A 115,107-nucleotide genomic window follows, 5' to 3' on the forward strand; every position below is an offset into this window, starting at 1 on the left:
GAGGCGATGGGGGACGTGACCACCTGGGCGCTCTCGCCGTCGAAGTCGAAGAAGACGTGGATGCGGACGTGGTTGTAGGAGAAGTCGCCGCCGCCGAAGTTGAGGGCCACGAGCGGCTTGTCGCCCTCGGCCACCTCCACGCGGTCGAACTTGAGCCCGTGGGCCTCCAGCGCGCGCTCGAAGTCGAGGGCCTGGGACGCTGCGTCTGCCATGTTGGTTCCTTTCGCCGGTTTCTCTCTGCTGCCTATGTTAGCGCTCCTCGGGCGCTGCTGCGTTCAGAATGTCCTCGCAGGATCGCAGCTCCGCGAGGAAACGGGCGCGCTCCGCGGCGGCCGGGTCGGCCTCGGGAAGGGGAGCGGCGGTCACCTCGGCCGGGGCGGCGCCGGTCACCGGCGCGGCATCCGGAGCAGCCGGGGCGGGCGCGGTGGAGCTGCCCGCCCCGGCGGGCGCGGACGGGATGGTGCCGACGCCACCGGCGGCGGACGGGGCGGTCGCCGCGGGCGCGGCTGCGGGCTGCGTGGGCAGCGCGGGCACCGCGGCCTGCGCCTCCTCGGCGGCCTCGCGGGCCTCCTTCACGCCCCTGCCGCCGAGGGCCGCCTTCAGGCTGGCCAGCAGGTCGGACTCTTCAGGCTTCGTGCTCATCGGACTTCCTCCTCGCCGGCGCCGTCGGCCGGCGCCCCTTCCTCGTCCTCGCCAGCCCCGCCGCCCGCGCGGTGGCGCTCCCACAGCGCGACGATCTCCTCGCCGCGCAGCGTGCGGCCCGTGAGCAGCGCGTCGCGCAGCGCCTCGAAGGCCGCCGCGTTCCCGTCGATGACCTCCCGCGCCCGGGCGAGCGCCGCGGCCATGAGTTCGTTCATCCGCGCCAGCACCGCCTCGGGCAGCTCGGCGGTGGGGCAGCGCTCGCCGCGGGCGTCCGGCGCCACCAGCTGCACGAGGCCCGCGCCCGACATGCCGTAGGTGGCCACGTAGGCGCGCGCGAGCGCCGTGGCCTGGGTGAGATCGGAGCTGTTGCCGGCCGAGAACGCCCCGCACTCGCGCTCCTCGGCGGCCATGCCCGCCATGAGCATGGCCAGCTCGGCCTGAAGATCGGCGGCGGTGGGCAGGGGCCGGGCCCGGTTCTTCTCGTGCTGGACGTAGCCGAGGGTGCCGGTGCCCTCCTGCTCGATGGTGACCGCCTTCACGTCGGTGCGCCCCGTCTCGGCCAGGCCGACGAGCGCGTGGCCCGCCTCGTGGGCCGCCACGCGCCGGCGCGCGTCGTCGCCCGCCACGTCCACCGGGTCGAAGACCGTCGTGGCCGACAGCTTGCAGAAGTGCCCGACGTCCGGCACGTCGTCTGCCAGCACCTCGCGCACGTCCCCGCCCGCGCGGCCGGCGCGCCGGGCGATCACCTGCTGGAGCACCTCGTCGACGAAGCGGCCGTTGCCGAAGTTCTCGACGTTGTGGAAGTAGCGCAGCACGTCGGCCGCGGCCGCGAGCGCCCCCTCCTCCAGCGCAAGGCCGGCCGCCTCGGCCTTGCGGCGAAGCATCTCGGCCAGGTCGTCGGGCTCGTAGTCCTCGAAGCGCAGGCGGTAGCCGATGCGCGAGGCTATGCCCGGGTTCGCGTCGAGGAACGCGCGCATGGGCCCGTCGTAGCCGGCGAGCATCACCACGAGCTCGCCCTTGCGGTCCTCCATCGCCTTCACGAGGATGGCGAGCGCCTCCTGGCCCGATGAGGTCTCGGTGAGCGCGTAGGCCTCGTCGATGAACAGCACGCCGCCGAGCGCCCGCTCGATGAGCTTGGTCGTCTCGTCGGAGGTGCCGCCCACGTACCAGCTGACCAGGTCCTTCGCCTGCACCTCGGTGAAGCGGTCGCCGGGCACGGCGCCCGTGGCGAACAGCACGCGCCCGATGATGCGCGCCATGGTGGTCTTGCCGGTGCCGGCCGGGCCGGTGAGCGCCATGTGCAGGTTCTGCGGCGGCAGCGCGAGGCCCTCGGCGGCCGCGCGGGCGCGGAACGCGGTGACGCGCTCGATCTCGCGCACGCGCTCCTTGACCTCGTCGAGCCCCACGATGGGCGCCATCAGCTCGTCGGCCGTGGCGCAGGCCCCGTCGAGCACGTCCATCATCTCGCGGCGCGAGGGGATGTCGGCGGCCTCGATCACGCGGGTGGCCTCGCGGCCCTCGTCGCGCGCGGCCACGGCGTGCCGCACGAGCGCGCGCTGGAGCACCTCGCAGGCGAAGCGCCCGTTGCCGAAGCTCTTGAACCCGGCGAAGTAGCCGAACAGCTCGTCGAGCCGCGCGTCCACGCCGGGGCCGGCCTCGAAGCCGCCGCGGGCGAGCTCGAGGGCGAACACCTCGGCCAGCTCGTCGCGGGTGAGGTCGGCGAAGTGGAAGGTGTAGCCGATGCGGGACGCCAGGCCCGGGTTCGCGTCGATGAAGTCGGCCATCTCGCGCTCGTAGCCGGCCACGATGACCACCAGATCGTCGCGGTAGTCCTCCATGAGCTTGACGAGCTCGGCCAAAGCCTCGTAGCCGAAGGAGGCGGAGTGGTGCGGATCGGGCGCCAGCGCGTAGGCCTCGTCGATGAACAGCACGCCGCCGCGCGCCCTCTGCACCACGTCGAACACCTGCTTGTCGGTGTGGCCCACGTAGCGTGCGATGAGGTCCTTCGACGTGACCTCCACGCACTTGTTCTGGCTGATGATCCCTATCTTGTAGAGCATGGTGGCGATGATGCGCGCCACGGTGGTCTTGCCGGTGCCGGGGTTGCCCATGAAGGCCATGTGCAGGTTGGTCTTGGGCATGGAGAGGCCCTGGCCCTCGGCCTGCTTGGCGAACAGCGCGTAGGCCTCCAGCTGGCGGATGGTCTCCTTCACCGAGCGCAGGCCGACGATGCCGTCGAGCATCTCCTGGAGCGAGGACGATCGGTAGCGGCTCGGCGGCAGGGCCAGCACGCCGCGGGCGTTGGAGGTCTTGGCCAGGTAGTCAGCGAGCTCCTTGCCGCGGAAGGGGAGGATGTCGAGGTTGAAGTCGACGAAGGCGGTGAACTCGGCGCGGAAGGCGTCGTCGGCCTCGGCGCGCACGGCCTCGTCGAGCTCCTCGAGGTAGAGCTCGTAGATGTCGGCGGCGGAAAGCCCCGCCAGCTCGAGCCGGTGCTCTCCGAGCAGGAGCTCGAGGGTGGGGGACAGCCCCAGGAACCGGGCGAGCTCGCCCTTGGTGCCGGCGAGCACGAGGTAGCGGTGGTCCACCACGTGCCCGAAGCGCTCCACCAGGTAGCGGGCTGAGAAGTCGCGCTCGGGGTCGCGCTCGAAGAAGTCGTCGAGCCGGTCGACGACGTAGAGGCGCCGGGCCTTGAGGTTCTCGTCGCGGGTGGCGTGGAAGGTGGCCTCCACCGGGTTCACCGAGCGCAGGAGCGCGCCGATGTGGCGCCGCTCGAGGCCGTCCTCGTCGATCTTGCCCATCTTCGCCAGGATGTGGGCCAGGTCGGCCGTGAACTCGTCGAGGTAGGTGTCGTCGTCCACCACGAGGATGCCCGAGAAGTCGTCCTCGGAGCGGGCGAGCAGCAGGTTGAGCGCCGTGTCCGAGCGGATGAGGCGCGGCGCCCAGGTGCGGCGGAAGCGCGCGATGGCCCGAGACACGTCGAGGGCCTCGGAGTAGAGGGGGATGACGGTGGCGCCCAGGTCGTCCAGGGCGCGGAAGCACGCGGCTAGGGCGAAGGGGCACAGCGCGCGGGGGCACGCGTCGCCGCGGGAGCACTTGAGGTCGCCGTGGCCCTGCTTCATGACGGCGCCGCGGGCCCGGGGAAGCGTGCCGTCCAGAAGCGCGCAGGCGCCCGCGTCCACGCAGCCGGCGGCCACGGCGGCCGCGGCGGCGGGGTCGGGAAGCGCGAAGCCGATGGCGCGCCCTCCCAGGGCCTCGTCCTCCACGACGGCCACGAGCCCCTCGTCGAAGAGCGCCCCGGCCGCCTCCTGGGCGGCGGCGTCCTCGGCCTCGAGGCTGTCGAGGACCGACTCGACGTCGGTGCGGGTGTAGGTGAGCGCGCGCCGCATCAGGCCGTCCCGCCTTCCGCGACGGCGCCGTCGTCCCCGGCGCCCAGCCCCTCGCCGTGGGCGGCGAGGATGGCGCGCAGGTGGTCGGCGTAGGCGCGGGCCAGCGACGTCGGCTTCTCCACCACCACGGCGTCGCCGAATTGGGCGAGCCAGCCGAACAGCACGGGGCTGGCCATGGCGGTGGCGGCCACGTGGGCCCAGCCCTCGCCGGCCGGCGTGGCGGTCACGTCGCGGCCGAGGCGGTCGATCACGCCGCTCATGGCGTCCTCGCGCACGCGCAGCGTCAGGGGCACCGGGTCGCCCTGGTACATCCCGAAGGCGCGGCGCTCGTGCTCGGCCACGTCGAACGACGATATCAGCTCGCTTCTCGCCGCCTTCTCGTCGCAGATCATGAGCGAGGTCATGCGGTCGACGCGGTAGGTGACGAGGCTGTCGTGGCGGTCGTTGTAGGCGATGAGGTAGTAGAAGCCGTCGCTGTAGACCAGCTGCACCGGCGTCTCGACGTAGGGCTGGCCGCCGTGCTGCATGACGCGGCGCTTGTCGACGCCGTACTTGAAGTACTTGAACGACACCTTGCGCTTCTCGCGCAGGGCCTCGTGGATGCAGTCGACGTTGGAGAAGACGCTCTCGTTCTGCGTCTTGACGCGGCCCTCGACGTGGGTGCGCTTGGCGAGCGCCTTGGCCTGGTGGCGCGACCCGAGGGTCTTGATGGAGCGCACGAGCGCGTCGGACTTGCCCTGGGTGAGGAAGCGCGACCCCTGGACGGCGTCGGCGAGCAGCAGCATCTCGGACAGCGAGAACTCGCGGCTGGCCAGGGCGTACTCCACGGGGCGGCGCGGCAGGGTGGTGATGTCGAGGCCGAAGGAGCGCAGCGCCTCGATGTCGCGGTAGATGGCCTTGCGCTCGGCGGTGATGCCCTTGCCGGCCAGGTGCTCGAGGATCTGCGGCATGGTGAGCCCGTGGTCGGGGTCGGTCTCCTCGTGGAAGAGGCGCACGAGGTGGAGGAGCTTGAGCTTCTGGTTCTCCTGGGGCATGGCGTACTCCCGGTCGCGGCGCGCCGTGGCGAGGACCCGGGAGGCCCGGGCGCGGCCGACGCGCGAAAGGCTTCTGTGAGTACCGATTATAGTACAGCTTGGGAAGGGGCGGGGACTATTATGGGCGCATTCGGACGGTCATTCGCGACGGACGGCCCCGGTGGGGCCCGTCGGGTGGGAGGTAGCCATGGAATCGAGGATCATCGCGTTTCGGGAGGCGCGCGGGGACGCGGCGGCGGGTGCGGCCGGGGCCGGGATTGCCGCGCGGGCCGGGGAGACCGGCGGGACGGGCGCGCGGGCCGCGCAGTCCGGCGGGGACGCGGCGGCGCGGCGGCGGGTGCACGCGGGGGCCGGGGCCGGCCCGGGGCGCTCGCTTCCCCTGGTGGAGAGCACGGCCGTGGCGGGGACGCGCCACGTGCCCGGGGTGCGCTCGCTGGCCGAGGGGCTCGCCCCCGGCGACGAGCTGGCGCTGGTGCGGGACCGGCGCAACCCCTACGACCCCTGGGCCACCGAGGTGCGCGACGGCCGCGGCAACCGCCTGGGGTACGTGTCCTGCGAGCACAACGAGGTGGTGGCGCGCCTCCTGGACGGCGGCCGCGACGTGGCCGGCGTGGTGGGGTCGGTGGACCAGCTGGGGAACTGGACGCGCATCCAGATGGAGGTGAGGCTCTATGCCTAGGATGATGGCGGCGGCCGCGTGCGGCGCGGCGGCGATGGCGCCTGCGGGCGCGGGGCGCGTGCGGCCGGCCGGCGCGGCGGCGCGGGCGCGGGAGCGCGGGACGGCGGGCGCGTCCCGGGGGCCGCAGGCGGCGCCCGTGCGCCGGGCGGATCCCGTGCGGCGGCCGGGGGCGAGCCTGGCCGAGGCGGCTCGCGCCGCGCTCGCGCCGCGCCCGCGCGCGGTGGGGCTCGGCGCGCGGGCGTCGTGGCTGCTGTTCGGCTCGCCGAGCGTGCGGCGCGCCAACGGCGGGGCCGAGGCGAGCCTCGTGCCCGGGCGGCTGCGGGGCGAGCGCTGGCGGGCCCGGCGCGCCGCGACGCCGGTGTTCGCCGTCGACCGCCGCGGCCGCGGGGCCGCCGAGCGCCTGCCCCGGGTGTGGGTGAGCGAGCCGGTGCTCGACCCGGCCACGGGCGAGCGCGTCGGGCGGGTGCTCACCGGGTCCTATCCCAACGACCGCGACCCCGGCGGCGCCAAGGCGCGCCAGCTCGCCGACGGCCTGTTCGCCGAGGCCCTGGCGACCTGCGACGCTGCCGACGCCGAGCTGCGCGCCGAGTGCTTCCGCGCCGCCGAGCTGCTCTACCTGCACGCCGCCGAGCGCGGGGACGCGGGGGCGTGGGGGCGGCTGGGGGTCATCTACCGCGACGACCTGGGCCGGGGCCGCTACTGGCGGACGCGGCTCGAGGAGCGGGCCCTGCACACGGCCCCGCGCCCGCTGGCCGCCCGCGCCGCGGAGTGCCTGCGCCGCGGGGCCGAGGCGGCCGACGCCGAGGCCTGCTGGGCGCTCGGCGACATGACGGCGGCCGGTGAGGGATGCGTGGCCGACCCGGCTCGGGCGCTCGCCTGGTACGCCCGGGCCCGCGAGCTGGCGCTGGCCTCCGGCGACGACGCGGCCCTCGGCAACGCGGCCCTGCGCCTGGCCCGCGCCTGCGAGGGGGCGCTCGGGCGGCCGCACTCCTTCGAGGAGGCGCAGGCGTGGTACGAGGAGGCCGCCGACGCGCTCGGCCGGGCCCTCGGCGAGGGCGCCTGGTTCTTCAAGCGGCCGCTCCACGAGGCCCGCGTGGGCGCCCGGCGCATGGCCCAGGAGATCCACGGCGGCTACTAGGCGCCCCGGTTGCGACGAAGCCCCCCCCGGCGGACGGTCGCCGGGGGCCTCGCGGGGTCGTGACGGGGCCGGAATCGTGGCGGGCCGGGGCGCCGGCGGGCGATGCCCGCGACGCGCTCCGCGCCCGCCGTGGCCCGCGCTACTGCGTGATGAGCGCGATGCCCTGGTCGAGCCGCGCCTCGTCGAGGGCGCCCATGGCGCGCCCGGCGACGTTGCCGTCGGCGTCGACGAACCAGGTCTGCGGGATGGAGCTCACCCCGTAGGCGCGCGCCGCCGAGCCGTTCTGGTCGAAGAAGACGGGGAAGCTGTAGTCCTCGGCCTCGATGAGGCGCATCGCCGTCTCGCGCGACTCGCCGTTCATGCCCGTCATGTTGACCATGAGGAACTGCACCTCGTCGCCGTAGCGGTCGAAGGCGGCCTGGAAGGCGGGCATCTCGTGCTGGCACGGGCCGCACCAGCTGGCCCAGAAGTTGAGCACGACGGGCCGCCCGCGGAAGTCGGCCAGGGTGACCTCGCGGCCGTCGGCGTCTACGGCGGTGAAGTCGGGCGCGGCCACGGGCTCGGACGCCGCGCCGGCGGAGGAGCCGTCCGCGCGGCCCGGCGCGGCGTTGCCGCCGGGCTGGGAGGCCTCGGGCTTGTAGGAGGGCTGGGCGACGAGATCCTCCCTCTCGGCCGCGGGCGCCAGCGCGTTGTAGGCCACGCCGGCGGCCACCAGCAGCACGGCGAAGGCGACGATGCCGATGAGGAGCGCGCGGTGGCTCTTGCGGTCGGCCGCCGCGGGGCCGCCCGCCCCGCCGGGCCTCGGGCCGCTCGCCTCGGGCGGCATGCCGGCCGCCTCGGGTCGCGTGTCGTCCGCCGCGTCGGGCCGCGCGTCGGTCGTCTCGGGTCGCTTCTCTTCCATGGTCTGGTCCTTTCTAGCTCAGCAGCGACAGCAGGTTGCCCAGAAGGCCCGTGGCCATGAGGATGCCCACGGCGACGAGGAACCAGCCGCACGCCTTGGTGATGACGTCGTAGTGGCGCTTGATGGCGTCGAAGGCGCCCTTCAGCTTGTCGATGAGCACGGCGGCCAGGACGAAGGGCAGCCCCAGCCCGGCCGAGTAGCACAGAAGCATCCCCACGCCCACGGCCACCGACCCCTGGGTGGAGGCCAGCATGAGCGCCGAGCCCAGGAAGGCTCCGACGCAGGGCGTCCAGCCGACGGAGAACACCACGCCGAAGGCCATCGACGAGGCGAACCCCAGCTGGCGGCCGGCCATCGAGGCGCTTGTGCCGCGCAGGAAGCCCAGCTTGACCACGCCGAGGAAGTACAGGCCGAACAGGACGACCACGGCGCCGCAGACGACGTTGACGATGCCCTGGTACGCGACGAGGAAGGCGCCCACCGAGGAGGCGAGCGCGCCCATGGCCACGAACACGACGGTGAAGCCGAGCACGAAGCCGAGGGCGTTCTTGAGCACCGTGCGCACCGGCGCCTCCTCGCCGGCGGCGAAGTAGGTGACGTAGAGGGGGATCATGGGCAGCAGGCAGGGCGACACGAAGGTGATGACGCCCTCGAGGAACGATATGAGGTACTGCATGGCCTGCCTTCCCGTCTGTCGCGCCGTCGGGGCGCGCTGCCCATGGGAGGGGAGTATAGCAGCGCCCGCGCCCCTTGCGCGGCCCGGGCCGCCAGCCGTTCCCGTCCGCTTACCCGGGGGCTGCCGCCCCGTGGTCGCGGGACGCGGCGGGCGGGGCGGGGATGGGCGCGTCCTCGTGCCCCGGATCTCGCGGCTGCGTGCGGGGGGCCGGCCTATAATCGTGGCGTCTGATGTGAAGGAGGCCCCATGTTTCGCCTGACTCCGATCCGCGTCCCCACTGCCGGCCCCTCGGCCCTTACCGTCCGCCTCGTCGCCCTCGTCGCGCTGGCCGTCCTGCTCGCCGGGTGCTCGGCGCCCGCGCCGGCGGGGCCGGGCGCCTCCGAGGGGCCGGCGCCCGAGGCTGCCGCGCCCTCCCCGGACGCGGAGGGCGCCTCGCTGGCCGAGGATCCCGCGCCCGCCTCCGCCGAGGCCCCGGCCGCGCCCGACCCGGCCGCCGCCACGCCCTCGACCGCCGGCGCGCTCCAGGTTCGGGGCGCGCGGCTCTGCGGCGCCGACGGCGCCCCGGTGCAGCTGCGCGGCGTGTCCACCCACGGGCTGGCGTGGTTCCCGCAGTACGTGAACCCCGCGCTCTTCGCCGAGCTGCGCGACGACTGGGGCGCCAACGTGGTGCGCCTGGCGCTCTACACCGCCGAGTACGGCGGGTGGTGCGCGGGCGGCGACCGCGAGGCGCTCGGCCGGCTCGTGCGCGACGGCGTGGCCTGGGCCGCCGACGCCGACCTCTACGCCATCGTCGACTGGCACGTGCTCTCCGACCAGACGCCGCTCGCCCACGCCGACGAGGCCGTGGCCTTCTTCTCCGTCGTCTCGGCCGACCTGGCCGGGCGCGACAACGTGCTCTACGAGATCTGCAACGAGCCCAACGGGTCGGTCACCTGGGACGATGTGCGGGCCTACGCCGAGCGCGTCATCCCCGCCATCCGCGCCAACGACCCCGACGCCGTCGTCATCGTGGGCACGCCCGAGTGGTCCCAGCGCGTGGACGAGGCCGCGGCGGCCCCGCTTGCGGGCGAGCTCGGCGACAACGTCCTCTACGCGCTGCACTTCTACGCGGCCACCCACCAGCAGCCGCTGCGCGACCGCCTGGCCGCGGCCGTGGCGGCGGGGCTGCCCGTGTTCGTGAGCGAGTTCGGCATCTGCGACGCGAGCGGCAGCGGCGCGGTGGACTACGCCTCGGCCGACGCGTGGGTGGCGCTCATGGACGAGCTCGGCGTGAGCTACGTGTGCTGGAACCTGTCGAACAAGGACGAGTCCTCGGCGCTCTTCCTGCCCGGCTGCGAGAAGGAGAGCGGCTTCACCGACGCCGACCTGTCCGCCGAGGGCCGCTGGCTGCGCGCGGTGCTCCGCGGCGAGGCCCCGCCCGCCGCCTAGAGCGCCGCGGCTATCGCGGCGGCGACGAACTGGTTGAGGGACTCCCGGCGCTCGGCGGCCGCGAGGGCCGCGCGCCGGTGCAGCTCCGGGTTCACGCGCACGTTGAAGGATCCCTTGAACGGCTTCTCGGGCTCCTTCCCCTTCTCCGCGCAGAAGGAGAGGTAGTCGTCCACGGCCGCGTGGAAGCGCGCCTCGACGTCCGAGGCGCCCTCGGCCTCGAAGAAGATGCCGTCCCGTATGCCCGCGACGGATCCGGTCAGGATCATCCGCTCTCCGTCGAACTCGACCGGGGCGGAATAGCCCTTGTAGCTCAGGACGTTACTCATCGTCGGCCTCCTCGCCGTAGAGGAACCGCGCCGCGTACCGGATGGCGCCGGCGCTCATCTCGTCGCCGGGATGCGGGCTGTGCATGATGAGCATGCGCCCGTCCCGCGGGCGGTAGAACCGGACGCGGGAGCCCGAGGTGCGCCCCTTCTGGTCTATCTCGTAGCCGTAGTGGCCCATGACCCTCGCGAAGTCGCTGAAGCGGAAGGCGCTCGGCTCAGACCTCAGCTTGGCCGCGAGCTTCTCGACGCGCGTCATCCCGGCTTCCTCATGGTAACTGAAAAACAGTTGCAAATCAAAGGGGGAGACGCGCGAGGGCGCGTCCGGCATGACGGCGGGAGAGGGGGGTGCTTTGGGAGGTGGGTGGCGCGGGGCATGGCGGCTCCTCTGCGTGTCGCGGCTCTCATGGCAGAGGATCTTGCGGGGCGGCGAGCGGTGTCGCAGCCGGCGTTCCGGCCCCCGTACTGGCTCTAGGGGCATGATAACACAAAACAAGAACAAATGATCGATATTCTTGAGAAGAAAAGCGGCTTCAACGAGGCCAACCTGTCCGCCGAGGGCCGCTGGCTGCGCGCGGTGCTCCGCGGCGAGGCCCCGCCCGCCGCCTAGGGCGCCGCGGCTATCGCGCCCCCGGCCGCCGCGGAGGCTTACGATTCTGTGAGATAGGGGCGGCGGGGGCCGGGAGATGGTATCGTGGGCGCAGCCTGAGGGAAGGGGGCTGCCGTGGCCATGGGGGCCGTCCGACATACCGCGCGCGTCGTCGCCATCGTCGTCGCCTGCCTCCTGGTGACGGCGCTTCTGGCCGTGGAGGCGCGCTACGCGGACGCCGCCGGCGTGCGGCGCGGGGCCGCGTCGCACGCGCCGGCGGCCGCGTGGGCCACGGGCGCCGAGGGCCCCGCGACGGCCGCGACGGCGCCCTCCCGGCGCGTGGTGGCGGCCGAGTACCTCTCCGAGGCGGCCGCCCTGGCGTCCTGGGCGGGCCATCCCGCCGCCCGGGGCGGCGCCTCGGCGCGCCTGGCGTGGGACGACCGCTGGCTGCTGGCCGACTCCTTCTCCTACAACCACGACCTGGCCCGGGCCTGCGCGGTGCTCTCCGCCGTGTGCAACGCCGAGTCGTGCTGGTACAGCGGCGCGGCGGGCGGCCGGCCCTTCGCCGAGCGAACGCTCGCGTCGCTGGGGTTCACCGCCATCCGCACCGACTCCTACGCCTGGCGCAGCAGCCTCCTCGACGAGGTGGGCGCCTTCCTCACCGGGTCGCACGAGGGGGTCGCCTACACCTTCGCGTCCAAGATGGTCGACGCGCCCGGGGAGGGGCCGGTCACCCTCGTGTTCGCGGGCGTGCGCGGCAGCTACGGCTTCGAGTGGCTCACCAACCTCAACCTGGGCGAGGGCCCCGATCACGACGGCTACCGCGCGGCCAAGGCGGAGCTCGCCCGCGCGCTTTCCGCCTACGTCGCCGACCTGGGCGCCGACCCGGCCTCCACGCGCATCCTGGTGACCGGCCACAGCCGCGGCGGGGCCGTGGCCAACCTGCTGGCCGCGGGGCTCGACGACCTGGCCGGGACGTCGCAGGTGCTCGCCCCGGCCTCGGGCGTGTTCGCCTACACCTTCGCCGCGCCGGCATCCACCCGCGCGGCGGGGAAGGGCTGCCACGGCAACATCTTCAACGTGGTGGGCGAGGGCGACCTGGTGCCGCGGCTGCCCCTGGCCAGCTGGGGCTACGGCCGCCACGGTGTGACGGTGACCATCCCGCGGGACGGCCGCGCGGCATCGGGCGGCGCGGCCGCCGCGGGAGCCGGCGACGCGCTCGGGCCGTCCGACGGCGCGCCCGCGGCCATGGCGGCCGCCTTCCGCGCCAACACCGGCGTGGGCTTCGACGCCGGCGGCGCCCGCCGCGCGGCCGACGCCCTCGACGCCTTCGAGGCCGAGGCGGCGGTCCTCACCGCCGACGACGGCACGCCGCCCGCCCCCGGCGAGCTCGCGTCCGCCCTGGGCGCCCTGGCCGCGCTCGACCCCGCGGCTGTCCTGGCCTCCCACTACCCCGACGCCTACATCGCCTGGCTCCAGTCCCTCGGCGAGGCCGACCTCGCCTTCGCCGCCTGAGGCCGCGTCCCGCCCCGCGCCCCGCTCGCGCGGCGGTAGAATGGGATCTCACGCCGGCCGCCTGGGGCCCGAGGGATCGGAGAGAGCTTGAACCTGTCGAAGTCGCGCTACACGCGCGGGACGCAGTGCCCGAAGATGCTGTGGATGGAGGCGCACCGCCCCGAGCTGTACGACGCCTCGGTCATGAATCAGGCCGTGCTCGCCGCGGGCAACGAGGTGGGCGACCTGGCCATGGGCTACTACGGCGCCTTCGTGGAGGTCCCCTTCCTCGAGCACGGGTTCCCCGCGATGGCAAGGCTCACCGAGCGCCTGATCGCGGCGGCGCTCGTCGCCCGGGCCGACGGGGGAGAGCCGGTGGACTGGGACGCGTGGCCCCTCGACGAGGCGGCGGCGCGGCAGGCCGCGGCCGAGCTGGCCGCGCAGGCGGCGGGCGCCGCGGGCGGCGAGCGTGCCGCGACTGCCGCCGGCGCGGCTTCCGGCGAGCACGCCCCGGTCGCCGACCCCCTGGCCGCGGCGGCCGCCCTCGCGGGGCGCCCCGTCATCTGCGAGGCCACCTTCGCGCTCGGCGGCGACCTCTGCATGGCCGACATCCTGCTCGTCGAGGCCGACGGCGTGCGGATGGTGGAGGTGAAGTCGTCCACCCACGTCCGCGACGTGTACCTGCACGACATGGCCTTCCAGCGCTGGGTGATCGAGGGCTGCGGCTACCGCGTGAAGTCCACCGCGCTCATGCACGTGGACGGCTCCTACGTGCGCGAGGGCGCCCTCGACGTGCGGGGGCTGTTCGCCGTGGAGGACCGCACCGAGGAGGTGCGCGCGCTCGCGGCCGGCGTCGCGGGGCGCGCGGCGCTGCTCAAGGCGGTGGCCGACGCGCCCGACGAGCCCGCGCTCGTGGCGCCCGACCGCGGCGTGCTCCAGCCGCTGCGGTCGTGGGCCGACTTCTGGGACGGCGGGGAGGGCGCGCCCGCGGCGCCGGCCGCGAGCGCGCCGCCCGATGCCCCCGCGCCGCTCGGCGGGGACGCGTCGCCCGAGGCCCCCGCGCTGCCGGCGGGCCGCCGGGCCGAGGTGCTCGCCTCCGTCCGCGCGCCGCGCGACATCGGCCCCCACTGCACGAGCCCGTATCCCTGCGGCTTTCGGGCCTGGTGCTGGCGCGCGGTGCCGCGCCCCGGCGTGTTCGACCTGGCCGGATGGCAGGCCGCCCGGCGCTTCCGCCTCTACGACGCCGGCGTGGCCACCCTCGACGACGTGGCCGCCGACGCGGGCCTGCGCCTCTTGGCGCTGCCCGCCCGCCAGCTCGAGGCGTGGACGACGGGCGCCGAGGTGATCGCCGACGCCCCGGCGCTGCGCCGCTTCCTCGACGGGCTGTGGTACCCGCTCGCCTTCCTCGACTTCGAGACGTTCCAGCAGGCGGTGCCGCCCTTCGACGGCACGCGCCCCTACGAGCAGATTCCCTCGCAGTTCTCGCTGCATATATATGAGGGGCCGAAGTCCCCGCTCGTCCACCGCGAGTTCCTGGTCGAGGCCGGCGCCGACCCGCGCCGCGCCGTGGCCGAGGCGCTCGTGGCCGCCGTGCCCGCGGGCGCCTGCGTGCTCGCCTACAACATGAGCTTCGAGAAGGCGGTCATCCGCGACCTGGCCGCGGCCTTCCCCGACCTGGCGGACGCGCTCGGCGCCATCCGCGGCAACGTGCGCGACCTCATGACGCCCTTCAGGTCCGGCGCCTGCTACGCGGCGGCCCAGGGCGGCTCGACGTCGATCAAGGCGGTGCTGCCGGCGCTGTTCCCGGACGACCCGGAGCTCGACTACCACGCGCTGCCGGGCGTGGCCAACGGCTCGGAGGCCATGGCCGCCTTCGCCGACCTGGTGGGCCTTCCGCCCGAGGAGGCGGCGGCCGTGCGCGCGGGGCTTCTGGCCTACTGCCGGCTGGACACGCTCGCCATGGTGCGCGTCTGGGAGCGCCTGCGCGAGCTGGCGGGGGAGTAGGGGCGCCGCGCGCGGCCCGGCGGCGGCCCCGGGGGGGCGGGCCGGCGCCCGCGTGGCGGAAAAACCGCTCTCGCTGTCCCGCCGATGGGACGCCCACGGCGCTTTTTCAGCGCTACAATGGCCAGAACACGACGAAGGGCGCGCCCGATGAGCGGCGCGCGGCCGGGAGGATGAGCCCATGAGCGAGATCAAGTGCCCCCACTGCGGGCAGCTGTTCACCGTCGACGAGGACGGCTACGCGGCGCTGGTGCGCCAGGTGCGCGACGGGGAGTTCCAGCGCGAGCTGGCGGCCCAGGCCGCGCGCATCGAGGAGGCGGCCGCCGCCCGCGAGCAGGCGGCGCTCGCCCGGGAGCAGGCCGGCGCCGGGGAGCGCCTGGCCGCCAAGGAGCGCGAGATCGCCGAGCTTCGGGCCAAGGCCCAGGCCGACGGCGCCGCGCGCGACGCGAGGATAGCCGAGCTCGCCGCCACCCTGGAGGGACGCGAGGCCGCCGCGGCCGCCGAGCGCGACCTGGCCGTGCGCCAGGCGCTCGACGCCCAGCGGGCCGATCTCGCCCGCGCCGAGCAGGAGCGCGACCGCCTGGCCGCGTCCCTCGACGCCCAGGCCGAGCGCGCCGCCCTCGAGCGCGACCTGGCGCTCGAGCGGGCCTCCGCCGAGGCCGACGAGGTCCGCCGCGCCGTGGAGCGCGAGCGCGACGAGATGGCCGCCGCCCTCGAGCGCGAGCGGCTCGAGGCCGAGCGCGCCGCCGCGGCCCAGGCCAGCGAGATGGCCGTCCAGCTGCGCGCCAAGGACGAGCTCATCGCCACCCGCGAGCGCGAGATCGACGACATCCGCCACATGCGCGCCGAGCTGTCGGTGAAGATGGTGGGCGAGAGCCTCGAGCAGTTCTGCGAGAACGAGTTCAACAAGCTGCGCGCCACCGGCTTCCAGTCCGCCGTCTTCGGCAAGGACAACGACGCGGCCGACGGCTCCAAGGGCGACTACATCTACCGCGAGCTGGACGCCGACGGCGCCGAGGTGGTCTCCATCATGTTCGAGATGAAGAACGAGGCCGACGACTCCACCCACCGCAAGCGCAACGAGGACCACTTCAAGAAGCTCGACGCCGACCGCCGTGCCAAGGGCTGCGAGTACGCGGTGCTCGTGTCGCTGCTCGAGCGCGACAGCGACTACTACAACACCGGCATCGTGGACGTGTCCTACGCCTCGGGCTACGAGAAGATGTACGTCATCCGCCCGCAGTTCTTCATCCCGATGATCACCCTCATCCGCAACGCGGCGCTGCGCTCGCTCGACTACCGCCGCCAGCTGGCCGAGGTACGTCAGCAGAACGTCGACGTGACCAACTTCGAGGAGCAGCTCGACACGTTCAAGGCCGGCTTCGGCCGCAACTTCGACCTGGCCCACCGCAAGTTCGAGGACGCCATCAAGGACATCGACGCCACCATCAAGAAGCTCCAGAAGATTCGCGACGAGCTGACGAGCTCGGACAACAACCTGCGGCTGGCCAACGACAAGCTGGGCAGGCTCACGGTCAAGCGCCTCACCCGCAAGAACCCCACGATGAAGGCGGCCTTCGCCGAGGCCGCTGAGCGTCGCGCGGCCGGCGAGCCCGCCGCCGACGCCTGGGAGGAGGAAGAGGACGACGCCGTCCTGGAGGCGGAGCTCCTGGAGGACTAGCGCCCGAGCGCGCGCCGCGCCCCCGAGAGCGCTTCCGCGCCTCCCTCCCGTCTCGAAAGCGCGCCGAGTGCTCCCCGGGGTCGTGGCGGCCGTCGCGCGTATCGGCAGCGCCCCCCGGGCCGTGCGGGTCCCTTCCCTCCCTTCGGTTTGTGGGCGTTTCGTGAAGGTCGCGGCCGCCTGATCGCCCGCCCGCGCGCCCGCGCCGTACCATCGCCTCCTCACCGCGACGTCGGCCGCCCCCGGGCGCCCCGACCGCTCCGGCGCATCGAACGAGCCGAGCCGCCGTGCCCCGTGGGGCGCCGCGCGTCTCCTGGGCCGCGTCCCCGCGGGACGGCCGCCCGCCTCCGGCTCGCGAACTCCCACAGCAGAAGAGAGACGAGGCCATGCCGCGCCCGCCGCGTCCCGGCCGGGGCGCGCGCCAGCATGGGCGGCGGGGAAGGAGGACGCGATGGAGCGGGAAGAGGAGAGGGACGTGGCGCCGGCCGCCCGCGGGGGCGCGATGGGCGGCGGAGGCGGGCTCGCCGGCGGGAGCGACCCGCGCCCGTGCGCGGGCGGCCCGGCCGCCGCCGAGGACGCCGTGGCCGAGGAGGAGCGGCGCCTGGCCGCCGTGACGGCCCAGCTGCGCGCGGCCCTGGCGCGGGCCGAGGGGCTCGCGGGCCGGGTGGGCGCCTCCTGGGCCGAGGCGTCCGCCGACCTCATGGCGTCGCGCGGCGAGCTCGCCCCCGAGGAGGCCGTCCACGGCAGCCTCGAGCTCGACCGCATGGGGCGCCAGGCGGCGCTCGCCGAGCAGTCGGCCGAGCGCATCGCCCGGCTCCTCGAGTCCCCCTACTTCGCCCGGGTCGACTTCGCCGCCGACGACGCCCCAGACGGCCCGCCCCTGGTCGCGTCCGTGGGCCGCTTCGCCTTCTCCTGGGAGGGCCGCCCCGTCATCTCGGACTGGCGCAGCCCGGTGGCCGGCCTGTTCTACGACTACGAGCCGGGGCCGGCGGCCTACGAGGCCCCCGCCGGGCGCCGGGAGGGCGTCCTTGTGCGCAAGCGCCAGGTCAAGGTGGAGGAGGGCCGCGTCGCCTGGGCCGTCGACACCGCCTCGAGCGTGCGCGACGAGGTGCTTGCCCGCGCGCTCGCCCAGGGCGGCGGCACGCGCATGCACGACATCGTGGCCTCCATCCAGCGCGAGCAGAACGCCGTCATCCGCGACGAGCGCCCGGGCACCCTCGTCATCCAGGGCGTGGCCGGCTCGGGCAAGACCTCCGTGGCGCTCCACCGCGTGGCCTACCTGCTCTACCGGCAGAAGGACCGCCTGAGCTCGCGATCGGTCGCCATCGTGTCCCCGAGCCGCGTGTTCGCCGACTACATCTCGGGCGTGCTGCCCGAGCTCGGCGAGGAGCCGGTGGCCCAGTGGAGCCTCCACGGCCTGGCCGAGCTCGCGCTCGGGGGCGTCGCGCGCGTCGAGCGGCCCCGCTCCTGGGCTGACGAGGCCGACCCAGCCCGCGCCGCGCGCGCCGCGGCGAAGGGGACCCAGGCCTTCGCCGACGGCCTCGTCGCCTGGCTCGCCGCCGTCACGGCGCCCGACGCGGCCGAGCCGCTGCTCGTCCCGCGCGACTTCGACCTGGGTTCCGCGACGGTGCCGGCGGCCTGGCTCGCCGAGCGCTTCGCCTCCCTCGGCGCCATCCCCGTGGCCGAGCGGCTCGGCATCCTGGCCGGCGACGCCCTCGCCCAGGCGTCCGCGGCCAGCTTCGGCCGGGCAGCCGCGGCCCTGCCCACCCGCCGCGAGGTGCGCGCCCGGCTGCTGCGGATGCTGCGCGCCCGGGACGCGCGGGCCCTCTACCGGCGCTTCCTGGCCGACACGGGCCGCAGCGCGCTTCTCCACGAGCCGGCGCGCGGCACGGTGGAGTGGGAGGACGCCTTCCCGCTTCTGCTCTGCCGCCTGGCGCTGGAGGGGCCGCCCCGCGCGCCGGAGCTCGCCGCCGTGCGCCATCTGGTCGTCGACGAGATGCAGGACCTCACGCCGGTGCAGCACGCCGCCCTGGCGCGGCTCCTTCCCTGCGACAAGACGCTTCTGGGCGACGTCAGCCAGGTCGTGGACGGGCGCGCGCCCGTGGCGCCCGAGGCCGTGGCCGCCGCCTACCCGGGCGCGCGGACGGTGCGGCTCACGCGCAGCTACCGGTCGACCTTCGAGATCGCCCAGCTGGCCGCGCGGGTGCGCCCTGACGCGGGGCTCGAGCCGGCCCCGCGCCACGGCGAGCCGCCGCGCCTCATCCGCTGCGGCGACACGCGCGGGGCCGTGGACGCCGTCGGGCGCGCCGTGGGGGCGTGGCGGGCGGCGGGCGGGCGCACCCTGGGCGTCGTGTGCAAGTCGGATCTGCTGGCCGCGCGCTACGCCGCGGTGCTGGCCGCGGAGCACCCGGTGACGCTCGTCACCGACGAGACCGACGCCTTCCCGGCCGGCATCGCCGTGTGCCCGGTGCGGCTGGCCAAGGGCCTCGAGTTCGACGACGTGGTGATCCTGGACGCCGACGCGCGCCTCTACGCGACCGAGGCCGACCGCGGCCTGCTCTACGTCGCCGTCACCCGCGCGATGCACCGGCTCACCGTCCTCTACCGCGACGAGCCCTCGCCGTTTCTGGCTTGAGGGAAGGCGCCGGCCCCAAGGCCGCCCGTCGCGCGCACCGGTAGTGCCCTCCGGGTCGTGCGGGCCTCGCGTTGGGTTCGGCGCGGTCGGCTCACGGGTCGGGGCCTGCCCGCCGGGGCTCGGGTATACTGTCCCACCGAGGGGAAGGGAGGCCGCATGGGCGAGACGCTGACCGACGAGCAGGCGCGCGAGCGCCTGGCGCGCTTCGAGGCGGTGCTGGCCGGGCTCGTGGACGAGCAGGAGCGCACCGCGGCCGAGCTCGAGCGCCTGCGCGCCGCGGGCCGGACGCGCACGGCCACCTACCAGCAGCTGGCGGGCCGCAAGCTCGCCCTGCGCACGGCCGCCTCGCTGTTCGAGGCCCAGGGCCTGCTCTGAGCACACGCCCGCGCCGAGCGGGGGAGAGGAGGGCCCATGGCCCGCGACTGGATAGACGGCTACCTGATGGGCCTGCCCGGCTGCGAGAAGGACTGGAAGGCCGAGTGGGAGTGGTGGCGCTACCAGGTGGGCGGGAAGCTCTTCGCCGCCACCATGACGCCGGGCCCGTCCCACGACGCCGCCTACGCGGAGCGCGACCTGATCTCGCTCAAGTGCGACCCGGCCTGGGCCGAGGCCCTGCGCGCCGAGCACGAGGGCATCCTGCCGGGCTTCTACGCCGACAAGCGCCACTGGATATCGATCGACCTGGCCAGCGCCGTGCCCGATGATTTGCTGCGCGAGCTCATCGACCACTCCCACGCGCTCGTCCTCGCCAAGCTGACGAAGCGGGCCCAGCGCGAGATCCTCGGCCAGGACGCCTAGGGCCGCGCGTCAGCCGCCCTCCGCGTTCGCCGCGCCCTCTCGCCCGCCGCGCCCGCCCCGGCGCGGTGGGCCGCTACTCCCCGCGCCCGGCGCGGTAGCGGGCGAGCGCCTCGTCGTAGCTGCCGGCCACGCGGCGGTAGCGGATCGTGTAGCCGGCGGTCGCCGCGGCCAGCACGGCCAGGTAGATGGCGCAGAAGCCCACCCACGGCCCGATGTCCCCCATGGGGAACCACGCGCCGAGCCACGCGCACAGGACGAGCGCCGGCAGCGCCGTCGCGCCGAAGCCGAGCACGCGGGCGGGGTAGGCGAGGCGCCGGATGAGGGCGCCCGAGAACCAGAGCATCTGCAGCGCGGCGAGCAGCGCGCAGGCGAGCAGGAGGGTGAGCGCGTAGAGGATGCCCGGCTCGGGCCCCGCGAAGGCGAGCCCGGCCAGCGACCAGAGCCCCATCGTGACGGTGAACAGGACGCAGAAGGTGACGGCGGCGCGCTTGGCGGCTGATCTCATGGCGCTTCCTCTCTGACGGGGGGGGGCGGACGGGGCGGGCTCGGCTACAGGCCGATCTTGGCCCGGAAGGCGGGGGCGAACTGACGCGAGGCGATGACCGACTCGCCGTTTCCCAGCACGAGCTCGAGCCGGGCGCCCGGGTAGGGCCTCAGGGCGCGGACGTGGTCGAAGTTCACGAGCAGCGTGCGCGACGCGCGCAGGAACTCCGTGCCCGCCAGGCGCTCCTCCAGCTCGGCCAGGCGCAAGGGGCACTCGATGACGCCGTCGGCGCCGTAGAGGAAGCAGGCGCCGTCCACCGACTCGGCGTAGAGCACCTGGGCGGCGTCGACGATGACGAGCGCCCCGTCGGCGATGCCGGTGAGGCGCCTGTCGAGCGCGCCCACGGCGGCGACGATGGCCTGGACGCGCCCGTCGACGGCGCGGCAGGTGACGCGCACCTCCACCTCGTCGGCGTCGGGGCGCTCCTCGACGGTGATCCTCATGGGGCTCCTTTGGGTCGCGGGGTCGGGCAGGGCCGCCCGGCGCGCTCCTCGCCGCCGGGCGGCCCCAGTGTGCCGCGCCCGCCCGCCGCGCGCAAGCGGCCCGCGGCCGACCTGCACCAGGCGGCCCCCGAGCTGCATGCCCGCCGCGCCGCGGGCCCTAGAGCGCGCCCTCGGGCCCGCGCCCGCCTGCCGCGGCCCGCCCCCGCTCCCGCCGGCTGGCCGCGGGCGCGCCGTCCCCCTCCCCGTCGAGGTGGCGCAGGCTCGGCGTCGCGAGCGCCCATAGGGTCACGGCCAGCCAGCAGCCGACCAGGACGAGCGCCGCCAGGGGCGCGCCGCCGGCCTCGGTCACCGCGGAGCTGGCGAACACGGCCGCGGGGGCGGCCGCCAGCGTGAGCGAGTTCTGGGTGCCGAGCGCCGCGCCGCGGCGGTCGGCGGGGATGCGGTCGAAGGCGAAGAACCCGAGCAGGGCCGACGCTGGCCCGGCGGACAGGCCCACCGCCAGCGCGCCGGCCAGCATCACGGGGAAGGAGGCGAGCGAGCCCAGCACGGCCACGCCCACGGCGATGCCGGAGAGCGAGGCGATGAGCCAGGTGCGGCGGCGCAGGCGGTGCGCGAGCGCGGAGTAGGCGAGCGAGCTCACCAGCATGCCGGCGGACAGGGCCGACAGCACGAAGCCGAGCAGCTCGGGCGTGCCGGCGGCGGTGAAGTGCACGGGCAGCACGAGCCCCTGGAACGACCCCATCACCATGATGATGCCGAAGGTGAGCAGCGTGGAGCTGCGCAGCAGGGCGTCGTCGCGGAAGAGCACGCGCACGCCGTCGCGCAGGGCCGCCACGGCGCCGGAGGCGATGCCGCCCCGCCCGCCGGCCGGCGCGGCCGCCCCGTCGCCGACGCGCCCGATGGAGCGGGGCAGCGTGAGCGTCACGAGCGCCGCGGCCAGCGACAGGGCCGCGGTGAGCCAGAGCGCGCTCACGCCGCCGGTCAGCGTCAGCAGGAAGGCGGCCAGCGCCGGCCCCGCGATGGCGGTGAGCGACTCGACGGACTGGCTCATCCCCATGAACTTCTGGAGGCTGCGGTAGTCGTGGTCGCACACGGCCGGCAGCAGGGCGTCGCGGGCGGTCATGCCGGGGATGTCGCCGACGGCGCCGAGCAGGCCGAGCGCCACGAACCAGCCGAAGTCGAGCCCGACCGTCATGTCGACGACGGGCAGCAGCGCCACGCTCGCCGCCGACAGCACGTCGGAGGCGATGGAGACGTCGCGGCGGTTGAGGCGGTCGATGAGCGCGCCGCCCACCAGGCCGATGAGCATCTGGGGCAGCGCGCAGATGAGGGCGAGCGTGCCGGCGGCGAGCGCGTCGCCGGTGGTGGCCAGCAGCACCAGCGGCAGGATGACGCCGGCGACGGAGTTGCCCAGCAGGGAGAGCGCGCAGGAGAGCAGGTAGCGCGGCGATACCTTGGAGCGAAGGGTCATGGTCAGGTTCCTCCCCGATGCGGTTACGTCGGAAGGGGAGTTAAGACTATGACGCTACGTCGGGGTCAAGCGGCTTGTGGCGAGGTTGTGGAGACGCGGCCCCGGCGCAGGGGCCGCCGCGCCCCGCGTCCCGCGCCGGCGTGCGTGATTCGCCGCGGCCCCGCCGCGATCCGCGCCCCGCCGCGCTAGCCGGCCCGCTCGCGCAGGGCGTCCTCGATGGCGCGCTCGATGCGCGCGGCCACGTCGCGCTGGGCCTCGTTGAGCCCCGCGCTGTCCGCCTCCTCCAGCAGCCGCTCGCCCTCGGTGGCCGGCCGCAGCCAGTTGGCCGGGTCGAAGCAGGCGATGACGGGCCCCAGCGCCTCCAGCGCGTCGGCGGCGAGCGCCGCGCGCTCCCACTCGGGCGCGTCGGGGGCCAGCCGCCCCATGCGCGCGTCGAGGGCCTCCACGGCGCGGGCCACCTGGGCGTCGGCCAGGGCGGCGCCCACGCGCTCGAGCTCGGCCACGTCGGCGTCCCCGTAGACGTGGCCCGCGATGAGCAGCGCCGCGCGGTCCTCCTCGGTGAGGCTCTCGAGCGCGGCGTCGCCCGCCAGCAGGCGCACGGCGCGGGCGAAGGGCGGCGGCAGGTCGGGGCGCAGCCGCTCGGCGCGCAGGGCGGCGATGGTGCGCCGCTGGGCCTCCAGGCGGGATATCTCCTGCTCGAGCTCGCGGTCGAGCTCGGCGAGCGGGTCGTCGGCCGCCTCGGCCCCGGCGTCCATCTCCTCCATCACCGCGCCCACGCGGGCAAGCGGGAACCCCAGGGACGCGAGTCGCCGGATCCGCAGCACCCGGGCCACGTCGGCTGGCGCGTAGTCGCGGTAGCCGTTGGCCGCGCGCGGCGGCTCGGGCAGAAGCCCCAGGGCGTGGTAGTGCCGAAGCGTCCGCACGCTCACCCCGGCCATCCGCGCCACCTCGTTGCTCCGCATGGGCCCTCCCGCCTCCGTCGTCGCCTTCCTCCCCCTATCCTACCCGCTGATGGGCTATGCTGGGGCGAGAAAGGGCGAGGGCGCGCGGCCGGAGGGCCGAGGCGCGCCGGGAGGGAGGCGCCGGGCATGGGCCGATCTGCGGGGAGGAGGGCGGGCGAGGCGGCCCGCGCGGCGCTGCCCGGGCTCGCGGGGGAGTGGTTCGCCGGCGCCTTCGAGGCGCCCACGCCGGTGCAGGCCCGGGCGTGGGAGGCCATCGCGCGGGGGGACGACGCGCTGGTCATCGCCCCGACGGGCTCGGGCAAGACGCTCGCCGCCTTCCTCTTCGCCATCGACCGGCTCATGGGCGAGAAGGCGGCGGCCGCGGCGGCAGGGGAGCGCTGGGCCCGCGGCGTGCGGGTGCTCTACGTGTCGCCGATGAAGGCGCTCGGCGCCGACGTGGAGAAGAACCTGCGCGGGCCGCTTGACGCCATCGCCGGGCTCGCCGCCGCCTCGGGCGGCCCCGCGCCCGAGGTGCGCACGGCCATGCGCACGGGCGACACCACGGCCGAGGAGCGCCGCAAGATCGTCCGCAACCCGCCCGACATCCTCATCACCACGCCCGAGTCGCTCTACCTCATGCTCACCTCCCAGGCCCGCGAGGCGCTGCGCGCGGTGGAGACGGTCATCGTCGACGAGGTGCACGCCCTGGCCGGCGACAAGCGCGGGGCGCACCTGGGGATCTCCCTCGAGCGGCTCGACGACCTCCTGCCCGCCCCGGCCCAGCGCGTCGGGCTGTCGGCGACGGTGCGGCCGCGCGACGAGGTGGCGCGCTTCCTCGGCGGCGCGCGCCCGGTGACGGTGGTGGCCCAGGAGGAGCCGCCCTGCCTCGATATGGAGGTGCGCGTGCCGGTGCGCGACATGACGGCGGTGCCCGCCCTCGGCCGCGGCGCCGGGCGCGCCCCGCGCCGGGCGCCGGCTGAGGAGGCGTGGAAGTCGGACCGGGCCCTGCGCGCGGCCCTGGGCGCGGGGCCGGCGGACCACCCCGACAGCCGGCTTGGCTCGTCGTCCATCTGGCCGCACATCGAGGCGGCCATCTTGGACGAGGTGCTCGCCCACCGCTCGACCATCGTCTTCGTGAACTCCCGCGGCCTGGCCGAGAAGCTGACCGCGCGCCTGAACGAGCTCTACGCCCGCCGCCTGGGCGCCGACGCGCCGCGCTCGGAGCCGGCGGGCTGGTGGACGGGCACGGGCGGCCAGGACGCCGCCGGCGCCGACGCGGGGCTGCCGGGGCCGGGCATGCGCTCGGACATGGGCGGGACCACGGGCCAGGCCCAGGGCGCCCCGGCGCTCGTCGCCAAGGCCCACCACGGGTCGGTGTCCAAGGAGAAGCGCCTGGCGGTGGAGCGCGAGCTCAAGGCGGGCGAGCTGCCCTGCGTGGTGGCCACCGCGAGCCTCGAGCTCGGCATCGACATGGGCTCCATCGACCTGGTCATCCAGGTGGCCGCGCCGCCGTCGGTGGCGAGCGGGCTGCAGCGGGTGGGCCGCGCCAACCACCAGGTGGGCGGCCGCTCGCGCGGGCTCGTCTACCCGCGCACGCGCACCGAGGTGGTGGACGCCGCCGTCATGGCCGAGGGCATGCGCGCCGGGGCCATCGAGGCCACGCGCCTGGTGTCGTGCCCGCTCGACGTGCTGGCCCAGCAGACGGTGGCCGCCGTGGCCATGGCCCCCGAGGGCCTGGCCGCCGACGCGTGGTTCGCCACCGTCACGCGCGCGGCCAACTTCTCCGCCCTGCCGCGGGCGGCCCTCGACGGGGTGATCGCCATGCTGGCCGGCCGCTACGGGTCGGGGGACGTGGCCGAGTTCGCGCCGCGCATCCTCTGGGACGGCGAGGCGGGGCTCATGCGGCCGCTGCCCGGGTCCCAGCGCCTGGCCGTCACCGCCGCCGGCACCATCCCCGACCGCGGCATGTTCCCGGTGGTGCTGCCCGAGGGCGACGCGCGCCAGGGGCGCCGGCGGGTGGGCGAGCTCGACGAGGAGATGGTGATGGAGTCGCGGGTGGGCGACGTGATCGCGCTCGGGACGAGCACCTGGCGCATCCGCGAGATCGGCGCCGACCGCGTGATGGTGGAGCCGGCCCCCGGCCGCGCGGCGCGCCTGCCCTTCTGGCACGGCGACGCGCCGGCGCGCCCGGCCGAGGCGGGCCGGGCGCGCGGGGCCTTCCTGCGCGCCGCCGACGCCGCGCTGCGCCCGGGCGCGGGCGACGAGGCGCCCGCCTTCGACGACGTCTTCGAGCGGCGCCTGGCCGACGCCGGGCTCGACGGGCACGCCCGCGGCAACCTGGCGGCCCTGCTCGCCGCCCAGCGCGCCGCCACGGGCGCGGTGCCCACCGACCGCGTGCTCGTCGTCGAGCAGTGCGCCGACGAGACGGGGGACTGGCGCGTCATCCTGCACTCGCCGCTCGGGCGGCGCGTCCACGAGCCCTGGGCGCTCGCCGTGGCGCGGCGCGCCCGGGCCGAGCTGGGCTTCGACTGCCAGGCGGCCGCGGCCGACGACGGCATCGTGGTGCGCGTGCCGATGACCGCCGAGGCGCTGCCCGGGGCGGACCTGTTCCTGTTCGGCCCCGACGAGGCGGAGGCGGTCGTGCGCGAGGCCGTGGGCGACACGGCGCTGTTCGCCGCGCGTTTCCGCGAGTGCGCGGCCCGCGCGCTGCTCATGACCCCCGCCGCCCCGGGCCGGCGCGCGCCCCTGTGGCAGCAGCGCCTGCGCGGCGGCCAGCTCCTCGAGGCGGCGCGGCGCGAGCCGGGCTTCCCCCTCATCCTGGAGGCCGCCCGCGAGTGCCTGGCCGAGGCCTTCGACCTGCCGGCCCTGCGCGAGGCCCTGGCGGCCCTGGCCGCCGGCACGGTGCGCCTGGCCGAGGCCCGCACGGCGGTGCCCTCGCCCTTCGCCGCGCCGCTCGTCTTCGGGTACCTGGCCGAGCACCTCTACGAGGGCGACCTGCCCCATGCCGAGCGCCGCGCGTCGCTCCTGTCCGTCGACCCCGCGCTTCTGGGCGAGCTCCTCGGCGGCGGGTCGGCCGCCGACGCGCTCGACCCGGAGGCGGTGGCCGAGGTGGAGTCCGAGCTGCAGCGCACCGCGCCGCACCGCCGCGCCCGCGGCCCCGAGGGCGCCTCCGAGCTCTTGCGCCAGCTCGGGCCCCTCACCGCCGAGGAGGTGGCGGCGCGCCTCCGCCCGCCCGCCGGCGAGGCGGCCCCGGTCGGGGCTGACGAGGCCGATCTTCCGGCGGGTGACGCCCCGGCGAGCCTCGCCGACGCCCTCGGCGCCCTGCGCGCCCTCGAGGACGCGCGCCGCGCGTTCCCCACGCTCATCGGCGGCGAGGAGCGCTGGGCGGCCGCCGACGACGCGGCGCGCCTGCGGGCGGTCGCGGGCGCCCCCGTCCCCGCCTGGGCCCTCGCCGCGACGCTGCCCGCCGCGGGCCCGCTGGACGCGGACGGCCCCGCCCCCGCCGAAGCGCCGCGCCCCCTCGACGCCCTCGTCGCCCGCTTCGCCCGCACCCACGCGCTCTTCGGCCCCGACGACGTCGCGGCCGCCCTCGGCCTGGGCCCCGCTCTCGTCGCCGAGCCCCTCGAGCGCCTCGCCTCCGAGGGGCGCCTCGTGCGCCTGGGCGGCGGCCGCTGGGCCGACGCCGGCGTGCTGCGGCGCCTGCGCGCCCGCTCGCTCTCCCGCGCGCGGGACGCCGTGCGCCCCGTGCCGGCCGCGGCCTACGCGTCGCTCCTGCTCGACCGCCAGGGCGTCCCGGCCGCCGGCCAGGCGCCCGCCCTGCGCGGCGTCGACGGCGTGGCCCAGGTGATCGCCCAGTTCGAGGGCGCCTTCCTCCCGATGGCCCTGTGGGAGTCCGAGGTGCTGCCCGCCCGGGTGCCCGACTACCGCCCCGCTATGCTCGACGAGCTCGTCGCCTCGGGCGAGGTCCTGTGGGCGGCCGAGCTCCCCGCGCAGGCGGCGCCCGCCCGCCCCGGCCGGGGCGCCTCCGCGGCGCCGGGCCCGGCGCGCATCGCGCTCTTCCCGACGGACTCGCCGCTCGCGCCCCTGGCGGCCGGCTGGGGCGACGTCCCTGCCGAGGAGGCCGTCCCCGAGCCCGGCGCCCCCGACTCCGCCGCGCCCACCGTGGCCGGCGCCGTGCGCCGGGTGCTGGCTGCGGAGGGCCCGTGCCCGCTTGCCCGCGTCGTCGAGGGCGCCCGCCGCGCGCTGGCGCCCGAGGAGCCCTCCGAGCGCGCCGTCGCCGAGGCGCTCGCGGCGCTCGCCTGGGCAGGGGAGGCCACGGCCGACGGGCTCGCCCTGCCGCGCGCCGGCGGCCTGGCCCCCGAGCCCGCGTCCGCCGCCCGCTCGGGCGGCCAGGAGCCGCCCGCCCGCCGCCGCGCGTCGAGCCGCCGCGGCCGGGGCGGCGCCTGGGCCGCGGCCAAGGCGCAGGCCCGCTCGGCCGTCGTCGCCCGCCAGGGGGCCCGCGCGGCCCTCGACGCGGCGCTCGCGGGTCGCTGGTCGCTGCTCGCCCCGGCGCCCGGCGGCGACACCCTGCGCGCCGTGGCGCTCGCCGAGTCGGCTCTCGACCGCTACGGCGTCGTCACGCGCGACACGGCGCTCCTGGCTGGGGTGCCGGGCGGCCTGCCCTCCCTCATGCCGGTGCTGCGTCGCATGGAGGAGACGGGAGAGCTCGTGCGCGGCCCCTTCGTCGCGGGCCTGGGCCCGGCCCAGTTCGCCGAGCGCGAGACGGTGGAGGCCCTGCGCGCCCGCGCCGCCGAGCTCGCGGCCGCCCCGGCGGGCCCCGCCCCCGTCACCGTGCTCGCCGCCGACGACCCGGCCTGCCTCCTCGGCGCCGCCGTCCCCTGGCCCGACCCCGCCGCCCTGCGCGGGCCCGCCACCCCAGACGCCCCGGCCTTCCCGCGCCCGAGCCGGCGGGAGGGCGCGCTCGTGGCGCTCGCGGCCGGCGAGCCCGTCCTCTGGGCGGCCCCGCGCCTCAAGTCGCTCATCGCCTTCACGGACGACGCGGGCCTGCTCGCCGCCGCGGCCCGCGCCCTCGTCGGCGCCATGCGCGCCCGGCTCGGGCGCGAGGGCCCGGCCGCCGCGCGCCGCAAGGTGGTCGTCGAGGCGGTGAACGGCGAGCCCGTCCTCGACACGCCGCTCGCCGCCGCCCTCCAGGACGCCGGCCTCGTCCGCCTCCCCGAAGGCCTGCGCCTCTACGCCGACCCGTTCTAGGGGCTACAGGACGAACTCGAGCACGAACTCCACGAGCAGGTAGCCGAGGGCCGCGTGCGGGGCTGCCGAGTTGCCGTGCCTTCCTGCGGCCTGTGGGGAGGAGGCGATTCGCTTGCGGCGGGGCGTGCCGCTCATCGGGCTTGGGATGCGCCGGAATTGCGATTTGGTGCGCTTCCGGCGGGCGCTCGGTCGTCCGCGCCGCCCATCGCGGCCGTTCGCCGGCGTGCGACCAGGGCAAAGGCCATCGTGGGGCGGGGGGAGGGGCCCTCGGCGCGCCTTCCTGCGCACCAAATCGCAATTCCGGCGCACCGGAGGCGTCGCCGCCGGCCGCCGCGGACGGTTTTCCCGGCTTGGCTGGCAATCCATCGAGGTTTGGCATACGAAAAGCCCTGCATTGCGCCCGCCTGGCCGCTCTCGAGGCGCGGAAACGCGTGACTCGCGATGTGCGACCAGGCGAAACGTCGCAGCGGGGGATCGCAGGCGCCGGCGCGCCTATGCCAAACCTCGATAGATTGCCACTCCGGTGGCGATAAGTGTCCGCGCGGGCTGCCCGAGGCGCGCTCCGGTTCCGCCGCGCCCGCCGCCACGGGCCCGGCGCCCGCCGGACGGCCCGTCCCACCCGCGGCGGTCGTGGCGAAAGCGTGGGGCGGCGCCTCCACGGGGCGGGGCGTGTCCCCCTGCGCTAGAATGGCGCCATGACTGACGACAGCAACGACATCAAGCACCCGCCCGTCCCCGCCGTCCGCGAGGCGGGGGAGTCCGTCGCGCTCGCGGGGGCGCGCGTGCGCGAGACCCAGGCCGAGAAGATCGCGCGCATCAAGCGCGAGCTGGCCGAGGTGCCGGCGCTGCCGGGCGTCTATCTCTGGAAGGACGCGTCGGGCCAGGTCATCTACGTGGGCAAGGCCAAGCAGCTGCGCGCGCGCATGCGCCAGTACGTCAACTTCCAGGACGAGCGCGCCAAGATCCCCCTGCTCGTCGAGCAGATCGACTCCTTCGAGTACCTGGTGGTCGACAACGAGCACGAGTCGCTCGTGCTCGAGAAGAACCTCATCAACCAGCACGCCCCCTTCTTCAACGCCGACTTCAAGGACGACAAGTCCTACCCCTTCATCGCGCTGACCAAGGGCGATGCGTTCCCCGCCATCAAGTACACCCGCGAGCGCCACCGCCCCGACACGCGCTACTTCGGCCCCTACACCGACAGCCGCGCCGCGCGCACCATGGTCGACATCGCCCGGCGCGTCGTGCCGCTGTGCGCCGCGAGCTGCGCCGACTGGCGCGCGCTCACCCGCCGCATCGAGCGCGCCGAGGAGCGCCGCGCCCGCGAGCTGCGCGCCGAGGGCGCCAGCACCGCCGACGCCGCCCGCGCCGCGCGGGCCGACGGGGGCTGCGTGGCCGCCGCGCTCGCCGACGCCGCAGCCAAGCCCTGCTTCGACGCCCACGTGGGCTTGGGGCCGGGGGCCTGCTGCGGCCAGATCACGCCCGAGGAGTACGCGGCCCACGTGGCGCAGATCGAGCGCTTCCTGGCCGGCCACCACGGTGAGTTCGTCGACGAGCTCACGGCCGAGATGCGCGACGCCGCCGACGAGCTCGACTTCGAGCGCGCCGGGCGCCTCAAGGCCCGCATCGACACCATCAACTCGCTCGCCGACAAGCAGCACGCGGTGTCGTCGCGCAGCCTCGACGCCGACGTCGTGGGCTTCTTCCGCGAGGAGACGGTGGCTGGCGCCCATGTGCTCATGGTGCGCGAGGGCCGCATCATCAACTCCAACGAGTTCGTCCTGAACCGCGGCACCGACGTGCCCGACCAGGACCTCCTCCACAACTTCCTCCTGCGCTACTACGACGCCACCACCTCCATCCCCCGCGAGGTGATCGTGCGCGAGCTGCCCGAGGACGCCGAGGTCATGGAGGGGTGGCTCACGTCCAAGCTGGCCAGCGCCCACGGCGCGAAGGTGCGCTTCGCCGCGCCGCGCAAGGGCGAGAAGGCCGACCTCCTGGCCATGGCCGAGAACAACGCGCGCCACACCCTCATGCGCTACAAGGTGCGCACCAACTACGACGACAAGCGCATCAACGACGCGCTCCTCCAGCTGGAGAGCGCGCTGGCCCTCGACGCGCCGCCGATGCGCATCGAGTGCTTCGACATCTCCACCATCCACGGCTCCTACACGGTGGCCTCGATGGTGGTCTTCACCAACGGCAAGCCGGACAAGAACCAGTACCGCCGCTTCAAGATCAAGACGCCGCTCGACGAGGCGAACGACTTCCTGTCCATGCAGGAGGTGCTCTCGCGCCGCTACGCGCCCGAGCGCATGGCCGACGAGCGCTTCGGGTCCAAGCCCGACCTCATCATCCTCGACGGCGGCAAGCCGCAGCTCTCGGCCGCGCTCGCCATGTTCGACGAGCTGGGGATCGACGACATCGCCCTGGCGGGCCTGGCCAAGCGCGACGAGGAGCTGTTCGTCCCCTGGCAGGACACAGGCCCGGTGGTGCTGCCCGGCGGCAGCGCCAGCCTGTATTTGGTCAAGCAGGTGCGCGACGAGGCGCACCGCTTCGCCATCACCTTTCACCGCGAGCTGCGCGGCAAGGGGATGACGGCGTCCATCCTCGACGAGGTGGCGGGGATGGGGCCGGTGCGCAAGAAGGCGCTGCTCAAGCACTTCAAGTCATTCAGGAACCTGAAGGAGGCCACCTTGGAGGAGGTCAAGGCGGCCCGCGTGGTGCCCGACGAGGTGGCCGAGGAGCTCGTGCGGGTGATCGCGCAGTATACTGTGCACCGCGAGGCGAGCGACGCGGCGCTCAACGCCCGCCCCGGCGACGCGTCGGCGGCCGGCGAGCTCGACGGCCCCGACGCCGCGCCCGAGCCGCCCGACGGCCCCGACGCGCCCGAGCCGCCCGACCCTGACGGCCCCGCCGCGTTCGACCCCGACGCCGCGCCCGGCCCCAAAGACCCCGATGCCCAGGAGGCGCCCCATGAGCGATGAGACCCAAGACCTCGCGGCCATGCCCCAGCTGGTGATCGTCACCGGCATGAGCGGCGCCGGCCGCACCGAGGCCATGCACGTGTTCGAGGACCTCGGCTACTTCTGCGTGGACAACCTGCCCTCGAGCCTCATCGGCAGCCTCGTGGACCTCGACGGCGTCATGCGCGAGGAGGGCCGCACCGCCGAGCGGCGTCTGGCGGTGGTGTGCGACGCGCGCAACCGCGACTTCTTCGGCAGCCTGAACGCGGCTCTGGCCGACCTGCGCGGGCGCGGGGTGGACTACACCGTGCTCTTCCTCGACGCCGACGACGAGAAGCTCGTCTCGCGCTACAAGTCGAGCCGCCGGCGCCACCCCATGTGCGAGGAGGGCACCACCATCGGCCAGGGCATCCAGCGTGAGCGCCAGCTGCTCATGGAGCTGCGCGACGCGGCCGACTACGTCATCGACACCACCGACATGCTGCCCCAGAAGCTGCGCTCCACCATCCGGTCGCTGTTCGCCACGGGCAACGAGCGCAAGGGCCTGGCGGTGACGGTGTACTCCTTCGGCTTCAAGCACGGCGCGCCCCTCGACGCCGACGTGGTGATGGACGTGCGCTTCCTGCCCAACCCCTACTACGACCCCGACCTGCGCCCGCTCACCGGGCTGGACGCCCCCGTGCGCGACTTCGTCATGTTCCGCGACGAGACGACGGAGTTCCTCAAGCGCTGGAAGGGCCTGCTCGACGTCGTGATGCCCGGCTACGTGGCCGAGGGCAAGCAGCAGCTGGCCATCGCCGTGGGCTGCACGGGCGGCCAGCACCGCTCGGTGGCGCTGGCCGAGGCGACGGGCGACTACCTCAAGTCGAAGGGCTACCGCGTGAGCGTCGCCCACCGCGACCTGCGCCTGGCCGAGAAGGCGGGGAAGTGAGCCCGGTGAGGAGGCGCCAGCCCTTCCGCGTGGACCCGTCGGCCACCGCCGCCTTCTCGGCGCTGCGCGACGCGCTGCCGCAGCTCGACCGCGCGCGGCCGGCCGAGGGCGGTCTGCGCGCGGTCGTCATCGGCGGGGGCACCGGCGCGCCCATGTCCATCCGCACCCTGCTCTCGCTCGGGGCCGAGACGAGCGCCGTGGTGGCCATGGCCGACGACGGCGGGTCCACCGGCATCCTGCGCGAGGAGGCCGACGTCACGCCGCCCGGCGACATCCGCAAGTGCATCGCCGCCTTCGCCCGCGACCCCTCCGACCCGCTCGTGCGCGTGTTCAAGTACCGCTTCGCCGTCGCCCGCGACCACGCGCTGGGGAACCTCCTCCTGGCCGGGCTCGAGGACGCCTGCGGGTCGTTCCCCGAGGCCATCGCCATCTGTGAGCGGCTCGTGGACGCCCAGGGGCACGTCTACCCCTCGACCCTCGACCACGTCACGCTCGAGGCGCGCACCCGCGACGGGCGCTACCTCGACGGCCAGGCCGTGGCCTGCCACTCCAAGACGGCGCTCGACTGGGTGGCCCTGCGCGGCGAGCGCGGCGTCATCGAGCCCTACGCCCCGGCGCTCGAGGCCATCCGCCAGGCCGACCTGGTGGTGCTCGGGCCCGGGTCGCTGTTCACCTCCATCATCCCCAACCTGCTAGTGCCCGGCGTGGTCGACGCCATCCGCGCCTCGCGGGGCCGCGTGCTGTTCGTGTGCTCGCTGGCCGACGTGCAGGGCGAGACGTGGGGGCTCACGGCCCGCGAGCACCTGGAGGCCCTGTTCGACCACGGCATGGCCGGGCTCGTCGACTACATGCTCGTCCACGCCCCCGAGCCCCTGCGGGCGTCGAGCCCCGCTGACGCCCGGGCGAGCCGCGCCATCGGCGCCGACGCCGCGCCCGCCCCGCTCGAGGATCGCCAGCTCGCCGCCGGCGTGCGCCCCGTGTCCATCACCTACCAGGACCTGGTGGCCATCCAGGCGGCCGGGCCGGTCGTGCTCGCCCGTGACCTGGCCGACCCTGAGCGCCCCACCTGGCACGCCCCGGCCGCCCTGCGCGAGGCCCTCGGCGACGTCATCAAGATGACCCGCGCCCGGCGGCGCTGAGCCGGCCCGCGCGAACCCCAGAGAGCAGGTAGCCCATGTCGTTCACCGCCGAGGTCAAAGACGAGCTGGCCCACGTGCCCCCGGAGTGCTCCCACTGCGAGAAGGCGACGCTGGCGGCCCTCGTGCGCATCGAGGGCACCCTGTTCGTGAGCGGGCCGGGGCACTACCGCATGGAGGTGGCCACCGACACCCCCAGCGTCGCGCGCCTGGTCATCCGCCTGCTCCACACGCTCTACCGCCTCAAGACCGAGCTCACCGTGCGCCGCAGCGTCCTGCACAAGACGCCGAACTACCTCATCGAGGTGGTGGCCCAGCCGGGCCTGGCCGACGCCCTGCGCGACATGGGGGTGCTCTCGGCCGACGGCGGGCTGGAGATGGGGGTGAGCCCCGACCTGGTGCGCAAGAAGTGCTGCGCGGCGGCCTACCTGCGTGGCGCCTTCCTCGGCAGCGGGTTCATCTCGAGCCCCAAGAGCGACTTCCACTTCGAGGTGACCGTCGAGTCCGAGCCCCTGGCCCAGGGCATCGTCGAGGTGCTCGCGCGGGCCGGCATCGAGGCGCGCGTCATGCAGCGGCGCAGCTCGTACATGGTGTATTTGAAGAGCGGCAACGCCATCCTCGAGTTCCTCGCCTTCGCCGGCGCCCACCAGGCGGCGCTGCTCATGGAGCAGGAGCGCGTGGTCAAGAGCGTCCGCAACGACGTGAACCGCCAGATCAACGCCGAGATGGCCAACCAGAACAAGGCCGCCTCGGCCGCCGTCGACCAGATCTTCGCCATCCGCCAGGTGGTGGAGCGCCACGGCATGGAGAACCTGCCCCCCGCGCTCCAGGAGTTCATCCGCCTGCGGGTCACCTACCCGGACGCCTCCCTGAAGGAGCTCGGCGAGCGGGCCAACCCGCCGCTGTCCAAGTCCGCCGTCTACCACCGCGTCCGCCGCATCGAGCAGCTCGCCCGCGAGGCGGCCGACTAGCGCCCGCGCCGGCGCCCGCCGCGCCCCGGCGCGCCGCCACCGCGCCTCCACAACGCGCCTTGCCGCGTCCTCCCACGTCGCGTCGCGCCACGCCCCCGCGCGTGCGCCCCCTCGGGCGACGAGCGACCCATTTCTCCCCGCGCGCGGCCCGCGATGTGGCACAATAGACGGCGTTCCGCTTAGCACCCGTATCTTTCGAAAGGGGATACCATGACTATCAAGGTTGGCATCAACGGCTTCGGGCGCATCGGCCGCCTGGCGTACCGCGCCATGGCTGGCGACCCGGAGATCGACGTCGTCGCCGTCAACGACCTCGGCGACATCCCGACGATGGCCCATCTGCTCAAGTACGACTCCGTCCACGGCCGCGCCTTCGACACGGTCGAGGTGACCGAGGACGGCTTCATCGCCGACGGCCACGCCGTCAAGGTGCTCTCCGAGAAGGACCCGGCCAACCTGCCCTGGGGCGAGCTGGGGGTCGACGTGGTGGTCGAGTCCACCGGCTTCTTCACCGACGCCGACAAGGCCCGCGCCCACATCGACGCCGGCGCCAAGAAGGTCATCATCTCCGCGCCCGCCAAGCACGAGGACATCACCATCGTCATGGGCGTCAACGACGACCAGTACGACCCGGCCAAGCACCACATCATCTCCAACGCGTCGTGCACCACCAACTGCCTGGCCCCCTTCGCCAAGGTGCTGCTCGACAACTTCGGCATCCGCCGCGGCTACATGAACACCATCCATTCCTACACCAACGACCAGAAGATCCTCGACCTTCCCCACAAGGACCTGCGCCGCGCCCGCGCCGCGTCCATGTCGATGATCCCCACCACCACCGGCGCCGCCCGCGCCGTGTCGCTGGTGCTGCCCGAGCTCAAGGGCAAGCTCGACGGCTTCGCCACCCGCGTCCCCACCCCGGACGGCTCCATGGTCGACCTGACGGTGGAGCTCGAGCGCGACGTCACCGCCGAGGAGATCAACGCCGCCATGAAGGCCGCGGCCGAGGGCCCGCTCAAGGGCATCCTCGAGTACACCGAGGATCCCATCGTCTCCATCGACATCGTCGACGACCCCGCCTCCTCCATCTTCGACTCCAAGCTCACCATGGTCATGGGCGGCGAGGGCAACTTCGTCAAGTGCGTGTCCTGGTACGACAACGAGTGGGGCTACTCCAACCGCGTGAAGGACCTCGTGAAGATCCTGCTCCCGTAGCACCGCGCGCCATCTGGAAAGCGGCTCCCGCCCGGGGGCCGCTTTTCTCATAGGGGAGGGGCGCCCCTCCCGCCGGGCGCGGGTTCGCGCCCGGCCTCCCGAGAAAGGAACGAACGTGGCCGACATCACCACCATCGACGCCCTCGACGCGCGCGGCAAGCGCGTGCTGGTGCGCGTGGACTTCAACGTGCCCCTGGACGGGGGCGCCGTGACCGACGACACCCGCATCCGCGCGGCGCTGCCCACCATCGAGAAGCTCGTGGGCGACGGCGCCCGCGTCATCCTCATGAGCCACCTGGGCCGCCCCGCCGGCACCGGCTTCGAGGAGGCCTACTCCCTCGCGCCGGCCGCTGCGCGCCTGGCCGAGCTGCTCGGGCGCGACGTGGCGCTGGCCGCCGACACCGTGGGGCCCGACGCCCGGGCCAAGGCCGCCGCGCTGGGCGAGGGCGAGGTGCTCGTGCTCGAGAACCTGCGCTTCGATAAGCGCGAGAAGAAGAACGACCCCGCCTTCTGCGCCGAGCTCGCCGAGCTCGGCGACGCCTACGTCAACGACGCCTTCGGCACCGCGCACCGGGCGCACGCCTCCACGGCCGGCGTGGCCGCCCTGCTGCCGGCCTACGCGGGCTACCTCATGGAACGCGAGGTGGCCACGCTCACCGGCATGCTCGACGATCCCAAGCGCCCCTTCGTCGCCATCCTCGGCGGCTCGAAGGTCTCCGACAAGATCAAGGTCATCGACGCTCTGCTCGACAAGGCCGACGTGCTCATCATCGGCGGCGGCATGTGCTTCACGTTTCTCCTGGCCCAGGGCCTGGGCGTGGGCGCCTCCCTCAAGGAGGACGATTGGGTCGACCGCGCCGCGGGCCTCATCGAGAAGGCGCGCGAGCGCGGCGTCGAGCTGCTGCTGCCCGTCGACGTGGTGGCGGCCGACCGCTTCGCCGAGGACGCCGCGGTGGCCACGGTGCCCGTCGACGCCATCCCCGAGGACATGATGGGCCTCGACATCGGGCCCGAGACGGCGGCCGCCTACGCTAAGGCCATCGCCGGCGCCGCGTCGGTGTTCTGGAACGGCCCCATGGGCGTGTTCGAGATGGAGCCCTTCGCGGCCGGCACCCGCGCCGTGGCCGAGGCCGTCGCCGCCAACGAGGCGGCCGACACCATCATCGGCGGCGGCGACTCGGTGGCCGCCGTCAACAAGTTCGGCCTGGCCGACGCCATGACCTTCATCTCCACCGGCGGCGGCGCCTCCATGGAGCTCGTGCAGGGCGAGGCCCTGCCCGGCGTCGAGGCCCTGCGCGCCTAGGGCCGCCCGTCCCGGCCCCGCCCGGCGCGGGGCGCGGGGTCGCGGCCGACGCGTCCCCATCCCACCCACCTAACGACCAAGGAGCCACCCATGACCAACCGCAAGCCCCTCATCGCGGGCAACTGGAAGATGAACAACACCGTCAGCGAGGCGGTGGTCCTCGCCCAGGAGATCTCCAACGGCTTCGAGAAGGACTGGGCCGAGCTCGTCGACGTGTGCGTCTGCCCGCCCTCCGTCGACCTCAAGGCCGTCCGTGGGGTCTTCCTCTTCGACCACACGAAGGTGGCCGTGGGCGCCCAGAACGTCTACTTCGAGCCCAAGGGCGCCTTCACCGGCGAGATTTCCGTGGACATGCTCGTCGAGATCGGCTGCGAGTACTGCATCATCGGCCACTCCGAGCGCCGCGAGCTGTTCGGCGAGACGAACGAGGGCGTCAACCTCAAGGCGAAGGCCCTCATCGCCGGCCACGTCAAGCCCATCGTGTGCGTGGGCGAGTCGCTCGCCGTGCGCGACGAGGGCACCTACCTCGACTTCGTGCGCGCCCAGGTGCGCGCCGCCTTCGCCGGCATCGGGGCCGCCGAGGCCGCCGACGCCGTGGTGGCCTACGAGCCTATCTGGGCCATCGGCACCGGGCGCACCGCCACCCCCGAGCAGGCCGAGGAGGTGTGCGCCGCCATCCGCGCAACCTTGGCCGAGCTCTTCGGCGAGGAAGTGGCCGAGGGCATGCGCGTGCTCTACGGCGGGTCGATGAACGAGGGCAACGCCGCGCTTCTGCTGGCCATGCCCGACATCGACGGCGGCCTCATCGGCGGGGCGTCGCTCAAGGCGGTCTCGTTCCTCGACATCGTGAAGGCCGCGCTGTAATGGCCGAGCGGGACGGGGCGCGCGCCGGCCTGCGCACGCCGGCGTGCCTCATCATCATGGACGGCTTCGGCCTGGCCGAGCCGGGCCCGGGCAACGCCATATCCCTGGCCGCCACCCCGGTGCTCGACGAGCTCATGGCGACCCGCCCCTGGGTGCGCCTCGAGGCGTCCGGCCAGGCCGTGGGCCTGCCCGACGGGCAGATGGGCAACTCCGAGGTGGGGCACCTCAACATCGGGGCGGGGCGCGTGGTCTTCCAGGAGCTCACGCGCATCAACAACGCCTGCGTCGACGGGTCGCTCGCGGCCAACCCCGCCATCCAGGCGGCCTTCGAGGCCGCCAAGGCGCCCGGCGCCGCCCTGCACCTCATGGGGCTGCTCTCCGACGGCGGCGTCCACTCCTCCCAAGACCACCTCTACGCGCTTCTGCGCGCGGCGCGCGACGCCGGCGTGCCCACGGTGCGCGTCCACTGCCTCATGGACGGCCGCGACGTGCCGCCCGCCTCGGGCGCCGGCTACGTCCAGCAGCTGCTCGACGTCATCGGGGACTTGCGCGACACGGCCGAGGGCCCCTTCGACGCGGCCATCGCCAGCATCTCCGGGCGCTACTACGCCATGGACCGCGACAGCCGCTGGGAGCGGGTGGAGCAGGCCTACGCCACCATCGCCAACGCCGCCAACCTGCGCGAGTACGGCGCCGTGGCGGCCATGGAATCCTCCTACGAGGCGGGCGTCACCGACGAGTTCGTCGTGCCCGTGGCCCTCGACGGCCGCGGCATGCGCGACGGCGACGCGGTCATCTTCTTCAACTTCCGCCCCGACCGCGCCCGCGAGATCACGCGCGCGCTCGTCGACCCGGGTTTCGCCGGCTTCGAGCGCGGCCGCTGGCCCCAGGTGGCCCTCACGTGCCTGACCGAGTACGACCCGGACATCCCGGCGCCGGTGGCCTTCCCCAAGGAGTTCCCGGAAAACGTGCTCGCCGACGTGCTCGCCGACGCGGGGCTGCGCCAGTACCACATCGCCGAGACCGAGAAGTACGCCCACGTGACGTTCTTCCTCAACGGCGGCCGCGAGGAGGAGAAGGCGGGGGAGGCCCGCTCGCTCGTGCCGAGCCCGAAGGTGGCCACCTACGACCTCCAGCCCGAGATGAGCGAGCCGGAGGTGGCCCGCCGCCTGGCCGCGGCCATCGCCGCCGACGAGGCCGACGTCTACATCGTCAACTTCGCCAACTGCGACATGGTGGGCCACACCGGCTCGATCCCGGCCGCCGTGGCGGCGGTCGAGGCCGTCGACGCGGGCGTGGGGGAGGTGCTCGCGGCGGTAGAGGCTGCCGGGGGCGTGGCGCTCGTGACGGCCGACCACGGCAACGCCGACAAGATGGTCGCCGCCGACGGCACGCCGCACACGGCCCACACCACCGCGCCGGTGCCGCTCATCCTGGTGGACGAGACGGGCGCGGGCCTCGGCCTGGCGGGTGACGACGGCCGGCTGGCCGACATCGCCCCCACGCTGCTCGAGGCCCTCGGCCTGCCGGTGCCCCCCGAGATGACGGGAAAGAGCCTCCTTGCCTGAGGCGGCCCGTTTGGCTATAATCAGCTACTTGCGTATTGATTGTTAGAACCGCGAAGAGAAGAGTGAAGCCTTGAGTCCGCTGCTTATCATCATGCTCGTCCTGCTCGTCGTCTCCGGCGTCGGGCTGGTCATCTTCATCCTGCTGCACTCCGGCAAGGGAACCGGCATCTCCGATGCCATCGCCAGCTCGATGTACTCCACCCAAACGGGCACGAGCATCGTCGAGAAGAACCTCGACCGCATCACCATCATCCTGGCCGTGGTGTTCATGGTCTCGCTGCTGGTGCTGATGATCATCTACCCGCACGGCGCCATCGCCGCCTAGGGAGGCGGCCGAGGAGTTTCAAAATTCCTGTTGCATGAGACGGGGGTTCTGGTAAACTAATCGTCGCTGTTTGAAGCATGTCAGAGTGGTGGAACGGCAGACACGCTAGCTTGAGGTGCTAGTGCCCTTTATCGGGTGTGCGGGTTCAAATCCCGCCTCTGACACCATCGAAACACCGGGAGGGCCCCTTTCAGGGGCCCTCTTCTTTATTAAGGGTTCGGCCCAGCCCGCCGGGCGGGCCCCGCCGGAAGGAGGCCGCCGTGACCGTCGAGAGCGCCGCCGGAACGTCGCACGCCCACCGCGTCGAGCGGGTGCTGTGGATCGTCTTCGTCCTCAACCTGGCCGTGGCGGCGGCCAAGTACTTCTACGGCCTGGCGTCGGGGTCGGCCTCGATGCAGGCCGACGGCATCCACTCGGTGTTCGACTCGGTGGGCAACATCGTGGGGCTCGTGAGCATCGCGCTGGCCGCCCGCCCAGCCGACGCGGGGCACCCCTACGGCCACTCGAAGTTCGAGACCTACGGCTCGCTCGTCATCGGCGTCCTGCTTCTGGCGGCGGCCTTCGAGGTGGGCAGCGGCGCGGTGGAGAAGCTGGCCACGGGCACCTACACCGCCGTGGTGACGCCGGCGTCCTTCGCCGTCATGGTGGGCACCCTCGCCGTCAACCTGGGCGTCACTACCTACGAGCGCCGCGCCGGGCGGCGCCTCAAGAGCGAGATCATCATGGCCGACGCGGCCCACACGCTCTCGGACGTGTTCGTGTCGCTGGGCGTCATCGCGGGCCTGGCGCTGGTGGCCCTCGGGTTCCCGCAGGCCGACCCCGTGATGGCGCTCGTCGTGACCGTCGCCATCCTCTTCTCGGCCTGGGGCGTCTTCCGCGCCGCCTTCCGGACGCTGTCGGACACGGCCCAGCTGCCCGAGGCCGACGTGCGGGCCGTGGCGTCGGCGGTGGAGGGCATCCGCGGGGTGCACCGGGTGCGCACCCGCGGCACCGAGGCCGAGGTCTACTGCGACCTGCACATCTGGGTGGACCCGGCCATGAGCGTGCGCGACGCCCACGCCCTGGGAGATGCGGTGGAGGCAGCCGTGAAGGGGCGGTTCCCGGCGGTCAAGGAGGTGCTCGTGCACATCGAGCCCGAGGGCGACGCCGGCGACGACGAGGGCGGCCCGGCGGGGGAGTAAGGCGCTCGCGCGGCCCCGGGGGCGGGCGGCCGCTGCCTTCGGCGGGCGCGTGCTGGCGTAGTGCCGGGGCGCCGACTGCCCCCAAACGCAAAAGACGGCGACCGAGGTCGCCGTCTTGAGGGATTCGATGGTGGGCGGTACAAGATTTGAACTTGTGACCCCTACCGTGTCAAGGTAGTGCTCTCCCCCTGAGCTAACCGCCCACTTCTTGGTGAGCGACGCGTTTCCGCGTCAGCAAGAGAGTATTCTATCAGAACCGGCGGTGCTGGCAAGACCCATTTTCCGAAATTCAGCGAGCGGGCGCCGGCGGATTTTTTTCGAAAACATCCTTGCGCCGCCGTCGCGCTTCTACTATCATATCTCCTCGCGACGCGGACATGGCTCAGCTGGTAGAGCACCACCTTGCCAAGGTGGGGGTCGCGGGTTCGAATCCCGTTGTCCGCTCCATCGTCATCGAGAGGCCGGCCCGAGCAACGCCCTGGCCGGCCCTTTTCATGACGGATGCCGCATGAAGGGGCGACGTGGCCAAGTGGTAAGGCAGAGGCCTGCAAAGCCTTCACCCCCGGTTCAAATCCGGGCGTCGCCTCCAACTTCCCGGCATCGACGCCAAACGCGGACATGGCTCAGCTGGTAGAGCACCACCTTGCCAAGGTGGGGGTCGCGGGTTCGAATCCCGTTGTCCGCTCCAGAGACGCCAGGGGCTCCCGAGAGGGAGCCCCTTTTTCGTGCATTGCTGCCCGCCTCCTTAGGGGGCGGGCAGCGTCGGCCGACGCGCCGTGCGCTAGCTGACGCGCTCGGCCGACGTGATGGCGGCGTCCACGCGCTCGCGGGCGTGCTCGCCCACCGCGGCCGGCTCCGCGCCCGCCTCGGCCTCGGCCACCGCGTCGGCGATGGCCTCGTCGGCCAGCTGGCGCTTCCAGCGGGTCAGGTTCGAGTTGAACCGCATCTGGATGAGCTCGAGCACCACGGCGAAGATCATGGCGAAGTACACCATCAGCTTCTCCATGTGCATGTCGAGCACCTCGATGGAGGTGTGGATGCCGGCGGAGTCGAGCACGAGCAGCACGCCGATGGCGCAGATGAACACGAGCGCGAGGATCTTCATCTCGGGGTGCGCGTTGATGAAGTCGGAGATGGCGTCGATGAACACCATCATGATGACGACGGCGATCATGACGGCCAGGATCATGATGATGAGGTGCTGGGCCAGGCCCACCGCCGTGATGACCGAGTCGATGGAGAAGACGAGGTCCATCACCATGATGGTGCCCACGGCCTGGGGCAGCGAGATGAGGTGGGCGGCCTTGTGCTCCTCGGACGTCTCGGCCTTGATCTCGGTGAGGGCGAGCACGTCGACGAGCTCCTTGATGCCCTTGTAGATGAGGTAGCCGCCGCCGACGAGCATCACGATGTCGCGCACCGAGAACCCGTGGCTGAAGAAGCCCACGTCGATGGTGAACAGGGGTGTCGTCATGTGCACCAGGTAGGAGGCGAAGCAGAGGAACAGGATGCGCATGAGCAGCGCGCCGGCCAGGCCCAGCTTGCGGCCGATGTGCTGCTTCTCCGGGGGCAGCCGGTTGGTGGTGATGGAGATGAAGACCAGGTTGTCCACGCCCAGGACGATCTCGAGGAATATCAGCGTCAGCAGGCTGATCCACGCCTCGGGGGTCAGGAAGATCGACAGATCCACAGGTTCCTCCTCTGCTCGGGGGCCGCGCGCGGCCCGGAAAAACAAAAGACCCACGGTGCACGCCGGGCGTGGCACGGGCCATCCCAGCATGCACCATGAGTCTCGCTAATTAAGGCTCGCCAGGCCGGTTGTGGCCGCCGAAGCGGGAAACCGTCGCCATGATGTTGAACGAGCCGCGCCCGCGGGCGCCAACTACTCCCTCATGGGATGCGACCCATGCTAACAAAGGGCCCCGCCCCGCGCAATGGTATAATCGGCGAGTTCATCAACCCGTCAGGAGCAGCCCCATGGAAGCCAAGCACAGCAAGCACGCCGCCGGCAAGCACGCCGGGGGCGCCACCGCCCCGGAGGCCGCCGAGGAGCCCCGCGAGGGCGCGCCGGGCGCCGAGGAGCCGCCCGCCGGCGAGGAGCCCCCGGCCGCGGCGCACGAGCGCCGCATGGGCCGCCCGGGCCGCCGTCACGGCGCCGCCTGGCAGGCCGCCCCCGGCGAGCCGGTCCGCCACCTGGACGGCAAGGGGCTCGCGCGCCCCCTCGACCCGCCCCTGCTCGTGCGCCGCGGCATGCTCGTCTTCGCCGCCGTGGCCGTGGCCGTCGGCGGCGTCATGCTCTTCCAGTGGGTCGACCGCGTGTACCTGAGCCCGGCCGACGAGCAGCAGGCGCTCCAGCAGAGCCTCACCCGCGAGGTGTCGCTCGACCTGCCCGTGCTCGCGGCGCTCGCCCCCCTCGACGATGCCGCCATCATGCAGTCCCTCGCCGACGCCGGCAACGTCCTCTACGAGCGCACCCCGGTGGGCCAGAACCCCGACGGCGGCTTCGACGTGGTGAAGCTGCCCGCCGACGTGCCGCTGGAGGAGGCCGGGCTGCTCTACCTCCAGGGCATCAACAACATCTCGCCGGCGAGCGCCGCCAAGCTGCTCAACGGCTCGTGGGACCTCGAGGTGTCCCGCAAGGCGGGCACGGTGCTGCGCCTGCACTACGCCGACTTCGCATCCGGCGACGCCGACGGCGCCATCTTCGCCGCCATGGAGTCCCAGGGGCTCGACTCCACCATGGTCACCGACTCCGGCGTCGACGACGCCGGCAACACCTACCAGGCCGGCACCACGCCGGAGGGCTACGGCTGGCGCGTGTCGGTCATCGGGCTGTCGGAGGTCTACAAGCTAAGCGGCCTGCCCGCCACGGCCCAGTACGTCGGCATCCGCCTCACCGCCTAGGCGGCAGGGCCCTCGGGGTCGGGGCCGTAGAGGCGCACGCACTCCTCCGACACGATGAAGCGGGCCGCCTCGGGCAGCATCCGCACGGTGAAGGGGGTGGTGAGCTCGGTCACCTCGCCGTCGTACTGCACCTGCAGCGGCGGGTCGGCGCTGACCGCGATGGTGCGCCCGCGGTGCAGCTCGAGGGCGTCGGTGCGGTCGGGGAAGTCGCCCGTGCGGTCGAGCATGCTCGCCAGGAGCGCCGGGATGAGCCCGAAGGCGTCGCGGGTGTGCAGGATGGCCACGTCGAACACGCCGTCGCGCGGCAGGTTCTGGTGCACCACGGGCAGGTCGAACTGGATCTTCGAGAAGTTGACGATGAGCACGCCCACCCCCTCGCTCTCGATGACCTCCCCGTCGATGTCGATGGTGAAGCGCGAGAACTGCGGCAGCGGGTTGGTGAGCGCCGAGGTGAAGTAGGCCATGGGCCCGAGCAGGCGCTTGGCGGGCTTGGCCCCCTGCATGATGAGGGCGTCGTAGCCGGCGCCGGCCATGATGGAGAACCCGAAGCGCTCGCCGGAGGCCAGCTCGATCTCGCCCAGGTCGAAGTCCATGATCTCGCCCTCGCGGGTGAGCTTGGCCAGCGCATGGGGCTCGCTGGGCGAGGCGAGGTTCATGGCCAGAAGGTTGGCGGTGCCGGCGGGGAAGGGGAGCACCGGGATGCCCGTGTCGGCCAGCAGGTAGGTGACCGCCGCCACGGTGCCGTCGCCGCCGCTGGCCACCACCACGTCGAACTCCCCGGCGTCGGCCAGGAAGCGGCGCAGGTCGGTGGAGCCGTCGGTGGAGCGGATGACCACCTCGTCGCCGTCGGCCGCCAGGGCGCGGATGTAGTCGTAGATCGCACCCTCACCGTAGCCGGAGACCAGGTTGTTCACGATCAGCAGTTTCACAGGAGTCCTTTCCCTTGGTATGATGGGGATGGTACTACAATCGCGCGCCGTCCTTCGGCGGCGGGCATCCGTTTGTGAGGAAACGACCCGGTGTACATCGACAACCAAGAGAGCCTCGAGGCCTTCGTCGAGCGCGCGCGCAGCTCGTCGGTGCTGGCCATCGACACGGAGTTCCTGCGTGAGAAGACCTACTACGCGCGCCTGTGCCTGCTGCAGCTGGCCACCGACGAGGAGGTGGCCATCGTCGACCCCTTCGCCGTCGACGACCTCCACGTGCTGGTGCCGCTTCTGTCCGACCCCGGCATCGTCAAGCTGTTCCACGCCGGCGGCCAGGACCTCGAGATCCTCTACCGCGAGGTGGGCATGCTGCCCGAGCCCATCTTCGACACCCAGGTGGCCGCGGCGCTCCTCGGCCACACCCAGCAGATCGGCTACGGCGCCCTCGTCCACTCGATCTGCGGCGTCAACCTGAAGAAGGTGGACTCCTACACCGACTGGTCGCGCCGGCCGCTGTCCGAGTCGCAGCTCGACTACGCGGCCGACGACGTGGCCTACCTGCCGGGCATCTACCGCGAGATGTGCGCCATGCTCGACGAGCGCGGGCGGCGTGACTGGCTGGCCCCCGACTTCGCCGAGCTGTCCGACCCGGCCCGCTACGAGGCCGACCCGCGCCAGCGCTTCCGCCGCCTCAAGCGCGTGTCGTCCCTGTCGCGTCGCCAGCTCTCGGCCGCCCGCGAGGTGGCGGCCTGGCGCGAGGAGCAGGCCGCCCGCCGCGACGTGCCGCGCAAGTGGGTCATCACCGACGAGCAGATCGTCGAGGCCTGCAAGCGCGAGGCGCGCACCATCGACGAGCTGTTCATGGTGCGCGGCATGCGCGAGAAGCTGCCCACCCGCGACGCGCGGGCCGTGGCGGCGCTCGTGGCCCGGGGCCTCGACGCCCCTCAGGACGAGTGGCCCGTGCTCGACCGCGCGTCGAAGAGCGAGCCCAACGTGGACGCCCAGCTCGACCTCATGGAGGCGGTGGTGCGCCTGCGCGCGCGGGAGAACGGCATCGCGCTCCAGACGCTCGCGAGCCGCGACGACCTGGCGCGGCTGGCCCGCGGCTACCGCGACGACGTGGACGTGCTGCGCGGCTGGCGCCGGTCCATGGTGGGCGAGGAGCTGCTGGAGCTTCTGGCCGGGCGGCTCGCGCTGCGCCTGGACGGGGCCGAGCTTCGGGTGGAGCCCGTGGCCTAGGGCTCCGGCGGGCCCCGGCGCGCGCCGCGCCGTTCGCCTGGCGCCTCCCACGCCCGTCGGCGGGCGCACCCGATGCGCGCCGCCCCTCGCGCGCCGCGCCCCGGCGCCAAGTTACGTAGGTTTGACGCTCTTCGCCCCGCGGGGGCGGGGGCGTACGTCTGTTGGCTATAATGGCCCGCAAGCAAGAGACACGCCCCCGAAGGAGTGATGGAACCCATGAACATGAGCTACCTCATGCTGGTCGCGGTGACCCTGGTCATCGGCCTGGGCGCCCAGTGGTACGTGAACAGCCAGCTCAAGAAGTACACCCACGTCGCCATCGGCAACGGGATGACCGGCGCCGAGTGCGCCCGGCGGATGCTGGCCTACTACGGCATCCACGACGTGCAGGTGTTCCGCGGCGGCCCGGGGCAGGACTACTTCGACCCGCGCAGCAACTCGGTGACGCTGTCGCCGGAGGCCTTCGACGGGCGCTCCATCACGGCGACGGCCACGGCCTGCCACGAGGTGGGCCACGCCTGCCAGTACGCCCAGGACTACGCCCCCATGAAGATCCGCGGCGCCATCGTGCCGGCGGTGAACCTGGCCTCCAACGCCTGGATCTTCGTCCTCATGCTCGGCATCGTCCTGGTCAGCAACAACCTCATCCTGGCGGCCATCGTCATGTACGCGGTGGTGGTGCTCTTCCAGCTGGTCACGCTGCCGGTCGAGTTCAACGCGTCGCGGCGCGCCATGGTCTACATGGGCGAGATCGGCCTGCCCGCCCAGGAGCAGTCCGGCGCCTGGAGCGTGCTGCGCGCCTGCGCCCTCACCTACGTGGCGGCGGCGCTCACCTCGGTGCTGCAGCTGCTCTGGCTGCTCAACCAGCGCCAGGACTAGGCCCGTGGCCGGCAGGGCCCCCGAGGCGCGGGGGGAGGACGCGGGCGCGCTGTCGGTGTCGGCGGCCATGGCGCTCGCGAAGGGCGCGCTCGAGGGCGTGACCGTGCGGCTGGTGGGCGAGGTGTCGGAGGTGTCGGCCAAGCCCGGCTACAAGGCCGTCTACTTCACTGTCAAGGACACAGCGGCGTCGCTGCCGTGCATGATGTGGAACAACCGCTACCAGGCCTCGGGCGTCACGCTGCGCGTGGGCGCGCTCGTGGAGCTCACGGGCCGCTTCACCCTGTACGCGGCCAAGGGCCGCATGAACTTCGACGTCTTCTCGGTGGCGCTCGCCGGCGAGGGCAACCTGCGCATGCAGGTGGCCGACCGGGCGCGCCGCCTGGCCGCCGAGGGGCTCACCGACGCGGCGCGCAAGCGGTCGGTTCCGGAGTTTCCCCAGGTCATCGGCTTGGTAACCTCGCCGCGTGGCGCGGCCGTCCACGACGTGCTGCGCACCCTGCGCCGCCGCTGGCCCGCGGCGCGGGTGGTGCTCTCCGGCGTGCCGGTGGAGGGCCCGGGCGCGCCCGCGGCCCTCGTCGAGGGCATGCAGCGGGCCGTCATGGCCGGCGCCGAGGTGGTGCTGCTCGTCCGCGGCGGCGGCAGCTTCGAGGACCTCATGCCCTTCAACGACGAGGGGCTCGCCCGGGCCATCGCCGCCATGCCCGTGCCCGTGGTGACCGGCATCGGCCACGAGCCGGACAACTCCATCGCCGACATGGTGGCCGACGTGCGCGCCTCCAACCCTACCGGCGCCGCCTCGGCGGCGAGCCCCGACGCCGCCGCGCTCGCCGCCGCGCTCGACGCGCGCGGCCGGGCCCTGGCCGACGCGGTGCGCCGCCGCCTCGAGCGCACGCGCCTCGCCCTCGACCGCATGGCCATGCGGCCGCTGTTCAGCGAGCCGGAGCGCCTCCTGGCCGCCGACGCCCAGGCCCTCGACGACCTGGCGGGGCGCCTGGCCGCGGCGCTGCCCGACGCGCTCGCCGCCGACGGCGCGCGCCTGGCCGACCTGCGCGCCGCGCTCGCCCGCTCGCTGCCGCAGCTCACGGCGCCCCAGGCCCGCCGCGCCGATGACGCGCGCGCGGCCCTCGCGCGCCTGGGCCCCGCCCTCGCCGCGCGCCCCGCCGCGCGCGCCGAGGCCCTGCGCGGGCGCCTCGCCTACCAGGGCGAGGTGTTCGGGCGCCGGTTCCGCACCGAGGTGGCGCTCGCCGCCGCCCGGCTGGACGACCTCTCGCCGCTCGCCGTGCTCGCCCGCGGCTACGCCATCGCCCGCGGCCCGGACGGCGCCGTGGTGCGCTCGGTCGCCCAGGCGTCCGCCGGCGACGCGCTCACCGTCGCCGTGGCGGACGGCGAGCTGGACTGCACCGTCCGCGCCGCCCGCAGGATAGAGACCGCCATCGAACCATGGAAGGAAGCCTAGATGAGCGATACCCCGAGACCCGTCGACGAGCTCACGTTCCGCGAGGCCATGTCCGAGCTGGAGGGCATCGTCGGCGTGCTGGAGAGCAACACCCTCGAGCTGGAGGACAGCCTCGTCAGCTACGAGCGGGGCGTGGCCCTGCTCGCGTCGCTGCAGCGCAGGCTCGACGCCGCCGAGCAGCAGGTGGACGTGCTGATGGGCGAGCTGGTGGCCGCCCCGGACGACGACGTCCAGGACACCACCCTCACCAAGGCCTAGGAGAAGGAGAGAAGCCATGCGAAGGGACGACTGCGTGTTCTGCAAGATCGCCGCGGGTGAGATCCCCGCGACGAAGGTCTACGAGGACGAGTCCGTGCTCGCCTTCGAGGATCTGAGCCCGATGATGCCGGTGCACACCCTCATCATCCCCAAGGACCACTACGACAGCATCGCCGACGGCGTGCCCGAGGACGTGCTGGGGCACGTGTTCGCCACGGTGGGCGAGGTGGCGCGTCTGAAGGGCGTCGATGAGGGCGGCTTCCGCGTGGTGGTGAACACCGGCGACGACGCCTGCCAGTCGGTCCACCACCTCCACGTCCACGTGCTCGGCGGCGGCCAGATGAACGACGGGAGCCCGGCCCTGGCCGACTAGCCCCGCCCCGCCTCGCCACGGGCGCCCCGCTTGCCGAAAGGGGGCGTCCCGCGGCGGCGCGGCGCCGGCCGCTCCCCCTAGAATTTCCCCTCGTACACTCGATTCAAAGGGGGCAGGTCGTTGAACGTACTCGTCATCAATGCAGGATCTTCGTCTCTCAAGTACCAGCTCGTGAACGTCGAGACCCAGCAGGTCCTCGCCAAGGGCATCTGCGAGCGCGTGGGCTCGGCCGAGGCCTTCCACAAGCACGGCATCGATGACAACGAGGTGGTCATCGACGCGAAGATGGCCGACCACACCGACGCCATGGCCCTCGTGCTGGAGTCGCTCACCTCCGGCCCCACCAAGGCCATCGACTCCCTCGACGAGATCGACGCCGTCGGCCACCGCATCGTGCAGGGCGGCAAGTACTTCGATCGCTCCGTCCTCATCGACGATGACGTCATCGCCAAGATCGACGAGCTGGCCGAGCTGGCCCCGCTCCACAACAAGGCCGCCCTCATGGGCATCAATGCCTGCCTCGCCGAGCTGCCGGGCAAGCCCATGGTGGCCGTGTTCGACACCTCGTTCTTCCACACCATGCCGCCGAAGGCCTACATGTACCCGCTGCCCTACGAGCTCTACGAGAAGTACGGCATCCGCAAGTATGGGGCCCACGGCACCTCGCACCGCTACATCGCCGAGCGCGCCGCCGCCTTCCTCGACGAGCCGCTCGCCGACCTCAAGCTCATCACGTGCCACCTGGGCAACGGCTGCTCGATGTCGGCCATCGACCACGGCGTGGCGGTGGACACCTCCATGGGCCTCACCCCGCTCGACGGCCTCATGATGGGCACGCGCTGCGGCGCCGTCGACCCGGCCATCGTGCCGTTCATCATGGAGCACGAGGGGCTCACCACCCAGGAGGTCAACGACCTCATGAACAAGCAGAGCGGCCTTCTGGGCATCTCCGGCATCTCCAACGACCTGCGCAGCGTGCGCGACGCCTCCGAGGCGGGCAACGAGCGCGCCCAGCTGGCCTACGACATGTACTCCAACTCCGTGAAGAAGTACATCGGCCAGTACATCGCCGTCATGGGCGGCGTGGACGCCATCGTGCTGACGGCGGGCGTGGGGGAGAACTGCGAGAAGATGCGCCGCATGATCTTCGCCGGCCTCCAGCCCCTCGGCATCGTGCTCGACCTGGAGAAGAACAAGGCCCGCGGCTTCGAGCGCGAGATATCGGCGGACTCCTCCCAGGTGCGCATCGTCGTCATCCCCACCAACGAGGAGCTCATGATCGCCCGCGACACCTTCTACATCATCCAGGAGCGCCAGACGGCCGAGGCCGCCGGCGTCGACATCCACACTGAGATGCTCTAGCTCCCGCACCGGGGGAATCAGCGAGGGGCCCGGCACGTGGCGTGCCGGGCCCTTTTTTTGGAGTAGGTGCCGCACTGGCGTGGCTCGTCACCGGGGATCCTCCTCGGCGGCGCCGCTAGCGCCCGGCAGCGGCGTTGCCGACACCGCGAGAGGCGATTCATATCCATTTCGTCGAGTTTTCCGAGGCTCGCAGCCCCTTTCGGCGGCTCTGCGAGGGCCCATGGCCGTCTTGGGAAAATCTGACCTGGGGAAACGGCGGCGTCGCTGCTGCGCGCTACTCGATATGCCTCAGAAAACTCAACGAAATGGATATGAAAGGCACTTTCTGCTGCAGCGTGACGCGGAGGGGCCCGGCACGTCATGTGCCGGGCCCCTCCGGTTCTCGGCGCGTGCCCCGCGGAGGGCGCGCGACGGCCCCTTAGGCCTCGCGGGCCTGGGCCTGGACGCAGGTGATGGCGATGACGCCCACGATGTCGGCGGCGGAGCAGCCGCGGGACAGGTCGTTCACCGGGGCGGCGATGCCCTGGGTGATGGGGCCGTAGGCCTCGGCCCTGGCCAGGCGCTGCACGAGCTTATAGCCGATGTTGCCGGCGTCGAGGTCGGGGAACACGAGCACGTTGGCGCGCCCGGCCACCGGCGAGTCCGGCGCCTTCGACGCGCCCACCTCGGGCACGATGGCGGCGTCGAGCTGCAGCTCGCCGTCGAGGGCGAGCCCCGGCGCCAGCTCGCGCGCGAGCGCCGTGGCCTCGACCACCTTGGCCGCGTCGTCGTTTCTGGCCGACCCGTGGGAGGAGTGCGACAGCAGCGCCACGGCCGGCTCGGTGCCGATGAGGGTCTGCCAGCTTCGGGCCGAGTTCACGGCGATGTGCGCCAGGCGCTCGGCGTCGGGCTGCACCTCCAGCCCGCAGTCGGAGAAGATGAACGTGCCGTCCTGGCCCAGGTCGCAGTCGGGCACCACCATGACGAAGAACGAGCTCACCAGCTTCACGCCCGGGGCGGTCTTGAGGATCTGCAGGCACGGGCGCAGCACGTCGCCGGTGGCGTGGCAGGCGCCGGCGACCATGCCGTCGGCCCGCCCGGTCTTCACCATCATGACGCCGAAGTACAGCACGTCGTCCATGAGGGCCATCGCCTGCTCGGGGGTCATCCCCTTGGCGCGGCGCAGCTCGCAGAGCTCGGCGGCCAAAGGCTCGCGCAGCTCGGAGGCCCGCGGGTCGATCACCTGGGCGCCGGCGAGGTCGTAGCCGGAGGCGGCGATGGCGTCGGCGTCGCCCAGGATGATGAGGTCGGCCACGTCGCGGGCGAGGATCTCGCTGGCGGCCTCGAGGGTGCGCGCGTCGTCGCCCTCGGGCAGCACGATGACCTTGCGGTCGGCCCGGGCGCGCTCGATCATGGATTCCAGGAACGTCATGGTCAGGTCCTTTCTCGCGGTCAGCTCGCCCCAGTGTAGCGGCCCCGGGCGCGCGGGCGGGCGCCTATTCGGCGGTTTGTATGGTTTGCCTGGGGTTTATGCCGTCCGGGCGCGCGCACCCGCTAGAATAGGTGGGGTTTTGCCCTGCAAGCGCATGACGCCCGCCGCGCGGGACGTCCACGAGAGAGGACTCGAACGCCATGGGAGTGCAGTACTCCGCCTTCAAGGACATCGACATCAACGACTTCGACGCGGTGGTCGTGGGCAGCGGCTTCGCCGGCTCCGTCACCGCCCGCCAGCTGGCCGAGCGCGCCGGCATGCGCGTGCTCATCATAGAGAAGCGCCCCCACATCGGCGGCAACATGTACGACGAGAAGGACGAGGCCGGCATCCTCGTCCACCGTTACGGCCCGCACATCTTCCACACCAACGATCAGCGCGCCTTCAACTACCTGCGCCAGTTCAGCGGCTGGCGCGCCTACCAGCACCACGTGCTGGCCGACTGGTTCGGCACCTACCTGCCCGTGCCGTTCAACAAGAACTCCATGGAGATCGCCTTCGGCGAGGAGCGGGCGGCCCACCTCAACCAGAAGCTGGTGGACACTTTCGGCGACGAGCGCAAGGTGACCATCAACGCCCTGCGCGAGCAGGACGACCCGGAGCTGGCCGAGATCGCCGACTTCGTCTACAAGAACGTCTTCCTCTTCTACACCCAGAAGCAGTGGGGCCTCACGCCGGAGGAGGTCGACCCGTCGGTCACCGCCCGCGTGCCCGTGTTCATCTCCCGCGACGACCGCTACTTCCAGGACGCCTACCAGGGCATGCCGATGGAGGGCTACACGGCGCTGTTCGAGAACATGCTCGACTTCCCGGGCATCGAGGTGTGCCTGAACACCGAGGCCGAGTCGGTCTTCGAGCTGGAGTTCGCCGACGACGCCGAGGACGCGCCCCTCACGGCCATCAAGCTGCACGGGGTGCCCTTCGAGGGCCCCATCGTCTACACCGGCCCGCTCGACGAGCTGTTCCTGGCCCGCTTCGGCCGCCTGCCCTACCGCAGCCTCGACTTCGTCTACGAGACCTACGACGAGGAGTACAAGCTGCCCTGCGGCACCGTCAACTTCACGGTGACCGAGGACTACACCCGCATCACGGAGTTCAAGCACCTGACCGGCCAGAAGTCCGACAAGACCACCATCATGAAGGAGTACTCGCGGGCCTACGAGAACCCCGAGGAGCAGATCCCCTACTACGCCATCATCAACCCGGCCAACCACGCGCACTACGAGCGCTACCGCAAGCTGACCGAGGCGCTGCCCAACTTCCACCCGCTGGGGCGTTTGGCCGAGTACCGCTACTACAACATGGACAACATCGTGGGCCTGGCCCTCGACCTGTCCGACAAGCTGATCGCCGAGGCGACGGCCGCCGAGGGAGCGGAGTAGGGCCCCATGAAGACCGTCAGCTTCGCCGTCCCCTGCTACAACTCGGCCGACTACATGGACAAGTGCATCGCCTCGCTCGTCGCCCTCGGCGACGACATCGAGGTGATCATCGTCGACGACGGCTCGACCAAGGACGACACCCCCGCCAAGGCCGACGAGTGGGCCGCGCGCCATCCCGGCATCGTGCGGGCCGTCCACCAGGAGAACGGCGGCCACGGCGCCGCCGTGAACGCGGGCCTGGCCGCCGCGGCGGGCCGCTACTTCAAGGTGGTCGACTCCGACGACTGGCTCGACGAGCGCGCCATGGAGCCCATCATGCGCTACCTGCGCCGCCAGGCCGAGCTCAAGGAGCCCACCGACCTGGTCATCGCCAACTACGTCTACGAGAAGGTGCACGAGGGCGCGCGCACCGTCATGCACTACAAGAGCGTCTTCCCCGAGGGCCGCGAGTTCGGCTGGGCCGACGTGGGGCGCTTCGGGCCGAGCCAGTACCTGCTCATGCACTCGGTCATCTACCGCACCGAGCTTCTGCGCGACATGGGGCTCGAGCTGCCTCGCCACTGCTTCTACGTCGACAACATCTTCGTCTACGAGCCGCTGCCGCACGTGCGCACCATGCGCTACTTCGACGAGGACATGTACCGCTACTTCATCGGCCGCGAGGACCAGTCGGTCAACGAGTCGGTGATGATGGGCCGCATCGACCAGCACTTGCGCGTGACGCGCCAGATGATCGACTCGGTGGACGTGATGGCGGTCGAGGAGCGCCACCTGCGCCACTACCTGCGCAACTACCTGTCCATGATGATGTGCATCTGCTCGGTGTTCCTGCGCATGCGCAACACCCCCGAGGACGAGGAGAAGCTGGCCGGCATCTGGGCCTACCTGAAGGCCGCCGACCCGGCGCTCTACTCGCGGGTGCGCGCCAACGCCCTCAACGTGGGGACGAACCTGCCCACCGAGCTGGGCCGCCGCGTGGGCCTGGGCGGCTACCACCTGGCCCAGAAGCTCTTCAAGTTCAACTAGGCGCCTCCTGGCATGCGAGGGCCCCGGTCGTTGGCCGGGGCCCTCGTGCGTTGCGGGGGGGGCGGGGCCTGCGCGTGTGCCGGCGGGGCGCCGGCTCACGGTCGCTCGATCCCCGAACCTCGCTTTTTCAGCCTTATCCTGCAAATTCGTTCGGTTATGCACTTCGAGATGCGACGGAGCGGCGCCTTATCGGCTTGAGAAGGCGCTCCGGGGAGGCTTATTGCGGGAAAAGGGCGCCTTGCTCGGCAAGGGAGAGTGCATAACCGAACGAATTTGCAAATGGGGGCGCGAAAAGCATGGCGCCGACGACGGCGCGCCGGACGGCGGGGCGCGTCGGGGGGGCGTGGCGCCGGCGCGCCGGGCGGCGGGGGGCCGACGGCGCGTGCGTGCCGGTGGGGCGCTTGGCGAGGAGGATATGCCGGGGGGTGTGGCGTCGGGGCGCCTGGCGGAGTGCGTCGGGGGGGCGTGGCGCCGGCGCGCCGGGCGGCGGGCCGGCGGCGCGTGCAGGTCGTCGTCAGGCGCCTAGCGGGGGCGGCGGTTGAGGGCGTGGAGGCGCACGAGGCCACGCAGGCCGAGGGAGGCGTCGGCCGTGGCCTCGTGGCGCAGCAGCCCGGCGATGAGCGCGGCGCCCTCGCCGGACACGACGAGCGGCGCGCCCTTGCCCAGCTCGCCCTCGATCAGGTCGGCGAGCCCGTCGAGGCGCGCCACCTCGCCCCAGACGATGCCCGCGCGCATGGCCTCCTCGGTGGAGCGGCCGATGAGCGCGTCGGGGGCGCGCAGCTCCACCTCGGGCAGGCGCGCGGCGCGGACGGCGAGCCCCCGGGCGCCGAGCCCCACGCCCGGCAGGATGAGGCCGCCGGCGAAGGCGCCCTCGCCGTCGATGACCTCGACGGTGGTGGCGGTGCCCAGGTCCACGACGATGAGGGGGAACCCGTAGTCAGCCCGGGCGGCCACCACGTCGGCGATGCGGTCGGCGCCCACCTCGCCGGGATCCTTGTAGGCCATGCGCAGGCCCGTCTTGACGCCGGGGCCCACCACGAGGGGGCGCCGACCGCAGAGGCGCCGCGCCGCGCCGGCCCAGACGGGGGTGAGGGCGGGCACCACCGAGGCGAGCGCGGCGTCGTCGGGCCGCCCGCCGCCCGCCTCCGCGGGCTCCTCCGCACCGCCCGCACCCTCCGGCGTCGCGGGTGCCTGGGCCAGGCCCGCCTCCGCGGCGCGCAGGAACCCCTCGAGGGCCAGCAGCGCCTCGTCCTCGGTGGCGGCGGGGTTGGCGGCCACCTCCCAGCACGCGGTGAGCGCGCCGTCGCGGGCGAGCCCCATCCGCACGACGGCGTTGCCGATGTCTGCCACGAGGAGGGTGTGGGCCATGGTGTCCGTCCTTTCCGCCCGATGCGCGCCCACAGGGCGCCTTCCCGCCTGATTTTCGCACATCTTCGCCCCGCGGGCGCCCACATGCGGCCCGGGCGCCCTATAATGGTGGCCGTCCTGAGGTAACCCGACTCCCCGAACCCGAGGGGGAGCGGATATACGGAACGGAGAAAACCTATGAGCGACCTCAAGGGTCAGCTGACCCTGCGGGGCGTCGTCGTCGGCTGCGTCGGCTGCGTCGTCATCACCGCGTCTTCCGTCTACACGGCCCTGCGCATGGGCGCGCTGCCGTGGCCCATCATCTTCGCGGCCATCGTGTCGCTGTTCTTCCTGCGGGCCGTGAGCCGCGGCAGGTCCACCTTGAACGAGGCGAACGTCACCCACACCGTCATGTCGTCGGGCGCCATGGTGGCGGGCGGCCTGGCCTTCACCATCCCCGGCGCGTGGATGCTGGGGCTCGCCGACGAGATATCCGCCCTCGATTTGGCCGTCATCGCCGTGGGCGGGGTGGTGCTGGGGCTCGTCGGCTCGGTGCTGCTGCGCCGCCACTTCATCGAGGAGGAGGGGCTCGAGTACCCCATCGGCCAGGCGGCCGCCCAGACGCTCAAGGCGGGGGACGCCGGCGGCGCCACGGGGCGGCGGCTGTTCGGCGCCATGGGCGCGGCCGGCCTCTACGCGCTTCTGCGCGACGGGCTGGGCGTCATCCCGTCCATGCTGGCGGCGCTGCCCGTGCCGGGCGTGGCCTTCGGCATCTACAACTCGCCGCTGTCGCTGGCGGTGGGCTTCCTGGTGGGCACGGGCGCGGTCCTGGTGTGGTTCGCCGGCGCGCTCATCGCCAACTTCGGCATCATCGTCGGCGCGCCGGCGCTGGGGCTGTGCGACGTGGCCACGGCCCAGGCGGTCGTGTCCAGCCTGGGCATGGGGCTCATGATGGGCTGCGGCGTGGCCGTCATCGCCCGTGACATCCTGCCCCGCGGCCTCGCCGGCGCCCGCCGCGCCTGGGCCGCCCGGCGCGACGCGGCCGGCGTGGTGGGCCTGACGGCGGCGAGCGCGGCGTCCGCCCGCCCGGCGCCCGGGCACGCTCGCCGCCGCTCCGCCGGCGTGGCGGCGCTCGCGGTGGCCGCCGTGGCGCTCGCGGCGGCCACGGTGCTGGGCCTGCCGCCGGCCGTGGCCGCGGCCGTGGTGCTGCTCGCCTTCGTGGCGGCGGCCATGGCGGCCCAGTCGGTGGGGCAGACCGGCATCGACCCGCTCGAGATATTCGGCCTCATCGTGATGCTCCTGATAGCCGCCTTCGCCGACGTGGCGCCGGCGCGGCTGTTCTTCATCGCGGCGCTCGTGGCCGTGGCGGCGGGGCTCGCCGGCGACGTGATGAACGACTTCAAGGCCGGGCACGTCCTGGGCACGAGCCCGCGCGCCCAGTGGGTGGGCCAGGCCATCGGCGGCGTGGTGGGCGCTCTCGTGGCCGTGGCGGCCCTGGAGGCGCTGCTGGCCGGCTACGGCCCCGACGCCTTCGGGCCCGGACGCGACTTCGTGGCCGCCCAGGCCTCGGTGGTGGCCACCATGGTGGGCGGCATCCCGCACGTGCCCGCCTTCGCCGTGGGGCTCGCCGCCGGGTTCGCGCTGTATCTGGCGGGGTTCCCCGCCATGATGCTCGGGCTCGGCGTGTACCTGCCCTTCTACCTGTCGTTCACGGGCTTCCTCGGGGCCATGGCCAAGGTGGCGTGGGGGCGCGTGGGCGCGTGGCGCCGGCGCGGGATGGCGCCGGAGGAGCGCGCGGCGGCCGAGGCGGCCGACGAGGAGCGCGGCCTCATCGTGGCCTCGGGCCTCATGGGCGGCGAGTCCATCATGGGCATCGTGCTGGCGATGATCGTGGCCGGCGGGGCGCTTCTGTCCTAGGCGCCGCGCCGCGGCTGCCCGCAGGCGCCCCGCCCGGCGGGGGAGGGCGGCGGCCCGGCGGGGAGGCACTGGATCGGCGGAGGAGGGTGGCGGCCCCCCGGCCGCGGGCGCCCGTCCGCGCCGGGCCGCCCGCCGGCGCCGCGGGACGCCCCGCCCGTCGCGCTACTTGTAGTCGGCGGGGTTCTTCGTGGACGAGCCGGTGGTGTTCGTCTCGTTGCGCAGCTCGTGGCCGAAGCGCACGGCCGATTCGCCGAAGCGGTCCTTGAGCGCGTCGGTGGCGGCCAAGAGGCCCCGGCGGCGGCCCTCGTCGCGCAGGGCGGGCCGCCCGTCGCGGGCGCGGCCCGCCGGCGGCCCGCCGCCGAGCTCCTCGTCGGAGAAGAGCGCCTCCTGCACCGCGTCCTCGGGCTTGAACCCGGCCATGCCCACGCCGAGCAGGCGCACCTTGATGCCGGGGCTCCACACGTCGTCGAGCATCTCGTAGAGCACGGGCGTGTAGGCCAGCTCGTCGTCGGTGGGCCGGTCCAGCCGCCGCTGGACGGAGCGGGTGGTGCGGTCGTCGTAGCGGATGCGGACGGACAGCGTCCGCCCGGCGAGCCCCTTGCGCCGCAGCCGGCGCCCCACCTTGGCCCCCATGGTGGCCAGCGCCGCCTCGATGTCGGCGCGCTCGGTGAGGTCGCGGGCGAAGGTCATCTCGTTGGACACCGACTTCACCTCGTCGTCCACCTCCACGGGCGACTCGTCGGCGCCGGCGGCCCGGGCGCGCATCATGGGCCCGTTCTTGCCGAACACGCGGCGCAAGAGCCCCTCGTCGGCGGCGGCCATCTCGCCTAAGGTGCGCACGCCGCGGGCCGTGAGGGCCGCCTCGGCCGCCGGCCCCACGCCGCTCAAGGTGCGCACGGGCAGAGGGCCCAGGAACGCCGCCTCGCCGCCGGGGTAGCACACGGTCAGCCCGCGCGGCTTGTCCATGTCCGAGGCGATCTTGGCCACCGACTTGGTGGTGCCCACGCCGATGGAGCAGGTGACGCCGAGCTCCTCGACGCGCCCCTGGATGCGCTGGGCGATCGCCACGGGGTGCTCGGCGTTCACGCGGGTGGGGGACACGTCCATGAAGGCCTCGTCGATGGACACCTGCTGGACGTGGGGCGTCTCGTCGCGCAGGATGGCCATGATGGCGCGCGACACCTGCCGGTAGCGGTCGTGGCTCCCGCCCGTCCAGATGGCGTCGGGGCACAGGCGACGGGCCATCGACGCGGGCATGGCGCTGCGCACGCCGAAGGCGCGCGCCTCGTAGGAGCAGGTGGACACCACGCCGTGCTTGTCGGCGTCGCCGCCCACGATGACGGGCTTGCCGCGCCAGCCGGGGTGGTCGAGCTGCTCGACCGACGCGAAGAAGGCGTCGAGGTCCACCAGCAGGATGGCCGGCCCCTCCCAGGGGGCCAGCAGGGCGTCGAGGCCGGGTATGTCAGCGCGCTCGTCCATGGGGGACATGGTACGCCATCGCCGCCCGGTTGGGAACAGACGTTCCGGGTGATTTTCGAGGGCCTGCGGGCGCGGTGCGGGGGATCACGGCGTGCGGGACCCGGCACGAAAGAGGCCCCCCGCGGAGCGAGGGGCCTGGGGCTTGCGAGGGGGGCTAGCGGTGGTCGGCGAGGAAGAACAGGGCCATGGTGCCGGGGCCGGAGTGCGCGCCGATGACCGGGTCGACGTAGTTGATGACCACGTCGCGCACGCCGAAGCGCTCCCGCACCATGGCGGCCACGTACTCGGCGTCCTCCCGGCAGTCGCCGTGGGTGATGAACACCGTCTGCTCGGAGACGGGCTGGATGGCCGTGGCCTCCATGTGGTCGACGAGCGCCTTGAGTGACTTCTTGCGGCCGCGCACCTTCTCGAGCGGGATGAGGTGTCCCTCGTCGTCGACGTGCATGACCGGCTTGATGTTGAGCAGCGTCCCGGCCCAGGCGCTCGTCTTGGACACGCGCCCGCCGCGGAACAGGAACATGAGGTCGTCCACCGTGAACCAGTGGGCCAGGTTGAGCTTGTGGTCCTCGAGCCAGCGGTGCACCTCCTCGATGGGGGCGCCGTCGCGGGCCATGCGCGCCGCGTACCACACCAGAAGGCCCTCGCCGCCCGAGGCGGCCAGGGTGTCGACGGTCAGCACCGTGCGCTCCGGGAACTCCTGGGCGAGCTGGCCCAGCAGCAGGTCGATCTCCTGGTAGGTGCCCGACAGCCCGCTCGAGAAGCCGATGTAGAGGATGTCGCGCCCGTCGGCGAGCAGCCCGCGCAGCAGGGCCTCGGAGTCGGCCATGCTCGGCAGCGACGTGGTGAAGACCTTCCCCTCGCGCATCATGGCGTAGAACTGGGACAGGTCGGTGTGCTCGCCCTTCAGGTAGCTGTGGTACTGCTCGCCGTCGGCCATGAACGACAGGGGGAGTATGTGCAGGCCGAACTCGTCGATCATGTCCTCGACGAGGTTCGAGCTGGAGTCGGTGACGATCTCGAATGCCATGGGGCGAATCTCCTCTCGCGCAGGGCGCGCGACCCCGCGGTGCCTGGCGCGTCCTAGTTTCTCCGAGGGGCCATTCTACCCCAACGATGCCCGGGGCGGGTGACGGATGATCCACATTCACCCCCTCGGGTGTGGCGTAAGGGGCCCGGCCCGCCGGGAGGGGTGGTGGGCCGGGCCGGCCCCTCGGGGACGCTCCCCGCCGGATGCCGGCCCCGCGCGGCCGGCATCCGGCGCCTCGTGGCCGCGCCTGCGGCCGGCCGCGGTTTTTCCGCGCAGGGGGCGCCCGCGCCGTGGCGGGCGCGGCGCCGTTCGCCTATACTGTTCGGGTTTGAGACCCCCGGGGGCCCGGCGCCGTGCGCCCCGCCCCCTTCCCAAGGCAGGCACGCGACAGCAAGAGAAGGATGGGACGAACGGTGGGCAACAGCTACAAGGAGACGATGAACCTCCCGCAGACCGACTTCGCCATGCGGGGCAACCTCCCCCAGAAGGAGCCGGATCGCCTGGCGCGGTGGCAGGAGATGGACCTGTACCACCAGGTGCTCGAGAAGAACCGCGACGGCAGGCCGTTCGTGCTGCATGACGGCCCCCCCTACGCCAACGGCCCCATCCACATCGGGCATGCCTTCAACAAGATCCTCAAGGACTTCGTGGTCAAGAGCCACGCCCAGCGCGGCTTCTTCACCCCCTACGTCCCCGGCTGGGACTGCCACGGCCAGCCCATCGAGCATATGGTGGAGGTGACGCTCGGCAAGGAGAAGATGGCCGAGATCGACCAGCCCACCCTGCGCCGGCTCTGCCGCGAGTGGGCCGAGCGCTACGTCGGCGTGCAGCGCGAGGGCTTCAAGCGCCTGGGCGTCAACGCCGAGTGGGACAACCCCTACCTCACCTTCACCCCCGACTACGAGGCCGGCAACGTCGAGCTGTTCCGCGACATGTACCTGCGCGGCTCCATCTACCGCGGCCGCAAGCCCATCCACTGGTGCAAGCGGTGCCACACCGCGCTCGCCGAGGCCGAGATCGAGTACGGCGACGAGGTGTCGCCCTCCATCTTCGTGAAGTTCAGGCTCGACCTCATGCCGGGCGTCTTCGAGGCCGCCGGCGCCGAGGGCGACGCCTACGTGCTCATCTGGACCACCACCCCCTGGACGCTGCCGGCCAACACGGCCGTGTCGCTGGCCCCCGACGCCGACTACGTGATGGTGCGCGTGGACGGCGACAACCTGCTCATGGCGCGCGACCTGGTGGAGTCGGTGGCCGAGGTGGCCGGCTGGGACGGCTGGGAGCTCGTCGCGGGCGACGACGGCGAGCCGGTCACGCTCAAGGGCAAGCAGCTCTACGGCCTCACCTACACCTGCCCCATCCGCCAGGACCTCAAGGGCACCGTCATCTACGGCGACCACGTCACGCTCGACACCGGCACCGGCGCCGTGCACACGGCCCCCGGCCACGGCCAGGACGACTACCTCGTGGCGCTCGAGTTCGACATCCCGCTGCTCATGCCCGTGGACGACGACGGCCGCCTCACCGACGAGGCGGGCCGCTTCGCCGGGCTCGACACCGACGAGGCCAACCCGGTCATCATCGACTGGCTGCGCGAGCAGGGCACGCTCGTGGCCGAGAAGAAGATCAGCCACTCCTACCCGCACTGCTGGCGCTGCCACCAGCCGGTCATCTTCCGCGCCACCGACCAGTGGTTCGTGTCGATGGACGAGAACGCCCTGCGCGAGGACGCCCTGCGCGCCATCACGTCGGAGGTGCGCTTCGTGCCCGACTGGGCGAAGAACCGCATCGGGTCCATGGTGGCCGACCGCCCCGACTGGTGCATCTCGCGCCAGCGCTCCTGGGGCGTGCCCATCCCCGTGTTCAAGTGCGCCAAGTGCGGCTCCACCGTAGCCGACGAGGACACCTTCGACGCCGTCATCCGGCTGTTCGAGGAGGAGGGCGCCGACGCCTGGTTCACCCGCGAGCCGTCCGAGTACCTGCCCCGCACCACGCGCTGCCCGAAGTGCGGCGGGACTGAGCTCGTGCCCGAGAAGGACATCCTCGACGTGTGGTGGGAATCGGGCGTGTCGCACACGAGCGTGCTCAAGCACCGCGCCGGCGAGGGCCTGCGCTTCCCGGCCGACCTGTACCTGGAGGGCTCCGACCAGCACCGCGGCTGGTTCCAGAGCTCGCTGCTCACCTCGGTGGGCGCCTACGGCGTGCCGCCCTACAAGTCGGTCATGCACTGCGGCTTCACCGTCGACGAGGAGGGGCGCAAGATGTCCAAGTCCCTCGGCAACGGCGTGGACCCAGCCGAGGTCATGGACAAGTTCGGCGCCGACGTGCTGCGCCTGTGGGTGTCGTCGGTGGACTACTCCCAGGACGTGTCCATCTCCGACGGCATCCTGAAGCAGGTGTCGGACGCCTACCGCCGCTTCCGCAACACCTTCCGCTTCCTGCTGGGCAACCTGGACGACTTCTCCAACGACGACGCGGTGACCGACTGGGACGCGCTCGAGCCCATCGACCAGTGGCAGCTGGTGCGCACCGTGCGCCTGCTCGCCGAGGTGGAGGCCGCCTACGAGGCCCTGCGCTTCAACGCCGTGTACCGCGCGCTCTACGAGTACGTCAACGAGCTGTCGGCCGTGTACATGGACGTGACGAAGGACCGCCTGTACTCCGAGGCGCCCGCCTCCCCGCGCCGGCGCGCCGTGCAGACGGTGCTCATGGACATCCTGGAGGTGCTCGTCCGCGTGATGGCGCCCATCCTGTCGTTCACCGTGGACGAGGTGTGGGACCACTACCCGCCGGCCCTGCGCGGCGAGGAGGGCCGCCCGGCCTCCGTCCAGCTGGCCGGCTGGCCCGTGCGCTCCGACTTCGCGCCGGCGCTGCCGGCCGACGCCGAGGCCCAGGTGGCCGCGTTCGGCGAGATGATGGCCGTGCGCGACGTGGTGACCAAGGCGCTCGAGGACGCGCGCACCGCCAAGGTGATCGGCAAGAGCCAGGAGGCCGCCGTCACCGTCGTGGCGCCCGCCGCCCTGGTCGAGGTCGCCCGCGGGTTCGACCCGGCCGTGTTCGAGGAGCTGTTCATCGTGGCGTCGGCGGCCTTCGAGGAGGGCGACGGCGAGGAGGCGACCGCGCGCGTGGCCGTGGCCGAGGGCGAGAAGTGCCCGCGCTGCTGGAACATCCGCGCGCTCGGCGGCGACCCCGCGCACCCGGACGTGTGCGCGCGCTGCGCGGAGGCCCTGGACGCCATCGGGTACGAGGGGTAGGCGCCCGTGGCCGACGCAGGCGAGAGGCCCGTGGGCGGCGCGCCCGCCCCGGGCGCCGGCGGCGAGCGCCCGGGGCGGGCGCTCGCGCGCAACGCCGTCGTCCTCACGGCGGTGGGGACCCTGTGGATCGCGCTCGACCTGGCCACGAAGGCGTGGTTCAACCAGTTCCCGCCCGGCACCGTGGTGGGCGGGCCCCTCCTCGGCCTCGTCCGCCTCCGCGTCGTGCACAACACCGGCGGCGCGTGGGGGGTGCTCGACGGCGCCACCGTCCTTCTGGGCATCCTCGCCGTCATCGTGTGCTCGGCGCTGCTCGTCTACGTGCTCGTCTTCGCGCGGCGCGCGACGCTCGCCGAGGTGATCGGGGCGACGCTCGTGTTCGCCGGCGGCGTCGGCAACGCCGTCGACCGCTTCACGCTGGGCTACGTGGTGGACTTCATCGACCCGGTGTTCATCGACTTCCCGACGTTCAACATCGCCGACATCGGCGTGACCTGCGGGTTCGTCATCTTCATCGTCGCTCTGGCCCGCCGTTGGCGCCGCGAGGAGCGCGCCCAGGCCGCCGCGGCCGGCGACGGCGCGGGGAGGTCCTAGCCATGGCCCGGTCGCTCTGCCACATCGTCGGCGCCGCCGACGCGGGCAGCCGCCTGGACGCGCTCTGCGCCGCGCGCGGGCTCTACGCCAGCCGCTCGGCGGCGGCGCGTGCCATCGAGGAGGGGCGCGTCTTCGTGAACGGCGCGACGGCGACGAAGCGCCACGCCGTGGCCGCGGGCGACACCGTGGTCTACGAGGCCGACGAGGAGCAGGCGCCCCCCGTCGTCTACGGCGAGCCCATCGACTTGGACATCCGCTTCGAGGACGGCGACATGATCGTGCTGTCCAAGCAGGTGGGGCTCGTGTGCCACCCGTCGGCCGACCACGCCCACGGCACCCTCGTCAACGCGCTCATCTGGCACTGCGGCGAGGAGAACCTCTGCAACGTTCAGGGCGAGGACGACCGCCTGGGCATCGTGCACCGGCTCGACCGCGACACGAGCGGCCTCATGCTGGCCGCCAAGTCCGACGAGGCGGGGCGCCGGCTCATGGAGGACATCCAGTCGCGCATGATCGACCGGCGCTACCTGGCCCTCGTCCACGGGATCATGGCCCACGACACCGGCATGATCGACGCGCCCATCGCGCGCTCTGCCAGCGAGCGCACCCGCATGGCCGTGCGCGACGTGCCGAGCGCCCGGGAGGCCATCACCACCTTCCGCGTGCTCGAGCGCTTCGAGGCCGGCCCCCACGACGACGGCTACTCGCTCATCGAGTGCAAGCTGTTCACCGGGCGCACCCACCAGATACGCGTGCACATGCAGTACACGCGCCACCCCATCGTGGGCGACCCGTGCTACACGGCCAACGGGCCCAAGGACGCCCGCGCCCAGCTGGGGCTCGAGCGGCAGTTCCTCCACTCCTATCGCCTGTCCCTCGAGCACCCCATGACCGGCGAGGTGCTCTCGTTCGCCGACAACCTGCCGCGCGATTTGCGCGGGGCGCTCGAGGCGCTCGCGCCGCGCAGCCGCGGCGTGACCGAGGCCGGCCGCGAGGTAGCCGAGGTCCTGGCCGCGTCGCCCGTGCCGAGCGTGGAGGGAGACGTCCATGGGGCTGCGTAGGAAGGCATCGCCCGTCCCCGGGCGCGTGGGCGTGCTGCTGGTGAACACGGGCACCCCCGACGAGCCCACGCCGCGGGCGGTGGCGCGCTACCTCGCGCGCTTCCTGATGGACCGCCGCATCCGCCCCATGAACCGGGTGGGCTGGTGGCTCATCCTGCACGTGGGGATCATCCCGCGCCGCAAGCGCGCCTCGGCCGAGAAGTACGCGGCCATCTGGACGGAGGAGGGGTCCCCGCTCGCGGTGACCCAGGCCCGGCTGGCCCGCGGGCTCGACGGCTGGTACCGCGAGGCCGGCGCCGACGTGGTGGTGCGCCAGGCCATGAGCTACGGCGCGCCCTCCATCGCGAGCGCCCTGCGCGAGCTGCGCGAGGCCGGCTGCGCGCGGCTGGTGGCCCTGCCGCTCTACCCCCAGGCCGCCTTCTCGACCACGGGCGCCGCGGGCGACGGCGTGGCGCGGGCCCTGCGCCGGCTGCGCTGGGACGTGCCCTGCCAGGTGGTGCCGGACTACCACGACGACGCCCTCTACGTGCGGGCGCTGGCGGCCGCCATCCGCAACGCCGGCTTCGACCCGTCGCCGGACGCCGGCGATAGGCTGCTGTTCTCGTTCCACTCCATCCCGCTTGCCGACATCGAGGCCGGCGACGTCTACGAGCTGCAGGCCGGCGCCACGGCGCTCGCGGTGGCCGGCGAGCTGGGCATCGATCGGCGCCGCTGGACCATCGGCTACCAGTGCCGCTTCGACAAGGGGCGCGCGTGGCTGGCGCCCTTCACGAGCGCGACGCTGGCCACCTGGGCCCACGCCGCGCCCGAGCCGCGCACCTTCGTCGTGTGCCCCGGGTTCTCCATCGACTGCCTCGAGACGCTCTACGACGTGAAGTGCGAGCTGCGCCCCGCCTACCTGGAGTCCGGCGGGCGGCGCCTGGCCTACGTCCCGTGCCTCAACGCCACCCGGGCGCACCTGCGGGTGCTCGCCCACGTGCTCGCGCCCTACGTGGGCGCGCCCGATTCCCCGACCGAGAGGAGCCCTCATGAGCGCTGACGCGAGCGCGCCCACGGTGCTGGTGGGCGTCACCGGCTGCATCGCCGCCTACAAGGCCTGCGAGGTGGTGCGCGGCCTGCAGAGGGCCGGCTGCCGCGTGAAGGTGGTCATGACCGAGCACGCCACGCGCTTCGTCGACCCGGTGACCTTCCGCGCGCTCACCCACGAGAAGGCGGCGGTCGGCCTGTTCGACGACCCGTCCGACCCCATCCACCACATCTCGCTGGCCGAGGAGTGCGACCTCATGCTCATCGCGCCGTGCACGGCCAACGTGGCGGCGAAGCTCGCCTGCGGCATCGCCGACGACCTGCTGACCACGACGGCGCTCGCGTGCCCGGCGCCGGTGATGGTGTGCCCGGCCATGAACGTGCACATGTACGAGGCGCCCGCCACCCAGGACAACCTGGAGGCGCTGCGCCGCCGCGGCGTGGTGGTGATGGAGGCCGACGCGGGCTACCAGGCCTGCGGGGACGTGGGGCGCGGGCGGCTGCCCGAGCCGGACGCCATCGTCGAGCGGGCGCTCCGGGTGCTGGCCGCGCCGCCCCTGCGCCCGGCCGCGGCCATCCGCCCGGCGGGCGACGACGAGGCGACGGCGTCGTTTCCGCCGGTGCCCGAGCAGGACATGGCGGGGCTCGAGGTGCTGGTGACGGCGGGGCCCACGGTGGAGCCCATCGATGCGGTGCGCTTCATCTCCAACTACTCGAGCGGCAAGATGGGCTACGCGCTCGCCGCCGACGCCGCGGCGCGCGGGGCGGCCGTGACCCTCGTGTCGGGGCCGGTGGCGCTCGAGCCGCCCGCGCGGGTGCGCGTGGTGCCGGTCAAGACGGCGCGCGAGATGCTCGCCGCCGCCGAGGAGGCCGCCCCCCGGGCCGCCATCGCCGTGTTCTCCGCCGCCGTGGCCGACTACCGGCCGGCGCGCCCGGCCGACCGCAAGCTCAAGAAGGGTGTCGACGACGCGGCGCTCGCCGCCGTCGAGCTCACGCCCAACCCCGACATCCTGGCGACCGTCGGCGCGGCCAAGCGTCCCGGCCAGGTGGTGGTGGGCTTCGCCGCTGAGACCGACGACGTGGCGGCCAACGCGCGGGCGAAGCTCGCGTCCAAGCACGCCGACATGATCGTCGCTAACCAGGTGGGGGAGGGCCGCGCCTTCGGTACCGACGACGACCAGGTCGTCCTCGTCACCGCCGCCGGCGACGAGGAGCTGCCCCTCATGCCCAAGCGCGAGCTCGCCCATGCCATCTGGACCCGCGCCCTGGAGATGCGCTAGCCATGGCCGAGGGGGCTGCGAGGAGTAAGGAGGAGGCGACCCCCGAGGCGCCCGCGTCGCCCTTCGGCGAGGTGAGCGCCGCCACCCGCAAGTGCATGCAGGGCAACAAGCGCCGCGACACCACGCCCGAGCTCAAGGTGCGCCGCATGCTGCGCGACCTGGGCTTCCCGGGCTACCGGCTCGACTGGAAGAAGGCGCCCGGGCACCCGGACATCGCGTACCCCGGCCGCAAGATCGCCCTGTTCATCCACGGATGTTACTGGCATCATTGCCCCACCTGCAACCTGCCGATCCCCAAGAAGAACCCGGAGTACTGGGAGGAGAAGTTCCGCCGTAACCGGGAGCGCGACGAGCGCACCCGCGCGGCGCTCGAGGCCGACGGCTGGAAGGTGCACGTCATCTGGGAGCACCAGCTCAAGAAGTCCGAGCTGGCCGCCACCGAGCGCTACCTCTACGAGATCGTCCGCTGGGACCACGACGAGGACGACGGCCCCGCCGAGGATCCGCGCACCTACGACGAGGGCGCGGTCGGCGAGGGTGCGGGCGCCGCAGACGCGAACGCGGGCGCGGGCGCCTGAGGCGGCTACCCGATCGGCGAGCCCTCGGCTTCCACGGCCTTCTCGACGGGGGCGTCCAGGAGGTCGCGGGCGCGCCCGGCCGGCTTCGCCGCGAGCCAGCCGATGACGCCGCCGGCCACGGCGAAGGGCAGCCAGCTGAACCCGAACTCGTAGAGCGGCAGGGCCGTGACGAACGGCGCCAGGCCGAAGCTGTCGTGGGCCACGATCACCAGGCTCGCCAGGAGCGCGCCCAGGGCCGCGCCCTTGTAGGCCCAGGTGGTGTGGATGCGGCGCAGGAACAGGATGAGCACCACCGTCGTCATGAACGGCGGGCACACCACCGACAGGATCGGCGTCGCCAGCGCGATGATGGCCTCGAGCCCGAGGTTGCAGATGAGCAGCCCGCAGCCGATGACGATGAGCACGCCGGCGCGGTAGGGGAGCCGCCCGCGGGTCACGCGCTCGAAGTAGGCGGCCGTGGCGCCCGTCAGCCCGATGGCGGTGGTCAGGCACGCGAGCCCCACCACCACGCCGAGCACCACCACGCCCGCCTCGCCCATGAGGTGCTTGGTGATCTCCACGATGAGCTGGGCCTGGTTGAGCTCGGGCCCGAAGGAGAGCCCCGTCATGGCGCCCAGGTAGGTGAGTCCCCCGTAGATGAGGGCCAGAAGCACGCCGGCCACGCAGCTGGCGAGCGCCATCACCTTCATCTGGGAGCGGCGGGCCGTGTAGCCGTCGGCGCGGATGGCGTCCTGGACGACGATGGCGAAGCCCACGCAGGCGATGATGTCCATGGCCTGGTAGCCGGCGAGGATGCCGTCCTGGGCGACGTGGACCGATCGCGGCGCGCCGATGTCGCCGATGGGGCTCACGATGCCGGCCACCACCAGCACGATGATGCCGAGCACGAGCAGCGGCGTGAGCACCTTGCCGATGATGCCCACCACCCGCGACTGGCGGAAGGTGAGCGCGAGCACGAGCGCGAAGAACAGGACGGAGAACAGCGCGAGGCCCATCCCGTCGCCGAACAGGGGCATCACCGCCATCTCGTAGGTGGTGGCGGCGGTGCGCGGCGTGGCGATGAGCACGCCGGTGCACAGGATGGCGGCCGTGTTCATGATGAGCCCTGGCACGCGCCCGAGCGTCCCCTCTATGGCGGCGTTGGCCCCGCCCGCGGCGTTGAGGGCGAAGATGCCCACGCAGGAGAGCACCACGTCGACGAAGATGAAGCACGCGAACCCGACGAGCCACTCGCTGCCGCTGGTCATGCCCAGGTAGGGCGGGAATATGAGGTTGCCCGCGCCGAAGAACATGGCGAACAGGGCAAGCCCCGTGACCAGCGCGTCTTTTCTCACCGTGCGTCCTCCTCGTGTCGGCCTATGGGGCGATTATCCCCGCGTCCCCGTTCGGGCGAAACTGCCCGCGCCCACCGGTAGCCCAATCGAAAGCGCCCCGTAAACGTCGGCCGCGCCCTGCGCCGGGGGGCGGCCGACGCGGCTGCCGGGCAGCGCGGCGGGCACGCAGGGGAAGCATGATACCCGTTGCGGGCCGGATGGGTGTCCTGCGCGCCGGTTCTCCAGAAAAGAAAGAGGGGCGCCCGCGGGGGAGAGGCGATCGTCCGGGCGGGAAAACCGCGGTTTTCCCGCCCGCTCCGCGATCCGCCGCGCTCGGCCGGCGGCGGGGGCGGCGCTTCGCCCCTGTGCCATCCAGACGCAGAACCACTTCTGATCCGCGGGGTCGTCGGCTTCTGGAAAAATCTTCTTGAAATGCCGTTGAAGTAACGCTAAGATAAGCAAGCTGTCTGATCGGGGCGTGGCCCCGGGAAGACGCGCAACGGGTTGTGGCGCAGTTTGGTAGCGCACTTGACTGGGGGTCAAGGGGTCGCAGGTTCAAATCCTGTCAACCCGACCAGCTTCTTCGGGGAGCCGGCGGCGAGAGCCGCCGGCTCCCCTTGCTTTTGCGGCGCCGGACGCCCGCCCGCGCGGTGCCCTATAATAGGGGGATGACCGGAAGGGAGGTGCGGGATGCTCTACCAGCTGATGAACAAGGACGTCGTGGTGGCGACCTACGAGGAGCAGGTGCAGCTCGGCCTGTACGTGTACGCGGAGGTCGAGCGGTCGGACGCCTACTTCCCCTACGGCTTCGTCAACATCAACGACTGGATCGACGGCCGCCAGATCGCGAAGCACCGCGTGTCCATCGAGCGGCTCATGCGCGAGCTCGGGCTGACGACGCGCCACGACTTCATCGCCATGGCCCGCTGCCTGTCGCTCACCGACACCTTCTGGATGAGGAGGGCCGACGAGGACATCGCCTGGGACGACGTGTCGTTGTACCGCAACCCCTTCGACGACGTGATCGCGCGGATCGCCTTCGACGGCACGGGCAGGTACGGCCGCCAGAACTCGCCGACCTCCCCCGAGTACGCCACCTCCGGCTCGTTCGCCAAGTGCTGGGTGCGCGAGGGCGACCAGATCTCGCTCCTGAAGCGGGGGAGCACCGGGTACGCCAACGCGGGGTTCGAGCCCTACTCGGAGGCTTTGGCCTCCCAGATCCTGGATGCGGCCGGCGTCGAGCACGTCCCCTACGAGGTGGTGACGTACCACGGCTCGCTCGCGAGCAAGTGCCCGCTGTTCACGTCCGAGCAGGTGGGGTTCGTCTCGGCCCACCGCTTCTTCGACGGGCCCTTCGACGTGCCGGACATGCTCGCGTTCTGCCGCGAGCACGGCGGGGAGGAGCGCTTCCGCGAGATGGTGGCCATGGACGCCGTCACGGCCAACGTCGACCGCCACGCGGGCAACTACGGCTTCCTCGTGGACAACGACACCGGCGAGGTGCTCGGCCAGGCGCCGCTCTTCGACCAGAACATGGCCTGCCTGCCCATGATGATGGAGCAGGACGACTTCGACACCTACCTCAGCATGATCGGTCCGAAGATCGGCGACGACTTCGTCCGCATGGCCCGCGCGCTCATCACCTCGGACATCCGCGCCAAGCTGATCGCGCTCAAGGACTTCTCCTACGACGACCCGGGCCTGGGCTACCCCGCCTGGAAGCTCGACGCGGCCAACCGCCTGAAGGACCGCATGATCGCCGACATCCTGGCCTAGCCGCCCGATGAGACGCGGATCCCTCGCGCCGCTTTTGGCGGTGCTCTACGGCAGCGGCTTTCTGGCCGGGTTCAACGAGAACCTGGTGAACATGGCCCTCGTGCCCATCATGGAGGCCTACGGCGTCGGGTCGGTCACGGCCCAGTGGCTCGTCACCGGCTACATGATCGCGGTCACCGTGGTGGTGGCCTGCATGGCCTTCCTCTACCGCCGCTTCGCCGTGCGCCGGCTGTTCCTGGCCGCGGCGGCCCTGAGCCTGGCCGGCTCGCTCGGCGGCCTCGTCGCGCCGGGGTTCTGGGCGCTCGTGGCCGCCCGGCTCGTGCAGGCCGTGGGCACCGGCATCTTCATCCCGCTGATGATGAACGTGATCGTGGCGCGCCTGCCGCGCGAGTCGTTGGGCACCTACCTGGCCGTCGGCAGCTGCATGATCACGCTCGGCCCCGCCTTCGCCCCGGTGGCGACGGGCTTTCTGGTGAGCGGGCTGGGGTGGCGCAGCGTCTTCCTCGTGCCGCTCGCCGGCGCGGCCGTGCTGGCCGCGGCCGGCTGGGCGGTGGTGCGCGAGGGCGGCGGCTCGCGCGAGGTGCGCCTGGACGCCCCCTCGGCGGCGCTCGCGGCCACGGGCCTCACGGCGCTGTCGCTCGGGCTCTCGGAGGTGGCCGCCGCCCCGGCGCGCGGGGCGGTCGCCCTCGCCCTGGCCGCGGCGCTGCTGGCCGGCTTCGTGGCGCGCACGCGCCGCTGCGCGCACCCGCTCGTGAGCCTGGAGCCCCTGGCGAGCCCGGCGTTCTGGCCGGCGGCGGTGCTCGTCGTCGTGGCGATGATGACGTCGTTCTCGCTGAGCGTGATGGTGCCGCTCTACCTGGAGGGCGCCTGCGGGATGGCGGCGTCGGCCGCCGGCGGGCTGCTGCTGGGGCCGGTGCTCGCCAACGCGCTCGCCGCCGTGGCGGGCGGCCGCGCGATGGACCGCCGCGGCGAGTGGCCGCTTCTGCCCGCCGGGTTCGCCGTGGCCGTCGCGGGGCTGGCCGTGACGGCCGCCGGCGCGCTCGCCTTTTCACTCGCGGCGGTCATGGCCGGGGTCTTCCTCGGCTACGCGGGGTCGGGGCTTCTGCTGTCGCCCTCGCAGACGGCCGGGCTGCGCACCCTGCCCGACGACCAGAACCCCCACGGCGTGGCGCTCATGTCCACGGCCGTGCAGCTGGCGGCCTGCATCGGGCCGGCGGCCTACATCGGCGTGATGGCGGCGGTGGAGGCTCGCGCCGCGGCCGCAGGCCCTTTGGCCGGCCCCGGCGCCGAGGCGGCCGGGTTCGCCGCTGCCATGGCCGCCGCCGCGCTCGTGGCGCTCGCCGGCCTGGCCGTCGCCTGGCGCTACGCCCGCCGCATGCGCCGCGCCCGCTAGCCCCGACTCGCGCCTACAGCTCGACCGCGTAGACCCGCCCGGCGCCGTAGAGGCGGCCGAACAGGTACTTCGCGCTCGCGGACTCCTCGCTCACCATCACGCGGCCCTCGAACGACTCGATGCCCTCGGTCATGGGCGGCGCGGCCAGGTCCACGGCGAGGGAGCGGCCGTCCAGGCAGTAGAGCGGCACGTCGAGCCCGCCGTCGGGGAAGGTGCCGTCGCGGGTGAGGCGCGCCCCGTCGTAGGCGTAGAGGTGCGAGGGGGCCAGCCCGAACGACTGCGACAGCACGACGGCGCCGTCCGACACGCACACGCCCTGGATCATCCCGGGGATGGAGAAGGCGGCCGCCGGCTGCACCGAGAACCCGGCGGGGGAGTCGGCGTCGGCGGGGAAGGCGAACATCATCGAGGGGTTCTCGGTGCCGTCGGGCGTCGTCAGGCGCCACGCCTCGGGCGTCTCGTAGTCGCCGGGGTGGTAGAACACGCCCGCGAGCAGGTAGCCGTCCTCGGCGTTCATGAACGAGGGGGAGAACCCGAGGTCGACCTGGCCGAGCACGCCCACCGCCGCGCCGTCGGCCGCCCCGGCGACGGCGGCCTCGTCGAGGACGAGGTAGCCGCCCTCCCGTGCGACCAGGACGCGCCCGCCGGCGCTCGTGACGGCCGAGCCGTGGTCGTCGTAGAGGCCGCCGCCCGGCAGCTCCAGGAAGACGCGGGACACCGCGCCGTCGGGCCCCACCCGGTACAGCGGCGAGGCCGACCCGTCGGCCATGTACCCGCTGAACAGCCACGACCCGCCCACGTCGAGGCGGTCGAGGTCCTGGCAGACGAACCCCTCGCCGATGCCCGGGATGGCCAGGGACGGCTCGGCATGCTCGTAGAAGGGGGCGAAGGCGACGCGGACGACGACGTTGGCGAGGGCGACGACGGCCACGGCCGCGCCGAGGAGGGCGGCCATCACGATGAGGGCGATCCGCGCGGGGCGGCGGGGCGTGGCGGCCATGGCGGCCTCCTTCCGACAGGGGCGTGACGGGGCCAGCGTAGCACCGGGCGCGCCGGCCCTGGCGGGTGCGCCCCAACGGTCAGGGAACCGTGACTTGCCTGCCCGGCGGGGCGCGTCGATAATCAGGAGGGGAGGGACGGCCGCGCACCGCCGCCCCAGCGAACTACCCGGTTGCGTTTTACACCCCATGTGGGGTATTATTCCGCACCGACAGGAAGCCGAGCGAGAGGAGAGGAGGCCGCAACCTATGGGCAACGCCCTGCGCGTGCTTCGGCGCGACGTCCTGCGCCTGCTCAAGGTGCCCCCGGCGCTCGTGGTGGTCGTGGCGCTGCTGGTGCTTCCCTCCATCTACACCTGGTACAACGTCATCGGCTTCTGGAACCCCTACGACAACACGGGCAACCTGCGCGTGTGCGTGGTGAACCAGGATGAGGGCGGCTCCTCCGAGCTCACCGGCGAGCTCCACGTGGGCGACATGATCGTGGACAAGCTGCACGAGAACGACCAGCTCAAGTGGGAGTTCACCGACTACGACGACGCCATGGCCCAGCTGGACGCGGGCGAGGCCTACGCCGCCTTCGTCATCCCGCCCGACTTCACCGCCGACCTCCTGACGCTCACCACCGGCGACTTCACCCAGCCGGCGCTCACCTATTACGTCAACGAGAAGGCGGGCCCGGTGGCGCCGAAGATCACCGACGCGGGCGCCACCACCTTGGACGAGACGATCAACTCCACCTTCGTGTCCACCGTGAGCGACGTGGTGGCCGGCTCGGTGGACGAGGCCTACCTCGAGTCCCAGAACGCCCTGGGCCGCACGCGGGAGGGCGCCGCGGGCAAGCTCGCCGAGGCGTCCGAGGCCGTGGCCGGCGCCCGGGACGCGCTCGCGCAGGTGGGGGATGCCGTGGCCCAGGCGCGTGACCGCGCCGAGGCGGCCCGGGGCGACCTCGCCCGCGCCCGCGAGGGCGTCGAGGCGGCGTCCCGCTCGCTCTCGTCCACATCCGACCTGGCCGCGCGCACCCAGGAGGGCCTGGGCGCCTTCGCCCAGAGCGCCATGCCGGCCGTGGGCCAGGCCCTCACGGCGCTGTCCCAGGGCGCGGCACGGGCCGACGCCGCCGTGTCCGGCCTCAACCAGGCCGTCGCCGGGGCCCAGGGCTCCATCGGCGAGACCATCGGCCAGGGCAGCGCCGCCGTGGGCCGCGCCGAGGCGCTCGCCTCCGAGCTCCACGCCGCCGCGGCCGCCCTGCCCGAGGGCGACCCCGAGCGCGCGGCCCTCGAGGCCGCCGCCTCCGAGCTCGACCAGCGCAACGCCGAGGCGCGCCAGGCCCTCGGGGCCCTGGCCGACCTGAACGGCCAGGCCGGCTCGGTGTCCTCGTCGGCCGCCGAGGCCTCCGCGGCCCTCTCCGCCGCCGTGAGCCAGGCCACCGACGCGGCCGGGGGCTACTCCGACGCCCTCTTCGGCACCACGCTGCCCGCCGTCGAGCAGGCCCTGGGCTCTCTCGCCCGGGCCTCCGCCTCGCTGTCGGCGGCCGTGGCGGGCCAGCGCACCCTCATCGACCAGGCCTCGGCGGCCCTGGGCCAGCTCACCGGCACCCTCGACGCTGCGGCCGACGCCGTGGGCCAGACCGACGGGCTGCTCGCCGGCCTCGAGGGCGAGCTTTCCCTCGTGCGCACCGACGTCATGGCCATCGGCCAGTCCGGCGCCCTCACGCGCCTGTTCGGCGACGAGGGGCTCGACGCCGCCAAGATCGCCGACTTCATGGGCTCGCCCACCGAGCTCGTCACCGAGCAGCTCTACCCGCTCAACGCCTACGGCTCGGCCATGGCGCCCCTGTTCATGAACCTCACCTTCTGGATCGGCGCCTTCATGCTGCTGGTCATCATGAAGCAGGAGGTGGACGGCGAGGGCATCCCCGGGCTGACCATCGCCCAGCGCTACCTGGGCCGCTTCCTGCTGCTGGCCGCCATGGCCGTGCTCCAAGCGGTCATCTGCTGCGCGGGCGTGCTCGCCATCGGGGTGCAGGCGGCCAGCGCCCCGGCGCTGTTCTTCGCCGCGGCCGTCACGTCGCTCTCGTACCTGAGCATCATCTACGCGCTGTCGGTCACCCTCCAGCACATCGGCAAGGGCATCTGCGTCGTGCTCGTGTTCGCCCAGATCCCGGGCGCCACGGGGCTCTACCCCATCGAGATGACCTCGGGCTTCTTCCAGGCCATCTACCCGTTCTTCCCCTTCACCTACGGCATCGGCGCCATGCGCGAGGCCATCTTCGGCTTCTACGGCACCGCCTACGCGGGCGACCTGGCCATGCTCGCGCTGTTCTTCGCCGTGTCCATGGCGCTCGGGCTCATCGTGCGCCCGCTCATGGCCAACGTGAACCTCATGGTGGCCGACCAGGTGCGCGCCGGCGGCCTGTTCAACGGCGAGCGCGTCGAGGTGCCCCGGCGCCCCTACCGCTTCTCGCAGATCGTGCGCGTGCTGTCCGACCGCGACGAGTACCGCGCCAGCCTGGAGGAGCGCTACGCGCGCTTCCGCCGCTGGTACCCGCGGCTCATCCGCGGCGCCGTGGTGGTGGGCGTGGCCGTGCCGGCGGCCCTCGCCGTCGTCTTCGCGCTCACGCCGGCCGAGAAGGTGTGGGTGCTCACCGGCTGGCTCGCCTTCATCGCCGCGCTGTTCGTGTTCCTCGTGGTGGTCGAGAGCCTGCGGTGCAGCTTCGAGCGCCAGCTGAGGCTCGGCTCGCTGCCCGACGAGCGCCTGCTCGAGCTCTACGGCGCGCGTCAGGCCGTCGAGGACGGAGGGGATGAGGGCCGTGGGTAACGTCTGGCACATCCTGCGCGACGACTGCCGGCGGCTGTTCGCCAACGTCGTGTCGGTCATCATCACGGCCGGCCTCGTGGTCATGCCCTCCATCTTCGCCTGGTACAACGTCATCGCCTGCTGGAACGTCTTCGACAACACGGGCAACCTCCAGGTGGCGGTGGCCAACTCCGACGAGGGCTACAAGAGCGACCTGGTGCCCCTGCGGGTGAACGTGGGCGACCAGGTGGTGAGCGCGCTGCGGGCCAACGACCAGATCGACTGGGTCATCACCACCCCCGACGACGCCGTGGACGGCGCGCGGTCGGGGCGCTACTACGCCGCGGTGGTCATCCCCGCCGAGTTCAGCCGCGACATGATGACGTTCTACGCCGACGACTCCGACCACGCCAAGATCGTCTACTACGCCAACGAGAAGAAGAGCGCCATCGCGCCCAAGATCACCGACCGCGGCGCGGACACGGTGTCCTACCAGGTCAACGAGGTGTTCGCCGAGACGCTGTCGGAGGTGGCGCTCGGCGTGGCCGACTCGCTGTCGCGCTTCGCCGAGGAGGAGGGGCTCGACGAGCGGGTGGCCGACCTGTCCGCCCACGTGCGCGCGCTGGCCGACGCGTCCGACCGGGCGGCCGGGGTGCTCGGGCTGTACTCCTCGCTCGCCCAGACGGCGCGCTCGCTCGTGGACGACTCGGCTGACCTGCTTGCCCAGGCCCGCTCGGAGCTGGGCGACGCGGCCGGCCCGGCCGCCGCCGGCGTGGCGGCCGTCCGCCAGGCCGCCGGCGCGCTCTCGTCGTCGGGCGACGGGCTCTCCGAGGCGCTCGCCGCTTCGTCGGCCGCCTTCGGGGCCGCCGCCGGGTCGGTCGACGGGGTGTTCGACGCGATGGCGGGCAGCACCGCGGCCACGGCCTCCCACCTGCGCGACCAGGCCGCGCTGCTCGACGGGCAGATCGCCTCCTACCGCGACCTGGCAGCTCGCCTGGGGGAGCTGGCCGCCCAGGCGCCGGACGACTACCGCGCCGCCCTCGAGCACGCCGCGGAGGGGATGGCCGCCGTGGCCGACCTCACCCAGGCCATGCAGGCCAACCTGCGCTCGGCGGCCGACAAGCTGGAGGCCGGCGACGACGCGGCCCAGGCCGACCGCGAGGCCGCCCGCCAGCGGGCCGCCGAGGCGCGCGACCGCATCGACGCGCTCAAGGCCGACTACGACGAGCACCTGGCGCCCCAGCTCGCCCAGCTGGCCGCCGACGCCTCCTCCCTCGCCGACGGGCTCGAGGGGACGCTCGGGCGCCTCGACGCGGCGGGCGAGGGGCTCACCTCGTCGGCCGGGTCGGCCTCCGGGTCCCTCGACGCGGCCTCGGGCAAGATCGACGAGGCGGCCGCGAGCCTGCGCTCGGCCGCCTCCGAGATGCGCGCCCTGGCCGACGCCGTGGACGCCGCCCTGGCCGCGGGCGACCCCCACGCCCTGGCCGACGTGCTCTCCGCCGACGCCCAGGTGCTGTCCCAGGCGCTCGCCGCGCCGGTGGCGGTGGAGCGGGTGGCGGTGTTCCCGGCCGAGAACTTCGGCTCGGCCATGGCGCCGCTCTACACGACGCTCGCCCTGTTCATCGGCTCGCTCCTCATCCTGGTGGTGGTCAAGCCCACCGTGGGCGCCGCCGAGCGGGCGCGTCTCGACGACCCCAAGCCCCGCCAGCTCTTCCTCGGGCGCTTCGGCGTGATGGCGCTCATCTCGCTGGCGCAGACCACCCTCATGGGGCTCGGCAACCTCTTCTTCCTCCAGGTGCAGGCGGCCCACCCCTGGCTGCTGATGCTGTGCTTCTGGGTGGCGGGCCTCGTGTTCACGTTCCTCATCTACGCGCTCGTGGCCGCCTTCGCCAACCTCGGCAAGGCCGTGGCGGTGCTGCTGCTCATCGTCCAGGTGACCGGCTGCGGCGGCTCGTTCCCCCTCCAGCTCCTCCCCGGGTTCGTCCAGGCGCTGAGCCCGTGGCTGCCGGCCACCCACGTGGTGGGCGCCATGCGCGCGGCCATGATGGGCACCTACGGCGCCGACTACTGGGTGCAGATGGGCGAGCTTCTCCTCTTCGTGCTGCCGGCCGCGCTCATCGGGCTCGTGCTGCGCAAGCCGCTCTCCCGGTTCATGGCCTGGTACGTCGAGCAGGTGGAGTCCTCCAAGCTGGTGGGGTAGGGCCGCGCCCGCCCCCTCTCGCCGCGCCCGCCCGCCGCGCGTCGCGCCCCCGGCTCGTCGCCCGCGGCGCCCCGGCACCCGCCCGCGCCCCGCGCGGGCCCCGCGACCGCTCGCCCCGCCTGGGCTGCCGCCGGCGCGCGGCGGGCGCGGGCCCCTCGTCCCCTCACCGGCCAAAACGCCCCCGCCCCTTGGGCCGCCCCGCCCGCGCGGCGCCTTTTGGTACCCTCCTTGGCAAGGCGGGGGCTCCCGCGCCGGGCGCGGAGAGGGCCCCGGGCGCGCCGTCCCCCGTAAGGCAAACGGGTAGAAGGGGGAACTTCGTGGCATTGCTCGGATTTCTCATCGTTTTCCCGCTCGTGGTGGCCGCGGTGCTCCTCGCCGTGCGCGGCGACGGGGCGCGAAACGTCATCGTGTGCGCCTCGGCGATCATCATCGGCGCGGCCTCGGTGGTGCTGGTCGGGTCCAACCTGGGCACCCAGGGCGTCTTCTTCGAGTTCTCCTCGCTGGCGCTCGACTTCACCTGCACCGGGGTGAGCGTCGTCATCGTGGGCATCATCCTCGCCTTCGCGGTGAAGTACAGGAATCTGTTGGCCGGGGCGCTCGCGCTCGTCCAGCTGGTGGGCGCGCTCGTGCTCGAGTTCGTCTTCGCCCATGAGATCGAGGTGCCGCTCGGGCTCTACTTCGACTCGCTGTCGCTGCTCATGACCTTCATCATCGGCGTCATCGGCAGCGGCATCTGCGTCTACGCGCTCGGCTACATGCGCGACTTCCAGGCCCACGAGCCCGAGGGCGCCAAGGACCGCCGCCCGCTGTTCTTCGCGCTCATGTTCGTGTTCCTGTCGGCCATGTTCGTCATCGTGTTCTCCAACAACATGGAGTGGATGTTCACCGGCTGGGAGGTCACGACGGTCTGCTCGTTCCTCCTCATCGGCTACACGCGCACCGAGGAGGCCATCGCCAATGCCTTCCGCCAGATCATCATGAACCTGGCCGGCGGCATCGGCTTCTTGGTCGCGCTCTACGTGTGCGCCATCCAGCTGGGCACCTTCTCGTTCGTCGAGTTCATCATGCTCGGCGTGGCCGACCCGGCGCTCGTCGCCGTGGCCGTGGTGGCGCTCGCCTTCGCGGGCATCACCAAGGCGGCGCAGATGCCCTTCCAGACGTGGCTCCTGGGCGCCATGGTGGCCCCCACGCCCACGAGCGCGCTGCTCCACTCCTCCACCATGGTGAAGGCGGGCGTGTTTCTGCTCGTGAAGCTGGCCCCCGTCCTGCTCATGAGCCCCGTGCCCTCGATGATGGTCATGCTCGTCGGCGGCATCACGTTCCTTTTGTGCTCGTTCATGGCCATCAGCCAGTCCAACGCCAAGCGCGTGCTGGCCTACTCCACCATCGCCAACCTCGGCCTCATCACGGCCTGCGCCGGCGTCGGCACGCCGGAGGCGGTGTGGGCGGCCGAGTTCCTCATCCTGTTCCACGCCATCGCCAAGAGCCTGCTGTTCCTGTGCGTGGGCACCGCCGAGCACCACATCGGCAGCCGCGACATCGAGTCGATGGACCTGCTCTTCGACCGCATGCCGCGCCTGGCCCGCTTCATGATGCTCGGCATCATGTGCATGTTCATCGCGCCCTTCGGCATGCTCGTGGCCAAGTGGGCCACCCTCGTGTCCTTCGTCGACATGGACCAGGTGGCGCTCGTCATCATCCTGGCCTTCGGCTCGGCCGCCACCTTCATGTTCTGGGCCAAGTGGCTCGGCAAGCTGGCGGGCATCGCCGGCTCGCCCGAGAACGTCGAGGTCACCGTCCACAAGACCGAGTGGGCCGCGCTGCTGCTCATGGCGGTGCTTCTGGTGGTGGCCTGCGTGACGCTGCCGCTCATCTCGACCTACCTGGTCGAGCCCTACGTGACGTCGATCTACGGCATCCTCGGCCAGGACATCTCCACCGACAACCTCTGGATAGCCAGCATCTGCGTGGCCATCGTGGTGGTCGTGCTGTTCGCCGGCATGGGCGGCTCGCCTAAGACGCGCAAGGTCGACGTCTACCTGGCCGGCGTCAGCCGCGGGGCCGACGAGCGCTCCTTCCAGAACGCGCTGTCGGGCACCTCGGTGGCCACGGCCCGCAACTGGTACATGGACGACGTGTTCGGCGAGAAGCGCATCGCGCCGGTGGGCGTCGTGTTCAACTCCGCCATCATGGTCGCGGCCCTCGTCATCGCCGCCGTGGCGCCGACGCTGCTCTAGGAAGGGGCTGAGAAGATGACCATCCTAACCACCCTCATCGGCACCGTCGCCTTCGCCCTCATCGCGCCGGTCGTCGGCTGTTTGCTCGCCGGCCTCGACCGCATCATCAGCGCCCGCATGCAGGGCCGCGTCGGGCCGCCCCTGCTCCAGCCCTACTACGACGTGCGCAAGCTCTTCGAGAAGGAGAGCGTGTCGGTGAACTCCGTTGAGCGCACCTACGTGGGCTGCGCGCTCCTGTTCGCCTGGGTGGCCGGCGGCGTGTTCTTCACCGGCGGCAACCTGCTCATGTGCGTGTTCATCATCACGCTGTCGAGCCTGTTCTTCATCATGGCGGCCTACTCCACCCGCAGCCCCTACGCTGAGGTGGGCGCCGCCCGCGAGACGCTCCAGGTCATGGCCTACGAGCCCATGGTGCTGCTCCTGGCCGTGGGCTTCTACCTGGCGGCCGGCACCTTCGACGTGGGCGACGTGCTCGCGCTCGACGCGCCGGTCATCACCACCATCTGGCTGGTCTTCCTGGGCCTGCTGTTCATCCTGACCATCAAGCTGCGCAAGTCGCCCTTCGACCTGTCGATGTCGCACCACGCCCACCAGGAGATCGTGCGCGGCATGACCACCGAGATGAGCGGGCCGACGCTGGGCCTGGTGGAGATCATGCACTGGTGCGAGAACGTGCTGTTCCTCGGCTGGATCGGGATGTTCTTCGTGTGGGGCAACCCGCTGTCGATCATCCTGGCCGTGGCGGTGGTGCTGGCGGTCTACTTCCTCGAGATCTGGATCGACAACAACTTCGCGCGCGTGAAGTGGCAGCTCATGCTCAAGTCGGCCTGGGCGGTGGCGCTGGCCGCCGGCGGCGTGAACATCGCGTTCCTCGCGTTCCTGTAAGGAGGCACCATGGCTTTCGCATCGAAATCCCCCTGGGTGATCCACTACGACGGCTCGAGCTGCAACGGCTGCGACATCGAGGTCTTAGCGACGCTCTGCCCCGGCTTCGACGGCGAGCGGTTCGGCGTGGTGAACACGGGCAACCCCAAGCACGCCGACATCTTCCTCGTCACCGGGTCGGTCAACGAGCAGAACATCGGCGTCGTCCGCGAGATCTACGACCAGATGGTCGAGCCGAAGGTGGTCGTCGCATGCGGCATCTGCGCCTGCTCCGGCGGCATCTTCCACGACTGCTACAACGTCATCGGCGGGGTGGACAAGGCCATCCCCGTCGACGTGTACGCCCCGGGCTGCGCCGTGCGGCCCGAGGCCCTCATCGACGCCATCGTGAAGGGCGTCGCCGTCCTGGACGAGAAGTCCAAGGCGCTCAAAGAGTCGAAGAAGAGGGGGGAGTAGCCCATGGCCCGATTCAGCCAGGAGTTCACGCCGCTGGCCGCCGACGCCATCCACGAGGACGCGGCCGCGCGCAAGGCGGACGGCTGGCGCTACGTCCAGACCCTCGCCGTCAACACCGAAGACGGCATCGACCTCATCTACTCCTACATGAGGGACGGCCTGCTCGAGAACCGCATCGTCAAGGCGCTGCCGCCCCATGCGACGGTGCCGTCGGTGACCGATGAGTTCCTAGCCGCCTTCGTCTTCGAGAATGAGATCCACGACCTGTTCGGCATCTCGTTTGAGGGCCTGGCCATCGACTTCGGCGGCAACTTCTACCGCGTGGCCCAGCCCGAGCCCATGACCATCATCTCGCCGGAGCTCAAGGCCGCCCGCGAGAAGGCCGCCAAGCTCGCCGCCGCCAAGGCCGCCAAGGCCGAGCGCGCCGAGAAGGCGGGGGAGGCCCAAGCCGAGTTCCTGGCCGCGCACCCCGAGGCCAAGGCGGCCGGGACGGGCGCGGGCAAGGTGCTCAAGCCCTCCGACGACGAGGCCGTCGAGGCGAAGCTCGCCGGCATGGACCCCGAGAAGGTGGCCCGCGTGCGCGCCGCCATCGCCGCCAAGGCGAAGAAGGCCGCCGAGGCCGAGCAGGCCGCCAAGGACGCCGAGCTCGAGGCGAAGCTGGCGGCGATGGACCCCGAGAAGGCCGCCAAGGTGCGCGCCGCCATGGAGGCCAAGGCGGCCCGGGCGGCCGCGGCGGGCGCGAAGGAAGGTGAGTAAGCATGGGCAAGGCGACGGTCATCCCCTTCGGGCCCCAGCACCCGGTCCTCCCCGAGCCGCTCCACCTCGACCTGGTGGTCGAGGACGAGAAGGTCATCGAGGCCATCCCCCAGATCGGGTTCGTCCACCGCGGGCTGGAGAAGCTCGTCGAGACCCGCGACTACAACCAGTTCATCTACGTGGCCGAGCGCATCTGCGGCATCTGCGCCATGGGGCACTCCCTCGGCTACGCCGAGACGGTGGAGAGCCTCATGGGCGTGGAGGTCCCCAAGCGCGCCCAGTACCTGCGCGTCATCTGGCACGAGCTGTCCCGTATCCACTCGCACCTGCTGTGGCTGGGGCTCGCCGCCGACGCCTTCGGCTTCGAGAGCATGTTCATGCACTGCTGGCGTCTGCGCGAGCGCGTGCTCGACATCTTCGAGAAGACGACGGGCGGCCGCGTGATCCTGTCGGTCGTGAAGGTGGGCGGCGTGGTGCGCGACATCGACGACGCGCAGATGGCCGAGGTCATCGCCACCCTCGACGGCATCGTGGACGACTACACGAAGATCATGAACACCCTGCTCACCGACGCGTCGGTCAAGAACCGCACCGTGGACGTGGGCTACATCAGCCACGACGAGGCGCTGGCCCTGTCGATGGTGGGCCCCTTCGCCCGCGCCTCGGCGGTGGGCTACGACGTGCGCTCCTTCGGCCGCGGCGCCTACGGCGACCTGTCCGACTTCCAGCCCATCACCGACGACGGCGGCGACTGCTTCGCCCGCGTCAAGGTGCGCTGCCTCGAGGTGCTCCAGTCCATCGAGATCGTCAAGGAGCTGGCGGCGAAGATCCCCGTCGGCGACATCGAGGTGGCCGTCAAGGGCGCGCCGGCGGCGGGCGCCCAGGCGTCCAACGTGCTGGAGCAGCCCCGCGGCGAGTGCTACTACTACGCCCGCGGCAACGGCACCAAGAACCTCGAGCGCATGCGCATGCGCACGCCCACCTCGCAGAACCTGGCGGGCATGACCAAGGCGCTGGCCGGCTGCGACCTGGCCGACGTCAACATGATCATCCTGACCATCGACCCGTGCATCAGCTGCACAGAGAGGTAGGCGCGACATGGGTTCCTTCAAGCTCGGTGGCATGACCTTCGGGTCGCTGTTCAAGAAGCCCGAGACCGTCCTGTACCCCGTGGTGACCAAGACCGCGCCGGCGGGGCTCAAGGGGCACATCGTCAACGACGCGAGCCTGTGCATCCTGTGCGGCATCTGCCAGAAGACGTGCCCCTGCCACGCCATCGAGGTGGACAAGAAGGCCCGCACCTGGGCCATCGACCCCTTCCGCTGCGTCCAGTGCGGCTCCTGCGCCCGCGCCTGCCCCAAGGCGTGCCTGGCCATGGAGCCCACCTACACCCCCGTGGCCGCCGTGCAGGCCGTCACCGTGGTGGAGGTCCCCGACCCCAAGGCGGCGGCCGAGTAACGCGCCCGCCGCGCGGGCCGCGCTTCTGTTACAATGGCCCCCTGGCATAGTCGATGATCCGGGCTCCTCGCGGGGCCCGGATTTCTTGAGAGGCGATCACATGGGCGCAGCACGGCAGAACGGCACGGACGGGGCCGTCGAGGAGGTCACCGACCGCATCCTCACCATCCCCAACGTCATCTCCGTCATCCGCCTGTGCTTGGTGCCCCTCTACCTGTGGCTGCTGCTCTCCGGCCACGACCTGGCCGCCGCCCTCACCTTCGCCCTGGCCGCGGGAACCGACTTCCTCGACGGGCAGATCGCCCGGCGCACCCACTGCGTGTCCAAGCTCGGCCAGCTGCTTGACCCGACGGTCGACCGCGTGCTCATGGTGACGGGCGTCTTGGGCGTGTTCCTCGTGGGCCGTCTTCCCCTGTGGATCATCCTCGTCGTCATCGCCCGCGACGCCCTTCTGCTCGTGGGCGGCTCGTGGCTGCTGTTCAGGCGCGGCATCCGCGTGCCCGTCGTCTACGCCGGCAAGGTGGCCACCACGCTGCTGTTCACCGGCTTCGCCGGCCTGGTGCTCAACTGGCCGCTCGTGGGCGGCCTGGGCGTCTGCGACGCGGCGTGGCTGCCCGGCTTCACCGCCGAGCCCGTGTCCTGGGGCATCTGGCTCGTCTACGCCGGATTGGCCCTGGCCATCGGCACCACCGCCTACTACCTCTGGGCCGCTGCGCGCGCCCTGCGCGAGCAGGGCCGGGAAGGCGACCGGTAGGCCCATGGCGCGCCGCACCGACCGCCCCGGCCGCGCGCCCGCGGGCCGCCGCTCGGCCGCGTCCGTGCGCGCCGCCCACGGGATGGCGCCCGCGTCCCGCCCCGGCCGCGCCGCCGACGATCCCGCGCCCCGATCCTCGCGTCCGTCCCGCGCCGCCGACCCGGCGCCGCGCCCCGGCCGGCCCTCCCGCGCCGACGGCCGCGCCCGCCGCACGGCGGCCGCTGGCCCGTCCCGCTCCGATCGCGCGCCGACGGCTGCCGCCGTCGCCTCCCGCGCCGCCGAGGCGGCCCTCGCCGGGGCCGGCCTGGCCGCCCGCGGCGCCCGCCGCGCCGGGGCGGCAGCCGCCGCGCTTCTGCGGCGCTCGCGCGCGGCCCGCGTCGCGGCGGCGCTCGCCCTGGCGGCCGTCGTCGTGCTCGGCGCCGACGCGGCCCTGACCGGCGGGCGCGTCCACACCGGCGTGTCGGTGGGCTCGGTCGATCTGTCGGGCATGACCCGTGACGAGGCCGAGCGCGCCATCGAGGGCGCCTACGGCGAGCGCCTCGCCGCCACGCGCGTCGTCGTGTTCGCTGACGAGGAGGCCCGCGCCACCATCGACGTGGACATGCAGCGCCTCCAGGAGCAGGCCCTGGCCGAGCAGCTGTCGGTGGAGGAGGCCGCCCGCGCCAAGCGCCTGTGGGTGACCGACGCGGGCGAGCTGGGCGCGACCCTGCCCGCCGCCGAGCTGGCCGACGAGGCCCTGGCCGTGGGCCGGGCCGACGGCGGGCTGCCCGCGCGCCTGGGGGCCGCCGCGCTCGGGCGCGCCATCCCCGTGCGCGCGTCCTACGACGGCGACTCCCTCGAGGCCCTGGCCGCCTCCCTCGACGTCGCCCTGGGCGAGCCGCGGGCCGACTGGACGGTCGCAGTGGGCGAGGACGGCTCCGTCTCGGTCGTCGAGGGCCACGGCGGGCGGATGGTGGACCGCGGGTGGCTCGTCGCCTCCCTCGACCGGGCGCTGCTCGAGGCCGGCCCGGACGACGCGGAGTTCACGGCCCAGGTGTCCGACGCGGCCCCGCGCACCACCGAGGCCCAGGCCCGCGGCGTGGCCGCCGCCCTCGACGCGGCGCTCGCCCGCCCCTTGAGCTTCACCTACGAGCAGCGCACCTACGACGTGACCCGCGAGGAGGCGGCCGCCTGGCTCGACGTCGCCGTCGAGGAGGGCGAGGGGGGAGCGGCGATCACCGTGGAGGTGAGCCCGGCCCGGGCCCGGGCGACCCTCCTCAAGCGGATCCACGCCGCCGCCACGGGCGACCCGGTGCGCGTCACCCTCTCCTCCGAGGGCGGCGCCGTCACCGTCGGCACCGACGGCACGGTGGTCATCCCGCAGGTCGACGACGCGCTTGCCCTGATCGACGGCGAGCTGCTCTCCCCGGCCCGCGCGGCCGGCGCGCCCGGGGCGCAGGAGGCGCCCGCGGTGCCCGAAGGCGCGCTTGCCGTCCCCGTCGGCGCGGCGACGGCACCGGCCTCGCTCAGCCTCGACGACGCGCTCTCCTGCGGGCTCGTCGAGGAGGTGTCGAGCTACACCACGCGCTTCGCCAACACCGAGTCCACGGCCAACCGCACCCACAACATTCAGCTGATCTGCGACATCCTCGACGGCGGCATCGTCGAGGCGGGCGGCAGCTGGTCGTTCAACGACCGGGCCGGCGAGCGCACCGCCGAGCGCGGCTTCCTCGGCGCCGGCGCCATCGTCGACAACGAGTACGCCGACGACGTGGGCGGCGGCATCTGCCAGGTGGCCACCACCATCTTCAACGCCGTCTACGAGAGCGGGCTGCCGGTGGACCGCCGCACGAACCACTCGCTCTACATCGCCAGCTACCCGGCCGGCCGCGACGCGGCGGTGTCGTGGCCCGACCTCGACCTCGCGTGGAGAAACGACACCGCTTCCGACCTTCTGCTGCGGCTCACCTACACCGACGACAGCATAACCGCTACACTATACGGCGTTGACCCGGGCTACTCCGTATCCACCCAGGAGGGGGAGTGGACGCCGGGCAAGAAGCATTCCACGCGCACCGAGCGGGACGACAGCCTCGCCCCCGGCACCAGCTACGTCAAGACGGCCGGCGCCGACGGGCAGCGCTTCTCGGTCACCCGCACGGTGAAGGCGCAGAATGGGGAGGTGCTCCGGGAAGACGTCTTCTCCTCCGCCTACGCCCCCATCACCGAGGTCATCGTCAAGGGCCCCGATGCTCCGGCGGCCGACGGCGCGGAGGCGCCCACGTCCTAGCGGAGCGTCTTCTGGCGCGGGGGACAACCGCGCCTGGTGAGAGAAGGCAAGCCCCCTAGGAGCAAGGAAGGTCCATGTACTACCAACCCGAGATCGAGACCATGCCGGTCGAGGAGCTGCGCGCCCTGCAGCTCGAGCGCATGCGGGAGTCCATGCGCAACGCCTACGAGAACGTCGAGCTGTTCCGCGAGCGCTTCGACGAGGCCGGGGTGACCCCCGACGACCTCGCGTCGCTCGAGGACCTGGCGCGGTTCCCCTTCTGCGTCAAGCAGGACATGCGCGACGCCTACCCCTTCGGCATGTTCGCCCGCGACAACGCCGACGTGGCCCGCATCCACGCTTCGTCGGGCACCACCGGCCAGGCCACCGTCGTGGGCCACACCGCCGAGGACCTGAGGAACTGGGGCGACTGCTTCGCCCGCGGCATCGCCATGGTGGGCGGCGACGAGAACTCCACCATCCAGGTGTCCTACGGCTACGGCCTGTTCACCGGGGGCCTGGGGGCCCATGCCGGCGGCGAGGCCATGGGCTGCACCGTCATCCCCACCTCCTCGGGCAACACCAAGCGCCAGGTGCAGATGATGAAGGACTGCAAGACCGACATCCTGGCCTGCACGCCCTCCTACGCCCTGCTCATCGCCGACACGGCCATCGAGATGGGCTACGACCCGGCGACCGAGTTCCCCATATCGGCCGTCATCTGCGGCGCCGAGCCGGCGTCCCAGAACATGAAGGACGAGATAGCCGAGAAGCTCGGCATCCAGTACTGCGACGTCTACGGCCTGTCCGAGATCATGGGCCCGGGCGTGGCCATGGAGTGCGCCGAGCGCGGCGGCCTGCACGTCGCCGAGGACCAGTTCTACTGCGAGATCATCGACCCGGAGACCCTCGAGGTGCTGCCGGACGGGGAGTGGGGCGAGCTGGTCATCACCACGCTCACCCGCGAGTGCTCGCCGCTCATCCGCTACCGCACCCGCGACGTGACGCGCATCGTGTCCGAGCCGTGCGCGTGCGGGCGCACCCACCGCAAGATCGACTATCTGCGCGGCCGCACCGACGACATGCTCATCATCCGCGGCGTGAACGTGTTCCCGTCCCAGATCGAGCAGGTCATCACCGAGTTCCCCGAGATCGCCACGCAGTACCAGATCATCCTGACCACCAAGGGCCCGCTCGACCGCGTGGAGCTGCAGGTGGAGACGGTTCCCGAGTTCCCCATCGACGAGGTGCGCAAGATCGAGGACCTCAAGGGGCGCCTGGCCGCCGAGCTGAAGAGCAACCTGCAGGTGTCCGTCGAGATCAAGATCGTGGAACCCAAGACCATCGAGCGCTCCATGGGTAAGGCCAAGCGCGTCATCGACCTCAGGGAGGCGAAGAACTAATGATTTCCCAGCTCACCGTCTTTCTCGCCAACGAGCGCGGCCGCCTGGCAGCCGCCTGCCGCACGCTCGCCGACGCGGGCGTGAACATGAGCTCGCTCGTGCTGGCCGACACCGCCGACTTCGGCGTCGTGCGCATCTTCTGCGACCGCCCCGACGAGGCCGCGGCGCTTTTGGTCGACGCCGGCTACCGCGCCGCCGTCACCCCGGTCATCGCCGTGCGCGTGCCCAACGAGCCCGGCGGCCTGGCGCGCCTGCTCGAGTTCTGCGACGAGGCCGGCATGAACGTGGAGTACGGCTACTGCTACTCGGTCGGCGACGACGCGGCCGTCGACGTGCTCAAGATCGACGGCGATGACGCCGAGGAGCGCCTGGCCGCCGCCGGGTTCGACGTCGTGCGCGACGAGGGCGCCCATGCCGCCTAGCGCCTCCCTCCGCCGCCCGGCCGGCTCGCCCGGCCGGGCGCTTCGCGCCGCGTGCGCCCTGGCGCTCGCCGTCGCGCTGGCGTGCGCGCCCCTGGCCGCGCCCGGCGTCGCCTGGGCCGACGTGCGCAAGACCGACCTGGTCATGGGCACGTCGGTCGAGCAGCGCGGCCTGCCGGCGGCGCTGTGCCCCAACGTGGCCGCCGACTACGCCGCCCTGCTGTCCTCCGACGGCACGCTCTACTTCGAGCGCGACGCCGACGCCCAGGTGCGCATCGCGTCCATCACCAAGGTGATGACCGCCATCGTGGCCCTCGACAGCGGGGCGCCGCTCGACACGCCCGTCACCGTGAGCGCCCGGGCGGCGCAGGTGGGCGAGTCGAGCGCGGGCCTGCTCGCCGGCGACACGATGACGCTCGAGTCGGCGCTCAAGGGGCTCATGATCCCCTCGGGCAACGACGCGGCCATCGCCATCGCCGAGACGCTCGGGCCGCTTCTGGGCCCAGGCGAGCCCGAGGCCGCCTTCGTGGCGGCCATGAACGCCAAGGCCGCCGAGCTGGGGATGGAAGGCGCCCTGTTCGCCAACCCCCACGGGCTCGACAACGGATCCCACGCCGCCGACATGCACTGCTCGGCTCGCGACGTGGCCACCATGTGCTCCTACGCCATGAAAAGCGAGACCTTCCGCTCGATCGTGGCCATGGACGAGGCGACCATCCCCGTGACCCGGGCCGACGGCACGCCCGCCACGGTCACGCTCAAGTCCACCGACAAGCTCATCGGGGTCTACGAGGGGGCCTGCGGCATCAAGACCGGCTACACCGAGGCCGCCGGCCAGTCCTTCGCGGGCGCCTGCGAGCGCGGCGGCGAGTACCTCTACGCCATCGTGCTGCACTCCACGTCCGAGAACCAGCGCTTCGACGACGCCGAGGCCCTCTACAACTGGGTCTACGGCAACCGCGTGAGCTACCCGCTCGCCCACAGCGACCGCACGGTGGCCATGGACGTCGACGGCGCCCCGGCCGAGGTGCCGGTGGTGGCCGAGGTGTCGCTGGGCGCCTGGCTCGACAAGACGGTGCCGGCCACCTTCGCCGACCCCGACGCCGCCGTGGAGGTGTTCGCCCCCGACGGCAACGTGAGCCAGTCCTTCGAGCTCTTCGACGTGAACGGCGCCGTGAGCGCGGGGGACACCCTGGGCCGCGCGACGTTCTACCAGGCCAACGAGGTGGTGGCCGTCATCGACGTGGTGGCCGCCGCCGACGCGGCCGCCCCCGGCTTCTTCGAGGGGGTGGGCATTTGGTGGGATCGCCTCTGGCGCGGCCTGGCCGGCGAGCCCACCGCGGCCGAGTCGGTTATCATTAACGACACCCCGCTCATCTTCGACAAGACGGCGAAGTAGCGCGGGCGCGCCCGCGGTGGGCGCGCGGGCCCGCGGGCCCGGATGAGAGCAACCCCGGCGGGGCGGCCGCGCGTGCGTGCCGCCCCGCCCGTCGATACGAGAAGGAGCATGCCATGAGCGAGACCTGCCCCGTGTGCGGCGCCCCCGTCACCCCCGGCGCGAGCGCCTGCGAGGCCTGCGGCTTCAAGCTGCTCGGCACCACCGAGCGCTTCGAGCCCATCAACCTGGCTGACGCCGACGCCCCCGCCGCCGCCCCGGCCCCGGCCGCCGCGACGCTCACCGTGCTGCGCGGGCGCCAGGCCGGCGCCTCCTACGCGCTCGGCGACGAGCCCGTCACCATCGGGCGCAGCCCCCAGTGCACGGTGTTCCTGAACGACATGACCGTGTCGCGCAGCCACGCCGTGGTGGAGCGCGAGGGCGACGCCTACGTCATCCGCGACGAGAACTCCTTCAACGGGGTGTGGATCAACAACGCCAACGTCGAGGCCAAGGTGCTCGCGCCGGGCGACCTCATCCAGATCGGGTCGTTCTGCCTGCGCTACGACGAGGCCTAGGATTCGGGGCGCCCGGGCGGGCGCCATGGGGAGCGGGCGCGCCGCCCGCCGAGGAGAGGACGTGAGATGAAGCTGCTGTCGGGAAACGAGGCCGTCGCCCAGGGGGCGTGGGAGGCCGGCGCCACGGTGGGCGTCGCCTACCCGGGCACCCCCTCCACCGAGACGATGGAGGCCTTCGCCCGCAAGGAGGGCGTCTACGCCGAGTGGTGCGTGAACGAGAAGGTGACCGTCGAGGTGGGCCTGGGCGCGTCGGCCGCCGGCGCGCGGGTGCTCGCCACCATGAAGCACGTGGGCGTCAACGTGGCGGCCGACCCGCTGTTCACCGCCGCCTACACCGGCGTGGGGGGCGGCATGGTGGTGCTCGCCGCCGACGACCCGGGGATGTACTCGTCCCAGAACGAGCAGGACTCCCACTTCTACGCCGCCGCGGCGCACCTGCCCATGATGGACCCGGCCGACTCGGCCGAGGCCCTCGCCTTCGCCCGCGACGCCTTCGCGCTGTCCGAGCGCTTCGACGTGCCCTTCATGCTGCGCTCGACGGTGCGCGTGTCCCACACCAAGACCCCGGTCGAGGAGGGCGGGCGCGCCGCCTACGAGCCGGCGCCCTACGAGAGCCGCCCGCAGAAGTGGGTGATGATGCCCGCCTTCGCCAAGCCGCGCCGCACGGTGCAGCTGGCCCGCGACGCCGAGCTGGCCGCCTGGGCGGAGGAGTGCCCCTACAACGTGGTCGAGCGCCGCGGCTCGGCCGTCGGCGTCGTGTGCGCCGGGGCCGCCTACCAGCACGTGGCCGAGGCGCTGCCCGACGCGTCCATCATGAAGCTCGGGGTCACCTGGCCGCTGCCGGCGGCCCGGCTGCGCGCCTTCGCCGACGAGGTGGACGCCCTCTACGTGGTGGAGGAAGCGTCGGACTACCTCGCCCAGGCCGTGCGCGCCTGCGGCGTGGAGGTGTCCGCCTTCCCGGCGCCCCTGCCGCGCGAGGGCGAGCTCAGCCCCGGGCTCGTGCGCGCCGCCTTCGGCCTGCCCGAGCCGCCGCACGCCGCGCCCCGCGCCGACGTGCCCGCGCGCCCGCCGGCGCTGTGCCCCGGCTGCCCCCACCGCCTGGTGTTCAAGGAGCTCACCCGCGTGAGGGCCATCGTGACCGGTGACATCGGCTGCTACACCTTAGGCGCCCTGCCGCCGCTTGCCGCCATGGACACCTGCGTCGACATGGGCGCGTCGGTGTCGATGGCCCACGGCTTCGAGCTGGCGCTCGCGGGCGCGGAGCACCGCCCCGTGGTGGCCGTCATCGGCGACTCGACCTTCGCCCACTCGGGGCTCTCCTCGCTCATCTCCACCGTCTACAACCGCGGCGGCGGCACCGTGTGCGTGCTCGACAACCGCACCACGGCCATGACCGGCCGCCAGGGCAACCCCTTCAACGGCGTCACGCTCCAGGACCGCCCGAGCCGCGAGCTCGACCTGGAGGCCGTCGTGCGCGCCGTCGGCGTCGAGGACGTGTCGGTCGTCGACCCCTACGACATGGGGGCTGTGCGCGCCGCGATCAAGGCGGCCGTGGCCTCGCCCGAGCTCACCGTGCTCATCTTCCGCGCGCCCTGCGTGCTGCTCGAGCGCACGCGCAAGCCCGTCTACAGCGCGGGCCCGCGCTGCACCGGCTGCGGCGTGTGCGCCACGCTTGGCTGCCCGGCCATCGCCCGCGACCCGGAGGCGGGGCTCGCCTCCATCGACCCGGCGCTGTGCATCGGCTGCGGGCAGTGCGCCCAGTACTGCCGCTTCGACGCCATCGCCCAGGACTAGGAGGAGACCATGGCTGATACGAAGACCGTCCTTCTGTGCGGCGTGGGCGGCCAGGGGACCATCCTGGCGGCCGACCTGCTGGCCCACGCGGCCCTCGCCGCGGGGCGCGACGTGAAGGTGTCCGAGATCCACGGCATGGCCCAGCGCGGCGGCGCCGTCACCACGGTGGTGCGCGTGGGCGAGCGGGTGGGGTCCATGGTGGCCGACCTGGGATGCGCCGACGTGATCGTCTCCTTCGAGACCACCGAGGCCCTGCGCAACCTGCCCTTCCTCGCCGAGGGGGGCGCGCTCATCGTCAACGACGAGGCCATCAAGCCGCTGCCGGTGCTCACGGGCAAGGCGGCCATGCCCGCCCGCGCCCGCGAGCAGCTCATCGACGCCGGGGCGCTGCTCGTGCCCGCCGACGCCATCGCGCGCGAGGCCGGCAACGCCAAGGCGTCCAACGTCGTCCTGCTCGGGGCGCTCTCGGCCGCCCTCGACTTCCCCGCCGAGGCGTGGGAGTCCACCGTGGCCGCCCGCGTGCCCGCCAAGACCGTCGAGGCGAACCTGGCCGCGCTCGCCGCCGGGCGCGCCTTCGTCGAGGAGAGGGAGGGGATCTAGCCCATGAGCATCACCCAGATCAGCGTCTTCGTCGAGAGCCGCCCGGGGCACCTGACCCGCACGCTCGAGGCCTTCGCCGAGGCCGGCATCCAGGTGCGCGGCTTCTGCGCCGGGGACACCGGCGAGTACGGCATCGTCCGCTTCATCGTGGATCGGCCCGACGCGGCCATGGCGCTCCTCGCCGAGCGCGGCGCCGCGGCCCGCACGAGCGAGGTGCTCTGCGCCCGCCTGGACGACCGCCCCGGCGCGCTCGCCCGCGCCATGGTCGCCTGCGCCCAGGCCGGCATCAACATCGTCTACTGCTACTCGCTCGCCGCCACCTGCATCGCCCTGTCGGTCAAGGACATCGCCTCCGCCGAGGCGGCGCTGGCCGATGCCGACATCGACCTGGTGGACCAAGCCGAGCTCGCCCGCGTGCTCGCGGGCGCGACCCTCTAGGAGGCGCCCCGTGGGAACCCCGATGCCCGCTCCCGACCAGATCGACTTCTCCGCGCTGCCCATCTACCTGCCCGAGGTGGAGTGCACCTCGCGCGAGCGCATCCGCGCCATCCAGCTGGCCAAGCTCATCGAGCAGGTCGGCTACACCTACGCCCGGGTGCCGTGGTACCGCGACCAGATGGACGCCCTCGGCGTCACGCCTGCCGACATCCGCACCTTGGACGACGTGCGCAAGCTGCCCTTCACCGACAAGTCCGCCCTGCGCGAGACGTTCCCCTTCGGCATGTTCGCCGTGCCCATGGACGAGATCGTCGAGATGCACGCCTCGTCGGGCACCACGGGCAAGCCCATCGTCGTGGGCTACACCGCCGCCGACATGGACGTGTGGAGCGAGTGCATCGCGCGCCTGGCCCAGATGGCCGGCGTCACGGCGGCCGACCGCGTGCAGATGGCCTTCGGCTACGGCATGTTCACCGGCGGCTTCGGCCTGCACTACGGCATCCAGCGCATCGGCGGCATGATGATCCCCGCCGGCGCCGGCAACACCGAGCGCCACATCCAGATGATCGAGGACTACGGCACCACCACGCTCATCGCCACGCCCTCCTACGCCATGCACATCTGCGAGGTGGGGGAGAAGCTGGGCTTCGACTGGGCGTCGTCCACCCTCGAGCGGGGGCTCTTCGGCGGCGAGCCGTGCCCGCCGCGCCTCAAGGCCGAGATCGAGGCGCGCATGCACATCACCTGCACCGACAACTACGGGCTGACCGAGGTCATGGGCCCTGGCGTGTCGGGGGAGTGTTTGGCCCACCGCGACCAGCAGCACATCGCCGAGGACCACTTCCTGTGGGAGGTCGTCGACCCCGCCACCGGCGAGCCCGTGGCCGAGGGCGAGATGGGCGAGCTCGTGCTGACGCCGCTCGACAAGCGCGGCATCCCGGTGCTGCGCTACCGCACCCACGACCTCACCCGCGTCACCACCGAGCCCTGCGCCTGCGGGCGCACGCTCGCGCGCATGCAGAAGGTGCGCTCGCGCTGCGACGACATGCTCATCATCCGCGGCACCAACGTATTCCCGAGCCAGGTGGAGGACGTGATCGGCCGCATCGACGAGCTCACGCCGCACTACCGCATCGTCGTGGACAACGAGGGCGGCCTCGACCGCATGACGGTGGAGGTGGAGATCAAGCCCGAGGCCTTCAGCGACTCCTTCGAGGAGATGAGCGCCTTTGCGCGCGAGGTGGCGGGCAAGCTGCGCAACGTGCTTTTGGTCACGCCCGTCGTGCGCCTGGTGGAGCCCGGCGGCATCGAGCGCACCCTCGGCAAGGCCAAGCACGTCGATGACCGCCGCCGGTAGCAGGGAGGCCGCCCCGGCCGCGCGCCCCGTCGTCGGGCGGTTCGCGCCGTCGCCCACGGGGCGCATGCACGCGGGCAACGTGTTCGCCGCCCTGGTGGCGTGGCTGGTGGCCAAGTCCCAGGGCGGCGAGGTGGTGCTGCGCGTCGAGGACCTCGACCGCGAGCGGTCCAAGCCCGGCTTCGTCGACGCCGTGCAGCGCGACTTCGAGCGGCTCGGCCTCACGTGGGACCGCGGGCCCTACTTCCAGCACGACCGCGACGACGCCTACGAGGCGGCCCTGGGCGCGCTGGCCGCGCGCGGGCTCACCTACCCCTGCTACTGCACGCGGGCCGACCTCCACGCGGCCTCGGCGCCGCACCGCGGCGAGAAGCCGGTCTACCCGGGCACCTGCCGCGGCCTGGGGCCACGCGAGCGCGCCGAGCGCGAGGCCGCCGGGCGCCGCGCGGCCACGCGCCTGCGCGTGCCTGCCGAGACGGTGGCCTTCCACGACCTGGTGCAGGGCGACTACGCCCAGGACCTCGCGCGCGACTGCGGCGACTTCATCGTGCGCCGCTCCGACGGCGCCTTCGCCTACCAGCTGGCCGTCGTCGTGGACGACGCCGCCCAGGGCGTCACGAGCGTGGTGCGCGGGGTCGACCTGCTCTGCTCGACGCCGCAGCAGATCCACCTCCAGCGCCTGCTCGGGCTGCCCGAGCCTGCCTACGCGCACGTGCCCCTCGTGGTGGCCGAGGCGGATCGGCGCCTCTCCAAGCGCGACCGCGACGCGGCCCTCGACGAGCTCATCGCGCGGCTCGGCTCGCCCGAGGCCGTCATCGGGCACATCGCCGGCGTGTGCGGGCTCGCGCCCACGAGCGATCCGGCCACGCCCGAGCAGCTGCTCGCCGCCTTCGACCCCGCCCGCCTCCCCGACGCCTTCGCCGACAAGATCCAGATCCCCTGGCGGTAGGGAAGGGGCGCCGTCAGCGGCGTGTAAACGACAGCTTACAAACATTTGCCCACTTGAAGCGGGGTTCGCGGTTGCCGGGGCACCGCCGTTGGTCTATTGTGGGCTGGTCAGTTTCATGCATCCCCACGGGAGGGGAACCTACGCAGAAAGGAAGAGCCCATGAGCTTCAAGAAGGTGCTCGCCGCCGTGTCCGCGTCGGCGCTTCTGGTCTTCACGCTGGGCCTCATGGCCGGCTGCAACAGCGGCCCGTCCGACGAGGAGGTCATCCGCAAGAGCCTCACCGAGGAGCTGGACCAGATCAAGAACATGGACGATGCGTTCATGACCGAGATGGCCACCGACATGGACGTCGACGAGCTCGCCACCTACGGCATCGACGGCGTCGAGTTCATGAAGACCTACCTGGACGGCTTCGACTACAAGATCGACGACATCACCGTCGACGGCAACAAGGCCACCGCGAAGGTCACCCTGACCTGCAAGAGCTTCACCGCCTACAACCAGGCCGTGCAGGAGGCCGCCACCAACCTGGCCTCCGACCCGGCCGCCATCCAGGCCATGACCAAGGACGAGCTGAACCAGCTGCTCGGCCAGACCGTGATGGACGCCCTGGCGGGCGTGGAGGTCGCCGAGACCGACCAGATCAACATCACCTACACCAAGAACGGCAACACCTGGACGCCGGACGCCGCCTCCGAGCAGGAGATCACCACGGCGATGCTGACCAACTAGGCCCCGCCGCTCCCCTCCGGGGAACCCACGGCCGCCCCGCCTGCGCGGGGCGGCCTTTTTTGCGGGCGTATACTCTTGCCCGCACGACCCGCCCGCCCGACCGATCCGAGGAGCCCCATGGCCGACACCCTCCCCGACGCGCCCCGCGCCCCGCGCGCCCACCTCACGCCCCGCCTGGCCCTCCAGCTGGCGGCGCCCCACACCTGGCCGGCGGCCATCATGCCGGTGATGGTGGCCGCCGGCGCCGCGCTGGCGACGACGGGGCGCCTCGACGGGCCCCTGGCGGCGCTGCTCCTGGTCATCTGCGTGCTCATGCAGGCGTCGGTGAACGCCTTCAACGACTACTTCGACTACGTGAGGGGCGCCGACTCGGCCGAGGACAACGTGGAGGAGAGCGACGCGGTGCTCGTCTACAACGACGTGCACCCGGGCGAGGCCCTCGCGCTGGCCGTCGCCCTCCTGGCCGCCGCCTTCCTGCTCGGCGCCTACGTCGTCGCCCGCGCGGGGTGGATCCCGCTCGCCATCGCCGCCGTCGCCGCCGTCGCGGTGGTGCTCTACTCCGGCGGGCGCACGCCCATCTCGTACCTGCCCATCGGCGAGGCCGTGAGCGGCGTGGTGATGGGCGGGCTCATCCCGCTCGCGTGCTACCAGGTGCTCTCCGGCTCGTTCAGCTGGATGGCGCTTGTCTGGGCGGTGCCCACCATCATCGGCGTGGGGCTCATCATGATGACGAACAACACCTGCGACATCGAGAAGGACGTCGCCGCCGGGCGCCGGACGCTGCCGGTGCTGCTCGGGCGCGAGCGCGCCCGCCGCGCCTACCACGGGCTCCTCTGCGCGTGGGTGGCGGCCATCGCGCTCATCGTGGCCGCGTGGTTCCCACGCGGGCTCATCGTGGTGGTGTTCATGGTGCCCGCGGCCTGGCCGCTCGTGGCCGGCATGCGCAAGAACCCCCTGGCCCCGCCCGCCCGCGTGGCCGCCATGGGCCAGATCTGCTCCCTCAACGTGGCGCTGGGGGCCTTCTACGCCTGCGCCCTCATGCTCTAGGCCCGCTCCCCGGGCGCATTGTGACGCTTCCGTCGAGAAACGGGCATCATTAGCACTCGTCGGCCCTGGCTGCTAGAATACTGCCCCGGAACGAGGATCGCCGCGGATGAGGGAGGAGGCCCCATGCTGTCAGATCGCCGCCAGCGCGTGCTCTGCGCGCTGATCGAGGAGTACGTCGCCCGCGCGCTGCCCGTGGGGTCGCGCACCCTCACCGAGCGCTACGCGCTCGGCGTGAGCCCCGCCACCGTGCGCAACGACCTGTCGGCCCTCGAGGACGCGGGCTACATCACCCAGCCCCACACCTCGGCCGGGCGCGTGCCCACCGACGCGGGCTACCGCGCCTTCGTCGACGAGCTGCTCTCGGGCGGCCTGGACTGGGAGGAGGCGCCCCGCCTGGACGTCGCCGACCAGCTGCGCGCCACGGCCAGCGAGCTCGACGCGCTCATGGAGCAGACCTCCGCGGCGCTGGCTCGCCTCACCGACTGCCTGTCGGTGGTGGTGGCCCCCTCGCTCCTGTCCGCGCACATCTGCCAGCTCTCGCTCATCTCGCTTTCCGACCATCACGCCCTCGTCGTCATCGTGGCCGAGGACGGCCAGGTGGCCAACCGCCACCTCACCTTCGCCGACCCCGTCGCGCCCGACGACCTGGCCCAGGTGGAGGCGCTGCTCAACCGCGTGCTGTCCGGCCGCTCGCTGGCCGAGGCCCGCACGGCGGCCCGCTCCCGCGACCTGGAGGCGCTCGCCGACCCGCTCGCCCGGGCGGTGCTCGAGGAGGTGGCCGCCTGCGTGCAGGAGTCGAGCCTGGGCCGGGCGCACCGCGTGGGGATGAGCTCGCTTCTGCGCAAGCCGGAGTTCGCCCAGTCCCAGGCGCTCGCGCCGGTCATGTCGATGCTCGAGGACGACACGGTGCTGCTGCACCTGTTCGGCGACGCGCTCGCCGGCGGCGCGGCGCCGTGCGCCGTGCGCATCGGCAGCGAGAACGGGGCCGAGGAGCTCGCGGGCGTGTCGGTGGTGGCGAGCCCCTACGGCTGGGGCGACGGCGCCGGCGTGGTGGCCGTCATCGGCCCCACCCGCATGGACTACAGCAGGGTCATCCGCGCGGTTCGCGCCGCGCAGCGCGCGCTGTCCGACGACGAGCGCGCCGAGCGTTAGGTTAGGAAAGGAAGCACCCTCCCATGGCCAAGGATCTATACGAGGTTCTCGGCGTCAGCCGCGACGCCTCCGAGAGCGACATCAAGAAGGCGTTCCGCCACCGCGCGCGCGAGCTGCACCCCGACGTGAACAAGGCGCCGGATGCCGAGGACCAGTTCAAGGAGCTCAACGAGGCCTACGACGTGCTCTCCGACCCGCAGAAGCGCGCCCAGTACGACCGCTTCGGCACCATCCCCGGCGCCGCGTCCGGTGGGCCGGGCGGCTACGGCGGCGGCTACGTCGACCTGGAGGACCTGTTCGGCGGCGGCTTCGGCGGCATGGGCGACATCTTCTCCACCTTCTTCGGGGGCGCGGCCGGCGGCGCGCGCCAGGTGCGCAAGAACGGCCGCGACATGGGCGTGGGCCTGCGGCTGACCCTGGACGAGGTGGCGGCCGGCGTCAAGAAGGAGATCGTCTACGACCGCCTGGCGCCCTGCCCCGACTGCGACGGCACGGGCCTGGGGGAGGACGGCGAGGAGGTCACCTGCCCCGAGTGCAACGGCCAGGGCCGCGTGGTCACCGTGCAGCGCACCTTCCTGGGCGACATGCAGTCGGCCACCACGTGCCCGAAGTGCCACGGCACGGGCACCGTCATCGAGAACCCGTGCCCGGAATGCGAGGGCCAGGGCCGCGTGCCCGACCGCCAGCGCGTCACCGTGGAGGTGCCCGCCGGCATCCGCGACGGCCAGCAGCTGCGCGTGGCCGAGTTCGGCGAGGCCGGCATGCAGGGCGCCCCGGCCGGCGACCTCATCGTCACCTGCCGCGTCCAGCCCCACGAGTTCTTCGAGCGCGACGGCGACGACCTGCACGCCCGGGTGTCGGTGCCCATGGTCCAGGCCGCGCTCGGCGCCGAGATCGAGATCGACGGCATCATGGCCGACGAGAAGGTGACCGTGCGCATCCCCGAGGGCTGCCAGGCCGGCCAGGTGGTGCGTGTGAAGGGCCACGGCATGCCGCGGCTCAGGAGCGACGCCCGCGGCGATCTGTTCGCCCACGTCGAGGTGGTCATCCCCAAGAAGCTCTCCAAGCGCGAGCGCGAGCTTCTGGAGGAGCTGGCCGCCGAGCAGGGCGAGGACGTGGCCGACAGCCGCTCGTTCCTCCAGCGCCTGCGCGACGCGATCTAGGCGCCGCGCCCCCATCCCACCGCCTCGCGCCCCGGCGCCCCGCCCCTCGCGGCGGCGCCGGGGCGCCTTCGTCCCCGCGGCGCCGCCGCGCCCGCAGAAAGAAGGCCCCATGTCCCTGCACCGGTTCTTCCTCGACGACCAGGTGATAGCCGCCGAGGCCGACGAGGTGTTCCCCCTGCGCCTGTCTGACGCCGACGCGCGCCACGCGCGCGTGCTGCGCCTGGGCGCCGGCGAGCACCTGGCCGTGGTGGACGCCGCGTCCGACTACTTCGAGTGCGAGGTGGTGCGGATGGACGGCGGGTACCCCGAGGTGCGCGTCGCGCGCCGCCTCGACGCGCCGGAGGAGGGCCCGAGCGTGCTGCTCGTCCAGGGGCTCGCGAAGGGCGACAAGATGGACGAGGTCGTTCGCCACGCCACCGAGCTCGGCGTGGCCGGCTTCCTGCCGCTTTCCTGCGCGCGCAGCGTCGTCAAGTTGGATGAGCGGAAGGCGGCGAGCCGCGTGGAGCGCTGGCGGGCCGTCGCCCGCAGCGCCGCCATGCAGTCGGGCCAGCCGCGCGTGCCCGAGGTGTGCGCGCCGGCCACCGTGGCCGAGGCGGCCGCGGCGCTGGCGGGCGCGACGGCGGTGCTCGTGTGCTGGGAGGAGGCGCCGAGCACGGCGCGCCTGGCCGACGCGCTGCGCGGGGCGCTCGCGGATGCGCGGATGCCCGCCGCCGACGCGCGGGTGGCCGTGGTGGTGGGGCCCGAGGGCGGTCTGGCGCCGGACGAGGTGGAGGCGCTTCTGGCCTGCAACCCGCGGGCGAGCCTGGTGAGCCTGGGGCCGTCCATCCTGCGCACCGAGACGGCCGGCGTGGTGGCGCCGGCGCTCGTGCTCTACGAGCTGGGCGCTCTCGGCGGATGCGCGGAGGCCCGGTGACGGGCGGCGCGCCGGGCGCCGGCGCGGGGCGCTTCGCCGTCGTCAACCTGGGGTGCAAGGTGAACCGCGTGGAGTCGGACTCCTTCGAGCGCGCCCTCGCCGCCGCCGGCTGGGAGGAGGCGCCCGGGGAGGAGGCCGGCCTCATCGTCGTGAACACCTGCACCGTCACCGGCGAGGCCGAGAAGAAGACCCGCAAGGCCGTCCGCCACGCCCTGCGCGCCGCGCCCGCCGCCCGCGTCGTCGTCACCGGCTGCGCCGCCGCCATCGACCCGGCTGCCTTCGAGGCCCTCGGGGAGCGCGTCGAGGTGGTGCCCAAGGCCCAGATGGGGGAGTGGCTGGCCCGCGCCGCCCTCCGCATCGCCGAGCCCGCCCCCGCCGGCTCGGGTGTTGCCCCCGCCTCCTCCGCCGACGCGGGCTCGGGTGCCGCCCCCTTCCTCGTCAGCCGCGCGGGGGATAGGCGCGTTGGGGGAGACGTCGCGGCGTCACCGGTGGCCCCGCGGCGGGCAGGTGCCCCCACGGGCGCGGCGCCCTCGGGGAGGGTGCGCGTGGGCGTGAAGGTGCAGGACGGCTGCGACAACGCGTGCGCCTACTGCATCGTCCACGTCGCGCGCGGGCGCGCCTGGTCACGTGCGGCCGACGCCGTCGTCGCCGAGGCGGCGGCGCTCGCGGCGGCGGGCACGCCCGAGATCATGCTGACCGGCATCAACCTGGGCTCCTACGACGACGGCGGCCTCACGCTCGCGGGCCTCTGCGAGCGCTTGCTGGCCGCCACGGCCGACGCCGGCGCGCCGGGCGCGCCGGCCTGCCGCCTGCGCATCGGGTCGATCGAGCCCCAGGACGTGGCCGATGACCTCATCGCGCTGCTCGCCCGCGCCGACGGCCGTCTCTGCCGCCACCTGCACCTGCCGCTCCAGTCGGGGAGCTCGCGCGTGCTCGCCGAGATGGCGCGCCCCTACGACGCCGACGCCTTCGCCGCGCTCGTGCGCCGCCTGCGCGCCGCCGTGCCGGGCATCGCGCTCTCCACCGACGTCATCGTGGGGTTCCCCGGCGAGACGGCCGCCGACTTCGCCGCCACCTGCGCGCTCGTGCGCGAGGCCGGCTTCTCCAAGGTGCACGTCTTCCCCTACTCGCGCCGCGCGGGCACGCCGGCCGCCGAGCGCGCCGACCAGGTGCCCGACGCCGTGAAGGCCGCCCGCGCCGCCGAGCTGCGCGCGCTCGCCGCCGAGCTGCGCGCCGCCGACCGCGCCGCCCGCGCGGGCACGCGCGAGCTCGCCGTCGTCGAGGCCTCCGGCCGCGCCACCTCCGAGAGCTACCACGAGCTCGCCGTCGACCCCTCCCTGCCCGCCGGCGCCCTGACCGAGGTGACGCTCTAGGGCTTCGCTAGCGCTCGAGCGCCTGGGAGGGGCTGACGTTGCGCAGGAGCGACGGGTCGTCGAAGAGCGCCTGGCAGCGCAGCTCCTCGCTGGAGAAGTCGGGCGCCGCGCCGTTGAGCAGGCTGTCGTAGAACGCCGTGAGCGGCGCCAGGTCCGGCAGCACGCGGGCGGCGGCGTTGCGGTAGTTGGCGCGCACGAGGGCGTCGCGGAAGAAGCGGGCATGGCGCTCGAAGGGGTCGTTCCCGACCGAGAAGCCGAGGTAGGCCAGGTAGAGCTCGGAGAACACGGCGACGGTGCGCGTGTTTCCCTCGACGAAGGGGTGAACCTGCCAGAGGCGCGCGATGAGGCGCGCGAAGGCCTCCAGGTCGCCGCCGCGCATCTCGCAGCCGTAGGAGCGGGCGGCCTCCTCCTCGAAGAGGTAGGCGAGGGAGGGCTCGACGAGCGCCGGATCGGCGTAGAGGACGCTGTCGCCGTTGAGGATGGCCTCCTGCTTCACCAGCGTCACCTTCTTGTGCTCGCCGGGATGGTAGACGTCGGCGTCGAGGTCCTGGAACAGCGCGGCGTGGATGATCGAGGGCATGGAGGGCACGAGCGCGAAGGCTCCGCGGCTCAGCAGCTCCGCGATGCGCTGGCTCACCAGGTCGGCCTCGCGGTGGGCGTCCCCGACGCCCGCGGCCTCGGCGTCTCCGCCCGGGCGGTGGTAGGAGCGGACGAGCGCGCCCGTCTCCTCCAGCGAGAGGTCCCCGGCGATGTTGCCGTCGGCGAGCCGGCGCAGGTAGGGCGAGGGCGTGAGCCCGTCCACCGCCTGCAGCCCCATGGCCACGCGCCAGTACCGCGCCCGGCAGGCGCGGTCGTCCGGCTCCCGGGCGGGGACGTAGTCGTAGTCGCGGGGGTCGTCGGCGGTCATGGGTCTCCTCTCTGGCTCGGGCACCCATTATACCCCGCCGCCCCGCGCCGCCTCCGAGAGCTGCCACGAGCTCGCCGTCGACCCCTCCCTGCCCGTCGGCGCCCTGGCCGAGGTGACGCTCTAGGGGTTTCGCCTCCTCCCGTCCTCTGCTATTATCGTATCAGCTATACGCTATACGATAGGAGGAGCCATGGTCAGCGTGCAGATGAACACGCGCATCGACGGGGCGGTGAAGGAGCGGGGGGACCGCGCGCTCGCCGCGGCGGGCCTCAACCCCTCCCAGGTGGTGCGCGCGGTGTGGGCCTTCGCCGCGCGCAACGAGGGGCGTCCCCAGGCGATGCGCGACCTCATGGGGGAGCTTGGCGAATCCCTGCCCGCGCCCGAGAAGCAGACGGTGGCGCAGGAGGGCTGGTCGATCGTGGGCGAGGGCCTCGCGCGCCTGGGGGTCCCGGCGCCGCCGCGGCCCGCCTCGGGCGACCTGGAGGCCCTCTACGACGGGCTGCGCGCCGACGCGCTGGACGAGCGCCTCGCGAAGTGGGGGCTGCGATGACGGCGGCGCCCCGGCTCGTGCTGCTCGACACCAACGTCTGGATCAACAACTACCTAGGCGCCCAGGCGGACGCAGGGCACGCGCGCGAGCTGGTAGACCGCTGCTGCGCGCGGGGCATAGGCCTCCTCTACGCGACGCACAGCGTCCGGGACGTCTACTACGCCATCGGCCGGTTCCTCAAGCAGGCGGCCCGCGCGGAGGGCCGCGAGGTGGACGAGACGGTGGCCCACGCGGCTGAGGAGGCGGCCTGGCGCTGCGTCGCCAACATGCGCGAGCTCGCCGCGGCCGTGCCCGTCGACGAGTCCGACCTGTGGCTCGCCGAGCGGTTCCACGCCCTCCACCCCGACTTGGAGGACGACCTCGTCCTCGCGGCCGCCGAACGCTCCCGCGCCGACGTCCTCGTCACCTTCGACCGGCAGCTGCTGCGGCGCTCGCCCGTGGCGGCGCTCGCCCCGGCCGACCTGCTCGCCCTCCTCGGCGCCGACGCCTAGTGCACGGGCCCGCAGGCCGGACAGGGCGCGGGCGGGGGGCGCGGCCCTGCCTCGCGGGCCGGGCGCGGCCGCGGGGCCCGTAACCAAGCCGTGCCCTCGGGGGCGCGGGGGCATCTGGTACAATCACGGTCATGGTAGACCAGACGCAGATATCGCTCACGGCGCCCGCCAGCGTGCCGATGGCCGCGGTGGTGGGGCAGGCCGACGAGCTGCTCCATATCATCCAGGACGCCTTCGCGGCGCGCGTCACCGTGCGCGGCGACACCGTCGTGCTCGAGGGCGACGCCATCGAGGTGCAGTCGCTCACGGCCCTGTTCTCCGACCTCATCAAGCTGGCGGAGGGCGGCGAGGAGCCCACGGCCGACTACGTCCGCCGCGCCATCGACCTCATGCGCACCGCCGAGTTCGCCCCGTCGGTCCTGCGCGAGGACATCCTGCTCACCTACCGCGGCCGCGCCATCCGCCCGAAGACCTCGGGCCAGAAGCGCTACGTCGACGCCATCCGCGAGCACACCGTCACCTTCTGCCAGGGGCCGGCCGGCACGGGCAAGACCTACCTCGCCATGGCCATGGCCGTGGCCGCGCTCAAGCGCAAGGAGGTCGGCCGCCTCATCCTCACGCGCCCCATCGTCGAGGCTGGCGAGAGCCTGGGGTTCCTCCCCGGCACCCTCACCGAGAAGGTGGACCCCTACATCCGCCCGCTCTACGACGCGCTCTACGACATGACCGATGCCGAGCGCGCCAACCAGCTCATCGACAACGGCACCATTGAGATAGCGCCGCTCGCGTTCATGCGCGGCCGCACCCTGAACGACAGCTTCATCATCCTGGACGAGGCGCAGAACTCCACGCCCGAGCAGATGAAGATGTTTCTGACCCGGCTCGGCTTCGGCTCGAAGATCGTGGTCACCGGCGACGTGTCCCAGACCGACCTGCCGCGCGGCACCTCGGGCCTGGCGCACGTGCGCCCCATCCTGGAGGGAACCCCCGACATCGCGTTCTGCGACCTCAGCGGGAAAGACGTCGTGCGCCATTCGCTGGTGGCCGCCATCGTGGCCGCCTACGAGCGCGCCGAGAGGAAGGCTCGATAAGAAGATGGACATCCTGATCAGCTACCGCTACCGCGAGGCCGACCTGGCCCCGCTGCCGCTCGAGGAGCTCACGCGCTTCGTGCTCGCCTCCGAGGGGCGCCCCGACGCCACGGAGGTCTCCATCAGCTTCGTGGACGACGAGGTCATCGCCGAGCTCAACGAGAAGTACCGCGGCAAGTCCGGCCCCACCGACGTGCTGTCCTTCGAGTGCGACGGCTGCGGCGACGAGCCGGGCGCGGCCGCCGGCGACGTCTTCGAGCTGGGCGACGTCATCATCGCCCCCGACGTGGCCGAGCGCCAGACCGCCGAGTTCGCCACCACCTTCGAGGAGGAGGTGAGCCTGCTGCTCGTCCACGGCCTTCTGCACCTGTGCGGCTACGACCACGTGGTCGACGAGGAGGCCGAGGTCATGGAGGCCCGCGAGGCGGAGCTTCTGCGCGCCTGGGCCGAGCGCGGGGCCTAGCGGCGGCCGCGGGGCGCGAGGGGGCCGCCATGGGGGAGCCGGGATTCGTCCGCAACAGGGGCGACAAGGAGGCGCATGCGCGCTTCCCGCTGGGGCGAGCCTTCGCCTGCGCCGGCTGCGGCATCCGCCACGCCTTCGCCACCCAGCGCAACATGCGCATCCACGCCGCGGTGGCCGTCGCCGCCGTCGTGCTCGGGGTCGTGCTGGGGATAGACGCCCCGTCCTGGGCCGCCGTGGTGCTGTGCATCGCCGGCGTCATGGCGGCGGAGTGCGCCAACACCGCCATCGAGGCCGTGGTCGACCTGGTGACCGATGACTACGCCGAGCTCGCCCGCGTGGCCAAGGACTGCGCGGCCGGGGCCGTCTACCTCATGGCCATCGGCGCCGTGGCGGTGGGCGCCATCGTCTACGGGGCCCGCGCGCTGGCCCTGCTGGGGCTCTGAGCCGCCCCGCCTGGAACGCAAGCGATGCCGGTCGGGCCGCGCGGCCGCCGGCGCCTAAGGAGGAACCGAGCCCCCATGCCCGACATGATCCTGGCCGCCGACGGCTTCAAGTCCGGCTTCGTCACCCTGGTGGGACGCCCCAACGCGGGAAAGTCCACCCTGCTCAACGCCCTCATGGGCAAGAAGATCGCCATCACGTCGAACACGGCCCAGACCACGCGGCACCGGTTCCGCGCCGTGCTCACCCGCGAGGGCTTCCAGATGATCATCGTGGACACGCCGGGCCTGCACAAGCCCCACGACGCCCTGGGCGAGGAGCTCAACACCTCGGCGCTCAAGGCGCTCGAGGACGTGGACGTGGCGGCCATGCTCATCGACTCGTCCAAGCCCATCGGGCGCGGCGACGAGTGGGTGGCCGCCCAGCTGCGCGGGTGCCGCTCGCGCAAGATCTGCGTGCTGTCGAAGGTCGACCTGGCCACCCCCGACCAGATAGCCGCCCAGCGCGAGGCCGCCGAGGGCCTGGCCGAGTGGGACGCCATGGTGGCGCTTTCGGCCGAGACCGGCTACAACGTCGACGCCTTCGCCGAGGAGGTCGTCTACCTCCTGCCCGAGGGGCCGGCGTGGTTCCCGCCCGACATGGAGACCGACCAGCCCATCGAGGTGGTGGTGGCCGAGTTCATCCGCGAGAAGATCCTGCGCACCTTCCACGACGAGGTGCCCCACGCCATCGGCGTGGCCCTGAACGAGATGGAGTACGACCGCAAGAAGGACCTCTACCGCATCTTCGCCGTCATCTACGTGGAGCGCGACAGCCAGAAGGGCATCATCATCGGCAAGCGCGGCGCCGCCATCAAGCGCATCGGGATCGAGGCCCGCGCCGATCTGGAGCAGCTGCTGGGCTGCCGGGTGTTCCTAGACCTGTCGGTGAAGGTCAAGAAGAACTGGCGCCGCGACGCGAGCCAGATCCGCCGCTTCGGCTACGGCGAGGGCGCCTAGGCCGCCGCCCGCGCGCGCCACGGCCGGCCCGGCGGCGCCGCCGCGCGCGCCGGCCGTAGAGTTCTGGTGAATTCGCGGCCAAACGGGCATCGCGTTACCGGCGTGCGACCTGGCCCGGCGCGCTTTTCGGTACAATGGCGGGCGGAATCGTAGCAAGGAGCCCCCGCGACCATGAAATGCCCCAACTGCCAGAGCGCCAACAAAGACACCGCCAAGTTCTGCATCGAGTGCGGACACCCCCTCCACGCCGGCCACGGGGCCAAGGCGGGGGACGCCGCGCCCGCGGGCGCGGGCGAGCAGGGGGGCGCCGCGCGCCGGGCCCGCCACGGCGCCGCGCCGAAGGACCGGGAGGACGCCGCCGCGGCGAGCCCGGCCGAGGTGATCGGCGCGTCCCTCGACGAGGTGCGCGCCCTGCGGGAGGATGCCTGCGAGGTGTCGGCCGACGCCGAGGTGTTCGCGCGGCTCATCGCCGACAACGCGCGCCGCAGCGCCCAGGACGAGGACGTCCCCCGCTACGGCGAGCGCCGCCGCGGGGCCGGCGAGCCGGCGCCAGCCGACGCGCCCGCCCACGTCCCGGCCCACGCGTCGGGCCCGCAGGCCGGCGAGCCGGCGCCAGCCGACGCGCCCGCCCACGTCCCGGCTCACGCGTCGGGCCCGCAGGCTGGCGCGCCCGGCGCCGGCGCCCCCGCGGCCGACGCGGCCGACGCCGAGCTGGAGTTCGAGTTCGTCGAGGAGCTGCCCGTCGGCGGCGCCGAGGCCGTCCCCGACGCGGCGGCCCCCGCCGAGCCGTCCGCCCCCGACGCGGCCGCGGATGATGATTACGGCGCCTTCGACGAGGCCCTCTACGCCCCGCGCGACGACGACGCCCCCGCCGGGCGCGACTCGCTCGCCGAGGTCGTCCACGAGATGTTCCCCGACGGCGTGGTGTCCGTCGGCGCGGCAGGCGCCGAGCGCACCGCCGACCTCACCGGGCTCGAGCGCCTGGTGGACTCCAGCTACGTGCCGCCCGCCTACGCCGCCCGCGCCGGCGACACCATGGAGCTGCCGACGGTGGGGGAGGGCCCGGCTGCGGCCGCCAAGCGCTACGCCGCCGAGATGGACCCCAAGGAGGCCCGCCGCGCGCGTCGCGCCCAGCGGAGGCTCGACCGCCAGATGGCCCGCGAGCAGCGCCGCGGCGCGGGCGACGGCGCCCCGCGCCCCCATCGCTCCCGAAAGCCGCTCGTCGCCGCGGCCGTCGTCGTCGCGGCGGCGCTCATCGTCGCCGGCGTCACGTGGTACCTGCAGCTGTGGGGCGGCAAGGTCGTCCCCGACGTGGTCGGCCGCTCCCAGGTCGACGCCACCTACGTGCTCGAGGACCGCGGCTTCGCCGTGCAGGCGCTGCCTGTCAAGAGCGACGACGTGGAGGGCATCGTGCTCCTCACCGACCCGGGCTCGGGGCGCCGCGCCGAGGAGGGCTCCACGGTGGTCATCCACGTGTCGGTGGCCCGCACGGTGCCCGACGTCGTGGGGCTGCCCCAGGCCGACGCCGAGGCCGCGCTGGCTGGCGAGGGCCTGACCTCGGTGGCCCTCGTCGAGGTCAAGTCCAACGAGGAGCCCGGCACGGTGCTCTCGGTCACCCCCGAGGCCGGCACGAAGGTCAAGGCCGCCACGCCGCTCACCGTCGAGGTGGCCGTGCCCTATACGGTGCCCGAGGTCGAGGGGCTCTCCCAGGCCGACGCCACCGCCGCGCTCGAGGCCGAGGGCTACGAGGTGCGCGTGGCGCGCACCTACACCGAGGACGTGCCCGAGGGCACCACGGTGTCCACCGACCCGGCCGCCGGCACCCAGCTCGACTCCGGCTCGGAGGTGACGCTCAACGTGGCGAAGTCGCGCAAGGCCGAGTGCCTGTCCTACGCGCAGGCCTACTTCCAGTCGTCCAAGTACTTCGTCATCGGCGGGAAGAGCTACGAGATCGACCCCGCCAAGCTGACGGTGGACTACGTCGGCGACGACACGACCCGCTATTCCGTGAGCGGCATCCAGTACGGCTCGCTCTTCGGCATCGTCGTGCGCGACGAGGCGACCGGCTGGCAGACCCTCACCGGCACCATCACCTGGGACGGCGAGGGCAACGTCAAGGCGTCCGACCCCGCCATCAAGCGGGCGTAGGGCCGGTGGCCCAGCCGACCTACAGCACGCGCGGCCTGGTGCTGCGCAAGACCAAGCTGGCCGAGGCCGACCTCATCGTGACCCTGCTCGCCGAGGACGGCTCGCAGCGCCGGTGCGTGGCGAAGGGGGCGCGCAAGCCCGCGAGCCCCTTCGCGTCGCGCCTGGAGCTCTACGCCGAGGCCGACCTGCTCTGCTCGGCCGGGCGCAGCCTCGACATCGCGAAGGAGGCGCGCCTCGTGCGCGGCAACGCGCGCCTGCGCTCGTCGGTGGAGCTGGCCGCCTGCGCCGCGCCCGCCGCCGAGCTCCTCTGCAAGGTGTCCCAGCCCGACCTGCCCCAACCCCGCCTCTACGACGCCACGGCCGCGGGCCTGGCCGCCCTCGACGGCGCCACGGCGGCCCAGGCGCCCGGGGTGGCCGCGGCCCTGCTCCTGAAGACCCTCGGCCTGGCCGGCCTGCGCCCCTCGCTCGCGCGCTGCGTCGCATGCGGCGTCGACGCCACGGCCACGGGCCCGAGCGTGCCCTTCTCGTTCTCGGAGGGCGGCGTGGTGTGCGCGGGGTGCCGCCCCGGGGCCGAGACGGTCCCCGTGCCCGCGGCGGCCGTGGGCTGGGCGCGCTTCCTCATGGGATCCACCTACGCCGACATCCTGGCGGCGCCGGCCGACCCGGGCTCGGCCTTCGCGGTGCTGCGCCTGGCCCAGGGGCTCATGCGCGCCCACGTCGGCGGCGCGTCGCGCTCGCTCGACTTCCTGTTCACCTGCGGGCTGTTCGGCGACGCGGAGTAGGGGAGCGCCGCCGCGCCCGCCCGCGCCAAGTTGTGCGCAAACGGTGCGGAGGCGCGCCGGGCCCCAGATTCTTCTTGCCCGCCCCCTTCCGCGGCCCTATACTGGAAAAGCTGTGTGTCCACAGCCGGTTTCGCCTTGGCCCGCATGCGCCACCCGCTTGCCCGCCCAGACGAGACCCGATACCGCGCAGGCGGCCCGACGGGCCGCGCAGGGCGCCTGGGGGCGCCCCCGACCAACCAGGAAGGTGGAATTCGAATGGCGAGCAAGAACAGTATCTCCAAGGAGAAGACCGCGGAGCTCATCAAGGAGTTCGGCAAGGGCGACGGCGACTCCGGCAGCGCCGAGGTGCAGGTGGCCATCCTGTCCGAGCGCATCCGCAACCTCACCGAGCACCTCAAGGTCCACAAGAAGGACAACCACACCCGCCGAGGCCTCATGATGCTCATCGGCAAGCGACGCGGCCTGCTGAAGTACATCAAGCAGCGCGACATCGACGAGTACCGCGCCCTCATCAAGAAGCTCGGCATTCGCGACAACATCTAGCGAACTGAACGCGGGGCCCGCCCGAGTGGCGGGCCCCGCGCTTAGTGATAGCGGTCGGCGGCGCTGGGCGTCCGCTGCTCGCGGGAGGCGGCGAACCGGTAAGTACCCGCCCCCGAAGAAGCTCCCGGGCAATGAGGCCCGCGAGAACAGAGAAGAGAGAACGGATACATGGAAAAGATCGTCGAATCCTTCGAGCTCTACGGCAAGGAGTACCGCCTGGAGACGGGCGAGCTGGCCAAGCAGGCCACCGGCGCCGTCCTGGTCACCCAGGGCGAGACGAGCGTGCTCGTCACCGCCGTCGTCTCCAAGCAGCAGCGCGACTACGACTTCTTCCCGCTGACGGTGGACTTCATCGAGAAGATGTACGCCGTGGGCCGCATCCCCGGCGGCTACCTGAAGCGCGAGGCCCGTCCCTCCGAGAAGGGCACGCTGACGGCTCGCATGATCGACCGCCCCATCCGCCCCGGGTTCCCCGACGGCTTCAAGAACGAGGTCCACGTGGTGGCCACCACCTTCGTGGCCGACCAGGTCAACCCGCCTGACACCATCTGCGTGGCCGGCGCCTCGGCGGCCCTGCTCGCTGGAGGCGCGCCCTTCGACGGCCCGGCCGCCTGCGTGCGCATCGGCCGCGACAAGGAGACCGGCGAGTTCATCGTCAACCCCACCTACGCCGAGCAGGAGAACTCCGACCTGGAGCTGACCATCGCCGGCACCGCCGACTACATCTCGATGGTCGAGGCCGGCGCGCACGAGATCTCCGAGGAGGACATGCTGGCCGCCATGACCTTCGGCCAGGAGGCTATCGCCGCCTTCTGTGAGAAGCAGGCCGCCTTCCTCGCCAAGGTCAACCCCACGCCGCTGCCCTACGTCGTGCACGTGCCCGACCCCTGCATCGCCGAGCGCGTCGGCGCCTACTACGACGCCATGGCCGCCGCCCTCAAGGATGCCGACAAGCAGGCCCGCATGGGCAAGGTCGACGACCTGAAGGCCCAGATCAAGGAGGAGTCCTTCTCCGAGGAGGAGCGCGGTGCCTGGGCCAGCGACATCAACGCCGCCTGCAAGGCGCTCGAGAAGCGCGCCATGCGCGCCATGATCATCGAGACCGGCGAGCGCGCCGACGGCCGCACGCCGGAGGAGATCCGCCCGCTGCACATCGTGCCGGGCTACCTGCCCCGCGTCCACGGCTCGGGCTTGTTCCAGCGCGGCCAGACCCAGGTGATGAGCGTCTGCACGCTCGGCATGCTCAACGAGTGGCAGCGCCTCGACACCATCGAGCCGGTCGACGGCAAGCGCTACATGCACCAGTACAACTTCCCGCCCTACTGCACCGGCGAGACCGGCCGCATGGGCGCCCCGAAGCGCCGCGAGGTGGGCCATGGCGCCCTGGCCGAGCGCGCGCTGCTGCCCGTCATCCCCGATGAGGACAGCTTCCCCTACGCCATCCGCGTGGTGTCCGAGGTGCTCGAGTCCAACGGCTCGTCGTCCATGGCGTCCACCTGCGGCTCGACGCTGGCCCTCATGGACGCCGGCGTGCCCATCTCGGCTCCCGTGTCCGGCGTGGCCATGGGCCTCATCAAGGAGGGCGACGACGTCGTCATCCTGACCGACATCCAGGGCATCGAGGACTTCCTCGGCGACATGGACTTCAAGGTGTGCGGCACCTCCAAGGGCATCACGGCGCTGCAGATGGACAACAAGGCCAAGGGCCTGTCCGTCGAGATCCTCGCCCGCGCCCTCAAGCAGGCCCACGAGGGCCGCGCGTTCATCCTGGACGCCATGCTCGAGCAGATCCCCGCGCCGCGCGAGGAGATGCGCGAGACCGCGCCGCGCATCGAGACCATCAAGATCCCCGTGGACAAGATCCGCGACGTCATCGGCTCGGGCGGCAAGGTCGTCCGCGGCATCCAGGAGGAGACGGGCGCGTCCATCGACATCCAGGAGGACGGCACCATCCACGTCGGCGCCACGTCCGGCACCGCCATGCAGGCGGCCAAGGACATCATCCTCGGCATCGTGAAGGAGCCCGAGGTGGGCGAGATCTACGAGGGCGAGGTCGTCGGCATCAAGGACTTCGGCGCCTTCATCAAGCTGACGCCGGGCAAGGACGGCCTGCTCCACATCTCGCGCGTGGCCAACGGCCGCGTGGCGAAGGTGGAGGACGTGCTCAACCTGGGCGACATCGTCAAGGTCGAGGTGCTCGAGGTCGACCCGAAGAACGGCAAGATCTCGCTGGACCGCCTCGACAAGCCGGACGCCCCGGCCGGCTCGTCCGAGCCGCGCGGCGAGCGCCGCGAGCACCGCGAGCGTCGTGACGACCGCCGCGGCGGCGACAACCGCCCCGGCCGCTCCGGTCGCGAGGCCCGCACCCCGCGCCGCCGCCACGAGGCCAACTAGCCGCGATCCGCGCCCCTCGCGGGGGGCGCCAAGCGCAAGGCCCCAAAGGAGCCGCCCACCCGGGCGGCTCCTTTTTTTTGCGCGCGGAGCAGCCGAGCGGGAAAAGCCCGATGGGCTGTGCGGGCAAGAGGAGTCGTTTTCTCCTCGCCATTAGGCTTAAGCGGGCTATAATGAGCCTTTAGTTACATCTTGGTAACGACAGCGCAACGGCATGGCAATGGCCGGGGCGTGTCTTGGCAGAGAAGTCAGGAGAGACCATGAGGAAAACGCACCCGGTTCTTCGCTGCGCGCTCGCGGTCATGCTCGCCTGCGGTCTGATGATCCCGACCGTGGCGCTCACCGCGTTCGCCGATGTGGAGAATTCGCTTACCCCCCCCCTTGCCGTCACTGACGTAGCCGCGGCGCCCGACGATGGCGCCGATGCGGCGGCCGCGGCCGCCGCCTCTAAGGCACGCGCGGCGAATGCCGGCGGCTTCACCGTGGAGGGCGGCACGCAGGCCACGGGCCCCACGCCCGGCACCGGCGACTGGTTCTTCGATACCACGAAGGGCACCCTCCTCATCCTCAGCAGCACCCCGCTCACCGTGAGCACGTCGGGGCAGACGACCAACAACATCGAGGTCTACCCCGGCGTGAAGGCCGACCTCACCCTAGCTGGCGTCAACATCAACTCGCCTCTGGCGCCCATCAACCTGGTCACCAACTCTCGTGAGGACAAGAGCGGCGTGAAGGCCACCAACGGCGACCAGATCGTGAACAAGACGATGCTCTACCTGACCATCGCCGAGAACACGACGAACACGCTCGTGTGCTCTGATGCGGGGACGACGGGATCTCCGGGCATCCGCTGCGGCTGGGGCTCCGTTCTCGTCATCGACGATGCCATCACCAACGTACGCCAGGGCGGCAGCAAGTTCAACCTTGACGACATCGTCACGCCCGAGAACGGCATGGTGCCCTACGACGTGACGCTCATCGATGGCAAGACCACGCTGAGCAAGGGCGATCCGCTCCTGGGGATGGATGCCGAGGGCTGCGTCCTCAACGTCATCGGCGGCGGGCACTCCGCCGGCATCGGGTCGGGCCCGAACGAGAACGCCGGCACCCTCGTCTTCAACGGCGGCGACATCACGGCGCGGTGCCTCCCGTTCGGCACGAACTACGCGATATCCAACGGCGCCGGCATAGGCGGCGGCTCCAACGGCTCCGGCACGGTCATGATCTTCAACGGCGGCACTGTCGACGCCTACGGCGGATCCTGCGGCGCGGGCATCGGCTCCGGCCTCGGCTATCATACGAAAGATCACCTTGCCGGCGTCACGAAGGGCGACGCCATCGACATTCCCACCGGCGCCGGCGCGGAGGCGCGATCTGGCGGCTACAGCTTCAAGGCGGCGCCGCAGGACGTCGACTGGTTCTGCTGCAAGACGTCCTATATGACGTGCCCGGGAAGAGTCCACTTCCTCATCTCTGCTACCGCGGAGAACTACTTCACCGTCGCCGGCGACATCACCGTTAACGGCGGCCTCATCAACGTGACGAGCGGAGCCCACGGCAACGCCTTGGGGCAGAGCTGCGCCCACGGGCCCTCCTCCAACCGCAACCACGTGATCCGCGTCACAGGCGGCACGGTGAAGACCACCGTGAAAGGCGCAGACCCCGGCGGCTTTACGCCGGGCCCCGACCGTCCTCCGGTAGCCTCCCTCGGCGCGGCCTTCGGCTACACCATCGTCACCGGCGGCTCCATCCAGCTCGCCACCGACGAGGGAACCGGTAAGCCCGCCTTCCAGGGTATCGGCGACACGGCCTTCAACACGCAGGGCATCGCGACGTGGGATGACGTCGAGGCCTACAAGACGGCTCACGACGGCAACGGCCTGCCCGACAACGACAAGGTGTTCATGCTCACGGTGAACCTCAAGGACTCCGATGAGAAGCTGACCAACGAGAAGATCACCAAGTTCGACCTCTACATCGGTGGCAACAAGCAGAACTACGGCGCACCGGCGCAGTTCACGGAAGGCAAGCTGTACCTGTGGCTACCGGAGTGGGCGGCCGACCCCAAAGCCCCGCAGGAGGTCCGCATCGAGATGGCGGTGCTCAAGGGCGGCGTCTCCACCCCCATCGACCCGCTCTTCATCACCAAGCCGGATGCGAACAACCCCGACCAGACGGCCAAGCGCTGGATCGAGTTCACTTTCCCCGCGGATTACCAGAAGTACCTCACGAAGGACTACGACGGCCTGCCGTTCGACCCGCTGAAGGTGGGGCCGGACAACGTCATCGAGGTCAACCGCGAGCAGGGCGGCGTCCCCATCAAGGAGACGCTGAAGAACGGCGCCGACGTCACGTTCAAGTACCAGATGCTCAAGCAGGACGAGGAGGGGGAGTGGGT

Annotated in this window: 97 protein-coding genes and 6 tRNA genes (2 of these 103 cut by a window edge); 80 read left to right on the forward strand and 23 right to left on the reverse strand. The window is 72.8% G+C overall.

The genetic code is table 11. The features are described 5' to 3' along the window. The 4 genes in view from LPT13_RS05675 to LPT13_RS05690 are tightly spaced (at most 37 nt apart) and all read right to left on the reverse strand, a layout consistent with a single transcriptional unit that may run on beyond the window. Positions 1-212 carry the beginning of a type III secretion system chaperone family protein gene (locus tag LPT13_RS05675; RefSeq protein WP_242164481.1) on the reverse strand. The gene continues 226 nt to the left of window position 1, outside the view, so only the first 212 of its 438 coding nucleotides appear in the window; its start codon is at positions 210-212; the stop codon falls past the left edge of the window. Between the two features lie 37 nt (positions 213-249). Next, positions 250-642, reverse strand: coding sequence for a hypothetical protein (locus LPT13_RS05680; RefSeq protein WP_242164483.1), 393 nt, complete (start codon positions 640-642; stop codon positions 250-252). Then, positions 639-4,028: an AAA family ATPase gene (locus LPT13_RS05685; RefSeq protein ID WP_242164485.1), complete on the reverse strand. Its 3,390-nt coding sequence runs from the start codon at positions 4,026-4,028 to the stop codon at positions 639-641. The genes LPT13_RS05680 and LPT13_RS05685 overlap by 4 nt, the downstream gene beginning before the upstream one ends. Next, positions 4,028-5,062, reverse strand: a complete 1,035-nt coding sequence (locus tag LPT13_RS05690) for a helix-turn-helix transcriptional regulator (RefSeq protein ID WP_242164487.1) — start codon at positions 5,060-5,062, stop codon at positions 4,028-4,030. Before LPT13_RS05690 ends, LPT13_RS05685 begins: the two co-directional genes overlap by 1 nt. A gap of 187 nt (positions 5,063-5,249) precedes the next feature. Here LPT13_RS05690 and LPT13_RS05695 point away from each other — a divergent pair, with 187 nt between their 5' ends. Further along, positions 5,250-5,741 carry an HIRAN domain-containing protein gene (locus LPT13_RS05695; protein ID WP_242164489.1) on the forward strand — a complete coding sequence of 164 codons (492 nt, stop codon included), beginning with the start codon at positions 5,250-5,252 and terminating at the stop codon, positions 5,739-5,741. Continuing rightward, complete coding sequence (locus LPT13_RS05700; RefSeq protein ID WP_242164490.1) at positions 5,734-6,879, forward strand: tetratricopeptide repeat protein; 1,146 nt, start codon at positions 5,734-5,736, stop codon at positions 6,877-6,879. Before LPT13_RS05695 ends, LPT13_RS05700 begins: the two co-directional genes overlap by 8 nt. A gap of 139 nt (positions 6,880-7,018) precedes the next feature. Here the strand turns inward: LPT13_RS05700 and LPT13_RS05705 are convergent, their stop codons facing one another. Next, positions 7,019-7,780, reverse strand: coding sequence for a TlpA family protein disulfide reductase (locus LPT13_RS05705; RefSeq protein ID WP_242164493.1), 762 nt, complete (start codon positions 7,778-7,780; stop codon positions 7,019-7,021). A gap of 13 nt (positions 7,781-7,793) precedes the next feature. Continuing rightward, positions 7,794-8,456 carry a cytochrome c biogenesis CcdA family protein gene (locus LPT13_RS05710; protein ID WP_242164495.1) on the reverse strand — a complete coding sequence of 221 codons (663 nt, stop codon included), beginning with the start codon at positions 8,454-8,456 and terminating at the stop codon, positions 7,794-7,796. 246 nt (positions 8,457-8,702) lie between these two features. Between LPT13_RS05710 and LPT13_RS05715 the strand changes: the two genes are divergently transcribed. Further along, positions 8,703-9,884: a glycoside hydrolase family 5 protein gene (locus LPT13_RS05715; RefSeq protein WP_242164497.1), complete on the forward strand. Its 1,182-nt coding sequence runs from the start codon at positions 8,703-8,705 to the stop codon at positions 9,882-9,884. On the opposite strand, the gene LPT13_RS05720 is transcribed toward LPT13_RS05715, so the two are convergent. Together LPT13_RS05720 and LPT13_RS05725 are read right to left on the reverse strand one after the other, a co-directional pair. Continuing rightward, positions 9,881-10,210, reverse strand: a complete 330-nt coding sequence (locus tag LPT13_RS05720) for a type II toxin-antitoxin system HicB family antitoxin (RefSeq protein WP_242164499.1) — start codon at positions 10,208-10,210, stop codon at positions 9,881-9,883. The genes LPT13_RS05715 and LPT13_RS05720 overlap by 4 nt on opposite strands. Next, positions 10,203-10,466, reverse strand: coding sequence for a type II toxin-antitoxin system HicA family toxin (locus LPT13_RS05725; RefSeq protein ID WP_242164501.1), 264 nt, complete (start codon positions 10,464-10,466; stop codon positions 10,203-10,205). Before LPT13_RS05725 ends, LPT13_RS05720 begins: the two co-directional genes overlap by 8 nt. Positions 10,467-10,937: 471 nt before the next feature. Between LPT13_RS05725 and LPT13_RS05730 the strand changes: the two genes are divergently transcribed. From LPT13_RS05730 to LPT13_RS05755, 6 genes are all read left to right on the forward strand, one after another. Further along, a complete protein-coding gene (locus tag LPT13_RS05730) occupies positions 10,938-12,311 on the forward strand; it encodes a lipase family protein (protein ID WP_242165333.1) in 1,374 nt (457 codons plus the stop codon). 87 nt (positions 12,312-12,398) lie between these two features. Then, positions 12,399-14,294: a DUF2779 domain-containing protein gene (locus tag LPT13_RS05735; protein ID WP_242164503.1), complete on the forward strand. Its 1,896-nt coding sequence runs from the start codon at positions 12,399-12,401 to the stop codon at positions 14,292-14,294. A gap of 178 nt (positions 14,295-14,472) precedes the next feature. Beyond that, on the forward strand, positions 14,473-15,972 hold the full coding sequence (locus LPT13_RS05740) for a DUF2130 domain-containing protein (RefSeq protein ID WP_242164504.1): 1,500 nt from the start codon (positions 14,473-14,475) through the stop codon (positions 15,970-15,972). Positions 15,973-16,420: 448 nt separating this feature from the next. Next, on the forward strand, positions 16,421-18,604 hold the full coding sequence (locus tag LPT13_RS05745; protein ID WP_242164506.1) for a HelD family protein: 2,184 nt from the start codon (positions 16,421-16,423) through the stop codon (positions 18,602-18,604). A 156-nt stretch (positions 18,605-18,760) separates the two neighbouring features. Then, positions 18,761-18,979 (forward strand): hypothetical protein, encoded by a 219-nt coding sequence (locus tag LPT13_RS05750; protein ID WP_242164508.1) that lies wholly within the window; start codon positions 18,761-18,763, stop codon positions 18,977-18,979. A 36-nt stretch (positions 18,980-19,015) separates the two neighbouring features. Further along, positions 19,016-19,402, forward strand: coding sequence for an MmcQ/YjbR family DNA-binding protein (locus tag LPT13_RS05755; protein WP_242164509.1), 387 nt, complete (start codon positions 19,016-19,018; stop codon positions 19,400-19,402). A 73-nt stretch (positions 19,403-19,475) separates the two neighbouring features. Here LPT13_RS05755 and LPT13_RS05760 read toward each other — a convergent pair whose 3' ends face one another. The 4 genes from LPT13_RS05760 to LPT13_RS05775 form a co-directional block, all read right to left on the reverse strand. Next, positions 19,476-19,907, reverse strand: a complete 432-nt coding sequence (locus LPT13_RS05760) for a hypothetical protein (protein WP_242164511.1) — start codon at positions 19,905-19,907, stop codon at positions 19,476-19,478. Positions 19,908-19,951: 44 nt separating this feature from the next. Then, positions 19,952-20,389 (reverse strand): LytTR family DNA-binding domain-containing protein, encoded by a 438-nt coding sequence (locus LPT13_RS05765; RefSeq protein ID WP_242164513.1) that lies wholly within the window; start codon positions 20,387-20,389, stop codon positions 19,952-19,954. Positions 20,390-20,546: 157 nt separating this feature from the next. Then, complete coding sequence (locus LPT13_RS05770; RefSeq protein WP_242164516.1) at positions 20,547-21,860, reverse strand: MFS transporter; 1,314 nt, start codon at positions 21,858-21,860, stop codon at positions 20,547-20,549. A gap of 185 nt (positions 21,861-22,045) precedes the next feature. Continuing rightward, positions 22,046-22,822, reverse strand: a complete 777-nt coding sequence (locus LPT13_RS05775; RefSeq protein ID WP_242164518.1) for a MerR family transcriptional regulator — start codon at positions 22,820-22,822, stop codon at positions 22,046-22,048. A 126-nt stretch (positions 22,823-22,948) separates the two neighbouring features. On the opposite strand from LPT13_RS05775, the gene LPT13_RS11695 reads away from it, so the two are divergent. After that, positions 22,949-28,048, forward strand: a complete 5,100-nt coding sequence (locus tag LPT13_RS11695) for a DEAD/DEAH box helicase (protein WP_277926937.1) — start codon at positions 22,949-22,951, stop codon at positions 28,046-28,048. Between the two features lie 3 nt (positions 28,049-28,051). On the opposite strand, the gene LPT13_RS11700 is transcribed toward LPT13_RS11695, so the two are convergent. Continuing rightward, complete coding sequence (locus LPT13_RS11700; RefSeq protein WP_277926938.1) at positions 28,052-28,183, reverse strand: hypothetical protein; 132 nt, start codon at positions 28,181-28,183, stop codon at positions 28,052-28,054. Positions 28,184-28,743: 560 nt separating this feature from the next. On the opposite strand from LPT13_RS11700, the gene uvrC reads away from it, so the two are divergent. The 11 genes from uvrC to LPT13_RS05835 all read left to right on the forward strand — a co-directional run bounded on the left by uvrC (position 28,744) and on the right by LPT13_RS05835 (position 40,508). Then, entirely contained in the window at positions 28,744-31,035 is a 2,292-nt protein-coding gene (gene uvrC, locus LPT13_RS05785) for an excinuclease ABC subunit UvrC (protein WP_242164520.1), read from the forward strand. Beyond that, positions 31,025-31,945, forward strand: coding sequence for an RNase adapter RapZ (gene rapZ / locus LPT13_RS05790; protein WP_242164521.1), 921 nt, complete (start codon positions 31,025-31,027; stop codon positions 31,943-31,945). Before uvrC ends, rapZ begins: the two co-directional genes overlap by 11 nt. 5 nt (positions 31,946-31,950) lie before the next feature. Then, positions 31,951-33,084, forward strand: a complete 1,134-nt coding sequence (locus tag LPT13_RS05795) for a gluconeogenesis factor YvcK family protein (RefSeq protein WP_430622572.1) — start codon at positions 31,951-31,953, stop codon at positions 33,082-33,084. A 35-nt stretch (positions 33,085-33,119) separates the two neighbouring features. Beyond that, a complete protein-coding gene (gene whiA / locus LPT13_RS05800; protein WP_242164525.1) occupies positions 33,120-34,052 on the forward strand; it encodes a DNA-binding protein WhiA in 933 nt (310 codons plus the stop codon). 210 nt (positions 34,053-34,262) lie between these two features. Continuing rightward, a complete protein-coding gene (gene gap / locus LPT13_RS05805) occupies positions 34,263-35,267 on the forward strand; it encodes a type I glyceraldehyde-3-phosphate dehydrogenase (RefSeq protein ID WP_242164526.1) in 1,005 nt (334 codons plus the stop codon). Between the two features lie 115 nt (positions 35,268-35,382). After that, positions 35,383-36,570, forward strand: a complete 1,188-nt coding sequence (locus LPT13_RS05810) for a phosphoglycerate kinase (RefSeq protein ID WP_242164528.1) — start codon at positions 35,383-35,385, stop codon at positions 36,568-36,570. A 90-nt stretch (positions 36,571-36,660) separates the two neighbouring features. Continuing rightward, positions 36,661-37,434, forward strand: coding sequence for a triose-phosphate isomerase (gene tpiA / locus LPT13_RS05815; protein WP_242164530.1), 774 nt, complete (start codon positions 36,661-36,663; stop codon positions 37,432-37,434). Next, the gene (gene gpmI, locus LPT13_RS05820; protein WP_242164531.1) at positions 37,434-39,002 is read left to right on the forward strand and encodes a 2,3-bisphosphoglycerate-independent phosphoglycerate mutase; all 1,569 of its coding nucleotides are present in this window, start codon (positions 37,434-37,436) and stop codon (positions 39,000-39,002) included. The genes tpiA and gpmI overlap by 1 nt, the downstream gene beginning before the upstream one ends. A gap of 70 nt (positions 39,003-39,072) precedes the next feature. Then, positions 39,073-39,327: a preprotein translocase subunit SecG gene (secG, locus tag LPT13_RS05825; protein ID WP_242164533.1), complete on the forward strand. Its 255-nt coding sequence runs from the start codon at positions 39,073-39,075 to the stop codon at positions 39,325-39,327. A gap of 79 nt (positions 39,328-39,406) precedes the next feature. Then, positions 39,407-39,494: transfer RNA gene (locus tag LPT13_RS05830), tRNA-Leu, on the forward strand. Between the two features lie 93 nt (positions 39,495-39,587). Then, a complete protein-coding gene (locus tag LPT13_RS05835; RefSeq protein WP_242164535.1) occupies positions 39,588-40,508 on the forward strand; it encodes a cation diffusion facilitator family transporter in 921 nt (306 codons plus the stop codon). A 128-nt stretch (positions 40,509-40,636) separates the two neighbouring features. Here the strand turns inward: LPT13_RS05835 and LPT13_RS05840 are convergent. Beyond that, positions 40,637-40,711: transfer RNA gene (locus LPT13_RS05840), tRNA-Val, on the reverse strand. A gap of 168 nt (positions 40,712-40,879) precedes the next feature. On the opposite strand from LPT13_RS05840, the gene LPT13_RS05845 reads away from it, so the two are divergent. The 3 genes from LPT13_RS05845 to LPT13_RS05855 all read left to right on the forward strand — a co-directional run bounded on the left by LPT13_RS05845 (position 40,880) and on the right by LPT13_RS05855 (position 41,196). After that, positions 40,880-40,955 (forward strand) — tRNA-Gly (locus LPT13_RS05845). Positions 40,956-41,023: 68 nt separating this feature from the next. After that, a tRNA-Cys gene (locus tag LPT13_RS05850) sits at positions 41,024-41,097 on the forward strand. A 23-nt stretch (positions 41,098-41,120) separates the two neighbouring features. After that, positions 41,121-41,196 (forward strand) — tRNA-Gly (locus LPT13_RS05855). A gap of 93 nt (positions 41,197-41,289) precedes the next feature. On the opposite strand, the gene LPT13_RS05860 is transcribed toward LPT13_RS05855, so the two are convergent. Next, on the reverse strand, positions 41,290-42,198 hold the full coding sequence (locus LPT13_RS05860; RefSeq protein WP_242164538.1) for a TerC family protein: 909 nt from the start codon (positions 42,196-42,198) through the stop codon (positions 41,290-41,292). Positions 42,199-42,485: 287 nt separating this feature from the next. On the opposite strand from LPT13_RS05860, the gene LPT13_RS05865 reads away from it, so the two are divergent. Then, complete coding sequence (locus tag LPT13_RS05865) at positions 42,486-43,412, forward strand: teichoic acid transporter (protein ID WP_242164540.1); 927 nt, start codon at positions 42,486-42,488, stop codon at positions 43,410-43,412. Here the strand turns inward: LPT13_RS05865 and LPT13_RS05870 are convergent. Beyond that, positions 43,409-44,341, reverse strand: coding sequence for a diacylglycerol/lipid kinase family protein (locus LPT13_RS05870; protein WP_242164542.1), 933 nt, complete (start codon positions 44,339-44,341; stop codon positions 43,409-43,411). The two genes, LPT13_RS05865 and LPT13_RS05870, sit on opposite strands and share 4 nt — an antisense overlap. 90 nt (positions 44,342-44,431) lie before the next feature. On the opposite strand from LPT13_RS05870, the gene rnd reads away from it, so the two are divergent. The 6 genes from rnd to LPT13_RS05900 all read left to right on the forward strand — a co-directional run bounded on the left by rnd (position 44,432) and on the right by LPT13_RS05900 (position 49,905). Beyond that, a complete protein-coding gene (rnd, locus tag LPT13_RS05875; RefSeq protein WP_242164544.1) occupies positions 44,432-45,577 on the forward strand; it encodes a ribonuclease D in 1,146 nt (381 codons plus the stop codon). Between the two features lie 207 nt (positions 45,578-45,784). Next, a complete protein-coding gene (locus LPT13_RS05880; RefSeq protein ID WP_242164547.1) occupies positions 45,785-46,456 on the forward strand; it encodes a zinc metallopeptidase in 672 nt (223 codons plus the stop codon). A 4-nt stretch (positions 46,457-46,460) separates the two neighbouring features. Then, entirely contained in the window at positions 46,461-47,912 is a 1,452-nt protein-coding gene (gene xseA / locus LPT13_RS05885; RefSeq protein WP_242164549.1) for an exodeoxyribonuclease VII large subunit, read from the forward strand. Next, entirely contained in the window at positions 47,913-48,170 is a 258-nt protein-coding gene (xseB, locus tag LPT13_RS05890) for an exodeoxyribonuclease VII small subunit (protein WP_242164551.1), read from the forward strand. Positions 48,171-48,186: 16 nt separating this feature from the next. Next, entirely contained in the window at positions 48,187-48,543 is a 357-nt protein-coding gene (locus LPT13_RS05895) for a histidine triad nucleotide-binding protein (RefSeq protein WP_242164553.1), read from the forward strand. A gap of 120 nt (positions 48,544-48,663) precedes the next feature. Then, entirely contained in the window at positions 48,664-49,905 is a 1,242-nt protein-coding gene (locus LPT13_RS05900; RefSeq protein ID WP_242164555.1) for an acetate/propionate family kinase, read from the forward strand. Between the two features lie 418 nt (positions 49,906-50,323). Here the strand turns inward: LPT13_RS05900 and pta are convergent, their stop codons facing one another. Continuing rightward, the gene (gene pta, locus LPT13_RS05905) at positions 50,324-51,316 is read right to left on the reverse strand and encodes a phosphate acetyltransferase (protein WP_242164557.1); all 993 of its coding nucleotides are present in this window, start codon (positions 51,314-51,316) and stop codon (positions 50,324-50,326) included. Positions 51,317-51,516: 200 nt separating this feature from the next. Here pta and glf point away from each other — a divergent pair, with 200 nt between their 5' ends. After that, positions 51,517-52,758 (forward strand): UDP-galactopyranose mutase, encoded by a 1,242-nt coding sequence (gene glf, locus LPT13_RS05910; RefSeq protein WP_242164560.1) that lies wholly within the window; start codon positions 51,517-51,519, stop codon positions 52,756-52,758. Positions 52,759-52,764: 6 nt separating this feature from the next. Beyond that, positions 52,765-53,784 carry a glycosyltransferase family 2 protein gene (locus LPT13_RS05915; protein ID WP_242164562.1) on the forward strand — a complete coding sequence of 340 codons (1,020 nt, stop codon included), beginning with the start codon at positions 52,765-52,767 and terminating at the stop codon, positions 53,782-53,784. A gap of 522 nt (positions 53,785-54,306) precedes the next feature. On the opposite strand, the gene LPT13_RS05920 is transcribed toward LPT13_RS05915, so the two are convergent. Continuing rightward, a complete protein-coding gene (locus LPT13_RS05920) occupies positions 54,307-55,152 on the reverse strand; it encodes a type III pantothenate kinase (RefSeq protein WP_242164564.1) in 846 nt (281 codons plus the stop codon). 177 nt (positions 55,153-55,329) lie between these two features. Here LPT13_RS05920 and LPT13_RS05925 point away from each other — a divergent pair, with 177 nt between their 5' ends. After that, positions 55,330-57,048: an OPT/YSL family transporter gene (locus LPT13_RS05925; RefSeq protein WP_242164566.1), complete on the forward strand. Its 1,719-nt coding sequence runs from the start codon at positions 55,330-55,332 to the stop codon at positions 57,046-57,048. A 162-nt stretch (positions 57,049-57,210) separates the two neighbouring features. Here the strand turns inward: LPT13_RS05925 and dinB are convergent, their stop codons facing one another. Together dinB and LPT13_RS05935 are read right to left on the reverse strand one after the other, a co-directional pair. Next, positions 57,211-58,536, reverse strand: a complete 1,326-nt coding sequence (gene dinB / locus LPT13_RS05930) for a DNA polymerase IV (RefSeq protein ID WP_347264009.1) — start codon at positions 58,534-58,536, stop codon at positions 57,211-57,213. Between the two features lie 145 nt (positions 58,537-58,681). Beyond that, positions 58,682-59,554: a DegV family protein gene (locus LPT13_RS05935; RefSeq protein WP_242164569.1), complete on the reverse strand. Its 873-nt coding sequence runs from the start codon at positions 59,552-59,554 to the stop codon at positions 58,682-58,684. A gap of 413 nt (positions 59,555-59,967) precedes the next feature. On the opposite strand from LPT13_RS05935, the gene ileS reads away from it, so the two are divergent. From ileS to LPT13_RS05965, 6 genes are read left to right on the forward strand one after another with little or no spacing between them, the layout of a single operon-like run. Next, a complete protein-coding gene (gene ileS / locus LPT13_RS05940; RefSeq protein ID WP_242164571.1) occupies positions 59,968-62,808 on the forward strand; it encodes an isoleucine--tRNA ligase in 2,841 nt (946 codons plus the stop codon). Positions 62,809-62,814: 6 nt separating this feature from the next. Further along, a complete protein-coding gene (lspA, locus tag LPT13_RS05945; RefSeq protein WP_242164573.1) occupies positions 62,815-63,399 on the forward strand; it encodes a signal peptidase II in 585 nt (194 codons plus the stop codon). A gap of 2 nt (positions 63,400-63,401) precedes the next feature. After that, positions 63,402-64,460 (forward strand): RluA family pseudouridine synthase, encoded by a 1,059-nt coding sequence (locus LPT13_RS05950; protein WP_242164577.1) that lies wholly within the window; start codon positions 63,402-63,404, stop codon positions 64,458-64,460. Continuing rightward, the gene (hemH, locus tag LPT13_RS05955) at positions 64,447-65,499 is read left to right on the forward strand and encodes a ferrochelatase (protein WP_242164579.1); all 1,053 of its coding nucleotides are present in this window, start codon (positions 64,447-64,449) and stop codon (positions 65,497-65,499) included. The genes LPT13_RS05950 and hemH overlap by 14 nt, the downstream gene beginning before the upstream one ends. Then, complete coding sequence (coaBC, locus tag LPT13_RS05960; RefSeq protein ID WP_242164581.1) at positions 65,489-66,766, forward strand: bifunctional phosphopantothenoylcysteine decarboxylase/phosphopantothenate--cysteine ligase CoaBC; 1,278 nt, start codon at positions 65,489-65,491, stop codon at positions 66,764-66,766. The genes hemH and coaBC overlap by 11 nt, the downstream gene beginning before the upstream one ends. 2 nt (positions 66,767-66,768) lie before the next feature. Then, positions 66,769-67,344 (forward strand): very short patch repair endonuclease, encoded by a 576-nt coding sequence (locus tag LPT13_RS05965; RefSeq protein WP_242164583.1) that lies wholly within the window; start codon positions 66,769-66,771, stop codon positions 67,342-67,344. A gap of 5 nt (positions 67,345-67,349) precedes the next feature. Here the strand turns inward: LPT13_RS05965 and brnQ are convergent, their stop codons facing one another. After that, positions 67,350-68,678, reverse strand: a complete 1,329-nt coding sequence (gene brnQ / locus LPT13_RS05970; protein ID WP_242164585.1) for a branched-chain amino acid transport system II carrier protein — start codon at positions 68,676-68,678, stop codon at positions 67,350-67,352. Between the two features lie 479 nt (positions 68,679-69,157). On the opposite strand from brnQ, the gene LPT13_RS05975 reads away from it, so the two are divergent. From LPT13_RS05975 to LPT13_RS05985, 3 genes are all read left to right on the forward strand, one after another. Next, positions 69,158-69,234 (forward strand) — tRNA-Pro (locus tag LPT13_RS05975). Positions 69,235-69,347: 113 nt separating this feature from the next. After that, a complete protein-coding gene (locus tag LPT13_RS05980; protein WP_242164587.1) occupies positions 69,348-70,433 on the forward strand; it encodes a HipA domain-containing protein in 1,086 nt (361 codons plus the stop codon). Between the two features lie 7 nt (positions 70,434-70,440). Further along, the gene (locus LPT13_RS05985; RefSeq protein WP_242164589.1) at positions 70,441-71,826 is read left to right on the forward strand and encodes an MFS transporter; all 1,386 of its coding nucleotides are present in this window, start codon (positions 70,441-70,443) and stop codon (positions 71,824-71,826) included. A 13-nt stretch (positions 71,827-71,839) separates the two neighbouring features. Here LPT13_RS05985 and LPT13_RS05990 read toward each other — a convergent pair whose 3' ends face one another. Beyond that, on the reverse strand, positions 71,840-72,826 hold the full coding sequence (locus LPT13_RS05990; RefSeq protein WP_242164591.1) for a hypothetical protein: 987 nt from the start codon (positions 72,824-72,826) through the stop codon (positions 71,840-71,842). Between the two features lie 247 nt (positions 72,827-73,073). On the opposite strand from LPT13_RS05990, the gene LPT13_RS05995 reads away from it, so the two are divergent. From LPT13_RS05995 to LPT13_RS06115, 25 genes are all read left to right on the forward strand, one after another. Then, the gene (locus tag LPT13_RS05995; RefSeq protein ID WP_242164593.1) at positions 73,074-75,641 is read left to right on the forward strand and encodes a YhgE/Pip domain-containing protein; all 2,568 of its coding nucleotides are present in this window, start codon (positions 73,074-73,076) and stop codon (positions 75,639-75,641) included. Then, entirely contained in the window at positions 75,625-77,820 is a 2,196-nt protein-coding gene (locus LPT13_RS06000) for a YhgE/Pip domain-containing protein (RefSeq protein WP_242164595.1), read from the forward strand. Before LPT13_RS05995 ends, LPT13_RS06000 begins: the two co-directional genes overlap by 17 nt. Before the next feature lie 317 nt (positions 77,821-78,137). Then, the gene (locus LPT13_RS06005; protein WP_242164597.1) at positions 78,138-80,057 is read left to right on the forward strand and encodes an NADH-quinone oxidoreductase subunit 5 family protein; all 1,920 of its coding nucleotides are present in this window, start codon (positions 78,138-78,140) and stop codon (positions 80,055-80,057) included. Between the two features lie 15 nt (positions 80,058-80,072). Further along, positions 80,073-80,942 carry a respiratory chain complex I subunit 1 family protein gene (locus tag LPT13_RS06010; protein ID WP_242164599.1) on the forward strand — a complete coding sequence of 290 codons (870 nt, stop codon included), beginning with the start codon at positions 80,073-80,075 and terminating at the stop codon, positions 80,940-80,942. Between the two features lie 9 nt (positions 80,943-80,951). Next, on the forward strand, positions 80,952-81,398 hold the full coding sequence (locus LPT13_RS06015) for an NADH-quinone oxidoreductase subunit B family protein (RefSeq protein ID WP_242164601.1): 447 nt from the start codon (positions 80,952-80,954) through the stop codon (positions 81,396-81,398). Positions 81,399-81,401: 3 nt separating this feature from the next. Further along, on the forward strand, positions 81,402-82,154 hold the full coding sequence (locus tag LPT13_RS06020) for an NADH-quinone oxidoreductase subunit C (protein ID WP_242164603.1): 753 nt from the start codon (positions 81,402-81,404) through the stop codon (positions 82,152-82,154). Between the two features lie 2 nt (positions 82,155-82,156). Further along, positions 82,157-83,245 carry a hydrogenase large subunit gene (locus LPT13_RS06025; RefSeq protein ID WP_242164605.1) on the forward strand — a complete coding sequence of 363 codons (1,089 nt, stop codon included), beginning with the start codon at positions 82,157-82,159 and terminating at the stop codon, positions 83,243-83,245. A 7-nt stretch (positions 83,246-83,252) separates the two neighbouring features. Then, the gene (locus LPT13_RS06030) at positions 83,253-83,612 is read left to right on the forward strand and encodes a 4Fe-4S binding protein (protein WP_242164607.1); all 360 of its coding nucleotides are present in this window, start codon (positions 83,253-83,255) and stop codon (positions 83,610-83,612) included. A gap of 100 nt (positions 83,613-83,712) precedes the next feature. Beyond that, entirely contained in the window at positions 83,713-84,366 is a 654-nt protein-coding gene (locus LPT13_RS06035; protein WP_242164609.1) for a CDP-alcohol phosphatidyltransferase family protein, read from the forward strand. Between the two features lie 4 nt (positions 84,367-84,370). Continuing rightward, entirely contained in the window at positions 84,371-86,635 is a 2,265-nt protein-coding gene (locus LPT13_RS06040; RefSeq protein WP_242164610.1) for a VanW family protein, read from the forward strand. A gap of 74 nt (positions 86,636-86,709) precedes the next feature. After that, complete coding sequence (locus LPT13_RS06045) at positions 86,710-88,017, forward strand: phenylacetate--CoA ligase family protein (RefSeq protein WP_242164612.1); 1,308 nt, start codon at positions 86,710-86,712, stop codon at positions 88,015-88,017. Next, positions 88,017-88,439 carry an ACT domain-containing protein gene (locus LPT13_RS06050; protein ID WP_242164614.1) on the forward strand — a complete coding sequence of 141 codons (423 nt, stop codon included), beginning with the start codon at positions 88,017-88,019 and terminating at the stop codon, positions 88,437-88,439. Before LPT13_RS06045 ends, LPT13_RS06050 begins: the two co-directional genes overlap by 1 nt. Continuing rightward, the gene (locus tag LPT13_RS06055) at positions 88,429-89,835 is read left to right on the forward strand and encodes a D-alanyl-D-alanine carboxypeptidase family protein (protein WP_242164616.1); all 1,407 of its coding nucleotides are present in this window, start codon (positions 88,429-88,431) and stop codon (positions 89,833-89,835) included. The genes LPT13_RS06050 and LPT13_RS06055 overlap by 11 nt, the downstream gene beginning before the upstream one ends. 113 nt (positions 89,836-89,948) lie before the next feature. After that, a complete protein-coding gene (locus LPT13_RS06060) occupies positions 89,949-90,389 on the forward strand; it encodes an FHA domain-containing protein (RefSeq protein WP_242164618.1) in 441 nt (146 codons plus the stop codon). A 66-nt stretch (positions 90,390-90,455) separates the two neighbouring features. After that, a complete protein-coding gene (locus tag LPT13_RS06065; RefSeq protein WP_242164619.1) occupies positions 90,456-92,183 on the forward strand; it encodes a thiamine pyrophosphate-dependent enzyme in 1,728 nt (575 codons plus the stop codon). Between the two features lie 9 nt (positions 92,184-92,192). Further along, complete coding sequence (locus LPT13_RS06070; protein WP_242164621.1) at positions 92,193-92,783, forward strand: indolepyruvate oxidoreductase subunit beta; 591 nt, start codon at positions 92,193-92,195, stop codon at positions 92,781-92,783. Positions 92,784-92,786: 3 nt separating this feature from the next. Next, complete coding sequence (locus LPT13_RS06075) at positions 92,787-93,221, forward strand: amino acid-binding protein (protein WP_242164623.1); 435 nt, start codon at positions 92,787-92,789, stop codon at positions 93,219-93,221. A 10-nt stretch (positions 93,222-93,231) separates the two neighbouring features. Next, the gene (locus LPT13_RS06080; RefSeq protein WP_242164625.1) at positions 93,232-94,578 is read left to right on the forward strand and encodes a phenylacetate--CoA ligase family protein; all 1,347 of its coding nucleotides are present in this window, start codon (positions 93,232-93,234) and stop codon (positions 94,576-94,578) included. Next, entirely contained in the window at positions 94,562-95,524 is a 963-nt protein-coding gene (gene gluQRS / locus LPT13_RS06085; protein ID WP_242164627.1) for a tRNA glutamyl-Q(34) synthetase GluQRS, read from the forward strand. Before LPT13_RS06080 ends, gluQRS begins: the two co-directional genes overlap by 17 nt. Positions 95,525-95,683: 159 nt before the next feature. Continuing rightward, positions 95,684-96,256 carry a hypothetical protein gene (locus LPT13_RS06090; protein WP_242164629.1) on the forward strand — a complete coding sequence of 191 codons (573 nt, stop codon included), beginning with the start codon at positions 95,684-95,686 and terminating at the stop codon, positions 96,254-96,256. A 117-nt stretch (positions 96,257-96,373) separates the two neighbouring features. After that, on the forward strand, positions 96,374-97,303 hold the full coding sequence (locus LPT13_RS06095) for a prenyltransferase (RefSeq protein WP_242164631.1): 930 nt from the start codon (positions 96,374-96,376) through the stop codon (positions 97,301-97,303). Positions 97,304-97,426: 123 nt separating this feature from the next. Then, the gene (gene hrcA, locus LPT13_RS06100; RefSeq protein WP_242164633.1) at positions 97,427-98,455 is read left to right on the forward strand and encodes a heat-inducible transcriptional repressor HrcA; all 1,029 of its coding nucleotides are present in this window, start codon (positions 97,427-97,429) and stop codon (positions 98,453-98,455) included. A 23-nt stretch (positions 98,456-98,478) separates the two neighbouring features. Further along, positions 98,479-99,618 (forward strand): molecular chaperone DnaJ, encoded by a 1,140-nt coding sequence (gene dnaJ, locus LPT13_RS06105; RefSeq protein ID WP_242164635.1) that lies wholly within the window; start codon positions 98,479-98,481, stop codon positions 99,616-99,618. Between the two features lie 109 nt (positions 99,619-99,727). Next, entirely contained in the window at positions 99,728-100,531 is an 804-nt protein-coding gene (locus LPT13_RS06110; RefSeq protein ID WP_242164637.1) for an RsmE family RNA methyltransferase, read from the forward strand. Then, positions 100,528-101,904, forward strand: a complete 1,377-nt coding sequence (locus LPT13_RS06115) for a MiaB/RimO family radical SAM methylthiotransferase (protein ID WP_242164639.1) — start codon at positions 100,528-100,530, stop codon at positions 101,902-101,904. Before LPT13_RS06110 ends, LPT13_RS06115 begins: the two co-directional genes overlap by 4 nt. Before the next feature lie 7 nt (positions 101,905-101,911). Here the strand turns inward: LPT13_RS06115 and LPT13_RS06120 are convergent, their stop codons facing one another. Further along, the gene (locus tag LPT13_RS06120; protein ID WP_242164640.1) at positions 101,912-102,811 is read right to left on the reverse strand and encodes a Fic family protein; all 900 of its coding nucleotides are present in this window, start codon (positions 102,809-102,811) and stop codon (positions 101,912-101,914) included. Between LPT13_RS06120 and LPT13_RS11705 the strand changes: the two genes are divergently transcribed. From LPT13_RS11705 to LPT13_RS06175, 12 genes are all read left to right on the forward strand, one after another. Next, positions 102,810-102,935 (forward strand): hypothetical protein, encoded by a 126-nt coding sequence (locus LPT13_RS11705; protein ID WP_277926939.1) that lies wholly within the window; start codon positions 102,810-102,812, stop codon positions 102,933-102,935. The two genes, LPT13_RS06120 and LPT13_RS11705, sit on opposite strands and share 2 nt — an antisense overlap. A gap of 66 nt (positions 102,936-103,001) precedes the next feature. Then, on the forward strand, positions 103,002-103,361 hold the full coding sequence (locus LPT13_RS06125) for a type II toxin-antitoxin system RelB/DinJ family antitoxin (protein ID WP_242164641.1): 360 nt from the start codon (positions 103,002-103,004) through the stop codon (positions 103,359-103,361). Continuing rightward, positions 103,358-103,852: a type II toxin-antitoxin system VapC family toxin gene (locus tag LPT13_RS06130; protein ID WP_242164643.1), complete on the forward strand. Its 495-nt coding sequence runs from the start codon at positions 103,358-103,360 to the stop codon at positions 103,850-103,852. Before LPT13_RS06125 ends, LPT13_RS06130 begins: the two co-directional genes overlap by 4 nt. A gap of 131 nt (positions 103,853-103,983) precedes the next feature. Then, entirely contained in the window at positions 103,984-104,943 is a 960-nt protein-coding gene (locus LPT13_RS06135; RefSeq protein ID WP_242164646.1) for a PhoH family protein, read from the forward strand. Between the two features lie 4 nt (positions 104,944-104,947). Continuing rightward, a complete protein-coding gene (gene ybeY, locus LPT13_RS06140; RefSeq protein ID WP_242164648.1) occupies positions 104,948-105,406 on the forward strand; it encodes an rRNA maturation RNase YbeY in 459 nt (152 codons plus the stop codon). Between the two features lie 29 nt (positions 105,407-105,435). Beyond that, positions 105,436-105,849: a diacylglycerol kinase family protein gene (locus tag LPT13_RS06145; RefSeq protein ID WP_242164664.1), complete on the forward strand. Its 414-nt coding sequence runs from the start codon at positions 105,436-105,438 to the stop codon at positions 105,847-105,849. Between the two features lie 75 nt (positions 105,850-105,924). Next, a complete protein-coding gene (gene era, locus LPT13_RS06150) occupies positions 105,925-106,845 on the forward strand; it encodes a GTPase Era (RefSeq protein WP_242164666.1) in 921 nt (306 codons plus the stop codon). Between the two features lie 171 nt (positions 106,846-107,016). Continuing rightward, the gene (locus LPT13_RS06155; RefSeq protein WP_242164668.1) at positions 107,017-108,993 is read left to right on the forward strand and encodes a PASTA domain-containing protein; all 1,977 of its coding nucleotides are present in this window, start codon (positions 107,017-107,019) and stop codon (positions 108,991-108,993) included. Between the two features lie 5 nt (positions 108,994-108,998). Further along, positions 108,999-109,775 carry a DNA repair protein RecO gene (gene recO / locus LPT13_RS06160; RefSeq protein ID WP_242164670.1) on the forward strand — a complete coding sequence of 259 codons (777 nt, stop codon included), beginning with the start codon at positions 108,999-109,001 and terminating at the stop codon, positions 109,773-109,775. A gap of 255 nt (positions 109,776-110,030) precedes the next feature. Further along, positions 110,031-110,318, forward strand: a complete 288-nt coding sequence (rpsO, locus tag LPT13_RS06165) for a 30S ribosomal protein S15 (RefSeq protein ID WP_160710402.1) — start codon at positions 110,031-110,033, stop codon at positions 110,316-110,318. A 168-nt stretch (positions 110,319-110,486) separates the two neighbouring features. Then, positions 110,487-112,712, forward strand: coding sequence for a polyribonucleotide nucleotidyltransferase (locus LPT13_RS06170; protein ID WP_242164672.1), 2,226 nt, complete (start codon positions 110,487-110,489; stop codon positions 112,710-112,712). 257 nt (positions 112,713-112,969) lie between these two features. Next, positions 112,970-115,107 carry the 5' end (the start) of an isopeptide-forming domain-containing fimbrial protein gene (locus LPT13_RS06175; protein WP_242164674.1) on the forward strand. 3,388 nt of this gene lie beyond the right edge of the window, so the window shows 2,138 of its 5,526 coding nt (coding positions 1-2,138); the start codon lies at positions 112,970-112,972; the stop codon falls past the right edge of the window.

The sequence above is a fragment of the Adlercreutzia faecimuris genome, from assembly GCF_022669055.1.
GTDB classification, from domain to species: domain Bacteria; phylum Actinomycetota; class Coriobacteriia; order Coriobacteriales; family Eggerthellaceae; genus Enterorhabdus; species Enterorhabdus faecimuris.

Coding starts and splice junctions, on each gene's coding strand:
- LPT13_RS05745 (WP_242164506.1), top strand. CDS start 16,421: ATGGAGCGGGAAGAGGAGAGGGACGTGGCGCCGGCCGCCCGCGGGGGC.
- LPT13_RS05760 (WP_242164511.1), bottom strand. CDS start 19,907: ATGAGATCAGCCGCCAAGCGCGCCGCCGTCACCTTCTGCGTCCTGTTC.
- rapZ (WP_242164521.1), top strand. CDS start 31,025: ATGAGCGATGAGACCCAAGACCTCGCGGCCATGCCCCAGCTGGTGATC.
- LPT13_RS05700 (WP_242164490.1), top strand. CDS start 5,734: ATGCCTAGGATGATGGCGGCGGCCGCGTGCGGCGCGGCGGCGATGGCG.
- LPT13_RS05755 (WP_242164509.1), top strand. CDS start 19,016: ATGGCCCGCGACTGGATAGACGGCTACCTGATGGGCCTGCCCGGCTGC.
- tpiA (WP_242164530.1), top strand. CDS start 36,661: ATGACCAACCGCAAGCCCCTCATCGCGGGCAACTGGAAGATGAACAAC.
- LPT13_RS06025 (WP_242164605.1), top strand. CDS start 82,157: ATGGGCAAGGCGACGGTCATCCCCTTCGGGCCCCAGCACCCGGTCCTC.
- LPT13_RS05995 (WP_242164593.1), top strand. CDS start 73,074: ATGGGCAACGCCCTGCGCGTGCTTCGGCGCGACGTCCTGCGCCTGCTC.
- LPT13_RS06095 (WP_242164631.1), top strand. CDS start 96,374: ATGGCCGACACCCTCCCCGACGCGCCCCGCGCCCCGCGCGCCCACCTC.
- LPT13_RS06070 (WP_242164621.1), top strand. CDS start 92,193: ATGGCTGATACGAAGACCGTCCTTCTGTGCGGCGTGGGCGGCCAGGGG.
- LPT13_RS06120 (WP_242164640.1), bottom strand. CDS start 102,811: ATGACCGCCGACGACCCCCGCGACTACGACTACGTCCCCGCCCGGGAG.
- dinB (WP_347264009.1), bottom strand. CDS start 58,536: ATGTCCCCCATGGACGAGCGCGCTGACATACCCGGCCTCGACGCCCTG.
- LPT13_RS06155 (WP_242164668.1), top strand. CDS start 107,017: ATGAAATGCCCCAACTGCCAGAGCGCCAACAAAGACACCGCCAAGTTC.
- LPT13_RS06065 (WP_242164619.1), top strand. CDS start 90,456: ATGAAGCTGCTGTCGGGAAACGAGGCCGTCGCCCAGGGGGCGTGGGAG.
- LPT13_RS06045 (WP_242164612.1), top strand. CDS start 86,710: ATGTACTACCAACCCGAGATCGAGACCATGCCGGTCGAGGAGCTGCGC.
- LPT13_RS06110 (WP_242164637.1), top strand. CDS start 99,728: ATGTCCCTGCACCGGTTCTTCCTCGACGACCAGGTGATAGCCGCCGAG.
- LPT13_RS05980 (WP_242164587.1), top strand. CDS start 69,348: ATGCTCTACCAGCTGATGAACAAGGACGTCGTGGTGGCGACCTACGAG.
- LPT13_RS05925 (WP_242164566.1), top strand. CDS start 55,330: ATGAGCGACCTCAAGGGTCAGCTGACCCTGCGGGGCGTCGTCGTCGGC.
- pta (WP_242164557.1), bottom strand. CDS start 51,316: ATGACGTTCCTGGAATCCATGATCGAGCGCGCCCGGGCCGACCGCAAG.
- LPT13_RS05720 (WP_242164499.1), bottom strand. CDS start 10,210: ATGAGTAACGTCCTGAGCTACAAGGGCTATTCCGCCCCGGTCGAGTTC.
- xseB (WP_242164551.1), top strand. CDS start 47,913: ATGAGCGATACCCCGAGACCCGTCGACGAGCTCACGTTCCGCGAGGCC.
- LPT13_RS05710 (WP_242164495.1), bottom strand. CDS start 8,456: ATGCAGTACCTCATATCGTTCCTCGAGGGCGTCATCACCTTCGTGTCG.
- era (WP_242164666.1), top strand. CDS start 105,925: ATGCCCGACATGATCCTGGCCGCCGACGGCTTCAAGTCCGGCTTCGTC.
- LPT13_RS05895 (WP_242164553.1), top strand. CDS start 48,187: ATGCGAAGGGACGACTGCGTGTTCTGCAAGATCGCCGCGGGTGAGATC.
- gluQRS (WP_242164627.1), top strand. CDS start 94,562: ATGACCGCCGCCGGTAGCAGGGAGGCCGCCCCGGCCGCGCGCCCCGTC.
- LPT13_RS05765 (WP_242164513.1), bottom strand. CDS start 20,389: ATGAGGATCACCGTCGAGGAGCGCCCCGACGCCGACGAGGTGGAGGTG.
- LPT13_RS05775 (WP_242164518.1), bottom strand. CDS start 22,822: ATGCGGAGCAACGAGGTGGCGCGGATGGCCGGGGTGAGCGTGCGGACG.
- LPT13_RS06010 (WP_242164599.1), top strand. CDS start 80,073: ATGACCATCCTAACCACCCTCATCGGCACCGTCGCCTTCGCCCTCATC.
- LPT13_RS06135 (WP_242164646.1), top strand. CDS start 103,984: ATGGTAGACCAGACGCAGATATCGCTCACGGCGCCCGCCAGCGTGCCG.
- rpsO (WP_160710402.1), top strand. CDS start 110,031: ATGGCGAGCAAGAACAGTATCTCCAAGGAGAAGACCGCGGAGCTCATC.
- LPT13_RS06060 (WP_242164618.1), top strand. CDS start 89,949: ATGAGCGAGACCTGCCCCGTGTGCGGCGCCCCCGTCACCCCCGGCGCG.
- LPT13_RS05950 (WP_242164577.1), top strand. CDS start 63,402: ATGGCCCGGTCGCTCTGCCACATCGTCGGCGCCGCCGACGCGGGCAGC.
- LPT13_RS05965 (WP_242164583.1), top strand. CDS start 66,769: ATGGCCGAGGGGGCTGCGAGGAGTAAGGAGGAGGCGACCCCCGAGGCG.
- LPT13_RS05935 (WP_242164569.1), bottom strand. CDS start 59,554: ATGGCATTCGAGATCGTCACCGACTCCAGCTCGAACCTCGTCGAGGAC.
- LPT13_RS06170 (WP_242164672.1), top strand. CDS start 110,487: ATGGAAAAGATCGTCGAATCCTTCGAGCTCTACGGCAAGGAGTACCGC.
- gap (WP_242164526.1), top strand. CDS start 34,263: ATGACTATCAAGGTTGGCATCAACGGCTTCGGGCGCATCGGCCGCCTG.
- LPT13_RS06035 (WP_242164609.1), top strand. CDS start 83,713: ATGGGCGCAGCACGGCAGAACGGCACGGACGGGGCCGTCGAGGAGGTC.
- LPT13_RS05770 (WP_242164516.1), bottom strand. CDS start 21,860: ATGACCCTTCGCTCCAAGGTATCGCCGCGCTACCTGCTCTCCTGCGCG.
- LPT13_RS06030 (WP_242164607.1), top strand. CDS start 83,253: ATGGGTTCCTTCAAGCTCGGTGGCATGACCTTCGGGTCGCTGTTCAAG.
- ybeY (WP_242164648.1), top strand. CDS start 104,948: ATGGACATCCTGATCAGCTACCGCTACCGCGAGGCCGACCTGGCCCCG.
- LPT13_RS05750 (WP_242164508.1), top strand. CDS start 18,761: ATGGGCGAGACGCTGACCGACGAGCAGGCGCGCGAGCGCCTGGCGCGC.
- coaBC (WP_242164581.1), top strand. CDS start 65,489: ATGAGCGCTGACGCGAGCGCGCCCACGGTGCTGGTGGGCGTCACCGGC.
- LPT13_RS05715 (WP_242164497.1), top strand. CDS start 8,703: ATGTTTCGCCTGACTCCGATCCGCGTCCCCACTGCCGGCCCCTCGGCC.
- LPT13_RS05705 (WP_242164493.1), bottom strand. CDS start 7,780: ATGGAAGAGAAGCGACCCGAGACGACCGACGCGCGGCCCGACGCGGCG.
- gpmI (WP_242164531.1), top strand. CDS start 37,434: ATGGCCGAGCGGGACGGGGCGCGCGCCGGCCTGCGCACGCCGGCGTGC.
- LPT13_RS05990 (WP_242164591.1), bottom strand. CDS start 72,826: ATGGCCGCCACGCCCCGCCGCCCCGCGCGGATCGCCCTCATCGTGATG.
- LPT13_RS05915 (WP_242164562.1), top strand. CDS start 52,765: ATGAAGACCGTCAGCTTCGCCGTCCCCTGCTACAACTCGGCCGACTAC.
- LPT13_RS05985 (WP_242164589.1), top strand. CDS start 70,441: ATGAGACGCGGATCCCTCGCGCCGCTTTTGGCGGTGCTCTACGGCAGC.
- LPT13_RS06050 (WP_242164614.1), top strand. CDS start 88,017: ATGATTTCCCAGCTCACCGTCTTTCTCGCCAACGAGCGCGGCCGCCTG.
- LPT13_RS05680 (WP_242164483.1), bottom strand. CDS start 642: ATGAGCACGAAGCCTGAAGAGTCCGACCTGCTGGCCAGCCTGAAGGCG.
- LPT13_RS05690 (WP_242164487.1), bottom strand. CDS start 5,062: ATGCCCCAGGAGAACCAGAAGCTCAAGCTCCTCCACCTCGTGCGCCTC.
- LPT13_RS11700 (WP_277926938.1), bottom strand. CDS start 28,183: ATGAGCGGCACGCCCCGCCGCAAGCGAATCGCCTCCTCCCCACAGGCC.
- hemH (WP_242164579.1), top strand. CDS start 64,447: ATGGGGCTGCGTAGGAAGGCATCGCCCGTCCCCGGGCGCGTGGGCGTG.
- LPT13_RS06090 (WP_242164629.1), top strand. CDS start 95,684: ATGAGCTTCAAGAAGGTGCTCGCCGCCGTGTCCGCGTCGGCGCTTCTG.
- LPT13_RS06075 (WP_242164623.1), top strand. CDS start 92,787: ATGAGCATCACCCAGATCAGCGTCTTCGTCGAGAGCCGCCCGGGGCAC.
- LPT13_RS11705 (WP_277926939.1), top strand. CDS start 102,810: ATGGGTCTCCTCTCTGGCTCGGGCACCCATTATACCCCGCCGCCCCGC.
- LPT13_RS06145 (WP_242164664.1), top strand. CDS start 105,436: ATGGGGGAGCCGGGATTCGTCCGCAACAGGGGCGACAAGGAGGCGCAT.
- LPT13_RS05920 (WP_242164564.1), bottom strand. CDS start 55,152: ATGGCCCACACCCTCCTCGTGGCAGACATCGGCAACGCCGTCGTGCGG.
- hrcA (WP_242164633.1), top strand. CDS start 97,427: ATGCTGTCAGATCGCCGCCAGCGCGTGCTCTGCGCGCTGATCGAGGAG.
- LPT13_RS06020 (WP_242164603.1), top strand. CDS start 81,402: ATGGCCCGATTCAGCCAGGAGTTCACGCCGCTGGCCGCCGACGCCATC.
- LPT13_RS05725 (WP_242164501.1), bottom strand. CDS start 10,466: ATGACGCGCGTCGAGAAGCTCGCGGCCAAGCTGAGGTCTGAGCCGAGC.
- LPT13_RS06055 (WP_242164616.1), top strand. CDS start 88,429: ATGCCGCCTAGCGCCTCCCTCCGCCGCCCGGCCGGCTCGCCCGGCCGG.
- LPT13_RS06130 (WP_242164643.1), top strand. CDS start 103,358: ATGACGGCGGCGCCCCGGCTCGTGCTGCTCGACACCAACGTCTGGATC.
- whiA (WP_242164525.1), top strand. CDS start 33,120: ATGTCGTTCACCGCCGAGGTCAAAGACGAGCTGGCCCACGTGCCCCCG.
- LPT13_RS05695 (WP_242164489.1), top strand. CDS start 5,250: ATGGAATCGAGGATCATCGCGTTTCGGGAGGCGCGCGGGGACGCGGCG.
- LPT13_RS05685 (WP_242164485.1), bottom strand. CDS start 4,028: ATGCGGCGCGCGCTCACCTACACCCGCACCGACGTCGAGTCGGTCCTC.
- LPT13_RS06125 (WP_242164641.1), top strand. CDS start 103,002: ATGGTCAGCGTGCAGATGAACACGCGCATCGACGGGGCGGTGAAGGAG.
- dnaJ (WP_242164635.1), top strand. CDS start 98,479: ATGGCCAAGGATCTATACGAGGTTCTCGGCGTCAGCCGCGACGCCTCC.
- uvrC (WP_242164520.1), top strand. CDS start 28,744: ATGACTGACGACAGCAACGACATCAAGCACCCGCCCGTCCCCGCCGTC.
- LPT13_RS06000 (WP_242164595.1), top strand. CDS start 75,625: ATGAGGGCCGTGGGTAACGTCTGGCACATCCTGCGCGACGACTGCCGG.
- LPT13_RS06015 (WP_242164601.1), top strand. CDS start 80,952: ATGGCTTTCGCATCGAAATCCCCCTGGGTGATCCACTACGACGGCTCG.
- glf (WP_242164560.1), top strand. CDS start 51,517: ATGGGAGTGCAGTACTCCGCCTTCAAGGACATCGACATCAACGACTTC.
- LPT13_RS11695 (WP_277926937.1), top strand. CDS start 22,949: ATGGGCCGATCTGCGGGGAGGAGGGCGGGCGAGGCGGCCCGCGCGGCG.
- LPT13_RS05880 (WP_242164547.1), top strand. CDS start 45,785: ATGGAACCCATGAACATGAGCTACCTCATGCTGGTCGCGGTGACCCTG.
- LPT13_RS05865 (WP_242164540.1), top strand. CDS start 42,486: ATGGAAGCCAAGCACAGCAAGCACGCCGCCGGCAAGCACGCCGGGGGC.
- LPT13_RS06040 (WP_242164610.1), top strand. CDS start 84,371: ATGGCGCGCCGCACCGACCGCCCCGGCCGCGCGCCCGCGGGCCGCCGC.
- LPT13_RS05730 (WP_242165333.1), top strand. CDS start 10,938: ATGGGGGCCGTCCGACATACCGCGCGCGTCGTCGCCATCGTCGTCGCC.
- LPT13_RS05740 (WP_242164504.1), top strand. CDS start 14,473: ATGAGCGAGATCAAGTGCCCCCACTGCGGGCAGCTGTTCACCGTCGAC.